Raw genomic sequence first — 112210 nt, 5'->3', positions numbered from 1 at the left:
CCCTCCGCTGATCACGCCGGAGGAGACGTTCAAGGAGTACGCGTACTTCTCCTCGTACTCGACCTCCTGGGTGGAGCACGCGCGGACGTTCGTCGCCGACGCCGTTACGCGGGTGGGTCTCGGCCCCGACGCCTTCGTGGTCGAGGTCGCGAGCAACGACGGCTACCTGCTGAGGCACGTGGTGGACCGCGGCATCCGCTGCCTCGGCATCGAGCCGTCGGTGAACGTCGGCGCCGCGGCGCGGGAGGCGGGTGTGCCCACGCTCACGGAGTTCCTGAGCCCGGAGACCGGCTCGGCCGTGCGCACCGAACACGGCCCGGCGGACCTGGTCGTGGCCAACAACGTGTACGCGCACATCCCCGACGTGGTCGGGTTCACCCGGGGGCTGCGCGCCCTGGTCGCCGACGACGGCTGGGTCTCCATCGAGGTGCAGCACCTGCTGACCCTGATCGAGGAGAACCAGTACGACACGATCTACCACGAGCACTTCCAGTACTACACGGTCGCGTCCGCGATCCGGGCGCTGGCGAGCGGCGGACTCACGCTCGTGGACGTCGAGTTGCTGCCCACGCACGGCGGCTCCATCCGGCTGTGGGCCCGGCCGGCCGAGGTGGCCGGCGAGCCGACCCGTCGGGTGAGCCACGTACTGGACCGGGAGAAGGCCGCCGGGCTGCAGGAGCTGTCCGGGTACGCCGAGTTCTCCGCCCGGGTGGCCAAGGTGCGCCGGGACCTGCTGCGGTTCCTCATCGAGGCGGCCGAGCGGGGCGAGACGGTCGTCGGCTACGGCGCCCCGGGCAAGGGCAACACCCTGCTCAACCACTGCGGCGTCCGGCCCGACCTGCTGCCGTACACGGTCGACCGCAACCCCTACAAGCACGGCAGGTTCACCCCCGGCACCCGCATCCCGATCCTGCCGCCCGAGCAGATAGCCGCCGACAGGCCGGACTACGTCCTCGTGCTCCCGTGGAACCTGCGGGCCGAGCTGGTCGAGCAGTTGTCCTTCGTGCACGACTGGGGCGGCCGGCTGGTCTTTCCCATCCCGGAACTGAGCATTGTCGAGGTGAAGTCGTGAAGGTCGTTCTGTTCTGCGGCGGTTACGGGATGCGGATGCGGAGCGGTGCCGCAGACGACGTGCCCAAGCCGATGGCGATGGTCGGCCCCAGGCCGCTGATCTGGCACGTCATGCGCTACTACGCGTACTTCGGGCACACGGAGTTCATCCTGTGCCTCGGGTACGGGGCACACCACATCAAGGACTTCTTCCTCAACTACGAGGAGACGACGTCCAACGACTTCGTGCTGCGAGGCGGGCGGACCGAGCTGCTGTCCACCGACATCTCGGACTGGACGATCACGTTCGCGCAGACCGGCATCGAGTCACCGATCGGGGAGCGGCTGCGCCGCGTGCGGCACCACCTGGACGGCGACGAGATGTTCCTCGCCAACTACGCCGACGTCCTCACCGACGCCCCGCTGCCGGAGATGATCGACCGGTTCGCGCAGCGTGACGCGGGTGCGTCGATGATGGTGGTGCCGCCGCAGTCGTCGTTCCACTGCGTGGAGTTGGGCGAGGACGGCCTGGTGGGCGGCATCACCGCGGTGAGCGAACTGCCGCTGTGGGAGAACGGCGGCTACTTCGTGCTCCGCCAGGAGGTCTTCGACCACATACCGGAGAACGGGGACCTGGTCGCCGACGGATGCGCCCAACTGGCAAAACGCGGCCGGTTGGTGGCGCACCGGCACCGCGGCTTCTGGAAGCCGACCGACACCGTGAAGGAGCGGGCCGCACTCGACGCCGCCTACGCCCGGGGCGACCGCCCGTGGGCCGTGTGGGAACGGGACGGTGCGGGAGCGGGCGCCGGAGCGAGGGCGTGATCCGGCTCGGGGCCGGGCGTCTGGACCGGATCGTCGCGGTGGGCGCGCACTGCGACGACATCGCCATCGGCGCCGGCGGCACGCTGCTGACGCTGTGCCTCGCGCGGCCGGGCATCCGCGTCGACGCGCTGGTGCTCTCCGGCGGCGGCAGCGAGCGGGAGCAGGAGGAGCAGGCCGCGCTCGCCGCCTTCTGCCCGGGCGCCGACCTGCGGCTGACCGTGCACAAGCTGCCGGACGGCCGACTGCCCGTGCACTGGGACGAGGCCAAGGCTGCGGTCGAGGAACTACGCGGGCAGACCGACCCGGATCTGATCCTGGCCCCGCGCACCGACGACGCGCACCAGGACCACCGCGGCCTGGCGCAGTTGATACCCACCGCATTCCGCGACCACCTGGTCCTCGGCTACGAGATCGTCAAGTGGGACGGCGATCTCGGCCGTCCGGTCGCATACCAGCCGCTGTCGACGGAGATCGCCGAACAGAAGGTACGGCTGCTGCAGGAGCACTACCCCTCGCAGCGGCACCGGCCCTGGTACGACCGGGAGGCCTTCCTCGGCCTGGCCCGGATCCGCGGAATCGAATGCCACGAGCGCTACGCCGAGGCGTTCGCCGTCACCAAACTCACGCTCGACCTGGGGGATTGAACCTTGCGCGTACTACTGACCGGACACCAGGGCTACCTGGGCACCGTGATGGCCCCGGTCCTCACGGCCGCCGGACACGAAGTCGTCGGCCTTGACTCCGGCCTGTTCGCCGACTGCGTGCTGGGCCCGACGCCCGCGGACCCGCAGGGGCACCGGGTGGACCTGCGCGATATCACGGCCGAACACGTGGCCGGGGTCGACGCCGTGATCCACCTGGCCGCCCTGTCCAACGACCCGCTGGGATCGCTGGCGCCGGAGCTCACCTACGACATCAACCACCACGCGTCCGTGCGGCTGGCCCGGCTGGCCCGCGACGCCGGAGTGCGGCGCTTCCTGTACGCGTCGACCTGCTCGGTCTACGGCGCCGCCGGCGGCGACGATCTGGTCGCCGAGGACGCCCCGCTGCGCCCGGTGACGCCGTACGCGGAGTCCAAGGTGCGGGTGGAGGACGACCTGCACGAACTGGCCGACGGCGACTTCAGCCCGGTGTACATGCGCAACGCCACCGCCTTCGGCTACTCGCCCCGGCTGCGCGCCGACATCGTGCTGAACAACCTGGTGGGTCACGCGCTCCTTTCCGGCGAGGTGCTTGTGCTCTCCGACGGCACCCCCTGGCGCCCGCTGGTGCACGCCGTCGACATCGCGCGAGCGTTCACGGCCGCGCTGACCGCGCCGCGGGAAGCGGTGCACGACCGGGCGTTCAACATCGGCAGCGAGACCAACAACGTCACGGTCGCCGAGATCGCCGGGCAGGTCGCCGAGGCGGTGTCCGGGGCGAAGGTCGTGATCACCGGGGAGACCGGTGCCGATCCGCGCTCCTACCGGGTCGACTTCTCCCGGTTCCGCGCCGCGGTGCCCGGCTTCGACTGCGAGTGGACGGTGAAGCAGGGCGCGCTCGAACTCGCCGACGCCTACGGGAAACACGGGCTGACCCGGGAGGACTTCGAGCGACGCTTCACCCGCCTTGCCGTGCTGCGCGCGGCGTCCGACGCCGGAGCCGTCGACGACACCCTGCGGTGGCGCCGGTGACCGAGCACGGCGAGGAGATGTACGCCCTCGTGGAGCGGCTCTACCCGCTCTGCCGGAGCATCACCGGCGACGGTGTGCGCGCCACCCTGGACATCGTCGGCGAGTACATCCCGCTGCAAGTGCACGAGGTGCCGACCGGAACCCAGGTGCTCGACTGGACCGTGCCGCAGGAGTGGAACATCCGGGACGCGTACATCGCCGACCCAGCCGGCAACCGGGTCGTCGACTTCACCGCGTCCAGCCTGCACGTCCTCGGCTACAGCGTCCCTGTGTCGGCAACCATGCCCCTGTCCGAGCTGCGCGCGCACCTGCACACCCTGCCGGACCACCCGTCCTGGGTGCCGTACCGCACCAGCTACTACAAGCCGGAGTGGGGGTTCTGCCTGGCTCAGGAGACCCTGGACGCGATGCCGGACGGCGAGTACGAGGTGCACATCGACTCCACACTCGCCGATGGCCACCTCACCTACGCCGAGCACGTGGTCCCCGGGCAGGTGGCCGACGAGGTGATCGTCTCCTGCCACGTCTGCCACCCGTCGCTTGCCAACGACAACATGGCCGGCGTCGCGGTGGCGACGTTCCTGGCGCGGGCGCTGGCGCGGCAGACGCCGTACTACACCTACCGGTTCATCTTCGCGCCCGGCACCATCGGGGCGATCACCTGGCTGGCCCGCAATGCGGAGCGGGTGGAACGGGTCAAGCACGGCCTCGTGCTGGCCTGCGCCGGGGATCCGGGCCAACTGACGTACAAGCAGAGCAGACGCGGTGACGCGGAGATCGACCGGGTGATGCGGCACGTGCTGACCGCATCCGAACGCCCGCACCATGTCAACGAGTTCACCCCGTACGGCTACGACGAGCGGCAGTTCTGCTCGCCCGGGTTCGATCTCGGCGTGGGCTCGCTCACCAGGACGCCGTACGCGGGCTATCCCGAGTACCACACCTCGGCGGACAACCTGGACTTCGTCTCCCCGGAGGCGATGGCGGACACGCTCGCCGTCTGCCGCGAGGCATTCGCCGTGCTCGACCGCAACCGGAGGTACCTCAACCTCAGCCCTTACGGAGAACCGCAGCTGGGCCGACGTGGGTTGTACGACGCGCTCGGCGGGCGCAGCGACACCAAGGAGGCCCAGATGGCCATGCTCTGGGTGCTCAACCTCTCCGACGGCGGGCACAGTCTGCTGGACGTCGCCGAGCGGTCCGGGCTGCCGTTCGACACCATCGCCGTCGCGGCCGGCGCCCTGCACGGCGCCGGGTTGATCAAGGCATGACGCCGATGACCACCGAGGAGGAGAAGACGACGGCACCGGCCGGATCCGCCAAGCGGGCCCTCGTCGGCCGGCTGTCCTGGGGACTGGCCGACCAGGCGGCCTCCAGCATGTCCAACTTCGTGGTGGGCATCTATGTGGCCCGCTCGCTGGGTGTGACCGCGTTCGGCGTGTTCAGCCTGGCCTGGGTGACCTACGGCGTGGTGCTCAACGTCTCCCGCGGCCTTGCCACCGACCCGCTCGTGGTGCGCTTCAGCGGCGTGCCGGAAGCGTCCTGGCGCCAGGCGGTGGCCCGGTCGTCGGGTACCGCGCTCGGCGTCGGTGCCGCCCTCGGCGCGGTGTGTGTGCTGGGCGGGCTGGGCCTCGGCGGCCGTGTGGGGCCCGCGTTCGCCTGCCTCGGCGTCATGCTGCCGGGACTGCTGCTGCAGGATGCCTGGCGGTTCTCGTTCTTCGCCGCCGGCACCGGGCGGAAGGCGTTCGTCAACGACGTCGTGTGGGGTGTCGCGCTCGTCCCGGCCATGATCGTGGCGGCCCGCGTGGGCACCGTGGCCGCTTTCGTGCTCGCCTGGGGCGCGTCCGCCGCGGTTGCCGCCGCGTACGGCTGCCTCCAGTCCGGCATCCGGCCCCTCACGACCGAGGCGGGCGGGTGGCTTCGCGAGCAGCGCGATCTCGGCTACCGGTACCTGGCCGAGAACGTCTGCCTCAGCGGCGCGAGCCAGCTGCGGGCGTACGGGCTCGGCGCGATCGTCGGGGTCGGCGCGGTGGGTGCGGTGCGGGGCGCCGAGCTCCTGATGGGCCCGTTCCTCGCCGTGCTGATGGGCCTGTCGCTGGTCACCGTCCCGGAGGCGGCACGGGTGCTGCGACGGGCCCCGCACCGGCTCGGCTCGTTCTGCCTCCTGCTGGGCGGCGGGCAGGCCGCCGCCGCGCTGCTCTGGGGCGGGGCGCTGCTGCTGATGCCGGACCGGCTCGGTGAACTCGTGCTCGGCGGCGTCTGGCACTCCGCCGCGCAGCTCATCGTGCCGATCACCCTCGGCGTCGCGGGCGCGGGCCTCGGCACCGGCGCTGCGGCCGGGCTGCGCGCGCTCGGCGCGGCCCGACGCAGTCTGCGCTGCCAACTGTTCGCCTCCGCCTGCTATGTCAGCGGCGGGCTCGGCGGGGCGGCCCTGGCCGGCACGGTCGGCTCGGCCTGGGGCGTCGCCGCCGCGACCGTCAGCGGCTCGGCCGTGTGGTGGCTGCAACTGCGGTCCGCCCTGCGCGAGCACCACCACAACCCCATCCCCGAAGTGAGGACCGCATGACCGACCGACCCAGGCTGAGCATCGGCCTGCCCGTGTACAACGGCGAGGAGTACCTGGCGGAGTCGCTCGACGCGCTGCTCGGCCAGACCTACGAGGACTTCGAGCTGGTCATCTCCGACAACGCCTCGACCGACGGGACCCAGGACATCTGCCGCAAGTACGCCGCGCAGGACTCGCGCATCCGGTACATCCGGCTGCCCCGGAACATCGGCGCCACGCCGAACCACAACCGTGTGTTCGCCGAGTCCCGCGGCGAGCTGTTCAAGTGGGCCTCGCACGACGACCTTTACGGCCGCGACCTGCTGCGGCGCTGCGTGGAGGCGCTGGACGAGCGGCCCGACGTGATCCTCGCGCACGCCGACCAGGCGGTCATCGACGGCGACGGCCAGGTGAAGGTCCCCTATGAGTACACGCTCGCCACCGACTCGCCGCACGCGCCGGAGCGCTTCCGCAGTCTGCTGTTCGAGCCCGGTGGCGACGACTTCTACGGGGTGCTGCGGGCCGACGTGCTGCGCCGGGTGAAGCCGATGGACAGCTACCACCACGCGGACCGCACGTTCGTCGCCGAGATCACCCTGCACGGGCGCTTCCACCAGGTGCCGGAGCTGCTGTACTTCCGCCGCGACCACCCCACCCGCGCCGAGCGGGCGAACCCTTCCAAGCGCTCCCGGTGCGTCAACCTGGACCCGCGCCGGGCAGGCCCGCTGCATCCGACGCCCCGGCTGCTGGCCGAGTACGTCTGGGGCTTCGCCTCGGCGATCAGGCGGGCCCCGTTGTCCGCGGCAGACCGGCGCGCGTGCTACCGACACCTGGCCGCCTGGATGACCAGCCGGGTCCGGCCGGGCGCCGGCGAGCGGGTCGAGGACCGCGCCCCGGTCGACCCCGCCCTGCTCACGGTCTCCGTCGACGCCCTCGTCGCCGGCCGCGAGTGGAGGCAGGCATGACGTCCGCGGACGAAACCCTGGTGCGTGTCGGGGTGTTCGGCCTGCTCGGTTCCGGCAACCTCGGCAACGACGGGTCGCTCGAGGCCGTGCTCGGGTACCTCCGCGCCGAACACCCGGAGGCGGTCGTGGACGCGCTGTGCGGCGGACCCGAGGCCGTGACGACCCGGTTCGGGATCCCCGCCACGCGGCTGCACTGGAACCGCGCGGAGTACCGGACCGCGTCACGTGCGGGCGCGATCGCGTCGAAGGGCCTGGGCAAACTCGTCGACGTCTTCCGCACCGCCGCCTGGGTGCGGCGGCACGACGTGGTGATCGTGCCGGGCATGGGCGTCCTGGAGGCCACACTGCCCCTGCGGCCGTGGGGCTTCCCGTACTCGCTGTTTCTGCTCTGCGCGAGCGGCCGACTGCTGCGCACCCGGGTCGCGCTGGTCAGCGTCGGCGCCGCCGAGATCGGCAACCGGCCGACCCGGGCCCTGGTGCGCTGGTCGGCCCGGCTGGCCGCTTACCGGTCGTACCGGGACACCCAGTCCCGCGACGCGATGCGGGCGATGGGCGTGGACACCTCGCGCGACGAGGTCTACCCGGACCTCGCGTTCTCCCTGCCGACACCGCCGGCGAGCGCGCCCTCGGGCTCGCCCGGCCCGGTCTGTGTCGGTGTCATGGACTTCCACGGCGGCAACGACGACCGCGCCCGGGCCGATGAGATATACCGACGCTACCTCGACGGGACGATCCGGTTCGTCCGCGCGCTGGTCGAGGAGGGCAGGCCGGTCCGGTTGCTCACCGGCGACGAGTGCGACGCGTCGGTGGTCGCGGCGATCCTCGACGCGGTGGACTCGCCGCTGGTCACCGCTGCCGAGCCGTCCTCACTGGCCGACCTGATGAAGGAGATGGCGGCTGCCGACACCGTGGTCGCGGTCCGGTACCACAATCTGATCTGCGCGCTGAAGACGGGCACGCCGGTGCTCGCACTCAGCTATGCGGCGAAGAGCGACGCGCTCATGGCCCGGATGGGCCTCGGCGCCTACTGCCACCCGGCCCGCGAGGTCGACGCCGACCGGCTGCTCGAGCAGTTCCGGGCGCTGGAGAAGCGATCGGGCGAGCTGCGGCAGACCCTCACCGAGCGGAACCTGGCCGCTACCCGGCAACTCGAAGACCAGTTCGCCGCCTTGACCGCGGCCCTGTTCCCCACGACCGACCACGCTCACACCCTGCGGAAGGCTTGATGAAAGCGACCGAAGTCCCGGCGATCGCCGGCGCGTACCTGTTCGAGCCCACGCCGTACGCCGACGAACGCGGCTTCTTCTGCCGCACCTTCGACGCCGACGTCGTCCGCTCGGTGGGCCTCGACCCGAACGCCTTCGTCCAGGACAGCGTGTCGCGCTCGGTCCGGGGCGTGCTGCGCGGTCTGCACCTGCGCGCCGGAGCCGGCGAGGCCAAGCTGGTGCGGTGCTCGTACGGAAGGATCTTCGACGTCGTCGTGGACCTGCGGCCAAACTCGCCTACCTACCTGCGTCGGGCCACCTTCGAGCTGTCCGGCGAGACTCAGGCGACCCTGTACATCCCGGCGGGGTGCGCGCACGGCTTCCAGGCGCTGACCGAAACCGCCGACACCTCGTACCGGATCGACCGCCCGCACGATCCGGCCGAGGACGTGACGATCGCCTTCGACGACGCGGAGCTCGCCATTCCCTGGCCGCTGCCGGTTACATCGATGTCCCAGCGGGACCGGGAGGCGCCGAGCCTCGCCGAGGTCCTCAAGCACATGGAAGGGTGAAGTCGGCTTGGCCACCGAACAGTTCCAGCTGCCCCGGTCGCGGACGGCGAACGAGCGGCTGCACGCCATGGTCCCCGGGGGCGCGCACACCTACGCCAAGGGCGACGACCAGTATCCCGAGAACCTGGCCCCGGTCATCAGCCACGGACGCGGTGCCCACGTGTGGGACATCGACGGCAACCGCTACGTCGAGTACGGCTCCGGCCTGCGGTCGGTCAGCCTCGGCCACGCCCACCCACGCGTGATCGAGGCGGTGCGGCGGGAACTCGACCGCGGCAGCAACTTCGTCCGGCCGTCCATCGTGGAGGTCGAGGCCGCGGAATGCTTCCTGGCCACGGTGCCGACCGCCGAGATGGTGAAGTTCGCGAAGAACGGCTCAGACGTCACCACCGCCGCGGTGCGTCTCGCCCGCGCCGTCACCGGGCGCCCGCGGGTGGCCATCTGCGCCGACCATCCGTTCTTCTCCGTCGACGACTGGTTCATCGGCACCACGCCGATGTCCGCCGGCATTCCGGCGGCGACCACCGAGCTGACCGTGGCGTTCCCGTACGGGGACCTGGCCGCCACGGAGGAGTTGCTCACCCGGTACGAGGGCGAGGTCGCCTGCCTGATCCTCGAGCCCGCCTCCCACACCGAGCCGCCGCCCGGGTACCTCGCCGGGCTGCGCGAGCTGGCCGACCGGCACGGCTGCGTCCTGATCTTCGACGAGATGATCACCGGTTTCCGCTGGTCCGAGGCGGGCGCCCAGGGCCTGTACGGCGTGGTCCCCGACCTCTCCACGTTCGGCAAGGCGCTGGGCAACGGGTTCGCCGTCTCCGCGCTGGCCGGGCGCCGCGAGCTGATGGAACGGGGCGGACTGCGTGACTCCGGGGACCGGGTGTTCCTGCTGTCCACCACGCACGGTGCGGAAACGCACTCGCTGGCAGCCGCGATGGCCGTGCAGACCACCTACGTCGAAGAGGGCATCACCGCGCGGCTGCACGACCTCGGCGAGCGGTTGGCCGCCGGTGTCCGGGACGCCGCGGTCGGCATGGGCGTCGGCGACCACGTCCTCCTGCGGGGCCGGGCCAGCAACCTGGTCTTCGCCACCCTCGACGAGAACCGGCAGCCGTCGCAGGAGTACCGCACCCTGTTCCTGCGCCGGCTCGTCGCGGGCGGGGTGCTCGCCCCGTCGTTCGTGGTGAGCAGCGCGCTGAGCGACGCCGACATCGATCACACCGTCGACGTGGTGGCCCAGGCGTGTGCGGTGTACCGGAAGGCATTGGACGCCGGTGACCCCACCTCCTGGCTGGGCGGACGACCGGTGAAGCCCGTATTCCGCCGCTTGGCGTGATGTGACGTCAAGGGAGCTCCTGCCTACCGGCGTCGGCCGTCCGATCGACCAGCCACGCGGTCGCCGGAATCACCGCCAGCGCGGTGCACCAGCCGCCGAGGGCGTCGGTCGGATAGTGCGCGCCCAGGGCGACCTCCGCCCACCCCATCGCGGCGCCGGCCACCAGCGCCGCGGCTAGCACGAGTGACGTGCCGGCCGTCCTGCCGAGGCCGAGCCGGCCGGTCGCGAGCAGCGCCGCCACAAGGGCGAGCGCGGTGAAGAAGGCGGTGTGCCCGCTCGGGTAGGACAGGTTGCCGTCGCCGTGGATGGTGCGTCCCACTACGTGCTTGAGCAGCGTCGCCGTCCCCACGGTCATGCCGACGCCGGCAACGACGAGCACCGCTGCGCGAGGACGCCGAAGCAGCAGGCAGCCCGCCACGGCGGCCACGATCAGCATTGCCGATCCGGCGGGCTCCCCCAAGAAGTCCAAGGCCAGAGCGACGTACCGCCACGGCGGCCGCACACTGTCCGCCGTCGGCTGGATGATCCATCTGTCCACCCTGCCGGGCTCGCTGTGGCCGGCGTACAGGATCCCGAGCACGCCGACGAGCAGCGCGGCGAGGGCCGCGATCGGCCCGAGCGACGCGCGCAGCGACCGGGGCAGCACCGCGGGCACCATCCGCCGCACACCGTGCCCCACCAGCCGACTCCCACCCTGCCCCAAGGGCCTGCCGATCCGCCGTTTCACACCGAAGGCCAACCGGCCGCCCACCTGGTGGCCCGCGCCGCGACCCCTACGTGGTGGCGATCGAGCCGAACACGCCGCACATGACCCCCTATTTGCCACCCTGCCCAACAATGCGGTCGCGACAAACCGCCGTCGGACAGTCCGCGTGCCGACACTTTGGCACAGCGGCCGCTGTTTTGGCTTAGGGCTTGCCCCGACAACGAAGTCCTCGGAGACTTCGATCCACGGCGAACACGCACACCGAGGCGGAAACCGGCAGCTCAAACGGGCCATGTTCCTCTCGGCCTTCGCCGCCCTGCACGACCCCGCATCCCGCACCTACTACGACAAATGCCGTGCCCGCGGAAAGACCCACCCCCAGGCCCTCCTCCGCCTCGCCCGCCACCGCATCAGCGTGCTCTTCGCCATGCTCCGCGATGGCACCTTCTACGAACCCCGCACCCCCGAGACCGCCCCCGCATGACCACTCAGGCTTGACCAAGGGCATAGAGGCACCCCGCACGGTAGGGGCTGGCCAAAGAACGGCGGAGCACGCGATGAGCCGGGACCTGATGTGCAGGATGATGCTGGCCGCGGCAGCATCGGCGTCACCGTTGGAGTCGGTGCCTGTCCCGGCGTTCCTGACTGCGGCAGCTGCCTGGCTGATCATGATGCAAGGTCGTTCCACCACCCAGCGCTCCGGTCGCCGTTACCACGCACGGCGGGTCGACACCTCGACTGAGCGGACACCCGGCTGCCCGCTGGTCTGGACAGCCACGGTTCACCAGACCGGCCGATGTCCTGCTCGGATACCTCCCCAGCCTCGACCACGACATCCGCCCCCGCGACTCCGCCAGTCGGCCACGGCCGCCATCTGAGGTGGCCGGTTGACAAATCCCGGACTGGTGTGACGCTGAAGAAGACGCGGTTCCGCCGCCGCATCACGGAGAGCCCGGCGGTGCCGCCCATCGGGTCCAGTCACCCAGTTCGCGGCGGCGCCGGATGAACCTGATCCCGCTGCGGGACGTGAAGTGAGGCGATGGAATGGCCCAGGTCCCCGAGGTGGCCGTGGTGGGAGCCGGTATCGTCGGGCTCTGCACCGCCTATGCGCTGGCCGAACGCGGAACGGCGTCGCGGGTGTACGAAAGCGGCGTTCCGGGTCACGGGCAGTCCAGTGGCCAGTCCCGCATATTCCGCCACGCGCACGACGACGCCCGCTTGGTGGAGTTCACCCGACAGGGTCGCGCCGTCTGGGACGAGTGGGCTGACCGGTTGGGCGCCGAACTGATCTCCAGCGATGGAGTGGTCGCCCTGGGCGGTCGTGTTCCGGAGAGGCTGCGCATTCTGCAGGATGTCGGTGGCGTACCGGTCCGGACCGTGGACAGTGCCGAGCTTCGCGCCCGCATGCCGCTGCTTGCCGACTACTGCGGTCCCGCGATGCTCGACGAGGACGGCGGTGCCATCCGCACCCGTGTCGCAGTCGAGAGCCTGGCCGGCGCACTGGGTGATGCTGTCGTCACGGACGAGGTCATCTCGCTCCGCCCGACCGCCCACGGCACGGTGGAGGTGCTCAGCGCCGCCGGCCGCGAGGAGTACGTGGCGGCCGTGGTGTGCGCGGGCCTCGGCACCGCGCGTCTGGCGCGGAACGTGGGGCTTTCGCTGCCCGTGCGGCCGGCGGCCCATGTCCGCCTCACCTTCCGGGTCAGGGGAGCCCCTCCGGAACGGGTCGCCTGCCTGCAGGACGGCAGCGGCGACTTCGGGGAGACCGGCGTCTACGCGGCCCCCTATCCGGGCAACCGCCGGTACGCGGTGGGCCTCAGCCAGACGGTGGAGGTGCGGGAGGACGGCAGCTTCGCGGACCCCGCAGCACTGGTGGCACTGAGCAACCGCGCCCGAGCGTACGTCTCGCGCGCGTTGCCCGGACTCGACCCCGAGCCCGTCGAGCACTTGCACTGCTGGGTGACAAGCCTGCCGTGGAGCGAGGACGGCATGGCGGTCTGGGAGGCCGACAGGATCTTTTTCGCCGCCGGACACAACCTGTTCAAACAGGCACCCCGACTGGGACGGGCACTGGCCTGCGCGGCGATGGGCGAAGGACTCGAGGAGAACCTGCGGCCGGCAGCAGCACTCGGCTAGGCAGTTTCGTCTGGATCAGTCGGTGGGGCTCCAGCCGGCGAACCGGACGACCACGCCATCGGCCGGTCCCGCGGCGGACTGACCATCGCCGCCCCCTCGCCTTCCATCTCACCGCCGGGCAGGCTGGCGGCGCACCCGCCTTCACCGACGTCATGGCCCGCCTGCGCGTTCCCCGACGACGTGGCAGGCCCCGCACCAGATCGGACGTGGTCTTGGCGGACAAGGCCGGTTCCTCCCGCGCGATCCGCAGCCATCTGCGCAAGCGCGGCATCGGGGCAGTGATCCCCGTTCCGGCCGATCAGCAAGGACACCGGCTGCGGCGGGGCAGTCGGGGCGGCAGGCCACCAGCCTTCGACCGCGATGCGTACAAGCAGCGCAACACCGTCGAGCGGTGCATCAACCGCCTCAAGCAGTGGCGGGGCATCGCGACCCGCTACGAGAAGACCGCGACCATCTACCTGGCCGGACTCCACATCGCCGACATCTTCCTGTGGTCTGCCCGCTGATCCAAACGAAACTGCCTAGCCCCGCTGAGCAGTCGGCGCAGCCCGCTCGGACGACGGGCACGGGCGACGTGCGACGAAGCCGGTGCACCCCGCCTTCCCCGGAGGCCGCCATGTCGTGTAAGCCCGTTTGAGAGAACTCTTCCGAGTTCGATTGTGCTTTCGCTGATCCGGCAGGTCTTCGTGGCGGCAGCCGCATGCTGTGGGCATCACTCGGTTCAATCATCGATGCCGCCACGTTTGAACCGGTGTGCTTGTTCGTCAGGCCCGAGGAAGCCGGGATCGGGTGACACCGTCGAAGGAGGCGAAGGCGGTCCCGGGGCGAAACCGGCCTGTCCGCGCCATGTCCCGGTCAGTCTCGGCTCGGCTGACTGCCCGGTCGGCGGATACGGGCGTGCAAGGCCAAGGCCAGCAGCCCGCCGAGCGTGGTGCACGGCATCCACTGGGCGCTATCCTCACCGAGGCAGATCCCACATGGCGGCCTGATGGTGTTTCACGGATTCGATGCGGTCGGCGGGGAGGAAGTTGCGGAAGGGGCCCGATTCCCGTTCGGCGAGCTCTACGAACAACTCCTCGATCTCCTCGGGATCCTCCTGATCCCCTCCTGTCAGCTCGCCGTAGTCGTCAGTGAGGTGGACCTCGACTCCGAGGTCAGTGGTGAAGCGCTTCGCGCTGAAACTGGTGTCCGGGTCGAACCAGGTCCGCATGGAGTTGCCCATGCGGTCGTTGCTGCGCCTCCTGGATGAGCTCAGTCATCTGCGGCCGGTTTTCCGCCGCGGCGATCACATGGTGGCCACGTCCCGCCAACCGCAGTGCAGCACCTCGTCCGAAGCCTGACCCCGCTCCGGTGATGAGGATGCGCTTGCCCTGAGTCATGCCATGGTCTCCTCTGCGGCGCCCGGCTGAACTGTGACAGATCCACTGTGCCCGGGACGATCCGTTTCGGCACCAGCTCAGGGCCGTGCGGCGTACAGGACGGAGCGCCGTTCACCGCCGGAAGGGGCGATCTGAGATGTATGTCGGAATGCAGTGGGTGGTCGGCAGTCTTCGCCACCGTTACAGCTAGGAGGAAGCCATGGCGGATCCGCGGACGGTGGTCCTCCCCAGCGGGGTTGCGGTCCCGGTACTCGGTCAGGGCACCTGGCGGATGGGGGAGGACCCCGGGCGCCGCTCGGCCGAGGTGTCGGCCCTGCGCGTCGGTCTGGACCTGGGAATGACCCTCATCGACACCGCGGAGATGTACGGAGACGGCGCGGCGGAGGAAGTGGTGGCCGAGGCGGTGGCCGGACGGCGGGACGAGGTCTTCCTCGTGAGCAAGGTGCTGCCGTCGCATGCGGACGCCCGGGGAGTGGCCGAGGCGTGCCGGGGGAGCCTGCGCCGTCTGTGCACGGACCGGATCGATCTGTACCTGCTGCACTGGCGCGGGGATGTGCCGCTGGAGGAGACGGTCGAGGCGTTCGAGTCCTTGGTGCGGGAGGGCGCTATCGGCTCGTGGGGGGTGAGCAACCTGGACGTGGAGGATCTCGCGGACCTGCCGTCCGGAGCCGAGCCGCAGACCGACCAGGTACTGTACAACCTCAGCCGTCGAGGACCGGAGCACAGTCTGCTGCCCAAGTGCCGTGCACTGTCGATCCCCGTCATGGCGTACTCACCGGTCGAGCAGGGCCGTCTGCTCGGCAACGCGGCGCTGCGGGAGGTGGCCGCCGCCCACGGCGCGACGCCCGCGCAGATCGCCCTGGCCTGGGTCCTGCGACACGACGACGTTATCGCGATCCCGAAGGCGTCCTCCCGCGAGCACGTCCAGGAGAACAGGGCGGCTCTGCAGGTGGACCTGACCGCCGAGGACCTCGCGACCCTGGACCGTGCCTTTCCCCCGCCGAGGAGCAGGCGGCCGCTGGAGATACTGTGACACCGCTGCGGCGCGCCTTGACCGCGCTCTCAGCCCGGAGCCGCGTGGGCGGGCCTCACCGGTGGCGGCCCTGCCGTCTACCGCATCCTCAAGCGAGACGGTCGACGAGCCTGATCCGGAGATGATGGGGCGGGTCTTGGATGGTCTCGTCGACGCCGACGACGAGCATTGGGCAGCGGTGACGGCGGTCGCGTCGTCCGCCGGCCCGAGGCGCACGGCGTTCAGCAACGCGACCCAGGAGGCCCGGGGCGGTCTCCAGGGCGGCGACGAAGGAGTACGGCCGGCCCGGCACGAACTGATCCGTCTTACGGTCTCCGGGCCCGTAGACATGGCAGAACAGCCGGTCGTCGCTGGTCGAGGCGTGCGGGCGGAGCCAGTTGCTGACATCCACGGCCAGCACGATCCGCCCGTCGGCCGCCCTCGGCAGCGGCAGGCTGGCCAGCGTGTGGCGCAACCGCGACGGCTCCAGCCAGCCCCGGTTCCAACGCGGCATACAGGGGCCCCATGCCCGCGTCGGTGCTCGACCGCGAGACAGAGCTCGACCAGGGTCTTCACCGGCCCGTCCGTGCACAAGATTGCGTCGGTGAGCTGGAAGAGCGCATCGGCACGGCTGTACAGGCAGTCGTAGAAGTCGACCCGAAAGCGGGACATACGCTCAATGCCTCGCCCGCGGGCGTGTCGACAGGGAGATTCATGGGCAGCGGCCGTTCTCGTGCTTCGTTACTCGACATCTCGAAGCGTGAAGAACGGCCGCGTCATGTGCCCCCGGTTCCCGGGGATCTCAGCAGGTCGAGTGACCTGCGACGTTAAACGCCAAGCTCAGACGCCGCCATTATCGACATTGATTACCTCGACCTGAATTCTGATCGGAGGACCTGAATATGGCGAGCATCAACTACTGTGACTGACTCCCAATGATGCTTGTCAACCAGCGGGCCCTAGGCTGCAGCTCATGGAATCGTTGATCGGTGCCGTCCGCGAGCAGGACGAAGCTGCCCGTTTTCTTGCTTGGCCGGGTGACTTCGACCTGGACGGAGGCGACCATGGCGAGGAAGTTCACCTCGCCTCGGGTGCCGCGCTTGAAGGGTTCGCCGGCGACGGTGCCGGGGGAACGTTCTTCTTCTGCGGTGAAGGCGGCGAGGAACGTCCTATCCTCTATGCCGACTCCGAAGGGGGCGCTGCTCTGGTTGCGATCGGCCTGCCCGAGCTCCTGCGACTGCTGCTGGTCGCTCCGTGGTGGCGCGACTGCCAAGCGTTCACGGACGAGGAAAGTCGCGAGCTCGCAGCCGAGTACCTGGAGGACATGCCGGACCTCGTCGCCCGGAGAGATCGTGCCGCCGCAGCCCTTGGCCTCGACCTTCCGGACCCGGCCGATGCCTTGGCCCGCTTGCGGGAGGTGGCCGTTCGGGTGGGAGAGGACTTCGTGCTCATCTTCACGCCGGAGGGTCACCCCTATGAGCCTCTCATCAGGAACTGAGGTGCATCACAGCAGCAGGCAGCAGGCATCGTCAGAGCGCAACAGGCTCAACCCCTGGCGAGACTGCGCGGAGGGGGCAGGGTCTGGAAGGTTCGCTGATCGCGTATGAGGGCCCACAGGACGTCGAGGCGTCGGCGGGCGAGGGCGAGAATCGCCTGCTTGTGACTCTTTCCCTCAGCTCGCTTGCGGTCGTAGAACCGCTTCGACGTGGGGCAGAAGCGCGCGGCGATTTGGGCCGAGAGGTAGCAGACGCGCAACAGTCGGCGGTGGTAGCGGTGTGGTCGACGCATGTTGCCGCTGATCCGACCTGAGTCCCTTGGGACCGGCGCGAGACCGGCGACTCCGGCGAGGCGCCCCGTACTGCCGAAGGCGTTCATGTCCCCTCCGGTGCAGGCGATGAACTCCGCCCCCAACAACGGGCCCATTCCAGGCATGCTGGTGATCACTTCCGCGTCGCGATGTTCGCGGAATCGGGCAGCGATCTGCAGGTCGACGCTGGCGATCTCCTCGTCCAGCGCCAGTACGGCCTTGGCCAGGGTGTGGACCACAGCTGCGGCCGTGGCCTCCCCGGCGACAGCAGTGTGCTGGGCATGCGCCGCGGCGACTGCGGTGTCGGCCAAGGCCTGGGTGCCGCGCACCTTGCGGTTCTTCAACCAGCTCGCCAGTCGACTCGGACCGATCCGGCGAAGGGAGGCTGGCGTCTGGTAGCCAGTCAGTAGGACGAGGGACCCCTTGGATGCGGCGTAGTCGAACGCCCGCTCCAGAGCGGGGAAGTACTCCAGCAGCTGGGCCCGCAACCGGTTGATGGCCCGCGTGCGGTCGGCCGCCAGATCGTAGCGGCGAGCTGTCAGGATCTTCAGGTCCACCGCGATCTCGTCCCAGTCCTGCAGAGGCTGCAGGTCCCGGCGCATCCGTGCCTGGTCGGCGATGACGTAGGCGTCCTTCGCGTCGGTCTTGCCGTCGCCTCGGTAGCTGCGGGAGGCATGGTGAACGGTGCGGCCAGGGATATAGAGAAGCCGCTGGCCGTGACTGGTGAGCAATGCGATCAGCAGGGCGGCTCCGCCCGCGTTCAGGTCGACTGCCCAGGTCACCGGATCATCCTCAGCCAGGGCCAGGACGTCGCCTATCAGCTCCAGCAGCTCAGCCTCGTCGTTCGGTACTCGACGCGAGAGCACCTTCCTTCCGTCTGTGTCGATCACCGTGCAGTGGTGCGCGGCCTTGCCGGCATCCGTCCCCGCCCAGAGCTCGGGCACCCGAGCCTCCCTCGTCGATCGGTTGACTGGTCCCTGCAGACGACCACGCCGACGTGTCCTTACGAAGCGACTTCTGTTCGCTCATCCCAATGAGTGGCCGTGTCGTCGCGGGGCGCTGGGCGGCCTATCAGTCAAAGCCACACGTACGGCATGAGCGCTTTCAGCCACACCCAGGCCCCTGGGTCTCCCGATCGTACGAAGAACCGGAATCAACCCGCCAACAAAGGTAAGGAGCGCTTCAGTTGGTGAGCGAGCGCTTGAGTTGGCGGGGCCAGCGCTCACATCTGCGCCGGGCGGGAACGCATGCCGGTGAGGGCCTCGCGACGCAGGCCAGCGAGAACTAGGGTGCTGGGTGACTGATCTTGGAGTAGTGGCACGTGGGCTGGTTGGCGGCGAGCGCTCTTTCGAACAGCTGAGATGCCATCCGCGGCTTCCGCTGGTGGCCTGCTCGGACTCCGAGCGTCCGGCAGTCCACATCTGGGACTGCGGCGCGGGGCAGCTACGCGAACTCGGCTCCGTGGGCCTCACGTCGAACGCCTATGGAGACGCCTTTGGGTGGGAACGGGCAGAGCGGACGCCCGCTGTGGCGTGGCATCCGGACCAGCCACTGCTCGTCGTGGCAGGGGAAGATGGACTGCGGCAGTGGACTCCTGCTGGGGTCTCCGAACCGGAAGGCGCTGCGGCCACGGCCTCCTACCGCAGTCTTGCTTTCAGCCCAGACGGGCAGACCCTGTGGGGTTCACCGTCCTTTCGCGACGAAGGCGGCGGGTGGGAGAGCTCGGATGTCCTTGACCTTGCCTCCGGAACCATCGATGCCGGACCCCCGTGGGACACAGGAGTGGCGGAGCATCCCGGGGGCGGACTTGTTGCGACGCTCGCCAGCGACCAGGGGGCCACGCACTGCCTTTTCGCGCGCGTCGATCAGGGGACCGCGCCTGCCGTGATGCGGCCGCTCCGCCGGGCGCTGATCCTGGACTGCGACGGCTACGAGACTCCACTCTTCAGCACAGACGGACGTCATATTGCGATCCGTGGCAACGCGTACGGCAACTCGGTGGCGGTTTTCGAGTTTCCTTCGTTGCACCGGGTTCTGGCCACAACCCTCGGCGACCCCAACCCTGGTTATCCGTACCCGCAGGAGTGGCTTGACCAGATGGAAGCCTGGTCGCGTCACAACATCGCCTTCGGATCGCGACCGGGCGTGCTGTGGATCGCAACGCCCGCGGGGGCGCTGGTCGAGGTGGACCTCGAAACCCGGCAAGCGGTCGAGCACGATGTGCTGACCGGGTCCCGCTTGTCCGCGCTGGCCGCCACGGCGACGGGCGAGCTTCTCGTTGCCGGCAGTGGGGGGGATCTGGTGCTCTTGTCCGTGCTCTCCGGCTCCACGCAGACCTGCACCACAAGCAGGGACGTCTCCAGGGCTGCAGCCATAGCGTTCTTGGACGCCACCGCCGAGATTCCGGACGACGGCGACGACCTGGAGACGCACCTTGTCCTGACCGACGGAACCCGCACATGGGAAGCAGACGATCTGGCGACGGTGACCACGGCCAGCGCAACAGATCCAACCTGGCTTCAACTTCAAGCCGCCATCAACAAGGCACAGGTCCAGAGCGAATAACAACGGCTGACACAATGACTTGAGTTGTCGGTGGGTGATCAGGCAGCAGGCGAGTTTGAGGAACGCTTCATGGATGTCCGCTCGTCGTTCCCAGCGCACGCGCAACCGGCGGAAGCCGTGCAGCCAGGCAAAGGTTCGTTCGACCACCCACCGGTGGGCACCCAGGCCGGAGCCGTGCTCGGTGCCGCGCTGAGCGATAACGGGCACGACGCCGCGGGCCCGGACCTTCTTGCGGTAGCGGTCGTGGTCGTAGCCGCGGTCCGCGTAGAGCGTGACCGCTCGGCGGCGCGGCCGGCCGACCCGGCCGCGGACGGGCGGGACGCCGTCCAGCAGAGGCAGGAGCTGGGTGACGTCGTTGCGGTTCCCACCGGTCAGGATGACGGCGAGCGGGGTGCCGTGTCCGTCGGTGATCAAGTGGTGTTTGGAACCGGCCCGGCCCCGGCCGACCGGCGACGGGCCCGTGTGGCTCCCCCTTTTAACGCCCTGACGTGCGAGGAATCGACGACGCAGCGGGACCAGTCCAGCTTCCGTTCCGCGTTCAGCTCGGCGAGCAGGACCTCGTGCAGCCGCTGCCGGACCCCGGCCTCGTTCCAGTCCCGCAGCCGCCGCCAGCACGTCATGCCCGAGCCGAACCCGAGTTCCTTCGGTAGGTACTCCCACTGGATGTCCGTGTACAGCACGTACAGGATCCCGCACAGCACCTGTCGATCCGGCAGCGGTTTCCGGCCCGGGTACCGGAATCTGCGCTCCCGCCTCGGCAACAGCGGCTCGATCCGCTGCCACAGCTCATCGGCACGATCAAACGGTGACGCCCCCACGCGGTGCTTCGGACGCCACCGATCCGCCGGGAGATCCGCTCCCCCACTCGTCGGCGGCCCTACACCCCTCGCGCGGAAGAAGGCATGAGCGGACCAGGGGGTGCCGGAATGCGACCTCCTCGAGGGGGCGACGACACGCTCGGCGTTTCGGCCTCGGATCGAGGGCCGACAGAAAACAGGAGCCGACCCGCCGCCTGCCGAACGGCACGCGGCGGGTCGCAGCGGTCTGCCCCAGGGGCGCGCCGGTCAGCAGCCGCCGCAGTTGTAGTAGAGGACGTCCCAGTGGCTGCCCTCGTCGGTGTAGACGTTGCCGGAACCGGACGTCCACATCGGGTAGCCGTCCCCGCGCAGGCCGGAATAGCTGAAGTAGGTTTTGATGTAGTTGCCGATGCAGGTGTACTTGCTGTAGTCGAGCTTGTAGCCGTTCCAGTGCGAGTACGTGCCGCTGGCGTGGCCCGTCTCGGTGCCGCCGGTGATGTTGAGCGCGCAGCCGCTGGCCTTCTTCAGGGTGACGGCCCCCTGAGCGGTGGCGAGGTTGAGCTGCTCGAACGACGTACAGGTGGAGTTGTTGCGGTTCGTGCAGTTGCCGGACGAGGACCAGGTGATGCCGGCACTGCGGAACATGCTCTCCGCCTGGGCCTGGGTCAACTTGGTGACGGCGTACGCGTTGTCCGACGAGGCCAGACCCACTCCGGGCGCGAAGAGCACCGTCAGGACGAGGGCCAGGATGCCGACCACGGCCCGGACGCGCGGTTGCAGCCGAAGGCGGAACTGGGCGGCGGGACTGCTCATTCGGATTCCTCCTGCTGATGCCGACGAGGGTGTGCAGGTGGCGCAGAAGGGAGTGTGCCGGACTCTACACGCGTCCACCAGAAGGCGTACGTGTACGCGTCAACAAGTGAGGGCCGTCCGGGGCCCCGGACAGCTGTTGCCGCCTCCCGTCGGGCGCAGTCTGTCAAGGGCCGCTGTCAGACCCCACGAGGGGCTGACCGGGGACCTTCACCGAGGGCGGTTATTGTGACGGCCGTCGCAGCACGCTGAGCACGCGCCCGACGCCCGGAAGACCCGCCGCGCCACCACGGCAACCGATGCCCCCATCGCCCGTGCCCGCCGGCTACCACCGGGTCGGGGACGAACGGCTCGGCGTCTCTCTCCCCATCCCGGACGGCTGGAGGGCCGGCCCGCGCACCGGTGACGAGGTCACCTACACCGACCCGACGGGTCTGGCAGGCATCACGATCGGCACGGTGGACCCCGCGGGGGCCAACCCCGAGGCGCACTTCCTGGATATCGAGACGAACACGAAGGCCAACTACCCGACGTACCGGAGGCTGCGTATGCAGCAGACGACGTTCCACGGGGAACCTGCGGCCGTGTGGGAGTTCACCTTCAAAGGACGGGTCCGCGTTTTCCGCGCCGTCGATCTGGGTTACGGCCGTGAAGGCGGCCGGGAGTACGACATCCATCTCTCGGCTCCGGACGCGAAATGGGACGCTTACCGACCCGTCTTCGACCAGGCTCGCGACGGATTCGCCGCCACCGGTTCCTGAATGCGCGGCCGGCCAGTGAGTGCGAAGCAGGTCAGGGCGTCGCCGTGACCGCGGCGGAAGGCGCGAACAACGCCAGCTGATCCACGATCCACGGATCGAGCACGGCCAGCTGGTCCGCGATCCACGGGTCGAGGGGACGGCCGTTCGTCCGGCGCTCGCCCGCATGACGGTGGCCTTCGCTCCGGTCCTGGGATCCGCCGTGGACGGCGACGGCCTTCGGATCCTGGACGGCAACCGTCCTGACGGTGGAGTGTCCGTCCGCCTGGGGGGTGGCCGCGGCAGCCGGTCCGCCGACGGCGAGGAGAGCGCTTCCTACGAATATCGCGGAAACGCCTCCGGTCCCGATACGCCGCATGAGCTTTCCCATGGTCTTCTTCTCTCCTCGCACAGTCCGCTGGTCTGCGACTGCGAACAATGAAACGTGCCGGGTTTCGGCGTCACCCAAGCTACGCGCGCCCCATATAGTTGAACAATAAACGAGAGCGTGAAACACCTCACCGGAACCGCTGGGAATAGATGGCGAGGCCATCCCTGCGATCGTCGGCTTCACGGGGCGAAAAGCCGATCGACACCGCGTACGCGGGTGAATCCGCGGGCTCGGGATACCCGGCGGATACGGCTCGGCTACCGAGGTTGCGACACAGGGGGCACTGATCGGAATGATCACCTCGGCCGGGTTCGCGGCGTGACGCGCTCGGCCCCTGACCTCCGGTACGCCTGTCGCGCGCTCAAACCCGCGCGGCCGCGGGCTCGTTGGCCTCTCCGGGGTAGCGGACGCCGATGTGGTCCCGTATCGCGTCGAGGGTCCGCATGACGGCGAGCGTGCCGTCCAGAGGGACGAGCGGAGACTCGGTCTCACCGGCGCGGAGGGCACGCATGACCTCGAGGGCCTCGTGGCGGAAGCTGTTGACGGGGCCGTTCGCCGGATCGGCCGTGAACTCCTCGGGCTCGCGCCCGTCGCGATGCAGTACGAAGCGATCGGGATGGAAGAAGGTGTGCGGAATGTCGATGCGGCCGCGCGAACCGGTGACCGTGGCGGTTCTGGGAGACTCACCGATGATGGAGCAGTGCACCAGAGCCTGAGCACCGCTCTCCCAGGAGAGCAGCGCTCCGGTCTGCAGATCGACGCCCTCCTGCGAGAGCACCGCTCGCGCCGCCACGTCCGCAGGTTCAACGGTCGCCCCCGCCCACCGCTGCATGCTCCAGCCTGCGCTCATCGGCGGCTGTCTGCCGGACCGGCCGGCGAAGCCTCTCCGGTCCCGTCGTCGGTCAGGGCGATGACGATCTCCGGCGGTGCGACCAGGGTGTTCCTGACGGTGCAGCGGGACACCGCCGCCCGCAGGGCGTCCCGTCGTCCGGCGGGGAGCGCGGGCGCGCGCACCCGCAGGCGGACCGAGCTCAGGCGGGGCGCCCGGCCGGAGGCCGTACGGAAGTCGGTCTCGATCCGCAGGCCCTCACGGCTGAGGTGGTGGCGCTCGAGGAACCGGCCGGCGCAGTGCGCGACGCACCCGGTCAGCGACGCCACGAGGAGTTCCACGGGAGTGGGGGCCGTGTCGGTACCGCCGTCCGGCACCGGCTGGTCCACGGCCAGTATGTGGCCGCGCAGGCGCACTTCGTACGCGTCCGCGGCGATCGGCACGGCGTCCGCGTGGCCCGGCGGCCCCGGGACCCGTGGGGCGAAGGAGGCGGCCTGGTGGAGCAGCATTCCGGCGACACGCCGGGCCTCCTCGGGCGTCAGCGAGGCCAGGGTCTCGGCCCGGTCGCGGGGTTCGCAGGTGATGCCGAGGACGACGCGCGCCATGTTCGGGGGCATTCCTTCGGGTGTGAACCCGGAGACGGTGACCGTACGACCGCGCCGGGTGCGTACGCCGTCCGCGAGCCGTTGCCTTGCGTTCACGATGTCACCGTCCAGACTCGGCGCGCGGCGCCGGCGGGCGATCACGCGCCGTGCTCCACCTCGATGTGCCGGGCCTCCGCCTTCCGTGCCTCCTCGGGGTGCGGTCGCTTGTGCCGACACCTCCAGTGCACCGCGCCCGCTCCCCCGCCGCTGAGGCCGAACAGCCCATGCCGGGGGACCCGAACGTCCCTGCCCCACCCTCAGTGCGACTCCGGTACGACGGCCACCGGGCACTCGGCGTGGTGCAGCAGCGTGTGGGCCACCCGGCCCAGGTGGAGTGCCCGGCGGTCGTGGCCGCGCCGGACACCGATGATCACCAGGTCCGCGGCGGCCGAGCGGTGCAGGAGGACCCTGCGGGCGGTTCCCTCGACCGTGGACCGGTGGACCCGCACGTCCGGATGGTCGGCCAAGGCGTCCTGGAGCAGGGCGTCGATCAGGGTGGCCGCCCGCTCCTCGCAGCACAGGGCCGGGCCGCCGGTCAGCAGGGGGTGTTCGACGGGCCGGTGCGCGGGGCGGTGCCAGACACGGACCACGTCGAGGACGCAGTGCCGCACCTGCGCCTCGCGGAGGGCGAACCGAACCGCCGCGCCGCTCGTGCCGGGCTCGCCGGCGCCGAGCAGGATCCGCTCGTGCGTGCCCTCCAGGCCGGCCCGGTCTCCGCGCACCACGATCACCGGCCCGCGGGCACGGCCCGCGACGGTGAGGCTGACCGAGCCGAGGAGCAGTCCCGTCAGCCGGCCGCGGCCACGGCTGCCCGTCACCACGGCGGAGGCGTGGTGCACCGCGCGCAGCAACGCGTCCACCGGGTCCTCGGGCAGGACGTCGGCGGTGACCGTCACGCCCGGGTTGCGGTGCCGGGCGCGTTCCGTGGCGGTGGCCACGACGGCCGGGAGCACGTCGTCCTCGTCCCGCTCACCTCCCAAGGCGTACAGCAGCCGCAGGGGCAGCCCGTGCCGGGCCGCCTCGTCGGTCGCCCAGTCCACCGCCACCAGGCTGCAGTCCGATCCGTCGACGCCCACGACCAGAGGCGGCTGCATGTCTCCCACCGCCTTTCGTCCGGCTCCGGAACGGCTCACCTTCACCGTCACACCGGTCGTGGATCGGTGAGAGGGGCACTTCGGCCCCTCGTGGGGGACCTTCGGCCCCCTACCGTGCCGGGGCGGCATTGCGGAGGGTGGCGATGCAGGTGCTGATCGCCGTCCGAAGCTCCTCCAGGCGCTGGAGCATGTCGTCCTCGTACAGGTCGTCGAGGTCGTTCGGGTCCCCACCTGCTGCGTCCGCCGCCGCTGCCGGGTCTGCTGCGGTGAGTCCGGACGCCGATCCTCGAGGGACACGGCGTGGAATACGCGGCGTCGGGCGGCCGTTGGGCTCTGCTGTGATCAAGTGGTGCGTGGCCGGCGCACCGTACCGGGTACGGAGGGATCGGGACCGATGGGTGACGTCACCAGCACGGACAGCGTGGGATCGTTGAAGGAGACCGTCGGGCGGTACGGCATCTGGAGTGCCGGACTGCGTTCGGAGGACCCGGCCAGGCGCGGTGAACTGGCCGACGCGGCCGCCGAGCTGGAGGAACTCGGCTTCGGTGCGGTCTGGTTGGGCGGCAGCAGCGCGGTGCGCCACGCAGTGCCGCTGATCGGGGCGACCTCGCGGCTCGTCGTGGCGACCGGCATCCAGAGCATCTGGCAGTACGAGGCCGGCGACACGGCGGCGAGCGTCACGGAGCTGGAGCGGACCCACCCGGGGCGCTTCCTGCTCGGGCTCGGCGTGAGCCATGCGAAACTGGCGGACCAGTACCGCCGCCCGTACTCGGCCATGGTCGGCTATCTGGACGAGCTCGACGCCGCCGGGGTACCGGCGGAACGCCGTGTGCTGGCCGCGCTCGGGCCGAAGATGCTGGAGCTGTCCCGCGACCGCGCCGCGGGTTCGCACCCGTACCTGGTGACCACCGACCATACGGCCGAGGCCCGCGCGATCCTCGGTGACGGCCCACTGCTGGCTCCCGAGACGAAGGTGGTCCTGGAGACGGACCCGGACCGCGCCCGTGCGACGGCCCGCGGCGGCCTCGCCGTCTACCTCGGACTGCCCAACTACACCAAGGCGCTCGCCCGGTTCGGCTTCACCGAGGACGACTTCGCGGGCGGCGGCAGCGACCGGCTGGTCGACGCGCTGTTCGCCTGGGGCGACGACGACCGGATCCGGGAACGGATCGAGGCCCATCTGGCGGCGGGCGCGGATCATGTGGCCCTCCAGGTGGTCGACGACCAGCCCCGCGACTCGCTTCCCCGGGAAGCCTGGCGCCGTCTGGCCGCACTGCTGAGCTGACGGACGCGCGATCCGGGGCCCGTTGTCAGTGCCCCGTCCTACTGTGGTCGTCGGCACAGGATCACTGACCAGAGACGAGACGACGGAGTCCCCATGACGACCCTGCCCGACCGACCGAACACCGCGCTGCTCGTCATCGACGTCCAGAAGGGGGTGATGGCGGGCACGCCCCGCCGCGACAGCGTGATCGCGAACATCGGCACGCTGGTCGACAGGGCCCGCGAGGAGGACGTGCCCGTGGTCTGGGTGCAGCACTCCGACGACCAGCTCAAGCGGGGCAGCGAGAGCTGGGAGTACGTGCCGGAGCTGGTGCGCCGCGATGACGAGCCCCTGGTCCACAAGCTCTACGGCGACTCGTTCGAGGACACCGAGCTGGAGACGGTGCTCGCCGAGCGCGGAGTGGGCCGGCTCGTCGTCACCGGTGCCCAGACCGACCAATGCATACGGTCCACCCTCCACGGCGCGTTCGTCCGCGGCTACGACGTGACGCTGGTCGGTGACGCGCACACGACGGAGGACCTGACGGAGTACGGCGCGCCGTCCCCGGAGCAGGTGATCGCACACACCAACCTGTACTGGAACTGGCACAGCGCCCCCGGGCGCCGCGGCGGCACGGTGGGCACGGCGGAGGTGACGTTCACACCGGCCGACGGGGGATGAACCTGCCCGACGGGGGATGAAGCTGCCGTACTGGGTACAAGTGGTGGGACCCCCTGGCACGGTCGTAGCGTGGCACGGGAGTCCGGAGACACCCGAGACAGACGGGCGGGAGCGGACATGCGCAATCGAACACTCACCAAGGCGGTCCTGCTCGGCGCCGTCGCATCGCTGGCAGCAGTCATGGGAACGGCGTCCGCCGCCCCGGCCACGGTGCCGTCCGCCGCACACACCGTGGCACGGCAGTCCGGGCGCCCCGTGGTCGTCGACTGTTTCTGGCAACCGGAGGTACGCCCGAGCGCCTTCATGATCGCCTGTGGTGACGGCAACAGCCTCCTGTCCTCGGTCCACTGGTCGCAGTGGGGGCCGAGCTCGGCGGTGGCCGAGGCCGTCAACATGGTCAACGACTGCAGGCCGTACTGCGCGGCGGGCACGTTCCACCGGTATCCGGTCAAGGTGCGGCTCGACCACCCGCAGCCCTGGAAGAAGCGCCCGCAGCTGCAGCACTACACCCGGATGACCCTCACCTACACCGGCAGCCGGCCGGACGGGTCCGGACGCGTGGTGACGTATTCCCTCTGGGACTGATCCCGGTCCTCCCCGATCAGGCGGGGCCGGGCAGCCCGACGCCGGTGACCCCGACCGGGTTGCCGGACGGGATGACTCTTGAGGCCGCCACCTTCCGGGCCAACGGGGCGAGCAGTTCGGCCAGTCGCGTGGTGGCATCGTGACCGAGCGCCCGCCACGGCGCCTCCGCGGCGGCGTCGGTCGCCTCTTCGATCGCGTGGCGCTCGGCCGCTCCCGCAGCGGTCAGACGCCCGCCGCCGTCGATCCACCCGCGCTCCCGCAACAGCGCCTCGGTGCCCTGCCAGGTGGCGGCGTCCCATTTCCGGCCCGCACGCAGCAACGCGCCGTCCGACTCTCCCGCGGCCGCCTTGAGCACCATCGCCTCGACCGGGCCGATGCCCCGGCTCACCAACACGGCGACATGCCCGTCACCGCGGTGTTCGCGGAGTGTGGTCGCCGCCTGCCAGAGCCGTACGTGCGGCCGGCCAGGGCGTTCCAGCGCCTGGTTGGCCGCGCCGAGCACCCGTCCCGCGGTGTCGGCCGCCTGAGCCGCGTGCCAGGCGAGATCCGCCGCCTCCGCCATCAGCTCGCCGTGCACGGCCTCGTCCCCGTACAGCCGCCGCATGGCGCGGTCCACCGCCCGCTCCCTGGCCGCCAGCAGGTCCGACGGTGTCGCGTACCGCCACGCGTCGGGCAGGGCCCGCGCTACCCGGTCGGGGTGGAAGACATAGAAACTGCTGGTCACCACCGCCGCGGGCACAGGACCGAGCGGCGCGGCGCGCAGACCGAAGTAGCCCATCCAGAAGCCGCGCATCCCGGCCTCGTCGGCGGCCCGGCGCGCCTCCGGGGCGAAGTACACAAGGTCGTGCACCGGCTCCGAGAGCTCCCACATCAGCCGGGAAGAAACGTTTCTCACCCTGCCCCCTCGACTCGTCCGGCCTCGCACCCGGATCGGCCGGCTATGACAGCGGTCATAGCACACATCATGACAGCCGTCATAGGGAAGCGGCAGGGGGACGCACCGGTTACCGTGCCGATCGGCCCGCCCATGTTTGGGTGCCGCACCACCGATCACTCGACGTGGTGAGTGACCCCCAGTCGAAGTGCGACGTGGAGGAGCAACGGTGGCTGGAGAACAGAAGGCCAAGGCGAAGTACGAACAGGCCAAGGGCAAGATCAAGGAGACGTTCGGCCGCGCGCTCGGCAATGAGTCCGTGACGGCCGAAGGTCGAGGCAAGAAGTCGAAGGGCGACATGCGCCAGATGAAGGAGAAGGCGAAGGACATCTTCAAGCGCTGACGCGGAGGAGCGCCCATGGGCGGGGCCCCCGGTCCGATGGACCGGGGGCCCCGCCGCGTGTCCGGCCGCTCAGCGTCCGTCGTCGCGGCGCAGCGGCCCCCAGGAGCCGGACTGGCGGTCGACCTCGGTCTGCGCCTCCCTGATGACCTTCTCGTCGACCCAGCCGACCGGCTCGACGTCCCGCACCAGGGGCTCGTTGTCGGGCCCGCGCCCCTCGACCCGGCCTCGCAGAACCCAGGGACGCACACCCTCCCCCTTCTCACGGGGCAGGTGCGAGTAGTCGTGCAGCCGCCGGGCCACCCACAGCTCGACGGGCCGGTCCCCCCACCAGGGCTCGACCCCGAGAGGGTTGGCCGACAGCCCCGGCATCGGGACGCCGGTGAGGTCGTCCCTGCTCTTCGCGTTCCCCAGATCGGCGGAGGGTCCCCGCGACCAGCGGACATAGAGGTCGGAGTCGCGGCCCACCAGAGCCCCCAGCTCGCCGAGGGTCCGCACGACGGGAAGGTCGTCCGTGGCTTTCATACGGTCGCTCCTCCTCACGGCCGCCCATACCCCGGTGGCCCCTGCGCCATCGGTTCCCCACCACGACGGCACGGATGCGCTCCCTCACCGGCGGCCACCACCGGGTACCCGTGTGCCGAGGGGCAATCCCTGAGGTGGTGAGGGACATCCACGGCCCTAGAGATCGACGGCCGCCATCCCCGCCTCGTCGTAGCGGTCGCCCGCCGGCGGCGGGAGTTCCGCGTCGATCCGGGCGAGGTCGTCCTTCGTCAGCTCGACGTCGACCGCGGCGGCGTTCTGTTCGAGGTAGGTGCGGCGCTTGGTGCCCGGGATCGGGACCAGGTCCTCGCCCTGCGCGAGCACCCAGGCGAGAGCGAGCTGCGCCGGGGTCACGCCCTTCTCGGTGGCGATCTCCTTCACCTTCTCGGTCAGCCTGAGATTCGCCTTCAGGTTCTCCCCGGTGAAGCGGGGGCCGTTGCGCCGGAAGTCGCCCTCGTCGAGTTCCTCCGGCGAGGTGAACCGGCCCGCGAGGAAGCCGCGCCCGAGGGGCGAGTAGGGGACGAACCCGATCCCCAGCTCACGGCAGGTGGGCAGCACCGCGGCCTCCGGGTCGCGGGACCACAGCGAGTACTCGGTCTGCACCGCGGTGATCGGGTGGACGGCGTTCGCGCGGCGCAGCGTCTCCGCCCCGGCCTCGCTGAGGCCGATGTGGCGCACCTTGCCCTCCGCGACCAGCTCCGCCATCGCCCCGACGGTCTCCTCGATCGGCACGTTCGGGTCGACGCGGTGCTGGTAGTACAGGTCGATGTAGTCGGTCCCCAGCCGCTTGAGCGAGCCATGGACGGAGCTGCGCACATGCTCGGCCGAGCCGTCCTGCCGCCCGATGGTGCTGATGTCCCCGGGGACGGCGCCGTCCATCCGGTAGTTGAACTTGGTCGCGATCACGTACTCGTCGCGGTGTCCCTTGATCGCACGGCCGATCAGCGTCTCGTTCGTGAGCGGGCCGTAGAGCTGTGCGGTGTCCAGGAACGTGACGCCCAGCTCGAGGGCGCGCCGGATGGTCCTGATGCCCTCGTCCTCGTCGGCGGTGCCGTAGAAGGCGGACATCCCCATGCAGCCGAGACCGATGGCGGAAACCTCCAGGTCCCGAAGCCTGCGCTGCTTCATGTGCGTCTCAGCCCTTCCTTACGATGTTGTCCTTGGCTTCGCGGGTGCGTGCGAAGCGCGAGGCTCACCCTGCTGCGGCCTCGTGGCTCACCGGCCCCCTCAACTCCATGGAGCAGCGAATCAGCCGCATCGGCATCCCGGAGGTCCGGATGCGGCACAGTCCGGCAGGCGGCGGAGTCCGGCGTGCACCGAGGTCCCGCGCACGGCCGTGTGGCGGGACGCCCGCCCGGCGACCGCCGCCCACGGCCTGTTCCCGGTGAGCCATGTCGTGCACGCTAGATCTTCGCGTGCACTCGAAGTCAAGGCGGCGGCCGGAGCGTGGCGACCTCAGCGGCCCTTGCGGCCCACGCCCGCGTACACCCAGTACTCCCGCGGGTTGTCCGGCACCGGGTCCTCCGCGTCCGGGCGCCACAGCGGTACGTGGACCAGGCCGGGCTCCACCAGGTCGAAGCCGTCGAAGAGGGTGAGGATCTCGTCGCGGGAGCGTGCGGTGACCGGCGATGTCGCCCGCGACCGGTACAGCTTGCCCACGGCGGCGGCCGTGTCCGGCCGGTCCTGGTTCGTGGCATGGCTCATCGCCAGCCAGCTGCCCTCGGGGACGGCGTCCCGGAAGGCGGCCACGATGCCGGCCGGGTTCTCCTCGGGCGTGATGAAGTGCAGGATCGTGATCATCAGTACGGCGACCGGCTGCTCGAAGTCGATCAGTTTCCGCACCTGCGGCGAGGACAGGATGTCCCGCGGCCTTCGGATGTCGGCGTCGACGATGTCCGCGTGCGGGTTGTCGGCGAGCAGGGAGGCGCTGTGGGCCACGGCCACCGGGTCGTTGTCCACGTAGATCACCCGCGCTCCCGGGCCGGCCTCCTGCGCCACCTCGTGCACGTTGCCCTGGGTGGGAATGCCCGAGCCGAGGTCGATGAACTGCCGCACCCCGGCCCCGATCAGGTGGCGCACGGCCCGCTGGAGAAAGGCGCGGTTGGCCCGCGCCAGGGTGCGGACCTGGGGGTCGATGGCGGTGAACGCCGCCAGCGCCTCCCGGTCGATCGCGAAGTTGTGCTGCCCGCCCAGCATGGCGTCGTACATCCGGGCGACGCTCGCCTTGTCGGGATCGCCGCCCCGCGGGAGACCCTCGTGATCCGGCACCCCAACTCCCCCAATCAACAATGATCTTGATGTCTCATCATATAGTTGTCAGCGACCACGCGGCGAGGCGATCCCCTGCCGCTGGCCGCACCCGGCCACCACCCGGAAAGGCACGACCCTGCGGAACGAAGCGCGCAGCCACTTCGACGAAGCACCTGCGGCCGCAAGCTCGCCCCGTCGGCTTCCCTTCTCCCCGGCGGCGGACGTCATCGGCTCGGAGCTCGACCTCCATCTGACGGGCAGTCATATCGTGCACGCGCTGACGCCCGGGTTCTGCGACGCGGCATCGGTGTACCTGCTGCAGCGCTGGCTCGTCGAGGAGAACGCCTACGCCGTCGCGGACCCGCCGCAGATCGAGGCCCGCCGGCTCGCGCTGCGCGTGGGGACGGACGCGGCGGAGGACTGGGAGGGCATACTGCCGGTCGGCGAGGTGATCGTCTTTCCGCGCGAGACGCCCTACGCGCGCGCCCTGGCCACCCGGCGCACCCAACTGCTCGACGCGGTCGACGCCCACACCACCGAACGCCTCACCGCCTCCAGCGGCGACGCGACCCGGATCAACCGTCTCCTGCAGACGGTTTCCTTCCTCGTGGTGCCGCTGCATCTGCGCGGCACCGCCGTCGGTTTCATCGTCGGCAGTCGTGGCCCGCACCGGGCCCGCTTCCGGCTCGACGAGGCCGCGGCCGTCGAGTCGCTGGCCGCGCGGGCCTGCGTGGCCCTGGACAACGCACGCCGGTACGAGCGTGAGCGCCGGACCGCTCTGGCCATCCGGCGAAGCCTGCTCCCCGCCACCGCGCGAGAGTTCGAGGGCTGCCGCATCGCCCACGGCTATCTTCCCGCCGGACACGACAACATCATCGGCGGCGACTGGTTCGACGTGTTGTCCCGGCCGGGCGGCCGAATCGGTCTGGTCGTCGGGGACGCCATGGGGCACGGCCCGGAGTCGGCGGTCGCCATGATCCAGCTGCGTACCGCCGTGCGCACTCTGGCGAGCATCGACATCGCCCCGGCGGAGCTGATGCGCCGACTCGACGCACTCGCCTGCGACACCCCCGGTGCCTCATTCGCCACGTGCATGTACGCCGAGTGGGACGCGCAACGGCGTACCTGCACGTTCGTCGGCGCCGGTCACCCTCCGCCGCTGATCCGGGGCCCGGACGGACGGGCCGCACCGGTCTCGCTCACCAGCGCCGGCCTGCCGCTGGGCCTGGGCACGGGCACCTACGAGCCGACCGTGCTGCATGTGCCCGAGCCCGCGCTGCTGCTGCTCTACAGCGACGGCCTGGTGGAATCCCGCCACACCGACATCGACCAGGGCATCGCCGCCCTCGCCGGCCTCCTGGACTCGTACGCCGCCGCGTCGGCGGGCTCCACCGGCCCGGGCGCCCTGCAAACGCTGGGCCGTCGGCTGCTGCACGACACGCCGGCCACGGACGGCACCGACGACCGGACCGTCCTTCTCGCCGAACTGACGCCCGTGCGGAACTGAACCACCAGGGCTCATCACCGTCTTGTGGGCGGGACGGAGCGATGGAACGCTTCCCCTCCGCCGGTACCGCCCGGGGTCGGTGACGCGGAGGGGAGAGGGCCGATGGAGTTGGAGCTTCGGCACCTGCGCGTGCTGTGCGCGATCGCCGACGCGGGGAGCGTGGGCCGGGCCGCGGCGGACCTGGGGTACTCGCAACCGGCCATGAGTACCCAACTCCAGCGCATCGAGCGCCACTTCGGTGAGCAGCTGTTCGAGCGAGGCGCGTCGGGCGTGCGGCTCACCAGGTACGGCGTGGAGGTCGTGGCCCGGGCACGGGATGTCCTCGCCCGCATGGAGGCGATCGGGAGCCGTCCGTGCGGGAGCCCCGCGAGAACGCGCCGGGCCCTGCGCGTGGCCGCGACCAACTCGCCGATTCTGCCGGGCATGGTGGTCCGGATCCGGCGCCGGCTGCCGGACGTGTCGATCACGGTGAGCAGCGTGTACGCGTCCTCCCGGATCGTCGAGCTCCTTCAGGAGGGCGTGGTGGAGGCGGCCATCGCCGCGGACTACCCGGGCAGGGAGTTGCGCCACTCGGCCGCGGTGGCACATCGGGGGATCGCCACCGAGCCGACCTTCGTGGCTCTGCCGTCGTGCCACCGCCTCAGACACCACCGACAAGTCGCGCTCGCCGACCTGGCGGAGGAGGCGTGGTTCGTGACACCCGACGACGGGGCGGGCTGGCCGGGAGTCTTCTACGCGGCATGCGAGGCGGCCGGTTTCTCACCTGCGGTGGTGCACGAATTCCTCGGCGACCGGACGCAGTTGCAGCACATGATCGCCGACGGTCTCGGAGTGTCCCTGGTGCAGGCGACCCTCAGGCCGACGCCGGGCGTGCTGGTCAAACCACTGCTGGGCACACCGCTGTGGTGCCGCTACGTGCTGGCCTGGCGGCGCGAGAGGGTTCCCGAGGAACTGGCCGAGACGCTCCACGTCTGCGCCACCACGGCCTATCAGGACCTCGTCGCCCGCTCTCCGCACCTGAGGACGTGAGCCCCGCGGACGTGGCGCATGACCGTGACGTAGCTCCACGCACATCCGGCCGGATGCCATGCCAGGTGTTATGCCCCGCCATGCAATGTGCTATGTCACACCCCATTGTGAGGACCACCGGCCATTGAGAAGGTGCCTCTCACGCCTCATCACCGCTTCCGAGGCGCATCTATCCGTGAAGGAGCCCAGATGCGCTACCGCTCCGCCCTGCCCAGACGCGCGGCCGGCGCCCTCGCCGTCTGTGCCGCCGCCGTCGGCCTCCTGACGACACCGGCGCTCGCCGCCCCGGCCCCGGCCCGCACCGACGCCGTCACCGCATCCCCGACCACGACACCTGCCGTGCCTCCGACCGGCTCGGACTTCGGCGCCTCGGACCGGGCCGTACAGGGCCGACGGGTCACGCCGGACCGCCTCCCGCCGCTACGGGCCGAGTCGCCCGCGCATCAACCGCCCGCCGCCACCGGGCCGAGGACCGCGTCCGAAGCGAGGCCCTGCGCCCCCTCCGACTTCGGCGGCCGGAGCGGGTCCGCACTCGTGGCCTTCGTCACGACCTCGACCGTGGAGTGTGTCAACAGCCTGTTCGCCGTCACGGGTACGGACGCACGCGCGATCTTCCGTGAGCCCCAGATGGTCACCGTCGCCCAGGCCTTCACGCACACGGCGCGGCGATACGGCGGCGACAACTCGGCCGGCATATGGCAACTCGTCCTGTTCCTGCGGGCCGGCTACTACGTGCAGTTCAACAACCCGTCCGACGTCGGTCCCTACGGGACGGCCCTGACCACGGCCACGACCCGGGGCCTGGACGCCTTCTTCGCCCGCAGGCACGCCAGGGACGTCACCTCCGCGAACGGCGACGTCCTGGGCGACGTCATCATCCTCACCGACAGTGCCGACCTGCAGGCGCGTTACCTGGACGTCTACCGCAGGGTGCTGAGCGGATACGACAGCTCCTACGACGCCGTCGCCGGCATGGTGGCAGCCGTCAACGACGTCTACACGCCCCTGTGGCGCGGAAACTGGAACACCGCCTACGTCGACGCGGTCACCGCCGACCCCCGCATCCTCGACACGCTCCACACGTTCGCGCTCGACCACCGGAACCTGCTGCGGACCGACCTCGCCCACCTGGACTCCAACGCGGGCATGATCCTGGCCCGCCACATCGAGCATCCCGGCCTCCGGGCCACGGTCCGCCCGCTGGTCAAGGGCCTTTTGAAGGCATCGCGGATCACCGGGCCCACAGCCGGGCTGTGGGTCGCCGTCGCGACCCAGGCGGATTCCTACGACAAGGCCCACTGCTCGTACTACGGCGTCTGCGACCTCGCCGGCCGGCTGGCGAAGGCGGCGCTGCCCATCACCCACACCTGCGACGCGACCCACACCATCCGGGCGCAGGCCCTGACCGCCGCCGACCTCGACGCCACGTGCGCGAGCCTGGCCGGCCAGGACCCGTACTTCCACGGCCTCGTCAAGGACGAGGGACCGATAACCGGGCAGTACGAATCGACCGTCCAGCTCGTCGTGTTCGCCGACCGCGCCGACTACCGGACCTACGCCGGGGCGATCTTCGGCGTCAGCACGGACAACGGCGGCATCACCCTGGTGGGGGACCCGGCCGACCCCCGCAACCAGCCCCTCTCGATCATGTACCAGAAGGGGTACGACGACGGCTTCACGGCCCGGATCTGGAACCTCAACCACGAGTACACGCACTACCTGGACGCCCGCGACGACATGAAGGGCGACTTCTCCCAGCAGACGGCGGTGCCGGACGTCTGGTGGATCGAAGGCCTGGCCGAATACGTCTCCTACAGCTACCGCGGCATGACCGACGACCAGGCGGTCGCCGAGGCGGGCAGGCACACCTACACACTGAGCACGCTGTTCCAGAACACCTACGCCAACAGCGACGTGACCCGCACCTACCCGTGGGGCTACCTCGCGGTCCGCTACATGTTCGAAAGGCACCCGGAGGACATCCGGCGGATGCTCGCCCACTTCCGGCTCGGTGACTATCCGGGCGGCTACGCCGTGTACGACGGCATCGGCACCCGCTACGACACCGACTTCGACACGTGGCTCACCGCGTGTGCCGCGGGCGCCTGTGCCGGCCCGGGCACGGGCGGCCTCCGGCACGGTGGCACGCCGCCGCTGCGGTAGTCCGCCCGACAGGCCGGCCGGCCGCACGGCAGCCGGCCGGCCTCCTCGATGTGTTCGGGGCTCCGAAGCCGGACGGCGCCGGCGCCGCTTCAGCGGTGGAGTGCGGCGAGGTCCGGCCCCGGCAGGTGGATCCAGCCCTCCCGTGCCGCTGCGGCGCGCTCGTCCGCGGTACGCGGCCCCACGGTGTCCCCGACCAGGACGGCGCGGGCGACCAGGGCGCAGACCAGGGCGTCGAGGTGGTCGTGGCTGTCGGCGCACCGCTCCCGGACGGCCCCGGGCAGGGGCGCCCCCAACCCGGCCTCGACCGAGCCGATGATGTGCTCGCGGACGGCCCGTGCCTCGGGCGCCGCTCGCTTGTAGCTGCCGGCGGGGCGGATCCCCCAGCGCCGCAGCGCGGCAGCCGGGTAGACCTCGGCGACCGCTCCGGAGCCGTCCCGGGGCACCTCCGCCCCCGTCGCCGCGAGGACGTCCAGCAGCCGCGCCGCCCGCAGCGCCACGACACCCAGCAGATCGGTGGACACCGACAGCGGGGGCCGCATGGCGGTCGCCTTCCAGGTGATGTCGTCGGTCAGCCGGAACCGCAGCGGGTCAAGGCCCGGTCTTCCGTCCGCGTGTTTGCCGTACCCGGCGGGAGGCGGCAGCGGTTCACCCCGGTGATGCGCCCCGACCGTCGCCACGAAGCTCGACGGCCAGCCGAGAGGACAGTCCAGGCCGGTCTTGTCGGCCGACCGGATCACGGCCAGCAGGCCGTCGTCCCCCTCGGGCTCCAGGAACTCCGCCGTCACCCCGGGCCCGCCGCCCCACAGCATCCGGCACACGGCGGTGCGCCGGGTGCTCGCGGCGAGATCGACGCCGACCGTCACCGCCTGTCGTCGCATCACGCCCGGAATGCTCCGGCAGCGCACCGGCAGGATCCACCCGTCACTCGTCCTCGGTCACCGTCAGCTCGACGCCGCCTCCGAGGCCGGCCGACATGTTGTAGAGGAAGGCGGCCAGTGTCGCCAGTGCGGTGGTCAGCGCGACCTCGAGCAGCGCTAGGCCTGCGGTGAGGGCGAGCGCCCAGCCCAGCGACCGCCAGGCCACCGCTCCGACCAGGCTCAGCAGGCCCCACAGCAGAGCGACGGTCACGATCGAGCAGACCCCCAGAGTGAGCGATATCAGGAAGCTGGTCGTCATGACCGACCAGGGATCGGCCCCCGACAGCCGCAGCCGGGCGCGAGGCCTGCGCGGCGCGGGACGGCCCCCGTCCCGCCGCCCGCCTGAGCCTGTGCCGTCCGTGGCGCCCGGGGTCGCACTCATCGAGTCCTCCTCACGCCTCACACCTCACGAAGCCGGTCAGACGGCCGCCGACACGCCCCGCTCGGCCGTCGAGGCGATGTGGTGCCGCGTGATCCGGCCGACCTCGTGCCAGAAGGGTTTGGCGGTCAGATACGTACCGAGCGCGGACAGAAAGCCGATGGAGACGTCGACACTGACCCGGCCCTGCTTGGCCCAGTAGACGTCCTGCAGGTCCAGCAGCAGGGCGAACTCGTCGAGGATCAGTGCGGTCCCGCACCCGTAGGCGGCCGCGACGGCGGGATGCCCGATGGCCCGCTCGTCACCGCGTACGGCGATCAGGCCCACCCCGGCGAGGGTGGCGATGCCGAAGTTGTAATGGTGCAGGTGCTCGCCGCCCGCGGAGATGTTTCCCCAGGGCAGCCATCCGCCCCGGATGCCGTGCGTGATGATCCGCACCGTGCCGAAGGTCACTCCGAAGGAGATCCACGTCACCAGCAACGACCGCTGGAGCGGCGTCAGATGCCCCTCCGCCGCCTGCCGCCACCGCCGCACGAGCGGCGAGCCCTGCGGACGGCTGCGGCGCTCGGTGACAGATCCCATGACCGACCGACCTCCCACGCGGAACGGGCACCCGCTGTGCGGTGCCGACGCTATGCACGGGAATGCCCCCGTGCATCCCGAACTGCCGCCGTGAGCAGCCCCTCCGCGCCGGGGACAGCGCAGGAAGCCCTTGCGCACAGGCCGATGCGGCGGGCCAGGGTGGGCAGTGCCACGGAGACTGTTCGGGTGACGACCACGGACCGGCAGCGGTACCCGTCCGGTGGCGCAGGGGGGTCAGTCTCCGCAGCGGGTGCGGAAGCCGAGTTCCGGGCCCTGCAAAGAGAGGCCCCGACCTGCCAGGACCTCTGGGAGCAGGCGAGTCGGGCCGTACCCCCGGTACTGCCCGACCAAGCCGCGGCGACGTGCGCCGGTCACCTGGAGGTCGCTGTCATGTCCGGATTGCCGTAGTAGGCGTCGGGACCGTGCTTGCGGGTGTAGTGGCGATCGAGCAGGTGGCCGGGCGGAGGGGCGATGGGGGCGAGGCTGAGGGTGTGGAGGGCGATGTCGGCGACCGCCTCGCAGATGATCGCGGGTTCGAGGGACTTGCGGGCGGTGGCGCCCCAGGCGAAGGGAGCGTGGTTGGCGACGAGGGCGATGTGTGAATGCCTGGCGGCGAGTCAGGACTTGGGGGCCGACCGCTCTGAGCGGTGGCCTGGGTGAACCGGTCGCGACCGGTGGGCGTCGCCGCGGATCGTTTGCGGCTGGTGGTCGTCGCGGCGGATCCTTCGCGGCCGGCACGTCACTTGTCACGGCCCCCGGCCATCGGGGCGTGGACGAAGTGGTGTGTGTCCCCGGCCGGACCGCCGACGGTCACGCTAACTGGTAGCAGTACATTGGGACTTCCCTTTCACTGTCGAGGGCGGGTCGCCGATGTGCGCACCACAAGACTGGGCGGGATGACGATGTGAGGTGTCTCTTCGGCTGCGGGGAGCCCCGCTTCCGGGTCGCCGACGATCTCGATCAACGCGCGCAGGGCACGTCGGCCGAGTTCGTCGAAGTCCTGGCGGACGCTGGTCAGTGACGGGCCGAAGTACTCGGTCTCCGGCATGTCGTCGAAACCGACGACGCTGATGTCCTCAGGTACCCGGCGCCCGGCCTGTTGGAGCGCCCGCAGCAGGCCGAGGGCCATGTGGTCGTTGGCGCAGAACACCGCGGTGACATCGGGGTCGGCGGCGATCCGTTGACCGAGTTCGTATCCGGTGCGGGCCGTCCAGTCAGCGCCGGCCAGTGGTTCGGTCACCGGAGCACCCCGCTTTTCCAGGGTGCTGCGCCAACCGGCCTCACGCTCCTGCGCGTCCAGCCAGGAACGCGGCCCGACCAGATGGTGCACCGTGCGATGGCCGAGGTCGAGCAAGTAGTTGGTGGCGAGTTCGGCACCCGCCTCGTTGTCGACGGCGACCGAGGCCAGCGCGGTGTGGGTGCCGCAGCCGACCGCGACCAGGGGCACGTCCGCCGGTACGTTCGCCAGTGCGCCGACCGCTGCGGTCTGCGGCGCGATGACGATCATTCCCTCGACGCCCTGAGCACGAAGCCGGTCGACGGCGTCCAGCACCGAACGCCGGTCGAGCGTGCCGACCGCGGCGACGGTGACGAAGTAATCGTGCTGTCTGGCCGCCTGCTCGATGCCGTAGAGCATGCAAGCCGGCCCGTACAGCGTGGTGTTGAAGCTGATCACCCCGAGGGTGCGGGTGCGGCGCGTCGCCAGGGTGCGGGCGGCGGCGTTGGGGCGGTAACCGAGTTCACGAACGGCGGCAAGAACCCGCTCCCGGGTCGCGGGTCGCACGTTCGGGTGGTCGTTGAGGACCCGCGAGACGGTCTGGTGGGAGACACCCGCGATCCGGGCCACGTCCGCCATCACCGGTGCACGATCCCCGTCCATGCCTCCACCTCCTCCGTCACGCGCCATGGATGTCTCCGATCGGTTGCTTCTCCGGTGGGAGCCAGCTCGCCGAGGAATTGTTAGCGCACACAATTCCGTGGGGTCAAGGCTCCCCAACCGGGCGCTCCGGGAATTCCCCGACAGCGTTGTCAGGTGGTCCGTAACCTATTTGACTTGCTGATTCACACCCGGCGACACCTCCGACGGGCGGATGGCCGCCCGCCGGAACGAACGAAGTTCACAGCTTCTGTTTCTCGTTTGTTAGCGCCCACAATCCCTGCCCAGCGGGTGGCGAGGTCGCGTTCAGCGCCGACACCGTGCCCCCGGCGGCAGCCCAACTGGTCCGACGGGTCGTTCTTCGAGGGCGTCATGACCGCGGGCTGCCCGACCGACGCGGCCGACAACGCCGTGCAGTCCAACGTCGTCCCGGTCGGCTACACCCAGGCCGCCCAGACCTTCCCGGTCACCGGCACCGCCTACCGGCTGACCAACCCCAACAGCGGCAAGGTGCTGGACGCCGTGAACTGCGGCACCGCCAACGGCACCGCGGTGCAACTGTGGTCGTCGCTGGGCAACACCTGCCAGGAGTGGGACGTCACCCCGGCCGGCAGCCACTACACGATCGCCAACGTCAACAGCGGCATGACGCTCGACGTGGCGAACTGCGGCACGAGCAACGGCACTGCTGTCCGCCAGTGGGCGCAGCTGGACAACGTCTGCCAGCAATGGGACATCGCGCCCTGACCGAACCAACCGCAGCACCGGTGGCCCGCCGCCCGTTGCCACCGGCCCGTCCGATCGGCCCGTCCAACACCACCGCGCGAAAGGGGCAGGGCCAGAGGCCCAGCGGCAGACGAGTGGGCCCGTACGTCCGGGACAGCTCACCCGCGACCATCAACCCCAGCACCCCGCCGGGAACACGACGAAACCCCCGAACCCGCAGGTTCGAGGGTTTCCGATGTCCTGAGACATCACACCGTCGGGACGACAGGATTTGAACCTGCGACCCCTTGACCCCCAGTCAAGTGCGCTACCAAGCTGCGCCACGTCCCGGTGCGTCTCCGCGGTGTCCCGCGTGATCACTCGGACAGAACTTTACCCCACGACGGGCCCTGCCTCGAAAGGGGCCGGCGAGGCGGGACAATCGGGGTATGAACGACGCATCGGGAGTTCGGACGGGCCGGGGACGCGACCGGGACGCGGAGGGGCGGGCCCGCAGCGCGCGGCCGCGGGACGGTCTGGGACGCCCGCTGCCGTACGGGGCGGAGGGCGTGGCGCGCCAGCCGGAGGGCGTCGTGCGCACCCCGGAGGAGACCGTCGCCGAGGCGCAGGCCCTGCTGGACGCCGGAAAGCCGTTCCATGCGCACGAGGTCTTCGAGGACGCCTGGAAGTCGGGGCCCGAGGGGGAGCGGGCCCTGTGGCGCGGGCTCGCGCAGCTGGCGGTCGGTCTCACGCACGCGGCCCGGGGCAATGCGACCGGGGGCGCCCGGCTGCTGCGGCGCGGCGCCGGGGCCGTCGAGGCGTGGTCGTCGGGGACGGGACGGGACCGGCCGTACGGGCTGGAGGTGGCCGGCGTGGTCGGTTGGGCCCGGGAGTTGGCGGCGGCGGTGGAGCGGGACGCGGCGACCGTCGACGCACGGGAGTCGGCTCCCCGGTTGCGTGGGGCGCGGTCGTAGGGGGGCGGGGCGCGGGGGCTGTCGGTGGCGTACGGCAGACTCGGGGCGTGCGAAAGATTCATGTCATCGGCATCGGGGCGGGCGACCCCGACCAGCTGACCCTGCAGGCGGTGAAGGCGCTGAAGAGCACGGATGTGTTCTTCCTCCTCGACAAGGGCGAGGTGAAGTCCGACCTGGTGCAGCTGCGCCGTGACATCCTCGACGCACACCTGCCCCAGGGGTCGTACCGCGTGGTCGAGGCGCGCGATCCCGAGCGGGACCGGGCCGCGGGCGGCACCGCCTACTCCCCCGCGGTCGGCGACTGGCGCTCGGCGCGCGCCGGGATCTACGAGCGGCTCATCGCCGAGGAACTGGGCGAGGACGAGAGCGGCGCGTTCCTGGTGTGGGGCGACCCCGCGCTGTACGACAGCACCCTCGGGATCCTCCAGGAGGTCCTCGAGCGGGGCAGGGTGACGTTCTCGTACGAGGTCGTGCCGGGCGTCAGCAGCGTCTCGGCGCTGGTCGCGAAGCACCGCACGGGACTGAACCGGGTCGCCGGGCCGGTGCAGATCACCACCGGCCGCCGCCTCGCGGAGGGCTTCCCGGAGGGGGTCGACGACGTGGTGGTGATGCTGGACGCGCACCAGGCGTTCCGGAAGTACGCCGACCAGGACATCGACATCTACTGGGGCGCGTACATCGGCACGCCGGACGAGATACTCGTCTCCGGCCCCCTCGCCCAGACGTCCGAGCGCATCGAGCGGCTGCGCGCCGAGGCGCGGGAGCGCAAGGGCTGGATCATGGACACGTATCTGCTGCGCAGGCGTCCCCGGGAGTAGCGGGGGCGGGTGGGCCGTGGACGGCGCGGAGGCGCGGGTGCCGACCGTGCCGGCGCCCTCGTCAGGGCCCCCCGAGCCCCAGCCGGGCCAGCACGCCCGCCACGTCGGGCACCACCGTCATGCCCCGTGGCAGTGGGGGGCGGCGTACCACGACGACCGGCAGGCCGAGTTCCCGGGCGGCCGTCAGCTTCGCCGCGGTCGCCTCTCCCCCGCTGTCCTTGGTCACGAGCACGTCGATGCGGTGCTCGCGCAGGAGCACCGTCTCGCCCTCGACCGTGAACGGTCCACGCGCCAGCAGTACCCGCGTGTCCGGTGGCATGGGCGGCTCGGGAGGGTCCACCGACCGCAGGAGGAAGTGCAGGCCGGTCAGGTGCGCGAAGGCGGCGAGGCCCCCTCGGCCGGTGGTGAGGAAGACGCGCCGGCCGAGCCGCGGCAGACGGTCCGCCGCGTCGGTGAGCGAGACCGCCTCGTGCCAGCGGTCGCCGGGACCGGCGCTCCAGCCGGGTCTGCGGAGCACCACGGCGGGGACGCCGGTGGCCGCGGCCGCGCGTGCCGTGTTGGCGGTGATGCCCGCGGCGAACGGGTGCGTGGCGTCGACCACGGCGTCCACGCGGTGCCCACGCAGCCAGGCGGCCAGCCCCTCCGCGCCGCCGAAGCCCCCGACGCGTACCTCACCATCGACGGTCCCCGGCCGGGACACCCGTCCGGCCAGGGACGTGGTCACGCGGACGCCGGGGCGGGAGGACAGCGCGGCGGCGAGTTCGCGTGCCTCGGTGGTGCCGCCGAGGACCAGGACGTGCGGGGACATGACGACGAGCGTACGGCTGCCTCGGAACACGTTGTGCGGGAGGCCTTCCCGCACGCCGTACGGTGTTCCGGCACCGCGCTCGTTATCGTCCTGGCATGCCCGACATCGACGCAGTGCGTGCCGTTCTCATCGACATCGACGGCGTCCTCACCGTCTCGTGGCAGCCGCTGCCGGGCGCGGTCGAGGCGCTGCGGGAGATCCGTGAGTCCGGATACGCGGTCGCTCTGGTCACCAACACGACGTCCCGCACCCGTGCCTCGATCGCCGAGACCCTGTCCGCGGCCGGCTTCCCCGTGGCCGCCGAGGACATCCTCACCGCGCCCGCCGTGACCGCCGCGTACCTCGCCGAGCACTGCCCGGGTGCGCGCTGCTCGCTGCTCACCAGCGGTGACATCCGGGAGGACCTGGCGGACGTCCTTCTCGTCGACGACGGGGACACCGTCCCGGACGTGGTGCTCCTCGGCGGCGCCGGACCCGAGTTCGACTACGCGGCGCTCAACCGGGCCTTCGGCCACCTTCAGCAGGGGGCGCGTCTGGTCGCCATGCACCGCAACCTGTACTGGCGCACCGACCGGGGGCTGCAGCTGGACTCGGGGGCGTTCCTGCTCGGCCTGGAGAAGGCCGCGCACACGGAGGCCGAGGTCACCGGCAAGCCGTCGCCGGCCTTCTTCGAGGCCGCGCTGGCCCGCCTCGGGGTGGGTGCGGAGCAGGCGCTCATGGTGGGCGACGACATCGAGTCCGATGTGCTCGCGGCCCAGCGTGCCGGGCTCACCGGAGTCCTGGTGAAGACCGGCAAGTACCTGCCGGAGACCCACCGGGACGCCGGCGGCGAGCCCCACCACGTCCTCGACTCCTTCGCGGACCTGCCCGCGCTGCTCCGGTAGCTCAGCGCAGCAGGAGCTGGAGAGCGCCCACCACGGTCGCCGCGATCACCAGTTGCTCGAACAGGCGCTGGTCGATCCGGTTCACCGCCCACCTGCCGATGACGGCGCCCGGCAGCACGAACATCGCGAGCGCCGCGTCCAGCAGCAGGGAGCGGCCGTCGATCAGGCCGAGGCCGGCGCTGAAGGGCACCTTGGAGACGTTGACGATCAGGAAGAAGAAGGCCTGGGTGCCGAGGAAGCCCAGTTTGCGGAAGCCCGCTGAGAGCAGGTACATCGACATCACGGGGCCGCCGGCGTTCGCGACCATCGTGGTGAAGCCGCCGAGGACGCCGTAGGAGCGGGCCTTCATGCGGCCTGCGTGTGTGGTCACCGCGTCGGGTTCGTCGTCCCGGCCGGCATGCCGGCGGCGCCACACCGTGACCGCCGCCATCAGCAGCAGGATGGCGCCGATCGAGGTCCGTACGACCGCGTCGTCGGCCCACACCAGGAACAGCGTGCCGACGACGACGCCCGCGGCGACCGCCGGGAACAGGCGCCACAGGGTGGGCCAGTGGGCGTGGCGGCGGTAGGTGAGGACGGCGAGGACGTCGCCGACGATCAGGATCGGCAGCAGGACGCCGGTCGAGGCCCGGGCGGGCAGGACGGCGGCGAAGATGGCGAGGCTGACCGTGTTGGCGCCGCTCACGGCGGTCTTGGAGAAGCCGACGAGCAGCGCGGCGGCGGCCAGCGCGGCGAACCCCCACGGCGATATGTCCCAGAGCGTCATCGTGTTCATGCGGGGACCGATGCTATGCCCACGCATCTGGCCACGTCAGGGGCGTCTCGCCAGATGGGCCGCAGGCGAGGCGGGCCCCTGAACAACCCTGCGCCGCGCCCCGCTTCTCCTACAGCCGTGGCCGCTCGACGAGCACCGTGCTGCCCTGCCCCACGCCCACGCACATCGTGGCGAGCCCCCGGTCGGCTCCGGTGCGGCGCATGCGGTGCAGAAGGGTGGTCAGGATGCGGGCGCCCGAGCAGCCGAGCGGGTGGCCGAGGGCGATGGCCCCACCGGTCGGGTTGACCAGCTCCGGGTCGAGGCCGAGCCGGTCGGCGCAGGCGAGGGCCTGGGCGGCGAACGCCTCGTTGAGCTCGGCCTCCTGGATGTCACCGACGGTCCAGCCGACTCGTGCCAGGGCCTTCTCGGTGGCGGGGACGGGGCCGATGCCCATGACGTCCGGGTGCACGCCTGCCGAGGCCCCGGCCACGTACCGGCCGAGGGAGTCGAGGCCCAGCTCGTCCAGGACCTCCCCGCTGACGAGGAGGAGGCCGGCGGCGCCGTCGTTCATGGGCGAGGCGTTGCCCGCGGTGACGGTGCCGCCCTGGCGGAACACCGGCTTGAGGCGGGCGAGTTTCTCGTACGACGTGTCCTCGCGGACTCCCTCGTCGGCGGTGACGACGACACCGTCGGGTCGGGTCACGGGCAGGAGTTCGGCGTCGAAGAGCCCGTTCTTGCGGGCCTCGGCCGCCCGCCGGTGGCTGCGCAGCGCGAAGTGGTCCTGGCGTTCGCGCGGGACGCCGTACCGCTCGGCGACCTCCTCGGCGGTCTCGCCCATGGACAGCAACCCGTGCAGGTCCTTCATCGCCGGGTTGACCAGCCGCCAGCCGAGGCGGGTGTCGGCGGTCTCCAGGCGCTGCGGCAGGGCCTCGTCGGGGCGGGGCAGGACGAAGGGGGCGCGGCTCATGGACTCCGAGCCGCCCGCGAGCACGATGTCGGCCTCGCCCGCGGCGATGGCGCGGGCGGCCGTCGTCACCGCCTCCAGGCCGGAGGCGCACAGCCGGTTGACCGTGGCGCCCGGGACGGACTCGGGCAGGCCGGCGAGGAGGGCGGCCATGCGGGCGACGTTGCGATTGTCCTCGCCGGCCTGGTTGGCGGCGCCCCAGTAGACGTCGTCGATGCGGGCCGGGTCGAGTGCGGGCACGTCCGCGACCAGGCCGCGGATCACGGTGGCCGCGAGGTCGTCGGGCCGCACGGTGGACAGTGCGCCGCGCAGCCGGCCGATGGGGGTGCGGCGGGCTGCCGCGAAGTGGACGGTACGCACGACGGAACTCCTGATCGGCATCGGCGATGGAGCGGAGCCAGTCAATTAGCACCGCTAGTTTTGGACTATAGACCGCCGGCCGATCGCCGGGAAGCTCACCGGTGGATGCAGGGAGAGGGTGCACTCCCGTCGAGTTTGACCTGATCGGTCCTGGGGACCCGGGCGCGCATGGAGTGGTTGCGGCAAGCGGCGTGCGTGGGTGAGGACCCCGAGCTGTTCTTCCCCGTCGGGACGGCGGGGCCGGCCGCCGAGGAGACCGCCGCCGCCAAGCGCGTCTGCCGCCGCTGCCCCGTCCTGGGCGAGTGCCTGGACTGGGCCTTGGGCAGCGGGCAGACGGCGGGCGTGTGGGGCGGCACCGGCGAGCAGGAGCGTGCCGAACTGCTCCGTGCCACAAAAGACCGACCGACAAGGAGAAGCGCGCGATGACCGTGGTGCACAGCACGCTGCCCGAGCCCGCACGCAGGGTCACCGGGGAGGCCCTGCAGGAGACCCTGGTGGATCTGCTCGGGCTGTCCCTGATCGGGAAGCAGGCCCACTGGAACATCGTCGGGCCCAGGTTCCGTTCGATCCATCTCCAGCTCGACGAGGTGGTCGGCACGGCACGCTCGTACGCCGACACGGTGGCCGAGCGCGCGTCCGCGCTCGGTGTGCCGCCGGACGGCCGCCCGGAGACCATCGCGTCCGTCTACGGGCTGCCCGGCACGAAGGAGGGCTGGCTGCGGGACACCGAGGTCGTGGGTCTGATGGTGGAGTCGCTGGAAGCGGCGATCGGGCGGCTGCGCAAGCGGATCGAAGCCACCGCGGAGGCGGATCCCGTCACCCAGGACCTGCTGATCGGGATCACCGCGGAGCTGGAGAAGCAGCGCTGGATGTTCGAGGCCGAGAACTGGCCGCGCAAGGAGTAGGACCGAGCGGAACCCGACCATCGAGGGTGGAGAGGAGTACGCCATGACCGACGCCCTGGAGATGGACGCGCTGTGGGAGGACTTCCACCGGGTGGTGAACATGACCTCCCAGGAACTGGCGGCCTGGCTGCGGGTCCGGGACGCCGACGAGGAGAGCGAGCCACTGCCGGAGGAGGCGGGCACGCCCACCGGGCGGCACGTGCTGTCGATTCTGCAGAAGCGGCGCACCGACCTCACCGACGACGACGTCCGGGTGATGCGCAAGGTGGTGGACACGGTCACCTCCGAGGTGGATGTGGAGAACGAGCCGGAGGCCGAGGACGAGCAGCGGCGCCACCGGCTCATGACGCTGGGGCACGACCCGCTCAAGGCGTCGAGGTGAGGCCGCCGTGGGCCGGGACGACAGAGCCGCCGGGCTGATCGGGGAACTCGTCGCCGAGCACGGGCAGACCTACGCCGAGGAGGCGGGGATCCGGCTCAGGGACGCCCCGCAGCCGCTGTACCGGCTACTGCTGATGGCCCTGCTGCTCAGCGCCCGCATCCGCTCCTCGATCGCCCTGGCCACGGTGCGGGCGCTCGAGGAGGCGGGCCTGAAGGACCCCCGCCGCATGGCTGAGGCGGACTGGCAGGAGCGGGTGGACGCGCTGGGGCGGGGCGGCTACCGGCGTTACGACGAGCGGACGGCGGCCCAACTGGGCGACGGTGCCGGGTTGCTGACGGATCGTTGGGGCGGAGACCTGCGGCGGATGCGGAAGGAGGCCGACGGCGACGTCTCCGCCCTGCGCCGGCTGTTGCAGGAGATCCCGGGGATCGGACCGGCCGGCGCGGACATCTTTCTGCGCGAGGTGCAGCGCGTGTGGCCCGAGGTGGCTCCCTACCTGGACGCGAAGGCACTGTCGGGGGCAGAGCGGCTGGGGCTGCCGAAGGACCCGGAGAAGCTGGTGAAGCTGGCGAAGGACACCGAACCGGCGGTGCTCGCGGCGGCGTTGGTGCGCGCCGCAATCGACAAGAAGCTGGCGGAGGAGGTGCGGGAGCACGCGGCGTGAGGGCGGGCTCGGGGTGGCCGCCCAGCGGGCGCAGGACGAGTTGCCCCGGCAGGGCCCGCCGCGGGCCTTCCCGCACCGGACAGCGGGGCCTCGGCGTCACCGACACCGCGGCGACCGGCAGGTGAAATCTTCAGCGGAAGCGGAGAAAGCGCATTCCCTCACAGGCCCGCCCGCTACTTTTTGACATGCGCGCAACACTCCCTTCCGTCACCCCCAGGAGCCGTTCCCCATGCGCAGACTCCTCGCCGCCCTCGCGGCGGCCACCGCCGCGGTCGGCGGACTCACGGTCACCGCGCCCACCGCCGCGGCGGCCGACTCGGGCACGTTCAACGTGCTCAGCTACAACGTCGCCGGTCTCCCCGAAGGCATCTCCAGCGCCCCGACACCGCGCCAGTCGAGCACCACGACGATCGGCTCACGCCTCGGCCCGTACGACATCGTCCAGGTCCAGGAGGACTTCAACTACCACGCGTACCTGTACGCCGCGGACTCCCACCCGTACCGCACGCCCACCAGCGGCGGCGCCGGCGTCGGCAGCGGACTCAACACGCTGTCCGGAATCCCGTACGACACCGACGACTTCGAGCGCGTCCACTGGAACTCCTGCCAGTACGACTCGGGCGACTGCCTCACCCCCAAGGGCTTCACGTTCATGCGGGAACGCCTGGCCGAGGGCGTCTACGTCGACTTCTACAACCTGCACACCAACGCCGGGACGAACGACGGCGACCTCACCGCACGGGCGGACAACCTCAAGCAGCTGACGGACTTCATCAAGACCCACTCCGCGGGCAACGCCGTCGTCGTCATGGGCGACACCAACACCCGTTACACGCGTTCCGGCGACACGATCGCCGAGTTCGCCGCCGCGAACGGCCTCACCGACGCCTGGGTCAAGCTGGTGCGCGGCGGCACCCCGCCCGCCAAGGGCAGCGACCCGCTGCTCTGCGACGAGAACGCGGTCACCAACAGCTGCGAGGTCGTCGACAAGATCCTCTACCGGGGCAGCAAGCTGGTCTCGCTGGGCGCCACGGCGTACAACAACGAGCACGCCAAGTTCCTCACCGACGACGGCAAGATGCTCTCCGACCACGACCCGATCACCGCGGCGTTCAGCTGGACGCGCAACTCCGCCTTCCAGCTCGGCGACCAGTTCGGCGGGCCGCACGGCGACTACTACAACGACCTCGACAGCGTCCCGGCCGGCGCCCGGGCGACCGGCATCTCGCTGCGCAGCGGCTCCCGTGTCGACCAGGTCGGCGTGACGCTGGCAGGCGGCACCACGCTCGCCCACGGCGGCACGGGCGGTACCGCGTCCTCGCTGACGCTGGGCAGCGGCGAGTACGTGACGAGCGTGCAGCTCTGCGAGGGCCGGTACGACGGCCACACGAGGATCTTCTCCGCGAAGTTCACGACCAACCTCGGCCGCAGCCTGGCGGGCGGCACCACGACCTCCGACTGCGTGACCCGTACGGCGCCCTCCGGCTGGCAGATCGCCGGGTTCCACGGGCGTTCCGGCGGCGAGGTCGACAAGATCGGCTTCATCTACACCCGGCGCTGACGCGCCACGGCGACTCGTCGAGGGCCGCCGACCGACCTGGCAGCGGCCCTCGCGTATGGCTGATTCCCGTCCCCGGGTTAGTCTTGCCGCCGTACCGGACACGGGGTGCCCCCTCTGGGGGCTGAGATCACACCCGTCGAACCTGAACCAGTTCGTACTGGCGGAGGGATGTCTTTCATGCCATCGGCGCATGTCTCGGACGGGCTGCCCACAGGCGGCCGGAGCACCGTCTTCGACGGGCGGATGCCCACCGCTCCCGGCGACCTCAGGGTCGAGGGTCACGGCATCGAGCCGGTCCCCGAGACGAATCGTTACGGCGGGGCAGGCCGGCTGTTCACCGTGTGGTTCGCCCCCAATCTGACCATGACCGGCGTGTTCACCGGGACCATCGGCATCGCGCTCGGCCTGGACTTCACCACCGCGCTCGCCGCCGCCGTCCTCGGCACGGTGCTGGGCGCGGTGCCCACCGCCTATCTGAGCACCTGGGGCAGCCGTACCGGAGCCGGCCAGCTGCCGCTCGCCCGGCTGGCGTTCGGGCGAGCGGTGGTGCTGCCCGGGGTGCTGCAGTGGCTGTCCTCGATCGCCTGGGACGCGCTGATCGGGCTGTTCGGCGGTGATGCGCTGGCGCGGCTCGCCGGCTGGCCGTTCTGGCTGGGCGTCCTTGTGGTGATGCTGGCGCAAGGGGCCCTCGGGGTCCTCGGATACGAGGCGATCCACCGGCTGCAGCTCGTCATGACGTTCGTGCTGGCGGCCGCCTTCGCGCTGATCGCCCTGCGCATGGCGGGCAGCGTGCACCCCGCCTGGACGGGCACCGCGCACGGCGCGGACCGGGCGGGCGCCTTCGTGCTGACCAGCACCATCGCGCTCAGCCTTTCGCTGTCCTGGGCGCCGTACGCCAGCGACTTCAGCCGCTATCTGCCGCGCGGCACGTCACGCCCCCGGATGTTCTGGTGCACGCTGCTCGGCCTCGTGGTGTCCTTCGTCGCCGTGCAGGTCCTCGGGCTGTGGGGCGCCTCGGTCCTGACCGACCAGACGGCCGCGGGCGTGGACCATGTACTGGGCGGGGGCGCGGCCGGCGCCTTCGGACTGCTGGCCGTCGCGCTCGCGGCGCTCGCCAGCAACGCGATGAACGACTACAGCGGCTCCTTGGCGCTGCAGACCGTCGGGGTGCGCCTGCCGCGTCCGGTGGCGGCCGCCCTCGCGGTGGTGCTGGGCTTCCCGCTGGTGCTGTGGATGCACGCGGCGAACACCACCGCCCGCTTCCAGAACGTGCTGTTGTTCGTGAGCTACTGGATCCCGGGGTTCGTGGCCATCGTGGTCGTCGACTGGCTCGCACGGCGCGGCACCGCGGTCGACCTCGCCGCCGGGACCGCGCGGCCGCGCTCGGTGTGGCCGCCGCTGCTGGCGTTCGTCGGCGCCTTCGCCGCGGCGGTGCCGTTCATGGACACCGGCCTGTACGTGGGTCCGGCCGCCCACGCGCTGCACGGCGCCGACGTCTCGTACTACGTGGCGTTCCTGGTGGCCCTCGCGCTGTATGCCCCGCTGCGCGTCCGAGAGGAGATTCGCGTGCGCGTCCGAGAGGAGGGCCGCGCATGACCGCGCCGCCCCGCGTCCTGACCATCGCCGGCTCCGACTCCGGCGGCGGCGCCGGGATCCAGGCCGACCTGAAGACCATGCTGGCGCTCGGCGCCCACGGGATGAGCGTGATCACCGCGGTCACGGCGCAGAACTCCGTGGGAGTGCAGGGGGCGTGGGAGCTGCCCGTGGAGGCGGTGCGCGCCCAGTACCGCAGTGTCGTCGACGACATCGGCGTACAGGCGGTCAAGACGGGCATGCTCGCCTCGCCCGCGCTGGTCACGGCGGTGGCCGACCTGCTCACGGACGTTCCGGCACCGGTCGTGGTGGACCCGGTGAGCGTCTCCAAACACGGCGACCGGCTGCTCGCCGACGACGCCCTGGACGCGGTACGGACCAGGCTGCTGCCGCTCGCCACGGTGACCACGCCGAACCTGGACGAGGTCGCGGAGCTGACCGGCCTCACGGTGACCGACGAGGCGGGCATGCGCCGCGCGGCCGACCGCCTGCTGTCGTACGGGCCCCGGTGGGTGCTCGTGAAGGGCGGGCATCTGCCCGGCGAGGCCGCCGACCTGCTCACGGACGGCCGGCAGGAGCACTGGCTGCGCGCTCCGCGCCACGACAACCGCCACACCCACGGCACGGGCTGCACCCTCGCCTCGGCCGTCGCGGTCGGTCTCGCGCGGGGCCTCACGGTGCCGGAGGCGGTGCGGCAGGCCAAGGCGTACGTCACGGAGGCGATCGCCGCGGGCTTCGCGCTCGGCGCCGGCATCGGACCGGTGGACCACGGCTGGAGGCTGCGTGCGGGCACGTGACGGTGGCCGGGGAAGGGAACCCGCCGTCATGAGGGTGCCTCGGGGAAAGGCGTCACAGACGGATCTGGTGTGATGGACGGGCACCGCCGATCCTTTCGCGGAAGGACCGAACCCTGAACACCCCGCTCGCCGAGGCTCTCTCCGTCGTGCTCCTCGTCGCCGTCCTGGCCGGCGCGGTGGTGCGTCCCTTCAAACTGCCGGAGGCCGTCTGGGCGGTTCCGGCCGCCGGGATCGCCATCCTGACCGGCGCCATCTCCCTGGATCACGCGCGGGCCGAGGCCGAGCGCCTGGGCCCGGTGGTCGGCTTCCTGGCGGCCGTGCTGGTGCTGGCCCACTTCTGTGACGTCGAGGGGCTGTTCCAGGCCTGCGGCGCGTGGATGGCGCGCTGGGCGGCGGGTCGTCCCGGGCGGCTGCTGACCGCGGTGTTCGCGCTCGCCTCGGTGATCACCGCGGTGCTCAGCCTGGACGCCACCGTCGTGCTGCTCACCCCCGTCGTGTTCGCCACCGCGGCCCGCATGGGCGCCCGCCCGAAGCCGCATCTGTACGCCTGCACCCATCTGTCGAACACCGCCTCGCTGCTGCTGCCGGTCTCCAATCTCACCAATCTGCTCGCGTTCGGCGCGGCCGGGCTGAGCTTCACCCGTTTCGCCGCGCTGATGGCTCTGCCGTGGCTGGTGGCGGTGGCCGCCGAGTACACCGTCTTCCGGCGTTTCTTCCGCCACGACCTGGACGCGGGAGCCACCGACGAGGACCACGGCGAGCCGCCGAAGCTGCCGCTGTTCGCGCTGGTGACGGTCGCCTGCACGCTGGCGGGGTTCGTGGTGGCCTCCGCGTTGGGCATCGACCCGGCGTGGTCGGCGGCGGCCGGGGCGCTGGTGCTGGCCGTGCGCGGGCTCCTCCGGCGCCGGGCCACCCCGCTGACGGTGGTGCGCGCGGCGGCGCCGTCCTTCCTGGCGTTCGTGCTGGCGCTGGGCGTCGTGGTGCGCGCGGTCGTCGACAACGGCCTCGCGAGCGCTCTCGGTCAGGTGATCCCCGGTGGCACCGGTCTGCCCGCGCTGCTCGGGGTCGCGGCCCTGGCGGCCGTGCTGGCCAACCTGATCAACAACCTGCCGGCGGTCCTGGTGCTGCTGCCGCTGGCCGCCCCGTCCGGTCCCGGAGCGGTGCTCGCCGTTCTGCTCGGCGTGAACATCGGCCCCAACCTCACCTACGCCGGTTCCCTGGCCACGCTGCTGTGGCGCCGGATCGTCCACCAGCACGAGCACGGCGTCGACCTCAAGGAGTTCACGCGCCTCGGCGCGATCGCCGTGCCGACCGCGCTGGCGGGCGCGGTGGTGGCGCTGTGGGCCTCCCTCCACGTCGTCGGGACCTGACCCGGCTCCGGTTCCCGCACGCTACGGCTCCCCGGCGGTGAGCAACTCCCGCCCCGCCGTCCGTACCTGATCGGTACAGCGGTACGAGCCGCACCGAGCGACATCCGTCGCGCCCGTCCGACACGCGGGCGCGCCGGATCCGGACCCAAGGAGCACAGCATGCAGGCGACCGCGCAGATCGGCGTCACCGGGCTCGCGGTGATGGGCCGCAACCTGGCCCGGAACTTCGCGCGCAACGGCTACACCGTCGCCGTGCACAACCGCACCCCGGCCAGGACCAAGGCGCTGATCGAGGACTTCGGGCACGAGGGCACGTTCGTGGCCGCGGAGACGCCCGAGGAGTTCGTGGCGGCGCTGGAGCGACCCCGCCGCCTGATGATCATGGTGCAGGCGGGGGCGGCGACCGATGCCGTGATCGAGGAGTTCGCCCCGCTCCTGGAACCCGGCGACATGATCATCGACGGGGGCAACGCGCACTTCGCCGACACCCGGCGCCGTGAGCGGGCGCTGCGCGAGCGTGGCATCCACTTCGTCGGCGTGGGCGTCTCCGGCGGCGAGGAGGGGGCGCTCAACGGGCCGAGCATCATGCCCGGCGGCTCACCGGAGTCGTACGCCGCACTCGGCCCGATGTTCGAGAAGATCAGCGCCAAGGTGGACGGCGAACCGTGCGCGACCCATGTCGGCATCGACGGCGCCGGGCACTTCGTCAAGATGGTCCACAACGGCATCGAGTACGCCGACATGCAGCTGATCGGCGAGGCCTACGACCTGCTGCGCCAGGTGGCCGGCTTCTCCCCCGCCGCGATCGCGGAGATCTTCCGCCAGTGGAACAAGGGGCGCCTGGACTCGTATCTGATCGGGATCACGGCGGAGGTGCTGTCCCATGTGGACGCGGCGACCGGCAGGCCGTTCGTGGACGTCGTCGCCGACGCGGCCGGGCAGAAGGGCACCGGGCGCTGGACCGTGCAGACCGCGCTGGAACTGGGCTCCCCGGTGACCGCGATCGCCCAGGCCACCTTCGCCCGCGCCGCCTCCGGCCAGTCCGCGCTGCGCGCCGCGTACCGGGGGCTGCCCGGCGGGACGAACTGGGACCTGACCCCGTACGAGGCCGAGCGCTTCACCGCGCAGGTGGAGCAGGCCCTGTACGCCTCCAAGCTGATCGCCTACGACCAGGGCTGGAAGATGATCCTGGACGCGGCCAGGGAGTTCGGCTGGAAGATCGACCTGGGGGCCGTCGCGAAGATCTGGCGCGGCGGCTGCATCATCCGCGCCGCCTTCCTGGATCGCATACGTGCCGCCTACGCGGCCGATCCGCGCCTGGTCAGCCTGCTGTCGGACGCGGGCTTCGCCGCGGAGATCGCCGAGGCGCAGGTGCCGTGGCGCGAGGTGATCGCGACCGCGGCCCGCCGGGGTGTGCCGGTGCCCGCGTTCTCCGCCGCGCTGTCGTACTACGACTCCCTGCGCGCCGACCGCCTGCCGGCCGCGCTCACCCAGGGCCAGCGCGACTACTTCGGCGCCCACACCTACCGGCGCGTCGACCGCGAGGGGAGCTACCACACCCTCTGGGGCACGCCGGGCCGCACGGAGACGGAGGTCATCTGAGACCGGCGCACCACCGGGCTCCCCCCCCGCGGGAGCCCGACCCGGACACCGACATGCCGAACCGGCGGGCCCGGCCCGGGCCGGGCTGAGCCGTTGCGATCAAGCGGGCGAAAACTTGATTGGACGGTAAGGTCGATCCATGAACGCAGAGTTCGATGTCGTGGTCCTGGGGGCAGGTCCCGGCGGTTATGTGGCAGCCATTCGCGCCGCCCAACTCGGCCTGAGGACCGCTGTCGTCGAAGGTCGGTTCTGGGGCGGCATCTGCTTGAACATCGGGTGCATCCCCGCGAAGGCGCTGTTGAGGAACGCGGAACTGGCTCACCTCGTCGTCCACGAAGCGGACGCCTACGGCCTGAAGTTCGACGGGCAGGTGGGCCTCGACTACCGGGCGGCGTACCTCAGGAGCCGCAAGGTGGCCGACGGGCGGGCCAAAGGCGTCGGCTACCTGATGCGCAAGAACGGCATCGCGCAGTTCGAGGGCCAGGGGTCGTTCATCGACCCGCACACGATGAACGTCCGGATGTCCGGTGAAGAGGCCACCCTCACCTTCGCCCACTGCGTCATCGCCACCGGTTCGACCGTGAAGCTGCTGCCGGGCACCCGTCTCGGCCGACGCATCGTGACCTACGAGGAGCAGATCCTCTCCGACAGCCTCCCGGCCAGCATCGTCATCGCGGGCGCCGGTGCCATCGGCGTGGAGTTCGCCTACCTGCTGCGGGCCTACGGCGTCGAGGTCACGCTGGTCGAGTTCCTCGACCGGGTCGCTCCCCTGGAGGACGAGGAGGTCTCGGCGGAGCTCGCCCGGCAGTTCCGCCGGCAGGGGATCACGGTCATGACCTCCACCCGTGTGGAGTCCATGGAGGAGACCGCGGACGGCGTCCGCGTCGTCGTCTCGCAGGCCGGGCAGGAGAAGACACTGGAAGCGGAGAAGGTGCTCCAGGCCACGGGCTTTCAGCCCCGCACGGCCGGATACGGGCTGGCGAACGCGGGCGTCAAGCTCACGGATCGCGGCGCGATCGACGTCGACGGCCGGTGCCGCACCAGCCAGTCGCACATCTTCGCCATCGGGGACGTGACGGCGAAACTGATGCTCGCGCACACGGCGGAGGCCATGGGCGTCATCGCGGCGGAGACCATCGCGGGCGCCGAGACGATGGAACTCGACTACCGCATGATTCCCCGCGCCACCTTCTGCCGGCCCCAGATCGCGAGCTTCGGCTGGACCGAGGCGGAGGCCAGGAAGGAGGGGTTCGACGTCCGTGTCGCGAAGTTCCCCTTCACCGCGAACGCCAAGGCGCACGGATTCGGCGAAACGGCCGGCTTCGTGAAGCTCATCAGCGACGCCCGCCACGGCGAACTCCTGGGGGGCCACCTGATCGGGCCGGACGTCACGGAACTGCTCCCGGAACTTACCCTCGCGCAGAAATGGGACCTGACGGTGACCGAGCTCGTCAGGAACGTGCACGCGCATCCCACGCTGAGCGAGGCCGTCCAGGACGCGCTGCACGGCCTGGCCGGGCACATGATCAACCTGTGAGGGACCAGCCCGCACACGGCTCGCCGGGCCGGTGCGGTCCTCTCCGTCCCGGCCAGGTGCTCGACTGAGGGGACGGCGAAGCAGCCGACCGCCGCCACGATGCTCCGGAAACGAGTCGGAGGTCGTATCGGCATCCTCCGATACGACCTCCGACCCGCTGTTCCGCAAGTCGGGACGACAGGATTTGAACCTGCGACCCCTTGACCCCCAGTCAAGTGCGCTACCAAGCTGCGCCACGTCCCGTTGCCCGTCTGACCTGGGGTTTCCCCTGGCCCAACGTGCACAGAAACAATACCGCACTCGGGGCCGTGGTCGCGCATCCCTTTATCCGGCGTTCACTCGCCGCGTCCCTCCGCCGCCGGGAGGCCCAGGTCAGGATGGAGGTCGAGGAGGCGGGGCGGTGCCGCCTGGCGCCATGAGTCGGCGAGGATGTCGCGCAGCTCGCTCTCGTCCTCCAGCACGGCGAGGCGCACCCGGATCCAGGCGAACTGTGCCTCATGATCGGCGACCCAGAACTTCCCTGGCTCCGCCAGGACCAGTTCGTTCCGCTCCTCCTTGGGGCACCGCACCGCCATGGACGACTCGTCCTCGGGCAGCGTGGCGAACATCTTCCCCGCGACCCGGAACGTGGGCATGCCCCAGGCGATCTTCTCCGTGCTGTCCGGCAGGGAGAGGGCGATACGGCGTACGTCTTCGGCGTCCGGCATGTCCCGCACGGTAGCCAACACCACTGACAATCGGGCGGCAGGTCAACGAGAGAGCGGCGCCACCTGCTTGTAGAAGATCGTCGTGGGCTGCAGGACGCCCGCCGGGGTCGCCGCGAAGTCCGGTATCGAGCCGACCCTGGTCCAGCCCGCGGAGCGGTACAGCGACTCGGCGGGGCTGCCGGTCTCCGTGTCCAGGTGGAGCAGGGTGATCCCGGCCTCGGCGGCGGCCCGCTCCGCGGTGGCCAGCAGCCGGCGTGCGAGGCCCTTGCCGCGGGCCTCGCTGTGCACCATGAGTTTGACCAGTTCGGCCCGGTGTCGACCGTTCGGCTTGTCCGGGAAGGCGAGGCTCACCGTGCCCGTCACCCGGTCCCCCGCCCGGGCCACCCACACCGCGAGGCCGCCCGCGTCGACCGCGTCCGCCCGCGCCTTCCACCAGGCCACGGCCTCCGCACGGTCCAGCGGTGCGAGGAAGCCGATGGACGCCCCGCCGTGCACGGTGTCGGTCAGCAGGTCGGCCAGTTCCTCGGAGCGTGCCCGCACCTCGTCCCCGCCGAGTCCGTCGATCACGGTCACGGGAGCACCACCACCAGCGTGTACCGCACGTCCTCCGGCCCCGGGCAGCGGAACCGCGTCGGCCCCCAGACCCGCATTCGCAGGCAGTCGCCGGCGCCGAGGCGGTGTTCGACGTCCTGCGCGGTCACCTGCAGCGTTCCGTCGAGGACCCAGATGTGCTGTTCCAGCCCTGGCACGGGCGGCCGGTCGTAGGCGATGTCGGCTCCCGCCGCGAGCCGTCCCTCGACGAGTTCGCCGCGCAGTCCGGGGTGCGGAGGGGACACCGACCGCCGCAGGAAGCCGGACGCCGCGTCCTGCCACACCACCTGGTCGGTGGCACGCACGACCTGCGCGGGCTCCGCCTCCACCTCGCCGAGCAACCGGGACATCGTCCGGCCGTAGACGGCGCACAGCCGGTTCAGCAGCGCGGCGGTGGGGCTGATCTCGGCGCGTTCGGCGCGGGACAGGGTCGAGCGGCTGACCCCGCTGCGCTCGGCCAGCTCGTCCAGCGACCAGCCGCGTTCGGCCCGTAGCTCGGCGAGACGGGCAGCCAGCCGGGCGTCGACGGAGTCGATGAGGTCGTTTCCCATATTCGAGAGGCTATCCCGAATACGGGAGACGTGTCAGTAGCTCCGCCCTGGGGATTCTCGGTTCTCCGAAACGGGCGCGCCCGTCAGTCCGTCGTCGCCGCCTCTGTCAGCGCCTCCAGCACCGGGCGGATCAGGGGATGTTCCTCCGCGCCCCGGCGCACGGCTGCGAAGACCCGGCGCGTGGGCGCGACACCGTCGACCGGACGGACCACCACGCCGGTGAGGTCCATGCCGCGCAGGGCCGAGCGGGGCACCAGTGCCACTCCCGCGTCCGCCGAGGCGAGGGCGACGACCGCCCGGAAGTCGTCCGAGGAGTGCTCGAGGCGGGGCTGGAATCCGGCGTGCTCGCACGCCAGGACCACCACGTCATGGCAGGGGTTGCCGGGGTAGGGGCCGATCCACGGATCCTTGGCCAGCTCGGCGAGCGGAACCTCGGGGGCGCCGGCGAGGCGGTGGGTGACCGGTACGACGGCGTCGAAGGGCTCGGCGTACAGCGGGATGTGCGTGAGCCGGGGATCGTCGGCGTCCGGAGCACCCCGGTACTCCACGGCGACCGCCACGTCGACCTGGCGGTCGAGGACCATCGGCAGGCTCTCGTCGCCCTCCGAGTCCTGGACGCGGACCCGGATGCCGGGCGCGCTGCGGGCGAGCCGGGCCAGCGCGGGGGCGACGACCAGACCGATGCCGGTGGCGAAGGAGGCCAGCGTCACCGTGCCCGCCGAGCCCGCGCCGTAGGCCGCAAGCTCGGCCTCGGCGCGCTCCAGCTGGGCCAGGACGGCATGGGTGTGGCTGAGCAGGATCTCGCCGGCCGGAGTGAGCCGTACGCCCTTGGCGCCACGCTCGACGAGCCGGTGGCCGGTCTCCTGTTCCAGCGCGGTGAGCTGCTGCGACACCGCGGAGGGGGTGAGGTAGAGCGCGGCGGCAGCGGCCGTCACCGTGCGGTGGTCGGCCACCGCACGGAGGATGTGCAGCCGCCGCGCTTCGATCATGCGACCGATTATCGCAAGAGGTCGGGTCGCCTCAGACGTCCAGTTCCGCGCGCGCCGCCACGAAGGCGTCGACGGCGCGGTGGACGTCGTCCGTGGAGTGCGCCGCCGACAGCTGCACCCGGATCCGGGCCTGGCCCTGCGGGACCACCGGGTAGGAGAAGCCGATGACGTACACGCCCCGCTCCAGGAGCAGCTCGGCCATGCGTCCGGCCTTCGCGGCGTCACCGATCATGACCGGGGCGATCGGGTGGTCGCCCGGCAGGATGTCGAAGCCCTCCTCGGTCATCCGGCGGCGGAAGAGAGCGGTGTTCTCGTGCAGCTGCTCGCGCAGGTCGCCCGCCGACTCCAGCAGGTCGAGCACCTTGAGGGAGGCCGCGGCGATCACCGGGGCGAGGGTGTTGGAGAAGAGGTACGGCCGGGAGCGCTGGCGCAGCAGGGCGACGATCTCGGCGCGGGCGGCGACGTAACCGCCGGAGGCGCCGCCGAGCGCCTTGCCGAGGGTGCCCGTGACGATGTCGACGCGGTCCATGACCCCGTGCAACTCGGGGGTGCCCCGGCCGCCGGGGCCGACGAAGCCGACGGCGTGCGAGTCGTCGACCATGACCATGGCGTCGTAGCGGTCCGCGAGGTCGCAGATCTCGCGCAGCGGGGCCACATAGCCGTCCATGGAGAACACGCCGTCCGTGACGATCAGCTTGCGGCGGGCGCCGCCCTCCGTGGCCTCCTTCAACTGCCGTTCCAGATCAGCGAGATCGCGGTTGTCGTAGCGGAAGCGGCGGGCCTTGGACAGGCGGATGCCGTCGATGATCGAGGCGTGGTTGAGGGCGTCGGAGATGACCGCGTCCTGCTCGCCGAGAAGAGTCTCGAACACGCCTCCATTGGCGTCGAAGCAGGAGGAGTACAGGATGGTGTCCTCCTGGCCGAGGAAGGCCGAAAGGCGCGCCTCGAGCTCCTTGTGGACCTCCTGGGTGCCGCAGATGAAACGCACCGACGCCATGCCGTAGCCCCAGCGGTCCAGCGCCGCGTGGGCGGCGGTGATCACCTCGGGGTGGTCGGCGAGGCCGAGGTAGTTGTTGGCGCAGAAGTTGAGCACCTCGCCGGGGCGGCCGCCCGCGGTGACGCTGACGGTCGCGGACTGCGGGGTGCCGATCACGCGCTCGGGCTTGTGCAGCCCGGCGGCGCGGATCTCGTCGAGGGTGGCGCGCAGGTCGTCGCGCACGGAGTCGAACATGGAGAGGCTCCTGAAAGTGCTTGCGGTGGGAGGGAGTTACGCGGTCCAGTCGAGGATGATCTTGCCGCCGCGGCCGCTCGCCGCGTCGGCGAACGCAGCCTCGTGGTCGCGGTAGTCGTACCGGCCGGTGATCACGGGTGCCAGGTCGAGGCCGCCCTCCAGCAGGACGGACATCGCGTACCAGGTCTCGAACATCTCGCGGCCGTAGATGCCCTTGACGGTGATCATCGAGGTGACGATGCGCGCCCAGTCGACGGGGAACTCCTGGGACGGCAGACCGAGCATCGCGATGCGGCCGCCGTGCGTCATGTTGGCGATCATGTCGCGCATCGCCTCGGGGCGGCCGGACATCTCCAGGCCGATGTCGAAGCCCTCTCGCAGGCCGAGTTCGCGCTGGCCGTCGGCGATGGTCGCCTCGGAGACGTTCAGGGCGAGGCTCACGCCGATCTTGCGGGCGAGGTCCAGGCGCTTCTGGCTGACGTCGGTGATGACGACGTTGCGGGCGCCCGCATGCCGGGCCACGGCGGCGGCCATCAGGCCGATCGGGCCGGCACCGGTGATCAGGACGTCCTCGCCGACCAGCGGGAACGACAGGGCGGTGTGCACGGCGTTGCCGAACGGGTCGAAGATCGCGGCGACATCGAGATCGACGGGGACGCGGTGCACCCACACGTTCGTGGCGGGCAGCACCACGTACTCGGCGAACGCGCCGTCCCGCCCGACACCGAGCCCGACGGTCGCCCGGCACAGATGGCGGCGCCCGGCGAGGCAGTTGCGGCATTTCCCGCACACCAGGTGGCCCTCGCCGCTGACCCGGTCACCGACGCCCACATCGGTGACGTCCCGTCCGATGGCGACGACCTCGCCCACGAACTCGTGCCCGACGACCAGGGGCGTGCGGATCGCCTGCTGCGCCCAGCCGTCCCAGGCGCGGATGTGCAGGTCGGTTCCGCAGATCCCGGTCCGCAGCACCTTGATCAGTACGTCACCGGGTCCGACGGCGGGCTCCGGAACGTCCGTGAGCCGGAGCCCTGGTTCCGGCTTGTCCTTGACCAGCGCCTTCAACGCTACGGCTCCTGGGAGTGAGGCCCGGCGCGGGGCATGCCGAAGGGGCCCTGCGCCGGGGGAAGGATGTGAAGTCGCTCAGAAATCTGCCGCATCGGGGATCGGCGGTCCATCGAGGATTTCTTAAGCGCGACCGCAGCTTTCCTTCACGCCTTGCGCTGCCGACCGCCTTTCTTCGACGCCTCACGTTGTCGACCGCCGTACTTCGACGCCTCACGTTGTCGACCGCCTTGCCTCAGGCCCCGCGCTGCCGACCGCTTCCCCTCAGGCCCGGCGCTTCCGCACCGCCCCGGGTCCTGCCGTCAGGCGCGCTCGGCATCACCGGTCTCCCTGGTGGCGATCCGCTCGGCGAGTTCCGCCGCCAGCGACTTGATGGTGTCCAGGCCCGCGCGGCCCCAGGGGCGCGGTCGCACATCGAGGGCGCAGACCGTGCCGAGAGCTACGCCCGTGCCGTCCATGAGCGGGGCGCCCAGGTAGGAGCGGACGCCGGCTTCGTCCACGAGCGGATTGCCGGCGAAGCGGGGGTAGTCACGGACGTCCTCCAGGACCAGGGCCTTGCGCCGGACGACCACATGCGGGCAGAAGCCGTACTCGCGGCCCAGGTGGCGGACCGGTTCGCCGGCGGCGCCGTCCGGGTCCGCGGGCGCGATGAGGGGGCGGTCGTCGGGCTGGTGGAGTCCCGAGAAGTACTGACGGTGTTCCTGGACGAAGGTGACCATGGCGTACGGCACCTCGGCGAGCCCCGCGAGCCGGTCCGCGAAGGCGTCGAACTCCGGTTCCGCGCGCTCTCCGAGGCCGAGTCGGCGCAGCCTGCGGACGCGCTCGGGGGCGTCCCCGTCCTGAGGGGTCAGGAGCAGTCGGCTCAGTCTCATGCGCGGGCTCCGCGGCTCGTGGCGGGTGCCGGCGTCTGCGCCAGAAGGTGGCGGACGAGCGTCAGCAGGGTCTGAATCCCGGAGCTGGAGATCCGGGCGTCGCAGCGCACGACGGGGATCCCGGGATGCAGGTCGAGGGCGGCGCGCACCTCTTCCGGGTCGTAGCGGTGGGCGCCGTCGAACTCGTTGACGGCGATGATGAATCCGAGGCCGCGGCGCTCGAAGAAGTCGACGGCGGCGAAGCAGTCCTCCAAGCGCCGGGTGTCGGCGATGATCACCGCGCCGAGCGCGCCCTCCGACAGTTCGTCCCACATGAACCAGAAGCGCTCCTGTCCGGGCGTCCCGAACAGGTACAGCACATGCTTGGGGTCCAGGGTGATCCGGCCGAAGTCCATCGCCACCGTCGTCTCGAGCTTGCCCTCGATGCCGTCGAGGCGGTCGGTGGCGGCGCCGGCTGTGGTGAGCAGTTCCTCCGTGCTCAACGGCGCGATCTCGCTCACCGCGCCCACGAAGGTCGTCTTGCCGACGCCGAACCCTCCCGCCACCAGGATCTTCAGCGCGGCGGGGAAGGGATCAGAGCTGTCGTCGTAGTCCATCGAGCACTGCCTCCAGAAGGGACCGGTCGGTGGGGTTGTGGTGGTGTGCGGGGAGCTTGGTGGTGAGCGCCCCGCAGTCGACGAGGTCGGACAGCAGCACCTTCGTGACCGCCGCCGGCAGCCTCAGGTGGGCTGCGACCTCGGCGACCGGGACGGGCGAACGGCACAGGCCGAGCGCCAGGGCGTGCTCCGGGCCGAGGGGGCCGAGGGGGGGGTGAGCCGGTTGCCCTCACCTGTGACAGGAGGTCCAGCGCGGCGGTCGGGTGGGTACGGCCGTTGCTGATCGTGAAGGGGCGCACCAGGCGCCCGGCCGCGTCGTCGAGCCAGGGGCCGTCACCGGCCGTGGTGACGCTCAAGACCGCATCGCCGTGGTCTGGTCGGCGCTTCGGCGGGGCGCGGCCGTCAGGTACGGTCGCACGCTCTTGACGAGCATCGCCATCTCGTAGCCGAGGACCGCCGCGTCGGCCTCGCGACCGGCCAGGACGGCGAGACAGGTGCCGGAGCCGGCGGTGGTGACGAACAGCAGGGTCGAGTCGAGTTCGACGACGACCTGCCGTACGTCGCCGCCGTCCCCGAAGCGGACGCCGGCGCTGCGGCCGAGGGCATAGAGGCCGGAGGCGAGGGCGGCCATGTGGTCGGCGCTGTCGGGGTCGAGGCCGTGACCGGCCTTCACCAGCCCGTCGCAGGAGAGGAGGACCGCGCTCGTGGTGTGCGGTACGCGCTGGACGAGGCCGCTCATCAGCCAGTCGAGGTCATGTGCCTGGGCGGTCGGCGCTTCGCTCGCCATGGTGGATCGACTCCTTGGGGTACGCGGGTCTGCGGGAGCGGGTGGGGTCGGGGCGGTCATCCGGCCGTACTGCTCCCGTCGTGGCGGTCTGTCAGGTCATGCTCGGCCGGGGTCGACTCACGGAGGGCTTCCGCGAGGCCGATGCCCCGACGGAACGCGGCCATCAGGCCCGGGTCGTGGCCGGTGTACCGGTCGGCGTCCTGGTGGACGGGCGCGGTGGGGCCGCCGCGGAGCTGTGGCGCGAGGTGTTCCTGGGCACGGCGGCGGGGCAGCGAGGGTCTGCTCAGGGCCGCGCTCGCCGCGTCGACGCGCGGCACCGGCGGTCTGGTCGCGTTCTCCGCGAGGGTCGCGCGGTCGGCGGGGCGGATACCGGGCCGGGCCTCGGCGGGGGTGGGCCGTGGTGCGTGGGTGACGCGGACGGGCAATGCGCTCCGGACGGGGTCGGCCGGGGGGCCGTCGGGTGCCGGCCGACGCGGTTCGTGAGGTACGGGGTGTTCGGACGCGGGGGCGGTGGGATGGGGAGTGGGACGGGTGTGGGGCGAGGCCGCGACGGCCGTGGTGTACGGGTCGGCCGCGGTGACGGTCGGCCACGGGTCGGCGGCGCTGGCCGTGCCCCGCGGGCTGGTCGCGGCCGCCGGGACCCGGGGGCCGACCGCGCCTGCGGTACTCCCGCCGCCCGTGGGGACCGCGGTGCCCTGCGGTGCAACCGGTGTCATCGTCGCGGCCGCGCCCGGTGCCGGGCCGAGCAGCCCTCGCGGCAGGACGAGCACGGCCTGCACACCGCCGTAGATGTTGGTCTGCAGCCGGACGTGGATGCCGTGCCGGCGGGCGAGCTGGGAGACCACGAACAGACCGATGCGGCCGTCCGCCAGGAGACCGGCGACGCTGAACTGGTCCGGGTCGGCGAGCAGGGCGTTCATCTTGTTCTGCTCGGCCTGGGGCATGCCGAGCCCGCGGTCCTCGACCTCCACGGCGAGCCCCGAGGTGACGAGGCTCGCACGCAGCACCACCTGGGTGTGCGGCGGCGAGAACACCGTGGCGTTCTCGACGAGTTCGGCCAGCAGGTGGATCACGTCGGCCACGGCGTGTCCGCGCAGGCTGCCGTCGACCGGCGGCACGAGTCTGACCCGCGTGTACTGCTCGACCTCGGCCGTCGCGGAGCGCAGCACCTCGGTCATGGGGACCGGGTTGCTCCACTGCCGGCGGGAGACGGCGCCACCGAGCACGGCGAGGTTCTCGGCGTGGCGCCGGATGCGGGTGGCGAGGTGATCGATGTGGAAGAGGCCCTTGAGCAGGTCGGGGTCCTCGATGTCGTTCTCCAGCTCGTCCAGGATGGAGATCTCCCGGTGCACGAGCGACTGCAACCGCCGTGCGAGGTTCAGGAACACCTCGAGCTTCTGTTCGCTGTCCGCCCGGCTGGAGAGCTGTGCCGCCTGGACGACCGCGGCGACGGCGCCGTCGTGGGCGCGTGCCAGCTCCGCGGCGAGCTGTTCGAACTCGTCGGCGTCGGCCGCGGGTGTGCCGCGCGGCGCACGCACGGGCGGTGTCTCACCGCGGCGCAGCGCCTCCACGAGGGCGCGCAGGTCGGCCTCGTCGCGGGCGCTCTCTCGGCGCAACGCGTCGAGTCGGCCGGTCACGGACCGGGCGGCGCGTTCGGCGGCCACGGCGGCGATCAGGATGCCCACCACGGTGACTCCGAGGGAGCCCGCGAGCACGGCCCAGAGCGCGAGCGTGGGGCGTGCGCCGGTGGTACGGACCGCGAAGAGCACAGCGGCGCAGGCGGAGAGGGCCACGGCAAGGGGCGGCAGGACGGCCAGACGCCGCAGTTGGGGCCGTATCCGGATCTCGGGGTGCGGAGGGACCGCGTGGGCGGCCGGCCGCCCGTGCCGCCCGCCCTCGCGGCGGTCTTCGCGTGCGGCGGGTGCGCGAAGGTGAGACATCGGCGTCCTCGTCCTGGGTGCGTCGGGGGGCGTGGGGCTCCCGCGGGTCTGCGCGACTCGGGCACGCGCCATCGCGGCGCCGGTCGACAGAGCCGACGTTCCGGCCCTGCGTCGCCCGACGGACACTCAGAGTAGTCGTCCGTGAGGCACGCGGGGTGGGCTGTTGACAAAGTCATCCGGAGAGCTTCCCGCTCTGGTATGACCTGTCGTACGACAGACCGATAACCGTGTCGGTCGCGCGTTCCCGCTTGCCATCGAAGCGATCAGAGCTGGTCAGGAGTGGTCGCATCCAAAAAGCGAGCCGCTGAGGAATTTCCCGCTCCCCGACCCTCGCCCCACTCGAACGCGGATCGAAAATTCAGCCGAACCGAGGGTCTTCCGCTCCCCCGGAAGCCCGGACGGCTCCCCCGGGATCGTCACCCGGAGTGTCCGTTGCCCCGCGCTGACCGGCCGGCCGCAGGACGGAGCTGATCGAACCGGACGACCAGTCGACGTCCGAGGTCCGCCGATCATGACGGGTGCGCTTCAGCCGGAGGACGACGGCACGGGTACTGTCATTGGCGACGAGCAGGCCGCAGGGGGCGGCCGGTCCCTCGGAGAACTGACAGCACCACGGGTGGCGCGGAGCAGGACGGCTCACTCTCGCCGCCCTCATGTGAGGGGATACGACCATGACTGTGGCACGCCGGCCAACGCTCAGCGACGTGGCGGAGCAGGTCGGCGTCAGCGCCAAGACGGTGTCACGGGTGCTCAACGATGACGGGCCGGTCGCCGCCGAGACCCGTGAGCGGGTGATGGAGGCAGTGCGGCGGCTGGGCTTCCGGCCCAACCTCATGGCCCGGCACATCCGCCTCGGCGGCAGCGACACCGCCATCGGGCTGATCGTGCCTGACATGAGCAACCCATTCTTCGCCACGGTGGTGAGCGGGATCGAGTCGGTGACGCACGGCCGGGGCCTCACCCTCCTCGTCGGCTCCTCCGCCCAGGACGCCGAACGCGAACGCTCCCTGGTCGGGACGTTCCTGGCCCGCCGGGTCAGCGCCCTCCTCATGTCGCCGATCGTGAAAGCCGACCACGGCTATCTGAAGCCCGAGCGCTCCGCGGGGCTGCCGGTGGTCTTCCTCGACCGTCCCGGCACCGGCCTGGCCGCGGACAGCGTGCTCAGCTCCAACCGGCAGGGAGCACGCGAAGGCACCGCGCACCTGATCGCGCACGGCCACCGCAGGATCGGCTTCATCGGCAACTCGCCCACCCACCTCTACACCCGCCGCATGCGTCTGCAGGGCTACCGGGACGCCCTCACCGAAGCCGGACTGCCGTACGACAGAGCACTGGTGGCGGGCGGCCACGACATGGAGTCGGCGGCGGCCGACACCGAGCGCCTGCTGAGCCTGGCCGACCCGCCGACGGCGCTGTTCGCGGCGAACAACTTCGCGTCCATGGGAGCCGTGCTGGGACTGGCCCGGGCCGACCGCAAGGATGTCGCGCTGGTCGGCTTCGACGACATACCACTCGCCGAGGTCCTCGAGCCCGCTCTCACCGTGGTCGCCCAGGACCCGGCGGCCATGGGCGCCGCGGCCGCGACGATCGCGCTGACCCGCCTGGACGGCGACCGCTCCCGGGCCCGAACCACGGAGATACCCACCCGGCTCATCCCCCGCGGCTCGGGGGAACTGCGCCCCCGCTGAAGCCACGGGCGCAGCACGCGCGGGGCGTCGACGCGGGGCGGCACAGGGTCCGGCACGGCGCGAGTGGGCGTTGGCCGCGACACCCGCCATGCGTGGTCCCGTCGACGAATGGCCGGGGATCGACCTGGCCTCCCGATGGGCGACTGCGTACGATGCGAGCGCTCCCGGCCTTCACAGCTCACCCATGATTTCTCCACAGTCCGGGAGCATGCGCGGGTGTTCTTGACGTGCTCATGACCATTCGCGTACGCCCACCCCCCACCGAACGAAGGAGAACCATGGCCGGCGGACTGCTCCTGAGCGGCGCCATCGCCGCTCTGCTCACCACCACGATTCCGGCACAGCACGGCTCACCCGTCTTCACCGACCCGCCCCCGGACAAGATCGTCATCGACATCGCCACGGTCAACGGCTCCGGCTGCCCCCAGGGCACCACCGCCGTCGCCGTCTCGGAGGACAACACCGCCTTCACGGTGACCTACAGCGACTACCTCGCCCAGGCCGGCGGGAGTTCCGACCCCACCGCCTTCCGCAAGAACTGCCAGCTCAACCTGGTCGTGCACGTCCCGCAGGGCTTCACCTACGCCATCGCCAGCGCCGACTACCGCGGCTTCGCCTCGCTCCAGCAGGGCGCGAGCGGCACCCAGCGGGCCTCGTACTACTTCCAGGGTTCCTCGAACACGGCCTACCGCAGCCACCCCTTCAACGGCCCGTACAACGACAACTGGCAGGCCACCGACAGCACGGACTGGGCGCAGCTCGTCTGGGCGCCCTGCGGGGTCCAGCGCAACTTCAACATCAACACCGAACTGCGGGTCACCGCGGGCACGTCGGCGCCCGGCAAGGTCAGCTTCATGACCATGGACTCGACCGACGGAGACATCAGCACCGTGTACCACATGGCCTGGAAGGAGTGTCCGCGCTCCTGAACAGGAGCCGGCGGGCGGGTGAGCACGGCGCCGTCCGCCCGCCGGCGTCGCCGTCGCCGGCCGGAGGACAGGTGGGCGTCATGACGTGGACGGCGTGGTGGACGGCCGCGCGCCGGGGGAGCTCGATGCCGTGTCCTTCTTCCACGGGTCGACACCGAGCCTTCCGGTGGTGCCGAGGTCGAGTTCCGGGGTCACCGTCACCGGGCGTGCGCCGGGCTTGGCCCACACGCGAACGTACGGCGCGTTCACGGGAGTTCCGCCTTCGATGGTGTTCCGCCACACGAGACCCGCGTAGGCGCGCTCCCCGGGCTGCAGGGCTACCGGCTCAGGGGGGCCGTCGGCTCCGGTGCCGGAGGCGATCTCATCGCCGTGGACGATCCTCACGCTCTCGACGCGCCCGTGATCCTCGTCCTGGATCTGGAGCTGCGGGTAGCCGTTGAGCCGGTAGACGCCGGTGCCGCAGTTCTCCAGGTGCAGGCCCACGACGCGCAGACCCATGGCGGCGTCACCGTCGTCGGCGTACAGGCGTATCCCCGAGGCGGGGCAGGGTCCGGACGCGGAGGGCGCTTCGTCGTCGGGGACACTGCGGACCTTGGCGACCTCCACGCGGGTCACGTTCTTCAGGTCTGCGGGAAGGTGTCCCACGGGGACGGTGCCCTCGAGGGTCTGACCGGGCCGCACGGACGGCACGGTCTTCTCGATGGTGTCGATCGGGCCACCCGAGCCGGACGGCAGCCTGAACGTGATCGTGTACGTCGCCGGCGCCGTGCCGCGGTTGGTGACCTCGAACTCCGCGGACAACGACGACGGCAGATCGCAGTCTCCGCGGTGGTCACGCGCCCCGGCGAACAGGCCGGTGATCCGCACGCCGTCCTTGACCGGGCCCTCACCGCCGGGCAGGGGAAGCGGCGTGCCCGAGGGACGACCGGTCCCGGTGGCGGCCGGTTCGTCGGACGGCTCGGCGCCGTACCGGGGACGGTCGGAGGGGCAGAGCGGCTGGGCGCTGACGCTTCCCGGACCGCCGGTGGCCCCGGTCCGGGTCCTTCCGTCGCCGCGCGCGTCGGCCTTCTCCGCACCGCAACCCGCCAGGACGACGGCCGCCGCCGCGGCGAGGGCGCTCAGGGCGGCGACGTCGACGATGGTTCTGCGCATCCACCCAGCCCATCAGCACCACACCGGCCGGGCTGTGGCGGAAGCCACTCCTCCAGTCACAGCCATGTCACAGGATCACCCGTGCACAAAGGAGAGGAACCCCAGCCGGCACAGGGCTGGGGTTCTTCGAGGTGATGCGGTCAGTGCTGCAGGGTGAGAACACCCGGCCGCCACGGCAGTTGGTCGTAGGGGCCGCCCGCGGTGGGGGACTTGCCCTGGTAGAGGAACTGCAGGTTGCAGGGGTCGATGGTCATGGTCTGGTCGGGGTTGTTGCGGACCAGGTCACCGTGGCTGATGTCGTTGGTCCAGGTGGCGCCGCTGTTGGCCTTGCCCGCGAAGGGGTTGCTCTCGGTGGCGGCCTGCGGGGTCCACGAACCGCTCAGGCTGGAGGCCGTGAACGAGCGGAAGTAGCGCTGCTCGTTCGCACCCCGCGCCTCGACGATCATGAGGTACTGGTTCTGGCCCTGGACCTTGTAGACCTGCGGCGCCTCGAACAGGTTGACCGTCGTGTCGCTCATGACCGTCGTGTACGACGAGCCGAAGTTGCCGGGGAAGTTCCCGATCGGCATGCTCGCCCGGTAGATCTTGCCGTTGTCACCGGCGAAGAACAGGTACATGTTCTGGCCGTCACCGATCAGGGTCTGGTCGATCGGGGCGGAGCCGGGGATGCTGCCGGTGAACAGCGGCTGCGGCGCGGACCAGCCGTTGGGGTTGGTGGGATCGCTCGACGTGCGGTAGACGAAGGGCGACGCACCCCACTGGGACGCCAGGACCCAGATGTTCTTGGGCGCGAAGTAGAACAGCGTGGGCGCCACCGCGGACTGGCTCATCCCGGTCTGGCCGGCCGACGCCATGTCCGACCAGTTGGTGAAGGGGCTGAACATCATCGAGCCGTAGCCCGATCCCGACACGTTCGATGCGTAGACCAGGTGCTTGCCGTTGTACGTCACGGTCGTGAAGTCCTTCAGCGAGAGCCAGCCGTTCGCCGGCTGCGCCAACGGACCGGTCGACGTCCACCGGTATGTCGACGGAAGAGAACATGTGCTGCCCGCCCCGGACAGGCCGGTCCACTTCTGGTTGCCGGCGCCGTTGCACGTCCAGATCTCCACCGCTGTGCCGTTGGCCGTACCGGCACCCGTGACGTCCAGGCACAGCCCGGACTCCACGCCCACGATCGTGCCGTCGGAGTTCACCCGCCACTGCTGGTTCGCACCGCCGCTACAGGACCAGATCTGCACCCGGGTACCGGCCGCGGTGGCGTGGCCCGGCACATCCAGGCACTTGTTGCCGTACACGGTCAGCTGGTTGCCGTCCGTCAAGGTCCATTGCTGGTTGGTCCCGCCCGAGCAATCCCAGATCTGCAGGTACGTGCCGTCGGTCTGGTTGGCGTTCGGCACATCGAGACACCGGCCGGAACCGACACCGCGCAAGGCGCCGCTGGTGGCCGCCTGAGCCGGGTTGGCGACGAGCATCGCCGCCAACGTGACCAGGGCCGCGACCGCAGTGGCGAGCGCCACGGACAGACGTCTGCGGCTGAAACTTCGTCTGCGCATGGAGACCTCGTCATCCTTGAGTGAGTGATTCCGGCTCGCCCCCTCGGAGGCTGCCCGGACGGTCGATGTGGTGCGGTTCATAGCGGTGGGTGGGCACCGGGCCGACCCCACGTGGCGTCCCGGCCTGCGAGACCTTCTGAAAGGCCGGTGCCGCCCGGTGGGGCAGCGCCCCGACTGCCGGCCGACGATCTCCTGGTTGCCGGAGGACGGCGGCGGTGACGGATTCGAGCCGAACCCTTCGAAGGACTCATCCAAGCGTCCACTGCTGGCCGCTGCTGCCGTTGCAGTTCCACAGTTCGACGAGGGCTCCGTCAGCCGTGGCCCCTCCCGTGACGTCCAGGCACAGGCCGGACTGGACCCCGGTGATCGTGCCGTTGGCGTTCAGCGTCCATTGCTGGTTGGTCTGGCCGTTGCACGGCCAGATCTCCACCTTCGTCCCGGGGGTGGCCTGGTTGTTGTATGCGTCCAGGCACATCTGGGCGCTGCCGGAGTAGACGGTGAGCTGGTTGGAGGTGGAATGCGTCCATGTCTGGTTGGCCCCGCCGTTGCAGCTCCAGATCTCCACCTGGGCGCCTGCGGTCGTGGTCGAGTTCGGTACGTCCAGGCACTTGCCCGCGCCCACCGCGTGCAACTCACCGGTCACGCTGGTACCGCCGCCGCTGCTGGTGCCGCCCGCGACCCGGTACATCACCGTGCCGTGTGCCGGAACCGAGGCGCTGATGGTGCCCGAGGTGGTCGAGGTCGCCCCCGACCACAGGTCGGTCAGGGTATAAGTGGACGCCCCGGTCTTCCCGATCGCGGCCGCGGTGGTGCTGATGGTCGCCGTCGAGCCGGTCTCGTTGAACAGCGCCACCGACACGTCCCCGCCCGCCAGCGGCTTGGCGAGCACGTCCAGGCCGCCCGAGGAGGAGACCATGGTGCCCTGCTTGCCCAGGGGGTCCTGGTCGACCGCGATCACCCGGGAGTTGGTCAGGATGGACAGGGTGCTCGCACTGGCCGAGGGGATGTTGGTGCCTGCGATCAGGGGCGCGGCCATCTCCGCCCACAGACTGAACTCGCTGCGGCTCTCGGTGGCCGTCAGCGAGCCGTTGCCGACCTCCAGCATGTCCGGGTCGTTCCAGTGGCCGGGGCCGGCGTACGAGGCCAGTCCCACGTTGCTGTGGAAGATCGACAGCATGCTGGAGTAGTCGGCGGTGATGTCCCCGGTGGTGCGCCAGCTGTTGCCCACGTCCGCGCCCCAGGTCCACACGTTCTCCTGACCCCAGTTGCACAGGCTGAACAGGATGGGCCGGCCGGTGGCCGCCAGGGCGTCCCGCATCGCGGTGTACCGGGTCCGCGCGGGCACGCCGGTGTTGTTGCAGTTGTCGTACTTCAGGTAGTCCACGCCCCAGGATGCGAACGACTGCGCGTCCGTGGTCTCATGCCCCAGGCTGCCCGGGTATCCCGCGCAGGTCGCGGTGCCCGCGTCCTCGTAGATCCCCAGCTTCAGCCCGAGCGAGTGCACGTAGTCCGCGGTGCCCTTGATGCCGTCGGGGAACTTGGCCGGGTCCGGCACCAGATGACCGCCGGAATCGCGACTGTGGGTCATCCAGCAGTCGTCGATGTTGACGTACGAGTAGCCCGCCGCCTGCATGCCGTTGGTGTGCATCGCCTGCGCGGTGGATTTGATCAGCGACTCGGAGACATTGCAGCCGTACGCGTTCCAGTCGTTGAATCCCATCTGCGGGGTCAACGCGAGCCCGTTGCCGAGCGCGGCGGCGGGCTGCGCCGTGCCGAGGGAGAGGAGGGGGACGGTCACGGCGAACAGCACGGCCGAGAACATGAGCGCCAAGATCCGGCGCAGGGACTGCAGCGGGGGCAGCGGACGAAGTCCCCCGGCTCTCGCAGTGGTCATGGGCATGGGTCATCGACTCCTGGGCCTAGGTGTGAAAGAGCACGCGCAGGACGGGGGACAGCTGGCGTCGCGGTCCTTCGGCACCTGCGGAGGACCACCGCCTCCCGCAGTGCTGAAGGGAGCTCAGCGGTAGCCGACGGCAGTGACGTTGGCCTGCACCGCGTTGTCGGTCGCATGGGAGGGGTAGCCGGCGACGACGGCTCCTTCGTAGAAGGTGCCGGCGCTCAGGTTGGCGCCGCCGCCGGGCTTGCAGCAGTCGCCGCCGCTGCCCAGGACGATGGCTCCCTGCTTCTTCATGGGGCTGTATCCGCCGGGGAGCCCGCCGTCCCAGAGGGTTGTCAGGCCGCCGGACTGCGCGTTGCCGCCCTTGAGTGCGAACCTCGACGTCCCGTTGTTCTTCAGCATCGCGGTGACGAACCTGTTCGGAAACGCCCGCTGGTTGGTGTTCCACGACTGGCTGCCGCCGGAGTACAGGCCCCATTCGAGATCGGCCTGCACCCAAGGACCGCTTCCCGAGCAGCCGCCGAACCAGCACTGGGTGCCGAAGTTGATCGCGTCCATCGCCCCGGCGGCGTCGGCTTTCCGGGTCGTCTCGCTGTTGCCGTAGTCGAAGCAGCAGCCGTTGTTGACGTGGGTGCCGCTGGTCACCATGTACGCCCCTTCGGGTGCGGCACCGGTCGGCACGCCCGTCAGGTGGCCGTCCCGCCAGTAGCTGTTCCCGGGGTTGATGTAGAGCGAGTACACCTTGGTGCCCCCGGCGGTCAGCGACTCGGAGGTCGCCTTCGCGGGGCTGCTCTGACTCGATCCCGGGACCTGGGCCGATCCCTGGTACCACAGGTCGTTGCCGTGCCCGGACTGGTCGCGGACGACCGTGATCACGCACGAGGTGCCCGCGCAGAACGAGTCCTGGGCCGCCGCGTCCGCGAAGCCGCCGGGCGCCAGCAAGCCGATGTCCCGGGTCGCGTTGTCCGAGGAGCGCCTGACCTGGTAGAGGGAACCGTTGTACGAACGGTAGAGCGCCCGCACCGTGCTGTGCGCGGCCACGCACGGCGTACCGCCCGCGGCGTAGAGATCGCACGGGCCCGATCCGCTGGGCGGAGGCGGAGGTGCCGGCGTGCTCCACTTCTGGTTGCTCTGGCCGTTGCAGGTCCACAGGATGACCGCGGTGCCGTTGGCCGTGGCCGCCCCGTCGACGTCCATGCAGAATCCGGATGCGACACCGGTGACGGACCCGTCGGAGTTCTGCCGCCACACCTGGGTCGGCCGCCCGTCGCACGGCCGGATGACCACCGGGGCCCCGGGAGCCGTCCGGTTGTCGTAGGCGTCCACGCACCGGGTCCCGTTCATCGTCCTCAGCTCGCCCGCCGACGTGAACTCGAACGCCTGATTGGGCTGGTCGTTGCAGTCCCAGATCTCCAACGCCGTGCCCGACGTGTCGACGTTGCCCTTGACGTCCAGGCACCGCCCCGACGCCGAACTCACCAAGGGGGCCGCCGGCGCCGGTGCCGACCATGTCGGGGCGGTCGCCAGCATCACGGCCAGGAGTGCCGTCACGCAAACGGCGGCGGCCGCCGGTAAGCAGGGTCTCCGGGCCGCGGGACTACGGGGCGAAACAGATGAAGGCTGCATTCTGTTCCTTGAATTCGTAGGGGAAGGGGGCGGAGAGTGCCGTGCCTGCCCGAAGGGGTTCCGAACGAGCGTCGACCCTCCCGTCAGAGCGCTCGGGAGACCCACAGAGAACCCTCAGACATCCCATGTCCCATAGTGATCCCATACGCCTGACAGGCTGTCAATAGACTTGACTCGCCGAATCAGCCTCCGATCCATCCCATGTTTTACCCTGGTCGGTCCGTCACGACAGCACGCCGGAACCCGCGTCCGGCGACGGCCGCCGTGCCGGGCGCGGGTGTTCGTTCGGCTACTCGGAGGCGATCCGGGGCAGGAGCGTGCGCCGGGTGCCTGTCACCTCACCTGAGGTTCCAGTGCTGGTTGGCGCCGCCGTTGGAGTCCCAGACCTGGACGGGCGTCCCGTTGGCGCTCTGTCCGGCGGGAACCTCCAGCGCCCGGCCGGAAGCGACGTTGGTCAACGTGTAGGAGCCGTCCCCGTTCCGGCTCGCCCGCCAGTGCTGGTTCGCACCGCCGTTGGTGTCCCAGATCTCCATCCGCGTGCCGTTGCCCGTCTGACCGCCCGGCTCGTCCAGAACCCGTCCGCTACCGACATTGGTCAGCGTGTACGAGCCATCACTGTTCTGATTCGCCCGCCACTGCTGGTTCGCAGCACCTCCGTTGGCGTCCCAGACCTGCAAAGGCGTGCCGTTCCCCGTCTGTCCAGCCGGGACGTCCAGCACCCGGCCCACAGCGGCATTGCCCAGCGAATACACCGCGCCCGGGACGATGCCTCCCGAGTCACCCTTACTGCCGCCCAGCGCGGACAGGACCGCGTCGTAGGCCGGCTTCTTGTTGCCACCCCCGTCGAACAGCAGCGGGTTCTCCCCCGTTCGCCACGAGTCGCTGTCCCTGATCCCCCACACGGTGATGCCGGTGCATCGGGCGACGTTCATGCACACCTGGACGGTGTTGCCGTAGGCCGTCGGCGACGCCTGGGCGATGTCGAGTTCGGTGATCTGGACGTCCACGCCGAGGGCGGCGAAGTTGGCCAGGGTGGTCCGGAAGCTCGACGGCGGTCCGCCGGCGCCGAAGTGGCTCTGGAAGCCGACGCAGTCGATGGGCACACCGCGCGACTTGAAGTCGCGCACCATGTTGTAGACGCCCTGGGTCTTCGCGTCGGTCCAGTTCTCGATGTTGTAGTCGTTGTAGCAGAGCTTGGCCGAGGGATCGGCGGCCCGGGCGGTGCGGAAGGCCTCCTCGATGAAGCCGTTGCCCAGCACGTTCTGGAAGACCGAGCTGCGGTGCTGTGAAGAGCCGTCGGCGAAGGCTTCGTTGACCACGTCCCAGGCGTAGATCCTGCCTTTGAAGTGGCTCATCTCCGTGGTGATGTGGTTGTTCATCACGCTGCGCAGCGTGTTCGGGTCGGTGATGGAGCTGACCCAGCCGGGCAGCTGCGAGTGCCACACCAGGGTGTGGCCGCGCATCCGCTGCCCGTGCGCGGTGGCGTGGCCGACGATCTGGTCGGCCGGGCCGAAGTTGAAGGTGCCGCGGGAGGGTTCGGTGGTGTCCCACTTCATCTCGTTCTCCGGGGTGATCATGTTGAACTCCCGGTCGAGAATCGTGGAGTACGTCGAGTCGCCGAGCTTCCCGGCAGCCACGGCCGTGCCGAAATAGCGGCCGCTGCCGGCCGCGGCCGCGCCCAGCGTGCCGGAAGCGGCATGGGCGGCGGGGGATGCCGTCCCGGTCAGAGCCAGTAACGTGCCGGCTGTCAGTCCGGTGGCCAAGGCCAGGGCCTTGCGGAGGCGGAGCTGCTCGTTGCGCCCGGGCATGAAGGATCATCCTCCTTGTGTGGGGGGTGGGGCACCGATCACAGGACGGTGCCGCGGTGGAGTCGGGTCACGGCTCAGGAGACCGGCAGAGTGGTCCACTGCTGGTTGGTGCCGCCGTTGCAGTCCCACAGGATCAGTTGCGTACCGTCTGTGGTGGACGCGTTGGGGTCGTCGAGGCAGCGGCCCGAGACCGGGTTGCGGTAACCGCCGTTGTACGGCTGCCATTGCTGGTTGGTGCCGCCGTTGCAGTCCCAGATCTCGATCTTGGTGCCGTTGGCGGTACCGCGGCCGGTGGCGTCGAGGCACTTGCCGAGTGCCCGCAGGGTGCCGTCGGAGTGCGCGGACCACTGCTGCGCATCGGAGCTGTTGCAGGCCCAGATGTCCGCGGCGGTCCCGCCCGCGCTGTTGCCGCCGTTCACGTCCAGGCACTTGCCCGCGACTCCGGAGCGCACCTGCCCGCCGACGGAAACCGGCGGCTTGATCCAGCCTGCCGCGTCTGCGGCCTGGACCCCGGCGTTGAAGGCGTCCGCCATCTTGCGGTAGCCGTTGTCGTTCGGGTGCAGGGAGTCGGACAGGTCCGCGGTGGTCAGAGCGCTCATGTCCACCAGGCGCACGTGCTTGCCGGCAGCCTGCTCGGCCTGCACGATTCCCGGGAGCTTGGCGTTGAACGCGGGCCGGTTGGCCTCCTCGGTGCCGCTGGTGGAGATGATCAGGGTGCCGACGAGGACGGTCGCGTCGGGGGCGTCTTGCGTGATCTGGTCGATGAGCGCACGGAGCCGGTCGGTGGCGGTCGGGACCTGGTAGCTGCCGTTCAGGTCGTTGGTACCGATCTCCAGGGTGACCACGTTCGGCCGGTAACGGGCCAGCACGCCGTCCGCGATGCCGGCGATCTGGTCGATCCGCCAGCCGGAGTGGCCTTCGTTGTCCAGGTCGGACATGGTGCCGTTGCGCCCCGACCCGACGAAGTCCAGGGCGTGTCCCTCGGCCGACAGCTGGTTCCACAAAAAGCCCCGGTAGCCGTTTCCGGACGGGCTGCCGACGCCCCAGGTGATCGAGTCGCCCAACGGCATCAGCCGCAAGAGGGCGGGCGCGGCGGCCCGCACGGCGGAGGGCGGCGCCTCGGTGCCGGCGCCGGCCGCCGCGGGCAGTGCACAGCCAATGCCGAGCGCGGCCGCCAGCGCCGCGGCCAAGGGTGCCGAGTACTTCTTCATCTGGGTTCCTCACTGGTGCGGGACAGTGGGTGGGGTGAACGGGGCGGCGAGCCGGTCAGCGTGTGGTGAATTCCAGGTTGCTGCCGGTCTCCCTACCGTGCCGACGCAACCCGACCGGGCCGTGTTGGTGGCGCTGACCATCCGGAAGCGCTTGAAGGTGCCGCTTCGCAGCGAGATTGCAGAGAGGTTTCGGGGGGAGACGGTGCCCCCGGTTTCGCCGGGCTGTCAAGGGATCGGAGCCCACTGCTGCGAACGTTGTCGCGGAATCGATTCGAAGGCTGATTCCTGCGGTTCGGAAGCTCTCGGCACGCTCGGAGAGTTGCGGCGTGGCGGCAGGCGGACGGCGGCGTCACCGCCCGTTGCGTCGGCATGGCGGTCCGCACGACCCTGCGACAACCGGGCCGAACTCATCCGGGTGATCCGCCGTCATGCCGGGGAGAAGGGACGAAGCTGCCGAACCGGAACGCCGGACGGCCGGTTCGCAGGGCACTGGTTCAGGTGACGGAGCCTCGGCTCGCGCGTCGGCTCGGCATTCGCCTCGCGGCACGCCATTGCCTCCACGCACAGCCGGTCGTAGCATCCCGTCGAAGCGCTTGCGTGGAATCGATTCGTTCCGCGCCTTCCGGCAGTACGTGAGACGCGGAACGCACGGCGGTTCCGGCAGCCTCACGCGGTTCCTCGCGGACCCACGCCCCCCTGGGCATCCTCCGTCCGCCCGGCCCGCCACTGCGCAGCCACCTACGTGGCGCGGCTGGGCACCGCCACGGCTCCGCCGCCGACGACCATCATGCCGAGTTGTCGACGATCCGCACGCCCTGGCGTTCCCGAACCGGGCGGTCGGCGATGCCGTTGCTCAGGTCGGTCGTGCCGGAGTGTGGCGGGACCGAACGGCACCTCCACCACCCCTCAGTATCCTTGCGGCCTGAGTGCGGCCTTGAGGAGCTTCATGAACATCGGGGAGATCGCCCGGCGCGCGGGGGTGTCGCGCAGCACGGTGTCGTACGCGCTCAGCGGCAAACGCCCCGTCGCCGCCGGCACGCGCAGACGTATCCAAGACGTGATCGACGAATTGGGATATCGCCCCAACGCGACCGCGAGGGCCCTCAAGGAGGGCCGGACCCGGACCATCGGTCTCGTCATCCCGCCGGCCGGCAACAGGCTCACACACATGCAGCTGGACTTCGTCGCCAGCGTGGTCGACGCCGCCGCCCGGGTCGACCTGGACGTGCTGCTGTCTCCTTCCGGCGGGGAGCACGAGCGGTCCTTCGAGCGGTTGGTCTCGGAGAACCGCGTGGACGGCGTCATTCTGATGGAGATACGCCTGGAGGACCCTCGCGCGGGGCGCCTCCAGGAAGCCGGGGTGCCCTTCGTCGGGATCGGGCACACGGCCGGCGACCACCAGATGCCCTGGATCGATGTCGATTACGCCGGCCTGGTCCAGCACTGCGTGCGGCACCTCGCCGATCTCGGGCACCGCCGGGTGGCTCTGGTCACTCGTTCCCCGGAACTCGTCTCGGCCGGCTACGGCCCCGCGCACAGGGCCCGGGAGGGCTTCGAAGCGGCCGTGGCGGAACGCGGCCTCGAGGGCGTCGAAGTGCCGTGCGGGGATGACGCCCGCTCCGGTCAGGAATGCGCCGAGGCGCTTCTGCGCAGCCATCCGGACGTCACCGCCGTCACCACCATCAACGAGGCCGCCCTGCCGGGCATCCAACGTGCGCTGGCGGACGCCGGCCTCGAAGTGCCGTACGACTTCTCCATCACCGGTGTGGTGGCCAGGACGTGGGCCGAGGACTTCCGTCCGCCGCTCACGGCAGCGGACGTACCGGCTCTGGAAATGGGCGAGAAGGCCGTTTCCCTGCTCGTGGAACGCATCGCCGCGCCGGACACACCGCCTCGGCACATCCTGTTGACCCCCCCGATCTCGTTGCGTTCCAGCACAGCCGCCGTACCCACCGGCGGGCCGGCAGGGCACAACCGCACGGCGCGCTGAGCCGGGCGGTCGGCGATCGCGGCCACGAGACGGCCCTGGCCGCACGGCGGTTCCGGCATCTCCGCGCCCTGTGACCCACCGGCCGGCGGACAGCCCTCGCGCAGCGCCATCAGAAGTGCAGGTTGTGCAGCGCCTCTTGACAGCTTTCCCAGAGCGCAACACGATACCGGCCACACCCAACAGCTCTCAGTCCCCTGGGAGCGCTTCCGATGGGAGCGCTCCCAGGGGCCGGCCTCCGGTCCTTCGGGGGCGCGTCCCCGCCGCAGCCCGTCGGCCCCACGGGGGCTCGCTCGTACCACCGCACTTCCTCAGCTCGGTCGCACGCTCGGGACGAGAGCGTGCGACGCACCCCTGCCAGGAAAGCGAGGTTCAGTCATGCGCCGCAGACTCCGCGCCCTCGTGGCAGCGTTCTCCGCTCTGCCGCTGGCGCTCGCCGTCGCGCCCTCCGCCCACGCTGCCGACCCGACCACCATGACCAGCGGGTTCTACGTGGACCCCGACTCCAGCGTGAAGCGGTGGACCGCCGCCAACCCCGGCGACGGCCGGACGTCCGCGATAAACGCCGCCATCGCCAACACTCCGATGGCACACTGGTTCGGCTCCTGGAGCGGCACCATCGGCACCGCCACCGGTGCGTACGTGGGCGCGGCGGACAGTCAGGACAGGCTGCCCATCCTCGTCGCGTACAACATCTACAACCGCGACTACTGCGGCGGGCACTCCGCCGGCGGAGCCGCATCGCCGTCCGCCTACGCGAGCTGGATCGCCCAGTTCGCCGGGGGTGTCGCGGGCCGCCCGGCCATCGTGCTCCTCGAGCCGGACTCCCTCGCGGACTACGGCTGCATGACCCAGGCTCAGATCGCCGAACGCCAAGGCATGATCACCGGCGCCCTCACGCAGTTCAACCGCCAGGCGCCCAACACCTGGGTCTATCTGGACGCCGGCAACCCGAACTGGGCGAGCCCCGCGACCATGGCCCAGCGCCTCAACGATGCCGGCCTCCGACAGGCCCACGGCTTCTCGCTCAACATCTCCAACTACTACACAACGGCCGAGAACATCGCCTACGGCAACGCCGTCAACAGCGAACTGGGCGCGCGCTACGGCTACACCAAGCCGTTCGTCGTGGACACCAGCCGCAACGGCAACGGCTCCAACGGCCAGTGGTGCAACCCCCCGGGCCGCCGCATCGGCACCCCCACCCAGAAGGGCGGAGGCGCCGAGATGCTCCTGTGGATCAAGACCCCGGGCGAGTCCGACGGCAACTGCGGCGTCGGATCGGGCTCCTCGGCCGGTCAGTTTCTCCCCGAAGTCGCCTACAAGATGATCTACGGCTACTGACCCCGGACCGCCGTGGCCCGGTACGTCCCTGCCCCGCGACCGGGGCACGGGCACCGCCGCAGTCAGCCCGGCCGGGTCCGCCGCTCACCGCCTTGCGCAGAAGCGGTCGACAGCTCGCCTCGGCGGCAGACGCTCCCCCATCACACCCCCCCGGAGCAGCCATGAAACCACGCAGCCCACGACGCCGGGCCGCTGCCGTCATAACGGCGCTCAGCGCCTGCGCCGCCCTCACCACGACGCAGGCGCAGGCCACACCCGCGCAGGACGTGATCACCCCGGCCACGAAGTTCTACGTGGACCCGCACAGCAAGGCCGCGAAACAGGCCCTCGTCGACTTCGCGAACGGAGACATCGAGAACGCCGCGAACATGGCCAGACTCGCGAGCTGGCCGCAGGCCGAATGGTTCACCGAGGGCGCACCCGACGAGGTCCGCGTCAAGGTGAACAGGCTTGTCCGCCGGGCGCGGGCCGTGGACCGGACCCCCGTCCTGGTGGCTTACGACATACCCGGCCGGGACTGCTCCCAGTACTCCAGCGGCGGAGCCGCATCCTCCGCCGCCTACCGCAAGTGGATCGACGCCTTCGCCGCCGGCGTCGGCGACGACAAGGCGGTGGTCGTCGTCGAACCCGACGGCGTGGCCAACCTTCCCAAGGACTGCGGGCCCACCACCGACCCGACCGGCGAACTCACGGCCGCCCGCATCGCCGACCTCGCATACGCCGTGAAGACCCTGAAGGCCCGGCCCCGCACCACGGTCTACCTGGACGCCGGCAACGTCCAGTGGCGATCCGTCGGGGACATCGCGCAGCGACTGCAGGACGCCGGAGTCCAGTACGGCGACGGCTTCTCCCTGAACGTGTCCAACAACCACCCCACCGACCATAACGCCAGGTACGGCACCTGGGTCGCCAAGTGCATCTGGTTCGCCACCGAGGGACCCGAGCAGGCACGCGGCCACACGGACTGGTGCGCCAGCCAGTACTACTCGTCGGCAGCCCCCAACGACGGCGCCCCGGGCAACGCCGTCTCCCCCGCGGACCCCACCACTTGGCGGTGGACCGACGCCTGGTTCGACCAGAACGTGGGCACCCCGCCGGCCGACGAGCTGCATCACTTCGTGATCGACACCAGCCGCAACGGTCGGGGCGCCTGGACCCCGGCGCCGGGCAAGTACAGCGGGGACGCCGAGACCTGGTGCAACGCGCCCGGCCGCGGTCTCGGCCCGCGCCCCACCGCCGACACCGGCGTCCCACTCGTCGACGCCTACCTATGGATAAAGATCCCCGGTGAGTCCGACGGCAGCTGCACGCGCAACACCGGCGGCACGATCGACCCCGAGTACGGCATCGTCGACCCTCCCGCCGGCGCCTGGTGGCCGGACCAGGCCCACGCACTGGCCCGCAACGCGGTGCCGCTCCTGACGTTCAACCGCTGAGTCGGGCGGCTCGTGCAGGTCGGCCTGAAGGACGGACTCCCGTCACACGCCCGGGTTCGTCCACGGTCAGCCCTCGCCCACAAGGTCGAGGTCGTCACGAGATGCCGCCGAAGTGACCTCCGGAACGGGCCACTTGCGGTGCAGCGGCGGGGACACATCCCGCCACCAGGGGTGCGTAGGGACGTTGCCGGCAGGCTCGAACGGCTGGCCCGGAACCGGGACTGCGACCGCCTGCCCGACTGCGCCGGCCGCGGCCTTCGTCCACTCGCCGGGCTCCGCCCACGCGTGTGGGGCGAGGTTGAAGGTGGCCCAGTGGATGGGGAGCAGCACACCGTGCGGCTCGCCGCCCTGGAGGTCGAGGTGGGCGCGCGTGCCCTCCTCGGGGGTCATGTGGATGTCCGGCCAGAAGTCGGAGTACGCGCCGATCTGGATCATCGTGGCGTCGAAGGGGCCGTGTGCCGCCCCGATGTCCTTGAAGCCCTCGAAGTAGCCGGTGTCGCCGCTGTGGTAGACGCGGTGCTCGTCGCCCGCCACGGTCCACGACGCCCACAGCGTGTGCTGCCCGTTGCGCAGGCCGCGGCCGCAGAAGTGACGGGCCGGGGTGGCGGTCAGCGTGAGGCCGCCCACCCGCGTGGACTCGTGCCAGTCCAGTTCGCGCAGCCGGTCCGCGGACACGCCCCAGTGCTCCAGGTGGGCGCCGACGCCGAGGGGTATCGCAAAAACGGTGTCCGTGCCGGCCAGGGCCTTGATGGTGGGCAGGTCGAGGTGGTCGTAGTGGTCGTGCGAGATGACGACGACATCGACGGGGCCGAGCGCGGCCAGCGGCAGCGGCACCGGGTGCAGCCTCTTGGGTCCGGCGAAGTCGAACGGCGAACAGCGCTGCCCCCACACCGGGTCGAACAGCACCCGGTGCCCGTCGATCTCCGCGAGGACGCTGGAGTGACCCATCCAGGTGAGCCGCAGCCCGCTCGCCGGGGGCTTGGTCAGGTCGGCGTAGGTCGTCGGGTGCACGGGGATCGGGCCGGCCGGGGCGCGGCGGGCGCGGTCCTCCTTGCGGAAGTACATCTTCGCCAGCTCCAGAGCGGAGCCGCCGGAGGGGCGGGTCCGGGTGCCCTCCGGGTTCACGAAGGCGCCGTCCGCGAAGTGCGGTGATCTGCGGATGCGCGCCAGGCGCTCCCCGCTGGGATCCACGCCGAAGGCGGTGGGTCGCAGAGCGCGGAGCCCGGAGCTCAGGGGACCGAAACCGGTCACGGCACCTCCAGTGGAGTGGGTGAGGTCCTCATTATGGTCGTCCCGTACTGCAGTGCCGGGTCGGCCATGTCACACGGCGGCGTCCGTCCCGGTCGCGGTCGCCGCGCGGGCCGGATGTCACAACCGTGCGCGCCGGTCCGTCGTACCCGTGTGGGCGCTCACCACGGAGCGCCCGGGAACGACGCACTGGAGGCACCCCATGGCCCGTATCTCCCTAACCCCGCGCCGCACGCTCTTCTTCCGCGTCATGGAGTGGTATTCGAAGCGGACGTACGGAAAGGTCCTCGACCCCGGCAAGGCGCTCGCCCACCAGCCGCGCGTGCTGTGGAGCGATCTGCGGTTCGAGCAGTCGGTGGCGAAGTGGAACAAGCTGGACCCGGACCTGAAGGCGCTGGCCGAGATGGCGTCGGCCGCGGCGATCGGCTGCGCCTGGTGCATGGACTTCGGCTACTGGGTGAGCCGCGAGCGCGGTATGGCCCGCGAGAAGCTGGTCGACGTGCCGCGCTGGCGCGACAGCGACGTGTACACGGAGCTGGAGCGCGACGTCATGGAGTACGCCGAGGCGATGACGGCCACCCCGCCCGCCGTCGACGACGCCCTCGCGGCACGGCTCCTGGGCCGGCTGGGCGAGCCCGCGTTCATCGAGCTGACGGCCATGGTCGCGGTGGAGAACCTGCGCTCGCGCATCAACTCCGCGCTCGGACTGACGAGCCAGGGCTTCAAGGACTCCTGCGACCTGCCGCCCGTGGAACGGGGGACGTCCTCCGCGCGGTAGCGGTAGCGGTAGCGGTAGCGGTAGCTCGGGAGCGCGCGGTGCCGGTCGGCCCCGACGACCGCCGTGCCGGCCTTCCACAGGAAAGCGGCGACTCCTTCTGAGGCTTCCGTAGGCGGGTGCCCGACGGACCGGACGTGCGGCCCCGGTCCTCCGGGACGGTACGGCTCCCTGGGCTGCCATCCCCGGATCCCGGCTCGGGCTCCGCCCCGGACCCCGCTTCGGCCCGAACGGCCTCCTCCGCGAGTCCGGACGGGCTGAATGATGCCGACCGGTGCAGCCGGTGCGGACACATCAGCCCCTCCGGCGTTCGCGGAGGAGGCCCGGTACTCAGACCGCCTGCGTGATCCGCACCCTGATGTCGTCCGGCGACAGCGTCCCCTTGGCCACCACCCTGTCCCCCGACGACTCTCCGCGCAGCCGCCGTCCGATCCACGGAACGAGGTACTCGCGTGCCCAGTGGATGTCGTCGCGCCGTACCTCGAACGTGCCGCGCGGCGGCAGGGGCGGCCACGGCTGGTCCGGGTCGGCCGGCACCTCCATGCCGAGGACCTGGCCCGCCCGCAGGGCGACGCGGGTGTGGCCCTCGGGCGAGAGGTGGAGACGGTCGTCGTCCCAGGCGCGCCGGTCCTGCACGGACTTGAGCGACCACAGGTCGAGGACCGGGCAGCCGTACCGGTCCGCGATCGCCCGCACATGGCCGTTGTAGGTGGCGATCTTGCCGCGCAGATGCTTGAGCACCGGCACGCCCCGTGTGTCGAACCCTGTGGTCACCATGACGGTGCCGACGGCGGAGGTCAGGAGGGCGACGGCCCGCTCGAACCGCTCGGCGACGTCGTCGGGGTCGGTGCCCGGCCGGATGATGTCGTTGCCGCCCGCGCAGAACGAGACCAGGTCCGGAGCCAGTTCGACGGCTTTCGGGACCTGGTCCTCGACGATCTGGTCGAGCAGTTTGCCGCGCACGGCGAGGTTCGTGTACCGGAAGTCGCCCTCGGGCCGCCGGTCGGCGAGGAGGACCGCGAACCGGTCGGCCCAGCCGACGAACTGCCCGTCGGGCCCCGGGTCGCCGACACCCTCGGTGAAGCTGTCCCCCACCGCCACGTACGACCCGATCACTGATCTGTTGTCATTCTTCGAATCGTCTGCCACATCGGTCCATGATTCACCTTGTGATGTGAGCTACGCGACCGTAGGAAAAGGTTGACGGACGGTGAGATAAACCACTCGCCGCATCTGCGTCGATCAGGAATACAGCTCTGATCAGGGGTGTTGGGCGAGCCGCCGGACGCTGAACCCGGTGGGCCGCAAGTGGCACCGGACCGCCGGAACGCGCGACGATCAGATCCGGCGCAGCCGGATGACCGTCGCGTCGAAGTCACCACGCAGCGCGGGCCGCAGCCCATGGTGAAGAAGGACCGCGCCCCGGTGCAGTTCACCGGTCTCCAGGCATTCGTACGTCGCCGCCGGGTCAAGGCCACGCAGCCGCAGCGGGACGACCGGCTCGCCGTAGTGCTGTGCCTGGAGCCAGGCGAGGACGACGGTCTCGTCGCCGAGCACGTACTGCACCGCGCTCAACCCGCCCGTCGGCGGCCGCAGCCGGTACAGGTCACCGCGCTGGACCACGGGCCGGATCTCCTTGTAGAGGGCGACCCAGTCCCCGGCCTCGGCCAGCTCCTCCTCGGTCCACTGGGCGAGGTCGCCGCCGACACCGAGCACCCCGGCCATGGCGCTGACGAACCGGAAGCGCAGCGAGCTCACCCGCCCGTTGAGCATCGCGTTCGGGCTGTCGGTGACCCAGGCGGCCATCACCCGGGCCGGATGGATCTGGCTGAAGCCGTGCTGGATGGCGAGGCGGTCGAGCGGGTCGGTGTTGTCGGAGGTCCACACCTGGTCCGTACGGCTCATGACGCCCAGGTCCACGCGTCCGCCGCCGCCCGAGCAGGACTCGAAGGCGACATGGGGGTGCGCGGCGCGCAGCCGGTCCAGCAGGGCGTAGAAGGCGCGCGCGTGGTCGACCCACAGCCGCTGCGGGTAGGGCTCGCCGGGCCAGCCGGCGTCGGTGAAGCAGCGGTTGAAGTCCCACTTCACATAGTCGATCGGGGCGCTGGTCAGCAGGGCGTCGAGCTGCTCCCAGAGGTACTCCTGGACGTCCTCGCGGGCGAGGTTGAGCACGAGCTGGTTGCGGAACTCCGTCCGCTTGCGTCCCGGCTGGTACTGCACCCAGTCGGGGTGGGCGCGGTAGAGGTCGCTGTCCGGGTTGACCATCTCGGGCTCGACCCAGATGCCGAACTGCATCCCGAGGGCGTGCACGTAGTCGGCGAGCGGTTTGATGCCGGAGGGGAAGCGGTCGGGGTTGGGCCGCCAGTCGCCGAGCCCGGCGCGGTCGCTGGTACGGGTGCCGAACCAGCCGTCGTCGACCACGAACAGCTCCACCCCCATGGCCGCCGCCCGCCGCGCCAGCGCCCCCTGCTGCTCCTCGGAGATGTCGAACTCCGTGGCCTCCCAGGAGTTGTAGAGCACGGGGCGGTCCCGGTCGGCGTCCGGGACGACGTGCGCACGCTGGTAGGCGTGCCAGGCACGACTCGCGCCGCCGTGGCCGCCGTCGCTCCACAGTCCCGCGAAGACGGGGGTGGTGTACGTCTCCCCCGGCGCGAGCAGCAGCAGACCCGAGTCGTCGTAGCCGGCGCCGCCGGTGATCTGCACCCGGGCGTCCGGAAGCTGGGCGACGGCGATCCGCCAGGTGCCCGACCAGGCGAGCGCGCAGCCGTAGACCTCGCCGCTCTCCTCGGTGGCGTCCGTGTCCAGCGCGACCCACGGCAGGTGCTGGTGGCCGGTGTGGCCGCGGCGGCTGCCGATGACCTTGTCGCCGTAGGTGAGGTCGGACCGCACCAGCCGGGACTCGGCCGCCCAACGGCCGTGCAGGTGGGAGAGGCGCCAGCCCTCGCGCTCGGGCAGCGTCCAGGTGGCGGAGTCGGCACGCAGGAGTTCGGCGGGGGCGGGGCCGTCGTTGGCGAGGGTCACCCAGCGTTCCACGACATCGCCGCGCGTCCGGTAGTGGAGGGTGATCCGGAGTCCGGCGTCGGTGAACCGCAGCCGCAGTTCGTCGCCGTCGGCCTCGTGCGCCTCGAACGCCCACTCCGTGCCGCGGCGCTCCTCGGTGCGTACGGACAGTGCGGGGCGCACGAAACGGGGACCGCCCTCGACCGGGTACTCCTCTCGGCCGTCGAGCGGGGACTCGAAGGGCCGGTACGACGGAGCCGGCAGGGCCGCGAGCGCCTCGGCGTCGGCGAGCGCGATCCGCGGGCCCCAGTGCAGGTGCAGCAGCGTGTCGTCCTCGGCGAGCCGCAGGGCGTAGCTGCTCTTGGGCCCTGACAGCAGCCAGGTGCGGCCGTCCGCGGCGATCTCCAGCATCACATGCCCCCACAGATTCGAACAGTTGCAATCAGGCCCCGACATCATCGGGTGTGAGGCGCCTCGCGGGCAATGCCTGTCCGTGACGCGTGCCGTCCTGCCGTGGACGATCGTCTGATCACACGGTGCCGTATCGTCGAGGCGCGGCCCGCCGGCGAGCAGCGTCGGCGGACGGAATGGGAGGAGCCCTCGTGACGCAGCAGGTCCCGTCCACCGAGCCTGAGCTGACCGGCGTACGCAACTTCCGCGACGTGGGTGGTCTGCCGACCGTGGACGGGCGGCGGGTGCGGGGCGGAGTGCTCTTCCGCAGCGGCCACCTCGCGCACGCGACGGAGCAGGACGCCGCCTTCCTCACCTCGCTGGGCCTGCACACGATCTTCGACTTCCGCAACGCGGCGGACAAGAAGCTGGAGGGCCCGGACGTCGAGCTGCCCGGCGTGCGGAACGTCAACCTGCCGCTGACCGACCCGGCGCACGGCGCCGAGTTCTGGAAGATGGTCCGCGACGGCGACCTGGAACAACTGCGCGCACTGCTCGCCGACGGCAGGGCGGAGAACAGGATGATCCGGTCCTACCGCACGATCATCAAGGAGCGCACGGCCGAGCACTCCCGGGTGCTGCACGCGCTGGCGGAGGACAGCGTGCCCGCACTGATGCACTGCGCCGCCGGCAAGGACCGCGCGGGGCTGTCGATCGCGGTGACGCTCCTCGCCCTCGGGGTCGAGCGCGAGGCGATCGTCGCGGACTACCTGGAGTCGAACGCGAAGCACCGGCGTTACAAAGTGCGCCGCAACGGCTCGTCGCCCGACGCGTACTCCCCCGAGGTGATGGAGCTGCTCAGCCCCCTCTTCGACGCGCGCGCCGAGTATCTGGCGGCGGCGATGGAGACCGTCGAGGAGACCTGGGGCGGTGTCGAGACCTATCTGGAGAAGGGGCTGCGGATCACGCCCGCGGTGCGGGAGCGGCTGCGCGACCGGCTGCTGGACTGAGGTGCGGTCCGGGGTGGGCGCTCACTTCGCGCCCAACTGGAACAGCAGGTAGATGAAGCCGGCGAACAGGTGGCCGACCGCGATGTAGACGATCAGCCGCACCCACAGGCCGCGCGGGAACTTCTCCTCCATCACCCTGCGGGGTCGGGGTTCGGGTTGCTCGGTCATGGCATCTCTCCAGGGGTGGGGCCGAGGCAGAGCGCGGTGGTCGGGCTCTGCAGCAGGGTGTGGACGAAGAGCAGCTCTGTGCCGTCGTGGTCGGCGGCGGCGAGGCGGTGCGGGGTCAGCGAGTCGAAGTGCGCGCTGTCGCCTGGTGCGAGGACGTGCGTGGAGTCGCCGAGGCGCAGCCGCAGCCGGCCCTTCAGGACGTACAGCCATTCCTCGCCCGGGTGGACGCGGACGATGTCGCCCTGGGTGCCGTGAGGGATGTGCACCCGCAGGGCCTGCATGCCGCGTCCGGCCCCGCCCGCCTGCCAGTACGCCCAGCCGCCCGCCCGGGTCGGCTCCATGTCGGCGGCGCGCACGACGGCGTCCCGGTCGGCGACGGTCTCGCCGAGCAGTTCGGAGACGGTCGTACTGTAGATACGGGCGAGCGCCAGGAGCATGGGCAGCGACGGCTGACGCCGGCCGGTCTCCAGCCGGGACAGGTGCGCGGGCGAGAGCCCGGCGGCACGGGCCGCGGCCTCCAGGGTCAGCCCGGCGCGGCGGCGCAGTGCACGCAGCTGCGGAGCGACGACGGGCAGGTCCTCGGACGGCCCGTCGTCGATCCCGGTGTCGGGATCGGTCTCAGGAGAGCTCATGCCCTCCATTGAGCCGGAGCTTTGCCCCTGCGGCAAATTTATTGCCTGTGAGGCAAAAGCTCCGGCTCCCGGAGGGTCAACGGTTCGCCACCGCCTGCTTGATCAGCGTCTTGCCGAAGTCCCACATCAGCCCGCCGCCGTGTGCGTCGTCCATCACCGCGGTGAAGGCGTCCACGAACCGGTCGACGTCCGCCTCGCCTATGATCAGCGGCGGGATCAGCTTGATCACCTCCAGGTGGTCGCCGGAGACCTGGGTGAGGATCCGGTGGCGCTGCAGCAGCGGCACGACGACCATCTGCGCGAACAGGCCCTTCCGGGCGGCCTGGAGCACGGTCCACCGACTGCGCAGCTTCAGCGAGCTGGGCCGGCCGAACTCGATGCCGATCATCAGGCCCCGGCCGCGGATCTGCTTGAGCATCTCGTACTTGTCGACGAGCTCGGTGAGCCGGGACTTCAGCTGCTCCCCGACGGCCCGGGCGTTCGCGACGATCTGCTCGTTCTCCATCACGGACAGGACGGCGAGCCCGGCCGCCATCGCCTGCGCGTTGGAACCGAAGCTCGCGGAGTGCACGAGGACCCGGTCCATGGACGAGTAGACCTTCTTGAAGATCCACTCCTTGCCGAGGGTGGCGCCGACCGGGACGTATCCGCCGGAGAGCGCCTTCGCCACGCACACCAGGTCGGGTTCGACGCCGTCCTCGTGCTGGTAGGCGTAGAAGTCACCGGTGCGGCCGAGGCCGGTCTGCACCTCGTCCGCGATGAGCAGCGCCTTGTGTCTGTGCAGCAGCTCCTGTGCGGCGCGCAGATAGCCGGGCGGGGCCTCGTGGACGCCCTTGCCCTGGATCGGCTCGACGATGAGGGCGGCCACGTCCCCCTTCTTCAGCTCCCGGGCGAGGGCGTCGAGGTCGCCCAGCGGCACGGCGGTGTCGGGCAGCAGCGGCGCGAAGCCGTCGCGGAAGCCGTCCTCGCCGTTGACGGAGAGCGACCCGGTGGTCAGCCCGTGGAAGGCGTGGGTGCAGTACAGGATCCTGGGCCTGCCGGTGGCGTACCGGGCGAACTTCAGCGCGGTCTCGACCGCCTCCGTGCCGCTGTTGCCGAAGAACACCCGGTCCAGGTGCGGGCTGTGGGCGAGCAGCTTCTCCGCCAGCAGGCCGGGCAGGGGCTGGCAGTCGAAGCGGGTGAGGTCGGCGAGCTGGGCGTCCAGCACGTCGTGCAGCGCCTTGCGGACCACGGGGTGGTGGCGGCCGAGGCCCATCACCCCGAACCCGGCGAGCATGTCCAGGTAGTCGTTGCCGTCCGCGTCCCAGAAGTGGGCGCCCTCGGCCCGCTCGTAGACCTTGTCGAAGCCGATGGTGTGCAGCATGCGCGGAAGCTGGTGGTTGAGGTACTTCGCGTGCAGCTCGTAGCGCTCGGCCCCGCGTTCGGCCAGGAGCGCGCCGAGGTCGAACTCCCGTTGCCCGGTGGGGATGGTCATTCCGCGTTCACTTTCTCCTGGGACGGCACGTCCTTGGACAGCTCGTCCTTGGCGGCCAGGCAGGCGCTGATCCGCCCGGCGATCTCCACGGGTGTGAGGCCGATGTCGGCGAGCACCTCGCTGCGCTTGGCGTGCGCCAGGAACTGCTCGGGGATCCCGAACCGCCGCACCGGTACGTCTACGTCGGCGTCCCCTAGCGCGAGGGCGACCGCGGAGCCCACGCCGGCGGAGCGGCTGTTGTCCTCGACGACCGCGACGAGCCGGTGCTCGGCGGCCAGGCCCGGCAGGGAGGGGTCGACGGGTTTGACCCAGCGGGGGTCGACGACCGTGCAGCCGACGCCGCGGGCCTGAAGCAGGTCGGCGGCCTGCAGACAGACGGGCGCCATGACGCCGACGGCGACGAGCAGCACCTGGGGCGCCTCGTCGCGGTGCAGCACGTCCAGGCCGCCCACCCGGTCCACGGCCGGGATCGCCGGCCCCACCGACTCCTTCGGGAACCGGATCAGGGTCGGCGCGTCGTCGACGGCGACCGCCTCCCGCAGCTGGGCCCGCAGCTGGTCGGCGTCGCGCGGTGCGGCGATCCTCAGGCCCGGCACGACCTGCAGAACGGACAGGTCCCACATGCCGTTGTGCGAGGGTCCGTCGACGCCCGTGACCCCCGCGCGGTCCAGTACGAAGGTGACGCCGCAGCGGTGCAGGGCGACGTCCATCAGCAGCTGGTCGAAGGCACGGTTGAGGAAGGTGGCGTAGACGGCGACGACGGGGTGCAGTCCCCCGGTGGCGAGACCGGCCGCGGAGACCGCCGCGTGCTGCTCGGCTATGCCCACGTCCCAGACCCGGTCCGGGAACCGCTCGGCGAACCTGCCGAGGCCCACCGGGTGCAGCATGGCCGCCGTGATGGCGACGACGTCCTCGCGCTCCTCGCCGATCCGGGCGATCTCGTCGCCGAACACCGAGGTCCACGACGGGGCCTTGGGCGGCGCGAGGGGCTCGCAGGTACGCGGGTCCATCACGCCGACAGTGTGGAAGTGGTCCTCCTCGTGGGCCAGGGCCGGCTCGTAGCCGCGGCCCTTCTCGGTGAGGCAGTGGATGAGGACCGGGCCGTGGAAGCGCTTGGCGCGGCGCAGCGCCGACTCGACGGCCCGTATGTCGTGGCCGTCGATGGGGCCGACGTACTTCAGGCCCAGGTCCTCGAAGAGGCCCTGCGGAGCGAAGGCGTCCTTGAAGCCCTTCTTCGCCCCGTGCAGGGCCTCGTAGACGGTGGGGCCGATGACGGGCGTGCGCTGCAGCACTTCCTTGCCCCAGGCCAGGACCTTCTCGTAGCCGTCGGTGGTGCGCAGGGTGGCGAGGTGGTTGGCGAGGCCGCCGATGGTCGGCGCGTAGGAGCGTTCGTTGTCGTTGACGACGATGATCAGCGGGCGGTCCTTGGCGGCGGCGATGTTGTTGAGCGCCTCCCACGCCATGCCGCCGGTGAGCGCGCCGTCGCCGATGACGGCGACGACGTGGCCCTTCTCCCCCTGCACCTGGCGGGCCTTGGCGAGCCCGTCGGCCCAGCCGAGCGCGGTGGACGCGTGGCTGTTCTCGATGACGTCGTGCTCGGACTCCTCACGCGACGGATAGCCGGACAGACCGCCCTTGCCGCGCAGCTTCGAAAAGTCCTGGCGACCGGTCAGGATCTTGTGCACATAGCTCTGATGGCCGGTGTCCCACAGGATGCGGTCGACCGGTGACTCGAAGGCCCGGTGGAGCGCGATGGAGAGTTCCACCACCCCCAGATTGGGCCCCAGATGCCCCCCGGTCCTGGCGACCGCGTGGATCAGGAACTCCCTGATCTCCTCGGCCAGTTGACTCAGTTCCGCCTCGGACAGCGCCTTCAGGTCGCGTGGTCCCCGGATGCTCTCCAGAATGGTCACGCCGGGCCCCCTCTCGGTCCGTGCTGTTCAACTCACGGTGACGGCCGGCGCTCCCGGCCCGACGCCGTCCTTCTCCATCCGCTCGGCGATCCTCATCGCCTCCTCGATGAGGGTCTCCACGATCTTCGACTCGGGCACGGTCTTGACGACCTCCCCCTTGACGAAGATCTGGCCCTTGCCGTTGCCGGAGGCGACCCCCAGGTCCGCCTCCCGTGCCTCCCCGGGGCCGTTGACCACACAGCCCATGACCGCGACCCGCAGCGGCACCTCCAAGCCCTCGAGGCCGGCGGTGACCTCGTCCGCGAGCTTGTAGACGTCGACCTGGGCGCGCCCGCAGGACGGGCAGGAGACGATCTCCAGGCGCCGCTGCCTGAGGCCCAGCGACTGAAGGATCTGGATGCCGACCTTGACCTCCTCGGCGGGAGGCGCCGACAGCGACACCCGGATCGTGTCGCCGATGCCCTGCGACAGCAACGCGCCGAACGCCACCGCCGACTTGATCGTGCCCTGGAAGGCGGGACCGGCCTCCGTCACACCGAGGTGCAGCGGGTAGTCGCACTGCGCGGCGAGCTGCCGATAGGCCTCGATCATCACGACCGGGTCGTTGTGCTTGACGGAGATCTTGATGTCCCGGAAGTCGTGCTCCTCGAAGAGCGAGGCCTCCCACAGCGCGGACTCGACGAGCGCCTCCGGGGTCGCCTTGCCGTACTTCTTCAGCAGCCGCTTGTCCAGGGAGCCCGCGTTCACCCCGATCCGGATCGGGGTGCCGTGGTCCTTGGCAGCCCTGGCGATCTCCTTGACCTTGTCGTCGAACTGCTTGATGTTGCCGGGGTTCACCCGAACGGCCGCGCAGCCCGCCTCGATCGCCGCGAACACGTACTTCGGCTGGAAGTGGATGTCGGCGATCACCGGGATCTGCGACTTGCGCGCGATCGTGGCGAGGGCGTCCGCGTCGTCCTGCGTGGGGCAGGCGACGCGGACGATCTGGCAGCCGGACGCGGTGAGTTCCGCGATCTGCTGCAGGGTGGCGCCGATGTCCGACGTGCGGGTCGTCGTCATCGACTGCACCGACACCGGGGCCCCGCCCCCGACCGCCACCGGCCCGACCTGGATCTGCCGCGACATGCGCCGCTCGGCGATCGGCCGGACCGGTACCTCGGGGACGCCCAGAGGAACGGCGGTCATCGGATCACCCGTTGTTCTGCTGGACGGTCTCGCGCATGGCCCGCAGGGACTCCTTCAGGGAGCCCATGGTGGCGAGGACGGCGGTGGGCTCGTAGCCGCAGTGCGCCATGCAGTTGGCGCAGCGCGGGTCCTTGCCGCGGCCGTACTTGTCCCAGTCGGTCTTCTCGATCAGCTCCCGGTAGGTCGGCACGTACCCGTCGCTCATCAGGTAGCAGGGCCGCTGCCAGCCGAAGAGCGAGTAGTTCGGGATCGCCCACGCGGTGCACGGGAAGTCGACCTTGCCCTCGAGGAAGTCGAGGAACAGCGGCGAGTGGTTGAGCCGCCAGCGGCCGCGGTTGCCGCCCGCGAACGCCTTCTTGAACAGCTCACGGGTCTGCTCGACACCGAGGAAGTGCTCCTGGTCGGGTGCCTTCTCGTAGGCGTAGGCGGGCGAGATCATCATCTCGTCCACCTTCAGGTCGTCATTGAGGTAGTTGAGCACCTCGATGACGGTCTGCGGGGTGTCCGTGTTGAAGAAGGTCGAGTTGGTGGTGACCCGGAAGCCGCGCCGCTTGGCCTCCTTGATGGCCTCCACCGCCTCGTCGAACACGCCCTCCTTCGCCACGGACTCGTCGTGCCGCTCGCGCAGGCCGTCGATGTGCACGGCGAACGCGAAGTACGGGGACGGCGTGAACTTGTCCATCTTCTTGCGAAGCAGCATGGCGTTGGTGCACAGGAAGACGTACTTCTTGCGCGCCACCAACTGCCGTACGATCTCGTCGATCTGCGGGTGCATCAGCGGCTCGCCGCCCGCGATCGACACCATCGGCGCACCGGACTCCAGAACCGCTCCCACGGCCTGCGCCACCGGCATGCGCTGCTTGAGCACTCCTGCCGGATGCTGGATCTTGCCGCAGCCCTCACACTTCAGGTTGCAGGCGTAGAGCGGTTCCAGCTCCACGATGAGCGGAAACTTGTCCCGCCTGCGCAGCTTCTGTTCGAAGAGATAGGTCGCCACCTTGATGGACTGGCGCAGCGGCATGGCCATCTGGCTCACCTCCTGGGGAGCAGCAAAGAACGGTGCCATTCGAAGAAAACAGGCAGCACGGCGCGAAGAACACGGAAAGCTGATATTCCACCGCGAACAGTGCCGATACGGACGAGTTCATGTTCTGGAGCGTCCACGACCACCCGGACGGCCGCAACCGGGCGGGCGCCCGTCCGAACGGCGCTCAGGAGCGTGGCCGCGGACTCCATGTCGACCGCTATCGCCCCGGTCGCGAGCAGTTCGGACCGCTCCTGACCGCGGACGACGTGGTCCGAGCCGGTGAGCGGTCCGGTGTGGACGGTACGCCCCGGGACGGCGCGCACGAGTGCCTTGACGAGCAGGTCGGTGCCCTCGCACGGGGTGGTGCCGCGCGGGTCCCGGGTCTCCTCGGCGACGACCAGGTCACCGGGGTGCATCCCGGGTGCGAGTCCCGCGCAGAAGCCCGTGGCGAGGACGGCCGCATGAGCGAAGCCCGGCTCGCCGAGCGTCCGGGTGACCGAGCGTTCGGCCGCCCGGGGTCCCATCCCCGTACGGAGTACGGTGACCGGCCCGTCGGCGCCGCTGTGACCGCCGCTGCGCAGGGCGAGGTGCTCGATGCCGAGGGCGCAGGCGATCAGCAACGGGGCCGACTCGGGCTTGACGCTCATCAGCTCCCCTTGGCCTTGGCGAACGGCTCGCCGTGCACATATCGGCCCAGTGCGGTGAGCGGGAAGACCTGCCGGTAGAGGTGGTAGTTGATGGAGAAGTCCCAGGGGAAGCCGGTGCCGGTGAAGTACGGCTCGTCCCAGGAGCCGTCCTCGTTCTGGGTCCGGGCGAGAAACTCGATGCCGCGCTCGACGGCCTTGGACTCGCTCTCCCCCGCCGCCAGCAGCGCGAGCAGGGCCCACGCCGTCTGCGAGGCGGTGGAGGCGCCCCTGCCGCTCCACTTCCCGGCGTCCTTGTAGGAGCGCAGGTCCTCGCCCCAGCCGCCGTCGTCGTTCTGGACGCTCTCCAGCCAGTCGACGGCACGGCGGATCGCCGGGTGCGCGGCGGGGATGCCTGCCGCCACCAGGGCGGGCACCACGGACCCGGTGCCGTAGACGTAGTTGACGCCCCAGCGTCCGAACCACGAACCGTCCGACTCCTGTTCGGCCAGCAGCCACTCGATGCCCCGGCGGGTGCGCGGGTCGTGGGAGAGGCCCTCGACCGCTAGCATCTCCACGACGTGCGCGGTGACGTCGGCGGACGGCGGGTCGATGACCTCGCCGAAGTCGCAGAACGGCAGCCGGTTGGGGAACGGGCTCGTGTTGTCCACGTCGAAGGCGCCCCACGCGCCGTTCTTCGACTGCATGCCGAGGTTCCAGCGCACCCCGCGCCCGATGGCCTTCTCCAGCCGGTCCGGGTCGTGGTGCCTGACCCGGCGCAGCGCGAGGACGACCTCGGCGGTGTCGTCGATGTCGGGGTAGTTGTCGTTGTGGAACTCGAACGCCCAGCCGCCCGGCGGCAGCTGGGGCCGACGCACCGACCAGTCGCCGGGCCGGACGATCTGCTCACCGAGCATCCAGTCGGCCGCCTTGACCAGCTGGGGGTGGTCGGCGGGCAGGCCCGCGTCGGCGAGCGCGATGGTCGCGAGACAGGTGTCCCACACCGGGGACTGGCACGCCTCGATCATGCGGGCACCGTCCTCGCGCCATACGGCGAAACGGTCCAGCGACGCGAGGCCCTCGCGCATCACCGGGTGCTGGAGGTCGTAGCCGAGCAGGTGAAGGGCGATGACCGAGTACACCGCGGGCGGCTGGATCCCGCCCCAGCAGCCGTCGTTCTCCTGCCGCTCGATGATCCAGCGGGCGGCGGTGTTCATGGCGGCCCTGCGCAGCCGGCGCGGGGCGACCTTGCGGAACTGGTGCAGCGCCTTGTCGAGCCGCTGGAAGACGCCGTCCCAGCTGGCCACGGGGGCGAGGTCTCTCTCCGGGTTGGGGTGGTCCGGGTCGGTGTGCAGCTCGTCGAGCGGGAACGGCGCGGGCCGCACCGGACGCTTGGCGGAGACGATGGTGAGCGGCACGATGGTCTGCCGTGCCCAGCAGCCGAAGTCGTAGATGTTCAGCGGCATCCACTTCGGGAACCAGATCAGCTCCGGCGGGAGTTCGGGCAGGTCCTCCCACTTCCACCAGCCGAACAGGGCGAGCCAGATCCGGGTGAAGACGCGGGCGGCGGCGATGCCGCCCTGCTCGCGGATCCAGGCGGAAGCCTTGGCCATGTGGGGTTCGTCCGGCGTGTCGCCGGCCAGGCGCAGGGCGACGTACGCCTCGATGGTGGTGGACAGTTCGCCGGGTCCGCCGTAGAAGGTGGCCCAGGTGCCGTCGTCGCGCTGCTCGCCGCGGATGAACAGCGCGGCGGCGTGGGTGGTCTTCTCGTCACGGATGCCGAGGAACTGACGCAGCAGGAGGTCCTCGGCGTCCATCGTGACGTTCGTCTCGAGGTCGCCCTTCCACCAGCCCTGGGCGTCCTGCCGCGCGAGCAGGAAGTCTGTGGCGCGCCGCATGGCGCGCTCGGCGGCGTCTCGAGTGCCCCCGGACCCGGCCGCCCCCGGGATCGGTTCGCTGGTGTCGCTGGCCGAGGCAGCACGGGGCGGCAGGGCCCCGGGACTTCCGTCGGTCGTCGCTGTCATGGCTTCCCCTTCGTGCAGTCGTGCGAAATCGTGCTGCTGTGGGTCCGCCGTCGGCCGGTGCGCGTGCGCTCAGGGCACCGGCCGGCGACTACGCGAGGTGTATTCGACCGATAGTGATCATCTCTTTCGTACGACGACGAAGTCGGCGAGCGCCGTGAACCGGTCGCGCACCTCCTGGGGCATCCGGACGGAGTCGAGGGCTTCGACGGCGATCGCGTGCTGGCGGCGCGCCTCCTGAGCGGTCCATTCGCGGCCGCCTGCCTCCTCGATGAGGGCGGCGCGCGCGGCGAACTCCTCCTCGGAGAAGTTCTCGAAGTCGCTGCTCTTGGCGTCCTCGGCGAGAAGCTCGCCGAGCCGCTCGGAGGCTTCTCCGCCCGCCGCGAGCGCGGCCACGACCGGCAGGGACTTCTTGCGCTGGCGCAGATCGCTCCAGGTCTGCTTTCCGGTGGCCTCCGGGTCGCCCCAGATGCCGAGGAGGTCGTCGACGGCCTGGAAGGCGAGGCCGAGGTGGTAGCCGTACTTCTCCAGCGTGTCGGCCGTCGTGTCGTCCGCGCCGCCGAGGACCGCGCCGATGGAGGAGGCGCAGGCGAGCAGGGCGCCGGTCTTGTTGCCCTCCATCTCCAGGCACTCGGCGACGGTGACCCGCTCGCGGTGCTCGTAGGAGATGTCCTGCGCCTGACCGTCGATGAGGGCCCGGGTGGCGGTGGTCAGCCGGCGGGTGGCGCGGCCGGCCTCGACGGTGCCGAGCTCCAGCAGCACCTCGTTGGCCAGGGCGAACAGCGCGTCGCCGACCAGGATGGCCTGCGCGGGGCCGTGCACCTTCCACACGGTGTCGCGGTGTCGGCGCTGCTCGTCACCGTCCATCAGGTCGTCGTGCAGCAGGGAGAAGTTGTGCACCAGCTCGACCGCGACCGCACCGGGCACGCCCACCGCGGGCGCCCGGCCGGCGGCCTCGGCGGACAGCAGGGCCAGCGCGGGGCGCACGGCCTTGCCGCCGTCACCGTCCGCGGGGTTGCCCTGGGCGTCGATCCAGCCGAAGTGGTAGGCGGCGACGGTGTCCATCGGCGGCGCCAGGCGGTCGACGGCCGACCGCAGCACCGGGGTGGCCAGGGTCCGGCCGCGCTCCAGGAGCGCGGACACGTCCACCGCGGTCCTCGGGGCGGCCGTCTCGGCCGGGGGCACAGTGGGCACGGTCTCTCCTCTTGTTGCGATACCGGGGGTGCGGGGGCCCGTTCCAAGCGAATCGACGCTCATGCCGCCTCCTCGAAGAGATCGGGGAGGTGGGCGCCGGACCGGCCCAGCGCGCCGAGTGCGGCGCCTGCCGCACTGATGCCACTGCGGACCGCACTCTCCATGGTCGCGGGCCACCCGGTGGCGGTCCACGCTCCGGCCAGGCAGAGGCCGGGGGCCTTGGTGCGGGCGCCGGGCCTGAGACGCCCGACGCCGGGGCTGGGGGCGAACGTCGCCGTGCGCTCCCGGGTCACGAAGAAGTCCTTCACCCGGGCACCGCGGGTGGCGGGCAACAGCCGCTGGAGCTCGGGCAGATAGCGCTCGCGGAGTACGGCGACCGGCTCGTCGATCTCCTCCTGGGCCGCCGACTGCGACAGCGCCAGGTACTGGCCCTCGCGCAGTCCGGAGGCCTCGGTGCGGTCGAAGACCCACTGGACCGGGGAGCCCAGGGCCGCGAAGAACGGGCGGTTGAGCACCTTGCGGTCGTAGACGACATGGATGTTGAGGATCGGCGCGGTGCCGATGTCCAGCAGCCGCTCGGGGGCCTCCAGGGCGCCGGGGGGCAGCAGATCGTGGGCCTCGCGCTGCGGTACGGCGAGGACGACGGCGTCCGTCTCGATGCGTTCGCCGGGAACCTGAACGCTCCAGAGCCCGTTTTCGTCAATGGAGATGGAGGTGACGCGTGTACGGACCTCGGTACGGACGCCCGCGGAGTCGAGCGCCTTGCGGGCCAGCCGGTCGTGCAGTTCGCCCAGCGGGACGCGTGCCCAGCCGATGTCGGCCGCGCCCGGGTCGGACAGCAGGCCCGTCTTGAACACCATCGCGGCGAGCCCGAGCGAGGCGTCGCCGGCCACCGCGTTGAGGGTGGCGACCCCGACAAGGTCCCACAGTGCCTCGACGGCACGTGCCGACTGACCGTGCGCGGCCAGCCAGCTGCCGAAGTCCTGCGCGTCGAGCGCGGGGTCCGCGAGGTCCAGTGCTCGCAGCGCCAGCGCGGCACGCCCCACCTTGGCGCGCTCGGCGAGCGAGAGATGGGGATAGGTGGCCAGGCTGCGCCCGAGATGCAGGGGTACGGGCAGGGCGTCGCGCCGTAGTCTGCCGAGCCGCCGTCCCGGTGCGGCGTTCGCGTCGAGAACGGGCACGTCGAGACGATCCTGCAGGGGCGCGAGCGTAGAGGCGTCGATGCGGTCGAGGAACCAGCGGTACGCGGTGCAGCAGCGCAGGTAGACGTGCTGGCCGTTGTCGACGGTCAGGTCGCCGCGGTGGAAGGAGAACGCGAGTCCGCCGAGCCGCGGCCGTCCCTCCAGGAGGGTGACCCGCACCCCGGCGTCGGCGAGCGCCAGCGCGGCCGTGATGCCGGCCAGTCCGCCGCCGACCACCACGGCGGACGTCCCGGGTGAGGACGGCACGCCGTGGTGACCCGCGGTGTCCGCGACCGGGTCCTCCGCCTGGGTGCCGTCGCTCATCGTGCTTCCTCCCGTGCCGGTCCACCGTGGTGCTTGAACGATGCACGGCAGGCCGTCGCAGTCAGGGACGCCGCGCCGCACCGGAGGGTTGCCTGCCGCTTTTCGGAGGTGACGGACGGAGCCGGGGTGTCGATCACACACGCCTCCTGACGGTCCGCCGGGACACGTTCCGCGCGTCGAGCCCCGACAGGCCGCGCACGGCGACGTACGCCTTCTCACGCCCGGGCAGCGAGACCCGGCCGCGCAGCACGGCCTCCGGCTCGCGCTCGATACGGTCCAGCAGCCGGCGGTAGATGCCGGCCATGGCGGCGACGCAGGCGCCGCTGCGCCGGTCGAGCATGGGCAGCAGCCGGTAGCCCTCGGCGAAGAGGGCGCGGGCCCGACGCACTTCGAAGTGCACGAGGCCCGCGAAGTCGGAGCCCTCGGGTGGGGTCGGTCCGTGGAAACCGGCCGAACAGCCGAACTTGGCGAGATCGTCGGCGGGGAGGTAGACGCGGCCGCCCTCGGCGTCCTCACGGATGTCCCTGAGGATGTTGGTGAGTTGCAGCGCGAGTCCAAGCGTGTCGGCATACTCCGGCGCACGCTCGGTGCCGCGCGCCCCCGGTTCCGTGCCGAACACGCCGAGCGAGAGCCGGCCGATGGCCCCGGCGACACAACGGCAGTAGACCTTCAGGTCGTCCCAGGTCTCGTAGGTCTCGCCGCGTACGTCCATCAGGACGCCGTCGATGAGTTCGTCGAGGCCGCCGAGGGGGATCGGGAAGTGCCGGGCGGCATGGGCGAGGGCGACGGCGACCGGGTCGGTGTCGTCCTCGGCCACCTCCTCGTCGCGGATACGGGCCAGCAGCACGCGGGTCTCCTCCAGCCGTGCCGTCTTGACGTCGGCGGCCAGCGCGCCGTCACCGATGTCGTCGACACGCCGGGAGAACGCGTAGAGCGCCGACATCGCGCGGCGCTTCGGCGTCGGCAGGAGCCTGATCCCGTAGGCGAAGTTACGGGCCTGCTGCCCGGTCACGGCCTCGCAGTAGCGGTACGCGGCGAGTACCGGTGGGGACACGTGTTCTTCCGACTCCACGGTCCGGATCACCCCTCTCCTCGCAGAGTCACGCCCACCTCACGCAGCAACCGGAGCTTGCCGTGCTTGGGCGGGCCGGGAAGTACGTCGTAGTGGGCTGCGGCGATCGCGTGGATGGCCGCCCTTCCTCCCGCTACGAAGCCCGCGAGCAGCAGCTTCAGCCTGCCGTGGACGCTACCCACCAGGGGGGCGCCTTCATTCAGGAGATCGCGGGCGCGTTCTGCTTCGTACGCGACCAGTGCGCGCACCGATGCGCCCGCTGTGGGCGTGGCGAGGTCCGCCTCCTGCACGTGGAAGCGCTTCATGTCCGCAGCGGGCAGATAGACGCGGTCGCGGCCGAGGTCCTCGGCGACGTCCTGCAGGTGTTCGACGATCTGCAGCGCCGTGCAGATCGCGTCGGAGCGGCGGACTCGCTCGGGGGTGGAGGTGCCGGTCACGGCGAGGACGAGGCGGCCGACCGGGTTGGCGGAGAGCTCGCAGTAGGCGAGGAGGTCGTCGTACGTCTCGTACCGCTTGACGAGCTGGTCCTGGCGGTTGGCGGCGATCAGGCCGAGGAACGGCTCGGGGGTGAGGCCGGCGCGCCGGACCGTGGGCTGCAGCCGGCGCAGAAGGGGGTGACGGGGTGTCGCGTCGAAGACCCGGCGCAGGTCGGCTTCGAAGGCGTCCAGGAGGATCAGGCGGTCCGCGGCCTCCTCGGGCGACACGCCGAGCAGGCGGGCGTCGGACCCACCGGGGGCGAGATCGCCGTCACCGATGTCGTCGACCAGCCGGGCGAAGCCGTAGACGGCCATGAGGTCCTCCCGCCACGCCTTCGGCAGGAAGAACGGCGCCACGGGGAAGTTCTCGTCCGCGGCCTTGTCGAGGGTGCCGCGCTCCGGGTCGCCGGTGCGCGCCGTCCCGGCTTGCGTCACCGCTCGCCGCCCGACGCGGGGACGGCGCATGTCCCGCGGAGCTGGAGACTTTCCGTAGCCATTGCCGTCACATCTCCCGTTCTACACCGCCGACCCAATACAACCTCTTTCGGACACGCCGCCCGGCTGTCCGTGCAGCGCGACAGGTGTGGGGGTGTATGGCATTATCGCCCCACTTGCCGCGAATCAGCACCGTTACAGCTTACGTTGTACAACGCAGGGAGCTTCGGCGGGGTGTCCTGCACATCACAACAACACACCGATTGGCGCCAAGATTCCTGAGACAAGCCCGAGTTGACGTTTCCTTTGCAGACGCGGGGCCCCGCCGAAACGCTGCGACGGGGCCCGGGGCGGTGTGGATTACCTGCCCGTGAACTGCTCGTACTCCTTGAGGACCTCTTCTGTGGGGCCGTCCATCCGGAGTTCACCGCGTTCCAGCCACAGGACGCGGTCGCAGGTGTCACGGATGGATTTGTTGTTGTGACTGACCAGAAACACCGTGCCCGCCTCCTTGCGCAGTTCCCGGATGCGGTCCTCGGACCTCTTCTGGAAGGCGCGGTCGCCGGTGGCGAGGGCCTCGTCGATCATGAGGACGTCGTGGTCCTTGGCGGCGGCGATGGAGAAGCGCAGCCGGGCGGCCATGCCGGAGGAGTAGGTGCGCATCGGCAGGGTGATGAAGTCGCCCTTGTCGTTGATGCCGGAGAAGTCGACGATCTCCTGGTAGCGGGCCTTGATCTCCTCCCGGGACATGCCCATGGCCAGACCGCCCAGGATGACGTTGCGCTCGCCGGTCAGGTCGTTCATGAGGGCCGCGTTGACGCCGAGCAGCGAGGGCTGGCCGTCGGTATAGACCCTGCCCTTCTCCGGGGGCAGCAGTCCGGCGATGGCGCGCAGCAGGGTGGACTTGCCGGAGCCGTTGGAGCCGATCAGGCCGACGGCCTCGCCGCGGTGGGCGACGAACGACACTCCCCTGACCGCGTGCACCTTGCGGACACCGCGCGCCACGTCGTCGGAGCCCCGCTTGAGGATCCGGCTCAGAGCGGCGGTCGCGCTGCCCTTGCCGGTCCTGGCACCGTTGACGCGGTAGACGATGTGCAGGTCGTCGGCGATGACGGTGGGCACCTTGGCCCCGGTGTTCTGCTCAGCCACGGCCGTACCGCTCCTCCGCCTTCCAGAAATACACGAACCCGCCGGCGAACACGACGACGGCCCAGAACAGCGCGATGGCCCACACGTGCGGCGGGAGGTTGGACGTGCCGTAGTCCTTGATCAGGGCGAAGCGCATCAGGTCCATGTAGACGGCGGCCGGGTTCACCTGCAGGGTGCGGATGAACCATTCGGGGCGCCCGACGAGCATGCCGTGGATGGAGAACATGACGCCGGACGTGTACATCCAGGTGCGCAGGATGAAGGGCATCAGCTGGGCGAGGTCCGGCGTCTTGGCACCCATCCGCGCCACGATCAGGGACAGGCCGGTGTTGAAGAGGAACTGCAGCACCAGGACCGGGACGATCAGCAGCCAGGACAGCCGCGGGTAGCTGCCGAACCCGATGGCGACGGCGAACAGCACGATCATCGAGAAGAGCAGCTGCTGGAGCTGCTGCAGCGCGAACGAGATGGGCAGCGTGGCGCGCGGGAAGTGCAGGGCCCGCACCAGGCCCAGGTTGCCGGAGATCGCCCGGACGCCCGCCATGATCGAGCTCTGGGTGAAGGTGAACACGAACACACCGGTCACCAGGAACGGGATGTACGTCCCGTGCGGCATGCCCCGGCTGGCCTTCAGGATCACCCCGAAGATGAAGTAGTAAACGAGCGCGTTCAGCAGCGGGGTGGCCACCTGCCACAGCTGGCCGAGCTTGGCCTGGCTGTACTGGGCGGTGAGCTTCGCCTGCGAGAAGGCGAGGATGAAGTGGCGCCGTCCCCACAGCTGGCGGACGTAGCGGACGAGTCCGGGCCGGGCACCGCTGACCGAGAGGCCGTACTTGGCGGCCAGCTCGGCCGGGCTCAGCCCGCCGTCGGCGGACGGCCCGGCGGTCACCGCGGCGCGCCCGTCATGCGTTGTCTCACTCACAGGTAGGCAAACTCTCCGTTTTTCGGGATGCGCGTCGTTCCGCGCGCGGGTGGGAGCCGGGATGTGGTCCCGCCCGACGGCTTCCGAGTACCGAGCTTGTCAGATCACCGGGGGCCGTCCCAGCCGGGTAAGCCGCCAGACCGTACGCCACCGCATGGGCCGGCGGGGCCCGCACGGGGTCGTCCAGCCCTCCCGGAAGCCGCCGAACCAGGCCCTCAGGGCGGCCCGCGAGGGGCGGCGCAGGAGCGTCAGGAGCATCCAGACACCCAGATACACGGGGACCAGGACGGCCGGCAGGTTGCGACGGGCGAGCCACACCCGGTTGCGGGCGACCATCCGGTGGTAGACCGCGTGCCGGGAGGGCGCGGTCGTGGGGTGGTACAGCACCATGTCCGACCGGTAGTCGATCATCCAGCCCGCGTCCAGGGCCCGCCAGGCCAGGTCGGTCTCCTCGTGGGCGTAGAAGAATTCGTCCGGCAGGCCGCCGACCTCGGCGAACACCTTCGTGCGGACGGCGTTGGCGCCGCCGAGGAAGGTGGTCACCCTCGAGGAGCGCAGCGGATCGGAGGCGCGCAGCCGGGGCACGTGTCGGCGCTGGGTCTCGCCGGTGTCGGGGTCGGCGATGCGGAAGCTGATGATGCCGAGCCGAGGGTCGGCGGCAAAGGCCTCGCGGCACAGCTCGGCGGTGTCGGTGCGGGCGAGCAGGCCGTCGTCGTCGAGGAAGAGCAGCACGTCGACGTCGGTGCCGCCGGGGCCGAAGGCCTCGATGCCGATGTTGCGGCCACCGGGGATGCCGAGGTTCTCGGGCAGCTCGATCGTGCGGACGCCGTCGGGGACGTCCGGGACCGGGGAGCCGTTGCCGACCACGACCACCTCGACGGGGTCGCCGTCCTGCTTGGCCACCGAGTCCAGGAGGGCGCGGAGCTCGGCCGGGCGGTTGCCCATCGTGATGACGACGGCCCCGACCTTCATGGCGCCGCCGGGGGTGGCACCGCCCTGTGCGGGGCCGCTCACTTCAGCCTGCTGGAGGCGAGGATGGACACGAGGTGGAGCACCGTCTGGAGCAGCGCGATGCCGGCCAGCACGGCCACGCCGAGCCGCTCGAAGAACAGGTCGCCCCGAACCGTGTCCACGATCGCCAGGACCAGGATCAGCAGGGACGCCTCGATGCCCAGGATCAGCCGGTGGAACTTGAGTGCGGCGGCGGCCTTGCGGGCCAGGGCCATGCCGGAGGAGCGCATCTCCGAGGCGGCCTCCTTCACCGGCGGCAGCCCGGCCTGGTGCCGAGCCACGCCGACCAGGTCGGTCTCGGCCTTGATCAGGATGGCGCCGAGCGCGGCCAGCGTCCCGAGGAAGGCCCACAGCCAGTCGATACGGCCGCTGCCCCACGGGTCGGCGGCGCGCAGACCGAAGCCGACGAGCACGGCGGCATCGGTGAGGTAGGCGCCGACGCGGTCCAGGTACACCCCGCCCAGGGAGTACTGCTTCTTCCAGCGCGCGATCTCACCGTCGACGCAGTCCAGCAGCAGGTACATCTGGACGCACACCACGCCGAGCACCGCGCCCCAGATCCCCGGCACGAGCAGTGCCGGGGCGGCGAGCACGCCGAAGACGGTCATCAGGTACGTGAGCTGGTTGGGCGTGACCCTGGTGTTGACCAGGTAGCGGTCGACCCGCAGGGAGACCTCTCGCATGTAGAGGCGTCCCATCCAGTGCTCACCGCTGCGCCGGTCCTTCACCCCTGCGGGGTGGACGACGGGCCGGAGTTCAGCTACCGATGGCCTTGACATAGTCGGCGTAGGTGTCCTTGATCTGTTCGGGCTTCAGGTCGAGGTGTTCGAGGATCGTGTAGCGGCCGGGCCGGGTCTGCGGGGCGAACTCCACGACCCGGACGAACTCGTCCACCGTGAAGCCGATCTCCTGCGGCAGTACGGGCAGCCCGTGCCGGCGCAGCACCTGGGCCATGAACGCCGCCTCCTCGTGCGCTCCGCGCAGGTACATCGCGAAGGCGGCACCCAGGCCGCACTGCTCGCCGTGGGCGGCCGCGCGCTTGGGGAACAGCAGGTCGAAGGCGTGGTTGATCTCGTGGCAGGAGCCCGAGGCAGGCCGGGAGTCACCCGAGATCGACATCGCGATACCGGTGAGGACGAGCGCCTCGGCGAGCACCTGGAGGAAACCGTTGTCACCGATGCCCCCGGGGTGCCGGAGCACCGCCTCGCCGGCCTGGCGGGCCATGGCCGCAGCGAGGCCGTCGACCTTCTCCCCGTTGACGCGGTTGGACAGCTCCCAGTCCGCGATCGAGTTGATGTTGGAGATCGCGTCGCCGATGCCGGCCCGTACGAACCGCGCCGGGGCGTCGCGGATCACGTCCAGGTCGATGACGACCGCGATCGGGTTCGGCACACCGTACGAGCCGCGGCCCGCGTCGTTGTCGAGGGTGGCCACCGGGGAGCACAGGCCGTCGTGCGCGAGGTTCGTGGGCACGGCGACCAGGGGCAGGCCGACGCGCGCCGCGGCGAACTTCGCGCAGTCGATGATCTTGCCGCCGCCCAGGCCCACGAGCGCGTCGTAGTGGCCGGACTTCATCTCGCCGGCCAGCCGGACCGCGTCGTCGAGGGTGCCGCCGCCGACCTCGTACCAGGTGGCGCCGGGCAGGCTGGGGGAAAGCCGCTCCCGCAGGCGGGCGCCGGAGCCGTCACTGACCGCGACGGCGAGCTTGCCCGAGTGGGAGATGCGCTCGTCCGCGAGCACACCCGCCAGGTCGTCCAGGGCACCCGGGCGGATGTCGACGACGACCGGTGAGGGGATGAGCCTCGTCAGTACCGGCACGCGATCTCCCGCCCCCGGGCCAGGTCGTCGTGGTTGTCGATCTCGACCCACGGGACGTCGCCGATCGGCGCCACGTCGATCTTGAAGCCGCGGTTGACGAGCTCCTGGTAGCCGTCCTCGTAGTACAACTGCGGGTCGCGCTCGAAGGTGGCCTTGAGCGCGTCGGCCAGCTCCTCGGCGGCCTCGCCCTCGATGAGGGTGACGCCGATGTACTCGCCGGTCGCCTCGGCCGGGTCCATCAGCTTGGTGATCCGGCGAACGCCCTTCTCGGGGTCCACGACGACCTTCATCTCCTCGTCGGCGAGCGTCTTCACCGTGTCGAGGGCGAGGATGATCTTCTTGCCGTCGCCGCGCGCGGCGAGCAGGGTCTTCTCGACCGAGACCGGGTGGACGGTGTCGCCGTTGGCGAGGATCACGCCGTCCTTGAGGGCGTCACGGCCGCACCACAGGGAGTAGGCGTTGTTCCATTCCTCGGCCTTGTCGTTGTCGATCAGGGTGAGCTTCAGGCCGTACTTCTGCTCCAGGGCCGCCTTGCGCTCGTACACGGCCTCCTTGCGGTAGCCGACGATGACGCCGACCTCGGTCAGGCCCACCTCGGCGAAGTTGCCGAGCGTGAGGTCCAGGACCGTGAGGCTGTCCTCCGCGCCCTCGGGCCCCACCGGCACCAGAGCCTTGGGCAGGGTGTCGGTGTAGGGGCGCAGGCGCCGTCCGGCGCCGGCCGCCAGCACGAGGCCGATCATGCGGGTTCTCCTTCATCGTGTACGGCGGGTGCGCCGCCCTTGTGTGCGGCCACCCAGAAGCGGATGCTCTCGACGAGCACCACGAGGGCCACGTACCCGGCGAGGGCCGTGAGGGCGACCTCGAACTGTGCCGCGGTGAGAGTCGCGGCCAGAACCGTGACGAGCAGCGTCCGGCCCTCGTGCCCCCCGATCGCGCGCACCAGCCACTGCGGCGGCGCGCCGGCGTCGCCGCGGATGCGGTACACCGTGTCGTAGTGATGGTAGGCGACGGCCGCCACCAGTCCGAAAGCCGCCGGTAGCACTCCGTTCACACCGGATTTCGCCGCGAGGACGAGGACGGTGCCGTATTCGGCGGCCCGGAAGAGCGGGGGGACGAGCCAGTCGAGGGCGCCCTTGAGGGGCCGGGCGAGGGCCAGGGGCGACTGGAGCACGTAGCAGAGGGCGCCCAGGACGGGCCACCAGCTGCCGTATCCGGCGAGCGAGGCCGCGAGCACGACGACGGCGCCGCCGACCAGGGCGGTGCAGGCCGGTGCTCGCAGGGACACCCGGCGCGCGACGCGCGTCAGCAGCTCGGCGAGCGGCCCGCTGTCCGCGAGGTCCGCCAGCGCCCGAGCCGCCCGGTCGGTGCGGCGCGCCTTGCGCGTCACCGACCGGAGCACCCGGCCCGCCGTGGTGTACGTCGCCGCGAACGCACAGCCGCTGAGCAGCACGACGAAGGTGATACGGGGAGTGGTGGCGGCCGTCAGGACGGCTATCAGCGCCCAGCGCTCCCCGATCGGCAGAACGATCATCCGGCGGACCCACACCGTCCAGCCGACGCTGTCCAGGCGGTCGGAGAGGGCCGCGGTGGGGCTGGTGTTGGCGGTCGCGTCATGGTTGGCCTCGTTGAACGCGAAGTCGACCACGTGCCGGCACGTCTGCAGGACCATCGCGCCGAGCGCGAGCGCCCACACGTCGTCGCCGCCGCGGGCGGCGCCGAGGGCGAGGCCCGCGTAGTAGGCGTACTCCTTGACCCGGTCGAAGGTGGCGTCCAGCCAGGCGCCGAGTGTCGAGTACTGCAGGGAGTAGCGGGCGAGCTGGCCGTCGGTGCAGTCCAGGACGAAGGAGAGGATCAGCAGGACGCCGGCCGCGACGAAACCGCCGCGGGTGCCGGTGGCGGCGGCCGCCGCCGCGATCAGGGCGGTGAGCAGCGAGGCGGTGGTGACCTGGTTGGGGGTCAGACCGCGGCGGGCGCACCAGCGCGCGACGTAGCGCGAGTAGGGGCTGATGAAGTGGGTGGTGAAGAAGCCGTCGCGGGCCTTGACGGCGCTGCGCAGCCGGACGGCCTCGTCGTCGACGGCGGCGACCGCCTGGCGTGCCTCGTTGCGGGTCTGCGGGTCGGTGGGGACGGCGGCGACCAGCGTGCCGAGTTCGGGGCGGTGGACCGGGATCCCGTCGGCGCCGAGGGCGGCGGCGATGCGCTCGGCGAGGTTGTCGGTGACCACGGACGCACCGCCGGCCGCGGCGGAGTTCTCTCGGGTCAGAGCACGGGTCAGGGCCTGGCGGGCGGCGGGCTGGGCGGTGACGGCACCGGGCACGGCGGCGGCCGGGAAGCGGGGGTCGGTCAGACCCAGGCGCAGCGCGTGCAGGTGCCCCACGAAGCGGGCGTCGACGATCGCGACCCGCTGGCCCGCCGGCACGGCGGCGAGAAGGGCCTCGGCGTCACCGGTGCCGGTGGCGACCCGCACGTCGAAGCCCAGGGACCGCAGATCGCCTTCGAGCGACGATCCGGGGACCGGCTGTCCGGTGAGGATGGCGGTCGACAGACGAACTCACTCCCTGAAGGCCCGACGCGCGTACGGGCGCCGGTCATGTGTGCGATGCGGTACACCCGGGCAGGGGCCGCGCGGCATGTCGGCAGAGGCTATCGGATGCCTGGAATCCCGCGTTCACCGGGCGTTCATGGGCTGATCAACCCGGTTGGCGCGGCCACCGCCGCGATCATCATCGGGGATGGGACGGGCAGGCCACAAACCACGGGTGCGGATCCGCCCATTCCCGGCAGCTGAGCGGACGGGCCCGACGGCGTTCGCCGGACGGGCATAGGGTGAGACTCCATGACATGGCTGATCACCGGCGGGGCCGGGTACATCGGAGCGCATGTGGCGCGGGCGATGGCCGCCGAGGGAGAGCGCGTCCTGGTGCTGGACGATCTCTCGGCCGGCGTTCCCTCCCGGCTCCCGGAGGGCGTTCCGCTGGTACGGGGCTCCTCGCTGGACGGCGAGCTGCTCAAGGGTGTCCTGGCCGAGCACGAGGTGACCGGTGTGGTGCACCTCGCGGCGCGCAAGCAGGTCGGCGAGTCCGTGGAGCGCCCGACGCACTACTACCGGGAGAACGTGGGCGGTCTGGCCACGCTGCTGGACGCCGTCGCGGAGGCGGGGATCAGGCGGTTTCTGTTCTCCTCGTCCGCGGCCGTGTACGGCGACCCGGGTGTGGACCTCATCACGGAGGACACACCCTGTGCCCCGATGAGCCCGTACGGCGAGACCAAGCTCGCGGGCGAGTGGCTGGTGCGGGCGGCGGGCCGGGCGCACGGCATCGCGACGGTGTGTCTGCGCTACTTCAACGTGGCGGGCGCGACGGAACCGGAGCTGGCCGACACGGGCGTGTTCAACGTCGTGCCCATGGTCTTCGACCGGCTGACCCGCGGCGAGGCCCCGCGGATCTTCGGTGACGACTATCCGACACCGGACGGCACGTGCATCCGCGACTACATTCACGTCGCCGCCCTCGCCGAGGCGCACCTCGCGGCCGCCCGGCGGCTGGCCGGGGGCGCGACGGGCGACCTGACGGCCAACGTCCGGCGCGGCGAGGGCGTGTCGGTACGGCAGCTCGTCACGCTCATCGGCGAGGTGACCGGGGACAGCACGCCCGCGGTCGTCGAGCCGCGCCGCCCCGGGGACGCGCCCCGCGCGGTCGCGTCGTCCGCGCTCGCCGAGCGGGAGCTGGGCTGGAGGGCCCGGCGCGGGGTGCGCGACATGGTGGAGTCGGCCTGGCAGGGCTGGCTGCTGCACCACCCGGAGGCACGCCACGACTGAGCGGGATGCGAGCCCCCTCGGTTGGGTACGCGGGGCTGCGCCACGGGTACCCCGCCGAGGGGCTCGCAGGGTGCGCCACGGGTGCGCGGCGCGTGCCCCGGCGCGGTTTGCCGCGGGCGCGCCCCCGCGCGGTTCCCCGTCGGTGGCGACGGGCACGATCAGGTATCCGACCGCTTCCGGCGTCCTCTCCGTGTGGTCCCGGACCGCCTTCGGCTGCGTCCGTGCCGGGACATGCGGGGAGGAGCGAAGTGCCGGGAGTGCCGGATTCGTACGGCAGACTTGGGGCTGGACAACCGATGCGAAGGATGGGCATGCCGATCACACCTGCCACCGCGACGCACCGTTCGTCGAACGGCACCGCCGAAGCCATCATGCTGGAGCTGGTCGACGAGAACGGCACCACGATCGGCACGGCCGAGAAGCTCGCCGCCCATCAGCCGCCGGGCCGGCTGCACCGGGCGTTCTCGGTGTTCCTCTTCGACGAGCGGGGCCGGCTGCTGCTCCAGCAGCGGGCGCTGGGCAAGTACCACTCCCCCGGGGTCTGGTCGAACACGTGCTGCGGCCATCCCTACCCGGGTGAGG

General features: G+C 70.9%; 102 protein-coding genes, 2 tRNA genes, 8 pseudogenes and 1 riboswitch (2 of these 113 only partly in view). Of the genes and pseudogenes, 47 read left to right on the top strand and 65 right to left on the bottom strand.

The annotated features are described in order from the left end of the window. The 10 genes in view from ACFYZE_RS08535 to ACFYZE_RS08490 are tightly spaced (at most 7 nt apart) and all read left to right on the top strand, a layout consistent with a single transcriptional unit that may run on beyond the window. A protein-coding gene (locus ACFYZE_RS08535; RefSeq protein WP_388990191.1) for a class I SAM-dependent methyltransferase crosses the window boundary here: on the top strand, nt 1-1072 show its 3' portion. The gene continues 164 nt to the left of window position 1, outside the view; 1072 of the gene's 1236 nt are visible here — the last part of the coding sequence; its start codon lies off the left edge, out of view; its stop codon occupies nt 1070-1072. After that, a complete protein-coding gene (locus ACFYZE_RS08530; protein ID WP_388990189.1) occupies nt 1069-1875 on the top strand; it encodes a glucose-1-phosphate cytidylyltransferase in 807 nt (268 codons plus the stop codon). Before ACFYZE_RS08535 ends, ACFYZE_RS08530 begins: the two co-directional genes overlap by 4 nt. Then, on the top strand, nt 1872-2519 hold the full coding sequence (locus ACFYZE_RS08525; RefSeq protein WP_388990187.1) for a PIG-L deacetylase family protein: 648 nt from the start codon (nt 1872-1874) through the stop codon (nt 2517-2519). Before ACFYZE_RS08530 ends, ACFYZE_RS08525 begins: the two co-directional genes overlap by 4 nt. A 3-nt stretch (nt 2520-2522) precedes the next feature. After that, nucleotides 2523-3548: an NAD-dependent epimerase/dehydratase family protein gene (locus ACFYZE_RS08520; protein ID WP_388990185.1), complete on the top strand. Its 1026-nt coding sequence runs from the start codon at nt 2523-2525 to the stop codon at nt 3546-3548. Continuing rightward, nucleotides 3536-4819 carry a DUF4910 domain-containing protein gene (locus ACFYZE_RS08515; RefSeq protein ID WP_388990183.1) on the top strand — a complete coding sequence of 428 codons (1284 nt, stop codon included), beginning with the start codon at nt 3536-3538 and terminating at the stop codon, nt 4817-4819. Before ACFYZE_RS08520 ends, ACFYZE_RS08515 begins: the two co-directional genes overlap by 13 nt. Continuing rightward, on the top strand, nt 4816-6114 hold the full coding sequence (locus ACFYZE_RS08510; RefSeq protein ID WP_388990181.1) for a hypothetical protein: 1299 nt from the start codon (nt 4816-4818) through the stop codon (nt 6112-6114). The genes ACFYZE_RS08515 and ACFYZE_RS08510 overlap by 4 nt, the downstream gene beginning before the upstream one ends. Next, entirely contained in the window at nt 6111-7058 is a 948-nt protein-coding gene (locus ACFYZE_RS08505) for a glycosyltransferase family 2 protein (protein WP_388990179.1), read from the top strand. The genes ACFYZE_RS08510 and ACFYZE_RS08505 overlap by 4 nt, the downstream gene beginning before the upstream one ends. Beyond that, nucleotides 7055-8284, top strand: a complete 1230-nt coding sequence (locus ACFYZE_RS08500) for a polysaccharide pyruvyl transferase family protein (protein WP_388990177.1) — start codon at nt 7055-7057, stop codon at nt 8282-8284. The genes ACFYZE_RS08505 and ACFYZE_RS08500 overlap by 4 nt, the downstream gene beginning before the upstream one ends. After that, nucleotides 8284-8835, top strand: coding sequence for a dTDP-4-dehydrorhamnose 3,5-epimerase (rfbC, locus tag ACFYZE_RS08495; RefSeq protein ID WP_388990175.1), 552 nt, complete (start codon nt 8284-8286; stop codon nt 8833-8835). Before ACFYZE_RS08500 ends, rfbC begins: the two co-directional genes overlap by 1 nt. Before the next feature lie 7 nt (nt 8836-8842). Further along, the gene (locus ACFYZE_RS08490; protein ID WP_388990173.1) at nt 8843-10168 is read left to right on the top strand and encodes a glutamate-1-semialdehyde 2,1-aminomutase; all 1326 of its coding nucleotides are present in this window, start codon (nt 8843-8845) and stop codon (nt 10166-10168) included. A gap of 7 nt (nt 10169-10175) precedes the next feature. On the opposite strand, the gene ACFYZE_RS08485 is transcribed toward ACFYZE_RS08490, so the two are convergent. Beyond that, nucleotides 10176-10826, bottom strand: coding sequence for a phosphatase PAP2 family protein (locus ACFYZE_RS08485; protein WP_388990582.1), 651 nt, complete (start codon nt 10824-10826; stop codon nt 10176-10178). Between the two features lie 253 nt (nt 10827-11079). On the opposite strand from ACFYZE_RS08485, the pseudogene ACFYZE_RS08480 reads away from it, so the two are divergent. The 3 genes and pseudogenes from ACFYZE_RS08480 to ACFYZE_RS08470 all read left to right on the top strand — a co-directional run. Then, nucleotides 11080-11358, top strand: a pseudogene (locus ACFYZE_RS08480) (transposase); the annotation flags it as partial. Between the two features lie 560 nt (nt 11359-11918). Next, a complete protein-coding gene (locus ACFYZE_RS08475; protein ID WP_388990171.1) occupies nt 11919-13010 on the top strand; it encodes an NAD(P)/FAD-dependent oxidoreductase in 1092 nt (363 codons plus the stop codon). Nucleotides 13011-13067: 57 nt separating this feature from the next. Continuing rightward, a pseudogene (locus tag ACFYZE_RS08470) lies at nt 13068-13516 on the top strand (transposase); the annotation flags it as partial. 452 nt (nt 13517-13968) lie between these two features. On the opposite strand, the gene ACFYZE_RS08465 reads toward ACFYZE_RS08470, so the two are convergent. Both ACFYZE_RS08465 and ACFYZE_RS08460 read right to left on the bottom strand, forming a co-directional pair. Then, nucleotides 13969-14232, bottom strand: a complete 264-nt coding sequence (locus ACFYZE_RS08465) for a hypothetical protein (RefSeq protein ID WP_388990601.1) — start codon at nt 14230-14232, stop codon at nt 13969-13971. Continuing rightward, on the bottom strand, nt 14165-14389 hold the full coding sequence (locus ACFYZE_RS08460) for an SDR family NAD(P)-dependent oxidoreductase (RefSeq protein ID WP_388990169.1): 225 nt from the start codon (nt 14387-14389) through the stop codon (nt 14165-14167). Before ACFYZE_RS08460 ends, ACFYZE_RS08465 begins: the two co-directional genes overlap by 68 nt. 199 nt (nt 14390-14588) lie before the next feature. Between ACFYZE_RS08460 and ACFYZE_RS08455 the strand changes: the two genes are divergently transcribed. Beyond that, on the top strand, nt 14589-15422 hold the full coding sequence (locus ACFYZE_RS08455) for an aldo/keto reductase (RefSeq protein WP_388990167.1): 834 nt from the start codon (nt 14589-14591) through the stop codon (nt 15420-15422). A 168-nt stretch (nt 15423-15590) separates the two neighbouring features. Here ACFYZE_RS08455 and ACFYZE_RS08450 read toward each other — a convergent pair. Then, nucleotides 15591-16073: pseudogene (locus ACFYZE_RS08450) on the bottom strand (transposase); the annotation flags it as partial. A 301-nt stretch (nt 16074-16374) separates the two neighbouring features. Here ACFYZE_RS08450 and ACFYZE_RS08445 point away from each other — a divergent pair. Further along, nucleotides 16375-16899 (top strand): hypothetical protein, encoded by a 525-nt coding sequence (locus ACFYZE_RS08445; protein ID WP_388990165.1) that lies wholly within the window; start codon nt 16375-16377, stop codon nt 16897-16899. A gap of 47 nt (nt 16900-16946) precedes the next feature. Here ACFYZE_RS08445 and ACFYZE_RS08440 read toward each other — a convergent pair whose 3' ends face one another. Further along, on the bottom strand, nt 16947-18152 hold the full coding sequence (locus ACFYZE_RS08440) for an IS110 family transposase (RefSeq protein WP_388990163.1): 1206 nt from the start codon (nt 18150-18152) through the stop codon (nt 16947-16949). An 838-nt stretch (nt 18153-18990) separates the two neighbouring features. On the opposite strand from ACFYZE_RS08440, the gene ACFYZE_RS08435 reads away from it, so the two are divergent. Next, nucleotides 18991-19773 carry a hypothetical protein gene (locus tag ACFYZE_RS08435; protein WP_388990599.1) on the top strand — a complete coding sequence of 261 codons (783 nt, stop codon included), beginning with the start codon at nt 18991-18993 and terminating at the stop codon, nt 19771-19773. Between the two features lie 15 nt (nt 19774-19788). Here the strand turns inward: ACFYZE_RS08435 and ACFYZE_RS08430 are convergent. Further along, nucleotides 19789-20591: pseudogene (locus tag ACFYZE_RS08430) on the bottom strand (IS5 family transposase); the annotation flags it as partial. Between the two features lie 246 nt (nt 20592-20837). Beyond that, nucleotides 20838-21383, bottom strand: coding sequence for a hypothetical protein (locus tag ACFYZE_RS08425; RefSeq protein WP_388990161.1), 546 nt, complete (start codon nt 21381-21383; stop codon nt 20838-20840). Nucleotides 21384-21679: 296 nt separating this feature from the next. On the opposite strand from ACFYZE_RS08425, the gene ACFYZE_RS08420 reads away from it, so the two are divergent. Next, on the top strand, nt 21680-22141 hold the full coding sequence (locus ACFYZE_RS08420) for a serine/threonine protein phosphatase (protein ID WP_388990160.1): 462 nt from the start codon (nt 21680-21682) through the stop codon (nt 22139-22141). Nucleotides 22142-22172: 31 nt separating this feature from the next. On the opposite strand, the gene ACFYZE_RS08415 is transcribed toward ACFYZE_RS08420, so the two are convergent. The 4 genes and pseudogenes from ACFYZE_RS08415 to ACFYZE_RS08400 form a co-directional block, all read right to left on the bottom strand. Then, nucleotides 22173-22508, bottom strand: a complete 336-nt coding sequence (locus ACFYZE_RS08415) for a hypothetical protein (RefSeq protein ID WP_388990158.1) — start codon at nt 22506-22508, stop codon at nt 22173-22175. 361 nt (nt 22509-22869) lie between these two features. Next, nucleotides 22870-23313, bottom strand: a pseudogene (locus tag ACFYZE_RS08410) (gfo/Idh/MocA family oxidoreductase); the annotation flags it as partial. Nucleotides 23314-23354: 41 nt separating this feature from the next. Further along, on the bottom strand, nt 23355-24038 hold the full coding sequence (locus tag ACFYZE_RS08405) for an OsmC family protein (RefSeq protein ID WP_388990157.1): 684 nt from the start codon (nt 24036-24038) through the stop codon (nt 23355-23357). Nucleotides 24039-24238: 200 nt separating this feature from the next. Continuing rightward, on the bottom strand, nt 24239-25075 hold the full coding sequence (locus ACFYZE_RS08400; protein WP_388990155.1) for a universal stress protein: 837 nt from the start codon (nt 25073-25075) through the stop codon (nt 24239-24241). A 394-nt stretch (nt 25076-25469) separates the two neighbouring features. Here ACFYZE_RS08400 and ACFYZE_RS08395 point away from each other — a divergent pair, with 394 nt between their 5' ends. From ACFYZE_RS08395 to ACFYZE_RS08385, 3 genes are all read left to right on the top strand, one after another. Next, nucleotides 25470-26360, top strand: a complete 891-nt coding sequence (locus tag ACFYZE_RS08395; protein WP_388990153.1) for an LLM class F420-dependent oxidoreductase — start codon at nt 25470-25472, stop codon at nt 26358-26360. Nucleotides 26361-26453: 93 nt separating this feature from the next. Further along, entirely contained in the window at nt 26454-27020 is a 567-nt protein-coding gene (locus ACFYZE_RS08390; protein WP_388990151.1) for a cysteine hydrolase family protein, read from the top strand. A gap of 117 nt (nt 27021-27137) precedes the next feature. Next, entirely contained in the window at nt 27138-27605 is a 468-nt protein-coding gene (locus ACFYZE_RS08385; protein WP_388990149.1) for a hypothetical protein, read from the top strand. 16 nt (nt 27606-27621) lie between these two features. Here ACFYZE_RS08385 and ACFYZE_RS08380 read toward each other — a convergent pair whose 3' ends face one another. Continuing rightward, nucleotides 27622-28500, bottom strand: coding sequence for a hypothetical protein (locus tag ACFYZE_RS08380; protein ID WP_388990147.1), 879 nt, complete (start codon nt 28498-28500; stop codon nt 27622-27624). Between the two features lie 208 nt (nt 28501-28708). Here ACFYZE_RS08380 and ACFYZE_RS08375 point away from each other — a divergent pair, with 208 nt between their 5' ends. Continuing rightward, nucleotides 28709-28882, top strand: a complete 174-nt coding sequence (locus tag ACFYZE_RS08375) for a CsbD family protein (protein ID WP_200420256.1) — start codon at nt 28709-28711, stop codon at nt 28880-28882. Nucleotides 28883-28951: 69 nt separating this feature from the next. On the opposite strand, the gene ACFYZE_RS08370 is transcribed toward ACFYZE_RS08375, so the two are convergent. From ACFYZE_RS08370 to ACFYZE_RS08360, 3 genes are all read right to left on the bottom strand, one after another. Further along, nucleotides 28952-29404, bottom strand: a complete 453-nt coding sequence (locus ACFYZE_RS08370) for a DUF6098 family protein (protein WP_388990145.1) — start codon at nt 29402-29404, stop codon at nt 28952-28954. A gap of 156 nt (nt 29405-29560) precedes the next feature. Continuing rightward, nucleotides 29561-30550, bottom strand: a complete 990-nt coding sequence (locus ACFYZE_RS08365) for an aldo/keto reductase (RefSeq protein WP_388990143.1) — start codon at nt 30548-30550, stop codon at nt 29561-29563. 327 nt (nt 30551-30877) lie between these two features. Continuing rightward, nucleotides 30878-31690 (bottom strand): SAM-dependent methyltransferase, encoded by an 813-nt coding sequence (locus ACFYZE_RS08360; RefSeq protein ID WP_388990141.1) that lies wholly within the window; start codon nt 31688-31690, stop codon nt 30878-30880. A gap of 250 nt (nt 31691-31940) precedes the next feature. On the opposite strand from ACFYZE_RS08360, the gene ACFYZE_RS08355 reads away from it, so the two are divergent. The 3 genes from ACFYZE_RS08355 (at nt 31941) to ACFYZE_RS08345 (ending at nt 36371) form a co-directional block, all read left to right on the top strand. Further along, nucleotides 31941-33179: a PP2C family protein-serine/threonine phosphatase gene (locus ACFYZE_RS08355; protein ID WP_388990139.1), complete on the top strand. Its 1239-nt coding sequence runs from the start codon at nt 31941-31943 to the stop codon at nt 33177-33179. 102 nt (nt 33180-33281) lie between these two features. After that, nucleotides 33282-34208 carry a LysR family transcriptional regulator gene (locus ACFYZE_RS08350; RefSeq protein WP_388990137.1) on the top strand — a complete coding sequence of 309 codons (927 nt, stop codon included), beginning with the start codon at nt 33282-33284 and terminating at the stop codon, nt 34206-34208. Between the two features lie 189 nt (nt 34209-34397). Then, on the top strand, nt 34398-36371 hold the full coding sequence (locus tag ACFYZE_RS08345; protein WP_388990135.1) for a collagenase: 1974 nt from the start codon (nt 34398-34400) through the stop codon (nt 36369-36371). An 89-nt stretch (nt 36372-36460) separates the two neighbouring features. Here ACFYZE_RS08345 and ACFYZE_RS08340 read toward each other — a convergent pair whose 3' ends face one another. The 5 genes and pseudogenes from ACFYZE_RS08340 to ACFYZE_RS08320 all read right to left on the bottom strand — a co-directional run bounded on the left by ACFYZE_RS08340 (nt 36461) and on the right by ACFYZE_RS08320 (nt 40128). Then, nucleotides 36461-37249: a DUF429 domain-containing protein gene (locus tag ACFYZE_RS08340; RefSeq protein WP_388990580.1), complete on the bottom strand. Its 789-nt coding sequence runs from the start codon at nt 37247-37249 to the stop codon at nt 36461-36463. Nucleotides 37250-37292: 43 nt separating this feature from the next. After that, a complete protein-coding gene (locus ACFYZE_RS08335; protein ID WP_388990133.1) occupies nt 37293-37670 on the bottom strand; it encodes a DUF3566 domain-containing protein in 378 nt (125 codons plus the stop codon). 36 nt (nt 37671-37706) lie between these two features. Next, a complete protein-coding gene (locus ACFYZE_RS08330; RefSeq protein ID WP_388990131.1) occupies nt 37707-38249 on the bottom strand; it encodes a hypothetical protein in 543 nt (180 codons plus the stop codon). A gap of 371 nt (nt 38250-38620) precedes the next feature. Further along, nucleotides 38621-38842, bottom strand: a pseudogene (araD, locus tag ACFYZE_RS08325) (L-ribulose-5-phosphate 4-epimerase); the annotation flags it as partial. A 254-nt stretch (nt 38843-39096) separates the two neighbouring features. Beyond that, the gene (locus ACFYZE_RS08320; protein WP_388990129.1) at nt 39097-40128 is read right to left on the bottom strand and encodes a LacI family DNA-binding transcriptional regulator; all 1032 of its coding nucleotides are present in this window, start codon (nt 40126-40128) and stop codon (nt 39097-39099) included. A 153-nt stretch (nt 40129-40281) separates the two neighbouring features. Here ACFYZE_RS08320 and ACFYZE_RS08315 point away from each other — a divergent pair, with 153 nt between their 5' ends. Then, the gene (locus tag ACFYZE_RS08315) at nt 40282-40872 is read left to right on the top strand and encodes an RICIN domain-containing protein (RefSeq protein WP_388990128.1); all 591 of its coding nucleotides are present in this window, start codon (nt 40282-40284) and stop codon (nt 40870-40872) included. 235 nt (nt 40873-41107) lie between these two features. Here the strand turns inward: ACFYZE_RS08315 and ACFYZE_RS08310 are convergent. After that, nucleotides 41108-41181: transfer RNA gene (locus ACFYZE_RS08310), tRNA-Pro, on the bottom strand. A 98-nt stretch (nt 41182-41279) separates the two neighbouring features. On the opposite strand from ACFYZE_RS08310, the gene ACFYZE_RS08305 reads away from it, so the two are divergent. Together ACFYZE_RS08305 and cobF are read left to right on the top strand one after the other, a co-directional pair. Next, nucleotides 41280-41804 (top strand): DUF309 domain-containing protein, encoded by a 525-nt coding sequence (locus tag ACFYZE_RS08305; RefSeq protein WP_388990126.1) that lies wholly within the window; start codon nt 41280-41282, stop codon nt 41802-41804. Between the two features lie 47 nt (nt 41805-41851). After that, nucleotides 41852-42622 (top strand): precorrin-6A synthase (deacetylating), encoded by a 771-nt coding sequence (gene cobF / locus ACFYZE_RS08300; protein WP_388990124.1) that lies wholly within the window; start codon nt 41852-41854, stop codon nt 42620-42622. A gap of 61 nt (nt 42623-42683) precedes the next feature. On the opposite strand, the gene ACFYZE_RS08295 is transcribed toward cobF, so the two are convergent. Further along, nucleotides 42684-43430: a cobalt-precorrin-6A reductase gene (locus tag ACFYZE_RS08295; protein WP_388990122.1), complete on the bottom strand. Its 747-nt coding sequence runs from the start codon at nt 43428-43430 to the stop codon at nt 42684-42686. 104 nt (nt 43431-43534) lie between these two features. Here ACFYZE_RS08295 and ACFYZE_RS08290 point away from each other — a divergent pair, with 104 nt between their 5' ends. Then, on the top strand, nt 43535-44314 hold the full coding sequence (locus ACFYZE_RS08290; protein ID WP_388990578.1) for an HAD-IIA family hydrolase: 780 nt from the start codon (nt 43535-43537) through the stop codon (nt 44312-44314). A gap of 1 nt (nt 44315) precedes the next feature. On the opposite strand, the gene ACFYZE_RS08285 is transcribed toward ACFYZE_RS08290, so the two are convergent. Both ACFYZE_RS08285 and ACFYZE_RS08280 read right to left on the bottom strand, forming a co-directional pair. Further along, nucleotides 44316-45089 carry a sulfite exporter TauE/SafE family protein gene (locus ACFYZE_RS08285; protein ID WP_388990120.1) on the bottom strand — a complete coding sequence of 258 codons (774 nt, stop codon included), beginning with the start codon at nt 45087-45089 and terminating at the stop codon, nt 44316-44318. A 109-nt stretch (nt 45090-45198) separates the two neighbouring features. Beyond that, complete coding sequence (locus ACFYZE_RS08280) at nt 45199-46392, bottom strand: thiolase family protein (protein ID WP_388990118.1); 1194 nt, start codon at nt 46390-46392, stop codon at nt 45199-45201. Between the two features lie 168 nt (nt 46393-46560). On the opposite strand from ACFYZE_RS08280, the gene ACFYZE_RS08275 reads away from it, so the two are divergent. The 10 genes from ACFYZE_RS08275 to lpdA all read left to right on the top strand — a co-directional run bounded on the left by ACFYZE_RS08275 (nt 46561) and on the right by lpdA (nt 56803). Then, nucleotides 46561-46818, top strand: a complete 258-nt coding sequence (locus tag ACFYZE_RS08275) for a WhiB family transcriptional regulator (protein ID WP_388990116.1) — start codon at nt 46561-46563, stop codon at nt 46816-46818. Then, entirely contained in the window at nt 46815-47297 is a 483-nt protein-coding gene (locus ACFYZE_RS08270) for a Dps family protein (protein ID WP_388990114.1), read from the top strand. Before ACFYZE_RS08275 ends, ACFYZE_RS08270 begins: the two co-directional genes overlap by 4 nt. Nucleotides 47298-47340: 43 nt before the next feature. Next, entirely contained in the window at nt 47341-47679 is a 339-nt protein-coding gene (locus ACFYZE_RS08265; protein ID WP_388990112.1) for a DUF3140 domain-containing protein, read from the top strand. A gap of 7 nt (nt 47680-47686) precedes the next feature. Continuing rightward, entirely contained in the window at nt 47687-48343 is a 657-nt protein-coding gene (locus ACFYZE_RS08260; protein WP_388990111.1) for an endonuclease, read from the top strand. 229 nt (nt 48344-48572) lie between these two features. Beyond that, nucleotides 48573-49904, top strand: coding sequence for a jacalin-like lectin (locus tag ACFYZE_RS08255; RefSeq protein ID WP_388990109.1), 1332 nt, complete (start codon nt 48573-48575; stop codon nt 49902-49904). Between the two features lie 91 nt (nt 49905-49995). Beyond that, a riboswitch (TPP riboswitch) is annotated at nt 49996-50090 on the top strand. Next, nucleotides 50082-51500: a purine-cytosine permease family protein gene (locus ACFYZE_RS08250; RefSeq protein WP_388990108.1), complete on the top strand. Its 1419-nt coding sequence runs from the start codon at nt 50082-50084 to the stop codon at nt 51498-51500. (Overlaps the previous riboswitch by 9 nt.) Beyond that, nucleotides 51497-52294: a bifunctional hydroxymethylpyrimidine kinase/phosphomethylpyrimidine kinase gene (gene thiD, locus ACFYZE_RS08245; RefSeq protein WP_388990106.1), complete on the top strand. Its 798-nt coding sequence runs from the start codon at nt 51497-51499 to the stop codon at nt 52292-52294. Before ACFYZE_RS08250 ends, thiD begins: the two co-directional genes overlap by 4 nt. Nucleotides 52295-52407: 113 nt before the next feature. Next, nucleotides 52408-53664, top strand: coding sequence for an arsenic transporter (locus ACFYZE_RS08240; protein ID WP_388990576.1), 1257 nt, complete (start codon nt 52408-52410; stop codon nt 53662-53664). Nucleotides 53665-53823: 159 nt separating this feature from the next. After that, nucleotides 53824-55266: an NADP-dependent phosphogluconate dehydrogenase gene (gene gndA / locus ACFYZE_RS08235; RefSeq protein WP_388990104.1), complete on the top strand. Its 1443-nt coding sequence runs from the start codon at nt 53824-53826 to the stop codon at nt 55264-55266. Between the two features lie 139 nt (nt 55267-55405). Continuing rightward, a complete protein-coding gene (lpdA, locus tag ACFYZE_RS08230) occupies nt 55406-56803 on the top strand; it encodes a dihydrolipoyl dehydrogenase (RefSeq protein ID WP_388990102.1) in 1398 nt (465 codons plus the stop codon). Nucleotides 56804-56972: 169 nt separating this feature from the next. Here the strand turns inward: lpdA and ACFYZE_RS08225 are convergent. The 12 genes and pseudogenes from ACFYZE_RS08225 to ACFYZE_RS08170 all read right to left on the bottom strand — a co-directional run bounded on the left by ACFYZE_RS08225 (nt 56973) and on the right by ACFYZE_RS08170 (nt 66132). Further along, nucleotides 56973-57046 (bottom strand) — tRNA-Pro (locus ACFYZE_RS08225). A gap of 92 nt (nt 57047-57138) precedes the next feature. Further along, nucleotides 57139-57510, bottom strand: coding sequence for an MmcQ/YjbR family DNA-binding protein (locus ACFYZE_RS08220; protein ID WP_388990101.1), 372 nt, complete (start codon nt 57508-57510; stop codon nt 57139-57141). 42 nt (nt 57511-57552) lie between these two features. After that, the gene (locus ACFYZE_RS08215; RefSeq protein WP_388990099.1) at nt 57553-58083 is read right to left on the bottom strand and encodes a GNAT family N-acetyltransferase; all 531 of its coding nucleotides are present in this window, start codon (nt 58081-58083) and stop codon (nt 57553-57555) included. After that, nucleotides 58080-58652 (bottom strand): helix-turn-helix domain-containing protein, encoded by a 573-nt coding sequence (locus ACFYZE_RS08210; RefSeq protein WP_388990097.1) that lies wholly within the window; start codon nt 58650-58652, stop codon nt 58080-58082. The genes ACFYZE_RS08215 and ACFYZE_RS08210 overlap by 4 nt, the downstream gene beginning before the upstream one ends. A gap of 83 nt (nt 58653-58735) precedes the next feature. Then, nucleotides 58736-59641, bottom strand: coding sequence for a LysR family transcriptional regulator (locus ACFYZE_RS08205; RefSeq protein ID WP_388990095.1), 906 nt, complete (start codon nt 59639-59641; stop codon nt 58736-58738). 31 nt (nt 59642-59672) lie between these two features. After that, complete coding sequence (locus tag ACFYZE_RS08200; RefSeq protein ID WP_388990093.1) at nt 59673-60872, bottom strand: glycine C-acetyltransferase; 1200 nt, start codon at nt 60870-60872, stop codon at nt 59673-59675. 36 nt (nt 60873-60908) lie between these two features. Next, nucleotides 60909-61937, bottom strand: coding sequence for an L-threonine 3-dehydrogenase (gene tdh / locus ACFYZE_RS08195; protein WP_388990091.1), 1029 nt, complete (start codon nt 61935-61937; stop codon nt 60909-60911). 302 nt (nt 61938-62239) lie between these two features. After that, nucleotides 62240-62809, bottom strand: a complete 570-nt coding sequence (locus ACFYZE_RS08190) for a GAF domain-containing protein (protein ID WP_388990089.1) — start codon at nt 62807-62809, stop codon at nt 62240-62242. Further along, nucleotides 62806-63405 (bottom strand): ATP/GTP-binding protein, encoded by a 600-nt coding sequence (locus ACFYZE_RS08185; RefSeq protein WP_388990088.1) that lies wholly within the window; start codon nt 63403-63405, stop codon nt 62806-62808. Before ACFYZE_RS08185 ends, ACFYZE_RS08190 begins: the two co-directional genes overlap by 4 nt. Next, nucleotides 63383-63761, bottom strand: a pseudogene (locus ACFYZE_RS08180) (DUF742 domain-containing protein). The gene ACFYZE_RS08185 and the pseudogene ACFYZE_RS08180 overlap by 23 nt, the downstream one beginning before the upstream one ends. Continuing rightward, nucleotides 63758-64192 (bottom strand): roadblock/LC7 domain-containing protein, encoded by a 435-nt coding sequence (locus ACFYZE_RS08175; protein ID WP_388990086.1) that lies wholly within the window; start codon nt 64190-64192, stop codon nt 63758-63760. The pseudogene ACFYZE_RS08180 and the gene ACFYZE_RS08175 overlap by 4 nt, the downstream one beginning before the upstream one ends. Before the next feature lie 56 nt (nt 64193-64248). Further along, nucleotides 64249-66132, bottom strand: a complete 1884-nt coding sequence (locus ACFYZE_RS08170) for an ATP-binding protein (RefSeq protein ID WP_388990084.1) — start codon at nt 66130-66132, stop codon at nt 64249-64251. Between the two features lie 671 nt (nt 66133-66803). On the opposite strand from ACFYZE_RS08170, the gene ACFYZE_RS08165 reads away from it, so the two are divergent. Then, complete coding sequence (locus tag ACFYZE_RS08165) at nt 66804-67820, top strand: LacI family DNA-binding transcriptional regulator (protein WP_388990082.1); 1017 nt, start codon at nt 66804-66806, stop codon at nt 67818-67820. A gap of 278 nt (nt 67821-68098) precedes the next feature. After that, nucleotides 68099-68749, top strand: a complete 651-nt coding sequence (locus ACFYZE_RS08160; protein ID WP_388990080.1) for a DUF4360 domain-containing protein — start codon at nt 68099-68101, stop codon at nt 68747-68749. A 78-nt stretch (nt 68750-68827) separates the two neighbouring features. Here the strand turns inward: ACFYZE_RS08160 and ACFYZE_RS08155 are convergent, their stop codons facing one another. The 6 genes and pseudogenes from ACFYZE_RS08155 to ACFYZE_RS08130 all read right to left on the bottom strand — a co-directional run bounded on the left by ACFYZE_RS08155 (nt 68828) and on the right by ACFYZE_RS08130 (nt 77996). After that, nucleotides 68828-69901, bottom strand: coding sequence for a DUF4232 domain-containing protein (locus ACFYZE_RS08155; protein WP_388990078.1), 1074 nt, complete (start codon nt 69899-69901; stop codon nt 68828-68830). Nucleotides 69902-70041: 140 nt separating this feature from the next. After that, entirely contained in the window at nt 70042-71454 is a 1413-nt protein-coding gene (locus tag ACFYZE_RS08150; protein ID WP_388990076.1) for a non-reducing end alpha-L-arabinofuranosidase family hydrolase, read from the bottom strand. Between the two features lie 247 nt (nt 71455-71701). Next, nucleotides 71702-73348, bottom strand: coding sequence for a glycoside hydrolase family 27 protein (locus ACFYZE_RS08145; RefSeq protein WP_388990074.1), 1647 nt, complete (start codon nt 73346-73348; stop codon nt 71702-71704). A 123-nt stretch (nt 73349-73471) separates the two neighbouring features. After that, the gene (locus tag ACFYZE_RS08140) at nt 73472-74881 is read right to left on the bottom strand and encodes an arabinofuranosidase catalytic domain-containing protein (RefSeq protein WP_388990575.1); all 1410 of its coding nucleotides are present in this window, start codon (nt 74879-74881) and stop codon (nt 73472-73474) included. A 437-nt stretch (nt 74882-75318) separates the two neighbouring features. Further along, a pseudogene (locus ACFYZE_RS08135) lies at nt 75319-76785 on the bottom strand (endo-1,4-beta-xylanase); the annotation flags it as partial. A gap of 74 nt (nt 76786-76859) precedes the next feature. Next, the gene (locus tag ACFYZE_RS08130) at nt 76860-77996 is read right to left on the bottom strand and encodes a ricin-type beta-trefoil lectin domain protein (protein ID WP_388990072.1); all 1137 of its coding nucleotides are present in this window, start codon (nt 77994-77996) and stop codon (nt 76860-76862) included. Nucleotides 77997-78942: 946 nt separating this feature from the next. Here ACFYZE_RS08130 and ACFYZE_RS08125 point away from each other — a divergent pair. The 3 genes from ACFYZE_RS08125 (at nt 78943) to ACFYZE_RS08115 (ending at nt 82763) form a co-directional block, all read left to right on the top strand. Next, a complete protein-coding gene (locus tag ACFYZE_RS08125; RefSeq protein WP_388990070.1) occupies nt 78943-79986 on the top strand; it encodes a LacI family DNA-binding transcriptional regulator in 1044 nt (347 codons plus the stop codon). Nucleotides 79987-80361: 375 nt separating this feature from the next. Further along, nucleotides 80362-81327: a glycoside hydrolase family 6 protein gene (locus ACFYZE_RS08120; RefSeq protein WP_388990068.1), complete on the top strand. Its 966-nt coding sequence runs from the start codon at nt 80362-80364 to the stop codon at nt 81325-81327. A gap of 161 nt (nt 81328-81488) precedes the next feature. Then, complete coding sequence (locus ACFYZE_RS08115) at nt 81489-82763, top strand: glycoside hydrolase family 6 protein (protein ID WP_388990066.1); 1275 nt, start codon at nt 81489-81491, stop codon at nt 82761-82763. Nucleotides 82764-82829: 66 nt separating this feature from the next. On the opposite strand, the gene ACFYZE_RS08110 is transcribed toward ACFYZE_RS08115, so the two are convergent. Further along, nucleotides 82830-84014 (bottom strand): MBL fold metallo-hydrolase, encoded by a 1185-nt coding sequence (locus ACFYZE_RS08110; protein WP_388990064.1) that lies wholly within the window; start codon nt 84012-84014, stop codon nt 82830-82832. Nucleotides 84015-84213: 199 nt separating this feature from the next. Between ACFYZE_RS08110 and ACFYZE_RS08105 the strand changes: the two genes are divergently transcribed. After that, nucleotides 84214-84789: a carboxymuconolactone decarboxylase family protein gene (locus ACFYZE_RS08105; RefSeq protein ID WP_388990062.1), complete on the top strand. Its 576-nt coding sequence runs from the start codon at nt 84214-84216 to the stop codon at nt 84787-84789. A 327-nt stretch (nt 84790-85116) separates the two neighbouring features. On the opposite strand, the gene ACFYZE_RS08100 is transcribed toward ACFYZE_RS08105, so the two are convergent. Next, nucleotides 85117-85902 (bottom strand): SGNH/GDSL hydrolase family protein, encoded by a 786-nt coding sequence (locus ACFYZE_RS08100; protein WP_388990060.1) that lies wholly within the window; start codon nt 85900-85902, stop codon nt 85117-85119. A 222-nt stretch (nt 85903-86124) separates the two neighbouring features. Further along, nucleotides 86125-88197: an alpha-galactosidase gene (locus tag ACFYZE_RS08095; RefSeq protein ID WP_388990058.1), complete on the bottom strand. Its 2073-nt coding sequence runs from the start codon at nt 88195-88197 to the stop codon at nt 86125-86127. A 191-nt stretch (nt 88198-88388) separates the two neighbouring features. On the opposite strand from ACFYZE_RS08095, the gene ACFYZE_RS08090 reads away from it, so the two are divergent. Continuing rightward, entirely contained in the window at nt 88389-89186 is a 798-nt protein-coding gene (locus ACFYZE_RS08090; RefSeq protein WP_388990056.1) for a tyrosine-protein phosphatase, read from the top strand. Nucleotides 89187-89207: 21 nt separating this feature from the next. Here the strand turns inward: ACFYZE_RS08090 and ACFYZE_RS08085 are convergent, their stop codons facing one another. The 20 genes from ACFYZE_RS08085 to ACFYZE_RS07990 all read right to left on the bottom strand — a co-directional run bounded on the left by ACFYZE_RS08085 (nt 89208) and on the right by ACFYZE_RS07990 (nt 110356). Beyond that, nucleotides 89208-89354, bottom strand: a complete 147-nt coding sequence (locus ACFYZE_RS08085) for a DUF6126 family protein (RefSeq protein ID WP_388990054.1) — start codon at nt 89352-89354, stop codon at nt 89208-89210. After that, nucleotides 89351-89986 carry a helix-turn-helix domain-containing protein gene (locus tag ACFYZE_RS08080; protein WP_388990052.1) on the bottom strand — a complete coding sequence of 212 codons (636 nt, stop codon included), beginning with the start codon at nt 89984-89986 and terminating at the stop codon, nt 89351-89353. Before ACFYZE_RS08080 ends, ACFYZE_RS08085 begins: the two co-directional genes overlap by 4 nt. Nucleotides 89987-90062: 76 nt before the next feature. After that, a complete protein-coding gene (locus ACFYZE_RS08075) occupies nt 90063-91460 on the bottom strand; it encodes an aspartate aminotransferase family protein (RefSeq protein ID WP_388990050.1) in 1398 nt (465 codons plus the stop codon). After that, complete coding sequence (dxs, locus tag ACFYZE_RS08070; protein ID WP_388990048.1) at nt 91457-93373, bottom strand: 1-deoxy-D-xylulose-5-phosphate synthase; 1917 nt, start codon at nt 93371-93373, stop codon at nt 91457-91459. Before dxs ends, ACFYZE_RS08075 begins: the two co-directional genes overlap by 4 nt. Before the next feature lie 27 nt (nt 93374-93400). Continuing rightward, nucleotides 93401-94558, bottom strand: coding sequence for a flavodoxin-dependent (E)-4-hydroxy-3-methylbut-2-enyl-diphosphate synthase (gene ispG / locus ACFYZE_RS08065; protein ID WP_388990046.1), 1158 nt, complete (start codon nt 94556-94558; stop codon nt 93401-93403). Between the two features lie 4 nt (nt 94559-94562). Beyond that, a complete protein-coding gene (gene hpnH, locus ACFYZE_RS08060; RefSeq protein ID WP_366026063.1) occupies nt 94563-95585 on the bottom strand; it encodes an adenosyl-hopene transferase HpnH in 1023 nt (340 codons plus the stop codon). Between the two features lie 5 nt (nt 95586-95590). Beyond that, nucleotides 95591-96232, bottom strand: a complete 642-nt coding sequence (locus ACFYZE_RS08055; protein ID WP_388990044.1) for a 1-hydroxy-2-methyl-2-butenyl 4-diphosphate reductase — start codon at nt 96230-96232, stop codon at nt 95591-95593. Continuing rightward, complete coding sequence (shc, locus tag ACFYZE_RS08050; RefSeq protein ID WP_388990042.1) at nt 96232-98232, bottom strand: squalene--hopene cyclase; 2001 nt, start codon at nt 98230-98232, stop codon at nt 96232-96234. Before shc ends, ACFYZE_RS08055 begins: the two co-directional genes overlap by 1 nt. Before the next feature lie 117 nt (nt 98233-98349). Continuing rightward, on the bottom strand, nt 98350-99486 hold the full coding sequence (locus ACFYZE_RS08045) for a polyprenyl synthetase family protein (protein WP_388990040.1): 1137 nt from the start codon (nt 99484-99486) through the stop codon (nt 98350-98352). Further along, nucleotides 99483-100928 (bottom strand): hydroxysqualene dehydroxylase HpnE, encoded by a 1446-nt coding sequence (gene hpnE / locus ACFYZE_RS08040; protein ID WP_388990038.1) that lies wholly within the window; start codon nt 100926-100928, stop codon nt 99483-99485. Before hpnE ends, ACFYZE_RS08045 begins: the two co-directional genes overlap by 4 nt. Further along, complete coding sequence (locus ACFYZE_RS08035; RefSeq protein ID WP_388990036.1) at nt 100925-101065, bottom strand: DUF6380 family protein; 141 nt, start codon at nt 101063-101065, stop codon at nt 100925-100927. Before ACFYZE_RS08035 ends, hpnE begins: the two co-directional genes overlap by 4 nt. After that, nucleotides 101062-102012 (bottom strand): presqualene diphosphate synthase HpnD, encoded by a 951-nt coding sequence (gene hpnD, locus ACFYZE_RS08030; protein ID WP_388990034.1) that lies wholly within the window; start codon nt 102010-102012, stop codon nt 101062-101064. Before hpnD ends, ACFYZE_RS08035 begins: the two co-directional genes overlap by 4 nt. Next, entirely contained in the window at nt 102009-102911 is a 903-nt protein-coding gene (hpnC, locus tag ACFYZE_RS08025) for a squalene synthase HpnC (protein ID WP_388990032.1), read from the bottom strand. The genes hpnD and hpnC overlap by 4 nt, the downstream gene beginning before the upstream one ends. A gap of 360 nt (nt 102912-103271) precedes the next feature. Then, nucleotides 103272-104060, bottom strand: coding sequence for an ABC transporter ATP-binding protein (locus tag ACFYZE_RS08020; RefSeq protein ID WP_388990031.1), 789 nt, complete (start codon nt 104058-104060; stop codon nt 103272-103274). Beyond that, nucleotides 104053-104982 carry an ABC transporter permease gene (locus tag ACFYZE_RS08015; protein ID WP_388990029.1) on the bottom strand — a complete coding sequence of 310 codons (930 nt, stop codon included), beginning with the start codon at nt 104980-104982 and terminating at the stop codon, nt 104053-104055. Before ACFYZE_RS08015 ends, ACFYZE_RS08020 begins: the two co-directional genes overlap by 8 nt. A 99-nt stretch (nt 104983-105081) precedes the next feature. After that, a complete protein-coding gene (locus ACFYZE_RS08010; RefSeq protein ID WP_388990573.1) occupies nt 105082-105954 on the bottom strand; it encodes a glycosyltransferase family 2 protein in 873 nt (290 codons plus the stop codon). 38 nt (nt 105955-105992) lie between these two features. Next, entirely contained in the window at nt 105993-106772 is a 780-nt protein-coding gene (locus ACFYZE_RS08005; protein ID WP_388990027.1) for a CDP-alcohol phosphatidyltransferase family protein, read from the bottom strand. Next, nucleotides 106750-107811, bottom strand: a complete 1062-nt coding sequence (locus tag ACFYZE_RS08000) for an iron-containing alcohol dehydrogenase family protein (RefSeq protein WP_388990025.1) — start codon at nt 107809-107811, stop codon at nt 106750-106752. The genes ACFYZE_RS08005 and ACFYZE_RS08000 overlap by 23 nt, the downstream gene beginning before the upstream one ends. Continuing rightward, complete coding sequence (locus ACFYZE_RS07995; RefSeq protein ID WP_388990023.1) at nt 107799-108551, bottom strand: sugar phosphate nucleotidyltransferase; 753 nt, start codon at nt 108549-108551, stop codon at nt 107799-107801. Before ACFYZE_RS07995 ends, ACFYZE_RS08000 begins: the two co-directional genes overlap by 13 nt. Then, entirely contained in the window at nt 108548-110356 is a 1809-nt protein-coding gene (locus ACFYZE_RS07990) for a DUF5941 domain-containing protein (RefSeq protein ID WP_388990571.1), read from the bottom strand. The genes ACFYZE_RS07995 and ACFYZE_RS07990 overlap by 4 nt, the downstream gene beginning before the upstream one ends. A 291-nt stretch (nt 110357-110647) precedes the next feature. On the opposite strand from ACFYZE_RS07990, the gene galE reads away from it, so the two are divergent. Both galE and idi read left to right on the top strand, forming a co-directional pair. Then, entirely contained in the window at nt 110648-111628 is a 981-nt protein-coding gene (gene galE, locus ACFYZE_RS07985; protein WP_388990021.1) for a UDP-glucose 4-epimerase GalE, read from the top strand. 311 nt (nt 111629-111939) lie between these two features. Beyond that, on the top strand, nt 111940-112210 hold the 5' portion of the coding sequence (gene idi, locus ACFYZE_RS07980; RefSeq protein ID WP_388990019.1) for an isopentenyl-diphosphate Delta-isomerase. 323 nt of this gene lie beyond the right edge of the window; the window shows 271 of its 594 coding nt (coding positions 1-271); the start codon lies at nt 111940-111942; its stop codon lies beyond the right edge, outside the window.

It is taken from the genome of Streptomyces sp. NPDC001796 (assembly GCF_042892355.1).
Taxonomy (GTDB): domain Bacteria; phylum Actinomycetota; class Actinomycetes; order Streptomycetales; family Streptomycetaceae; genus Streptomyces.
This window is presented reverse-complemented; position numbering and strand designations above follow the sequence as displayed.

Bases quoted from the DNA above. Each gene is read 5' to 3' on its own strand.
- ACFYZE_RS08510 (WP_388990181.1), top strand. From the start codon at position 4,816: ATGACGCCGATGACCACCGAGGAGGAGAAGACGACGGCACCGGCCGGA.
- ACFYZE_RS08505 (WP_388990179.1), top strand. From the start codon at position 6,111: ATGACCGACCGACCCAGGCTGAGCATCGGCCTGCCCGTGTACAACGGC.
- ACFYZE_RS08500 (WP_388990177.1), top strand. From the start codon at position 7,055: ATGACGTCCGCGGACGAAACCCTGGTGCGTGTCGGGGTGTTCGGCCTG.
- rfbC (WP_388990175.1), top strand. From the start codon at position 8,284: ATGAAAGCGACCGAAGTCCCGGCGATCGCCGGCGCGTACCTGTTCGAG.
- ACFYZE_RS08485 (WP_388990582.1), bottom strand. From the start codon at position 10,826: ATGGTGCCCGCGGTGCTGCCCCGGTCGCTGCGCGCGTCGCTCGGGCCG.
- ACFYZE_RS08475 (WP_388990171.1), top strand. From the start codon at position 11,919: ATGGCCCAGGTCCCCGAGGTGGCCGTGGTGGGAGCCGGTATCGTCGGG.
- ACFYZE_RS08465 (WP_388990601.1), bottom strand. From the start codon at position 14,232: ATGGGCAACTCCATGCGGACCTGGTTCGACCCGGACACCAGTTTCAGC.
- ACFYZE_RS08460 (WP_388990169.1), bottom strand. From the start codon at position 14,389: ATGACTCAGGGCAAGCGCATCCTCATCACCGGAGCGGGGTCAGGCTTC.
- ACFYZE_RS08455 (WP_388990167.1), top strand. From the start codon at position 14,589: ATGGCGGATCCGCGGACGGTGGTCCTCCCCAGCGGGGTTGCGGTCCCG.
- ACFYZE_RS08445 (WP_388990165.1), top strand. From the start codon at position 16,375: ATGGAATCGTTGATCGGTGCCGTCCGCGAGCAGGACGAAGCTGCCCGT.
- ACFYZE_RS08425 (WP_388990161.1), bottom strand. From the start codon at position 21,383: ATGAGCAGTCCCGCCGCCCAGTTCCGCCTTCGGCTGCAACCGCGCGTC.
- ACFYZE_RS08420 (WP_388990160.1), top strand. From the start codon at position 21,680: ATGCCCCCATCGCCCGTGCCCGCCGGCTACCACCGGGTCGGGGACGAA.
- ACFYZE_RS08415 (WP_388990158.1), bottom strand. From the start codon at position 22,508: ATGGGAAAGCTCATGCGGCGTATCGGGACCGGAGGCGTTTCCGCGATA.
- ACFYZE_RS08400 (WP_388990155.1), bottom strand. From the start codon at position 25,075: ATGCAGCCGCCTCTGGTCGTGGGCGTCGACGGATCGGACTGCAGCCTG.
- ACFYZE_RS08395 (WP_388990153.1), top strand. From the start codon at position 25,470: ATGGGTGACGTCACCAGCACGGACAGCGTGGGATCGTTGAAGGAGACC.
- ACFYZE_RS08390 (WP_388990151.1), top strand. From the start codon at position 26,454: ATGACGACCCTGCCCGACCGACCGAACACCGCGCTGCTCGTCATCGAC.
- ACFYZE_RS08385 (WP_388990149.1), top strand. From the start codon at position 27,138: ATGCGCAATCGAACACTCACCAAGGCGGTCCTGCTCGGCGCCGTCGCA.
- ACFYZE_RS08370 (WP_388990145.1), bottom strand. From the start codon at position 29,404: ATGAAAGCCACGGACGACCTTCCCGTCGTGCGGACCCTCGGCGAGCTG.
- ACFYZE_RS08365 (WP_388990143.1), bottom strand. From the start codon at position 30,550: ATGAAGCAGCGCAGGCTTCGGGACCTGGAGGTTTCCGCCATCGGTCTC.
- ACFYZE_RS08350 (WP_388990137.1), top strand. From the start codon at position 33,282: ATGGAGTTGGAGCTTCGGCACCTGCGCGTGCTGTGCGCGATCGCCGAC.
- ACFYZE_RS08345 (WP_388990135.1), top strand. From the start codon at position 34,398: ATGCGCTACCGCTCCGCCCTGCCCAGACGCGCGGCCGGCGCCCTCGCC.
- ACFYZE_RS08340 (WP_388990580.1), bottom strand. From the start codon at position 37,249: ATGCGACGACAGGCGGTGACGGTCGGCGTCGATCTCGCCGCGAGCACC.
- ACFYZE_RS08335 (WP_388990133.1), bottom strand. From the start codon at position 37,670: ATGAGTGCGACCCCGGGCGCCACGGACGGCACAGGCTCAGGCGGGCGG.
- ACFYZE_RS08330 (WP_388990131.1), bottom strand. From the start codon at position 38,249: ATGGGATCTGTCACCGAGCGCCGCAGCCGTCCGCAGGGCTCGCCGCTC.
- ACFYZE_RS08320 (WP_388990129.1), bottom strand. From the start codon at position 40,128: ATGGACGGGGATCGTGCACCGGTGATGGCGGACGTGGCCCGGATCGCG.
- ACFYZE_RS08305 (WP_388990126.1), top strand. From the start codon at position 41,280: ATGAACGACGCATCGGGAGTTCGGACGGGCCGGGGACGCGACCGGGAC.
- ACFYZE_RS08295 (WP_388990122.1), bottom strand. From the start codon at position 43,430: ATGTCCCCGCACGTCCTGGTCCTCGGCGGCACCACCGAGGCACGCGAA.
- ACFYZE_RS08285 (WP_388990120.1), bottom strand. From the start codon at position 45,089: ATGAACACGATGACGCTCTGGGACATATCGCCGTGGGGGTTCGCCGCG.
- ACFYZE_RS08275 (WP_388990116.1), top strand. From the start codon at position 46,561: ATGGAGTGGTTGCGGCAAGCGGCGTGCGTGGGTGAGGACCCCGAGCTG.
- ACFYZE_RS08270 (WP_388990114.1), top strand. From the start codon at position 46,815: ATGACCGTGGTGCACAGCACGCTGCCCGAGCCCGCACGCAGGGTCACC.
- ACFYZE_RS08265 (WP_388990112.1), top strand. From the start codon at position 47,341: ATGACCGACGCCCTGGAGATGGACGCGCTGTGGGAGGACTTCCACCGG.
- ACFYZE_RS08255 (WP_388990109.1), top strand. From the start codon at position 48,573: ATGCGCAGACTCCTCGCCGCCCTCGCGGCGGCCACCGCCGCGGTCGGC.
- ACFYZE_RS08250 (WP_388990108.1), top strand. From the start codon at position 50,082: ATGCCATCGGCGCATGTCTCGGACGGGCTGCCCACAGGCGGCCGGAGC.
- thiD (WP_388990106.1), top strand. From the start codon at position 51,497: ATGACCGCGCCGCCCCGCGTCCTGACCATCGCCGGCTCCGACTCCGGC.
- gndA (WP_388990104.1), top strand. From the start codon at position 53,824: ATGCAGGCGACCGCGCAGATCGGCGTCACCGGGCTCGCGGTGATGGGC.
- lpdA (WP_388990102.1), top strand. From the start codon at position 55,406: ATGAACGCAGAGTTCGATGTCGTGGTCCTGGGGGCAGGTCCCGGCGGT.
- ACFYZE_RS08220 (WP_388990101.1), bottom strand. From the start codon at position 57,510: ATGCCGGACGCCGAAGACGTACGCCGTATCGCCCTCTCCCTGCCGGAC.
- ACFYZE_RS08210 (WP_388990097.1), bottom strand. From the start codon at position 58,652: ATGGGAAACGACCTCATCGACTCCGTCGACGCCCGGCTGGCTGCCCGT.
- ACFYZE_RS08205 (WP_388990095.1), bottom strand. From the start codon at position 59,641: ATGATCGAAGCGCGGCGGCTGCACATCCTCCGTGCGGTGGCCGACCAC.
- ACFYZE_RS08200 (WP_388990093.1), bottom strand. From the start codon at position 60,872: ATGTTCGACTCCGTGCGCGACGACCTGCGCGCCACCCTCGACGAGATC.
- ACFYZE_RS08190 (WP_388990089.1), bottom strand. From the start codon at position 62,809: ATGAGACTGAGCCGACTGCTCCTGACCCCTCAGGACGGGGACGCCCCC.
- ACFYZE_RS08185 (WP_388990088.1), bottom strand. From the start codon at position 63,405: ATGGACTACGACGACAGCTCTGATCCCTTCCCCGCCGCGCTGAAGATC.
- ACFYZE_RS08175 (WP_388990086.1), bottom strand. From the start codon at position 64,192: ATGGCGAGCGAAGCGCCGACCGCCCAGGCACATGACCTCGACTGGCTG.
- ACFYZE_RS08170 (WP_388990084.1), bottom strand. From the start codon at position 66,132: ATGTCTCACCTTCGCGCACCCGCCGCACGCGAAGACCGCCGCGAGGGC.
- ACFYZE_RS08165 (WP_388990082.1), top strand. From the start codon at position 66,804: ATGACTGTGGCACGCCGGCCAACGCTCAGCGACGTGGCGGAGCAGGTC.
- ACFYZE_RS08160 (WP_388990080.1), top strand. From the start codon at position 68,099: ATGGCCGGCGGACTGCTCCTGAGCGGCGCCATCGCCGCTCTGCTCACC.
- ACFYZE_RS08155 (WP_388990078.1), bottom strand. From the start codon at position 69,901: ATGCGCAGAACCATCGTCGACGTCGCCGCCCTGAGCGCCCTCGCCGCG.
- ACFYZE_RS08150 (WP_388990076.1), bottom strand. From the start codon at position 71,454: ATGCGCAGACGAAGTTTCAGCCGCAGACGTCTGTCCGTGGCGCTCGCC.
- ACFYZE_RS08145 (WP_388990074.1), bottom strand. From the start codon at position 73,348: ATGACCACTGCGAGAGCCGGGGGACTTCGTCCGCTGCCCCCGCTGCAG.
- ACFYZE_RS08140 (WP_388990575.1), bottom strand. From the start codon at position 74,881: ATGCTGGCGACCGCCCCGACATGGTCGGCACCGGCGCCGGCGGCCCCC.
- ACFYZE_RS08130 (WP_388990072.1), bottom strand. From the start codon at position 77,996: ATGAAGAAGTACTCGGCACCCTTGGCCGCGGCGCTGGCGGCCGCGCTC.
- ACFYZE_RS08125 (WP_388990070.1), top strand. From the start codon at position 78,943: ATGAACATCGGGGAGATCGCCCGGCGCGCGGGGGTGTCGCGCAGCACG.
- ACFYZE_RS08120 (WP_388990068.1), top strand. From the start codon at position 80,362: ATGCGCCGCAGACTCCGCGCCCTCGTGGCAGCGTTCTCCGCTCTGCCG.
- ACFYZE_RS08115 (WP_388990066.1), top strand. From the start codon at position 81,489: ATGAAACCACGCAGCCCACGACGCCGGGCCGCTGCCGTCATAACGGCG.
- ACFYZE_RS08105 (WP_388990062.1), top strand. From the start codon at position 84,214: ATGGCCCGTATCTCCCTAACCCCGCGCCGCACGCTCTTCTTCCGCGTC.
- ACFYZE_RS08095 (WP_388990058.1), bottom strand. From the start codon at position 88,197: ATGCTGGAGATCGCCGCGGACGGCCGCACCTGGCTGCTGTCAGGGCCC.
- ACFYZE_RS08085 (WP_388990054.1), bottom strand. From the start codon at position 89,354: ATGACCGAGCAACCCGAACCCCGACCCCGCAGGGTGATGGAGGAGAAG.
- ACFYZE_RS08080 (WP_388990052.1), bottom strand. From the start codon at position 89,986: ATGAGCTCTCCTGAGACCGATCCCGACACCGGGATCGACGACGGGCCG.
- ACFYZE_RS08075 (WP_388990050.1), bottom strand. From the start codon at position 91,460: ATGACCATCCCCACCGGGCAACGGGAGTTCGACCTCGGCGCGCTCCTG.
- ispG (WP_388990046.1), bottom strand. From the start codon at position 94,558: ATGACCGCCGTTCCTCTGGGCGTCCCCGAGGTACCGGTCCGGCCGATC.
- hpnH (WP_366026063.1), bottom strand. From the start codon at position 95,585: ATGGCCATGCCGCTGCGCCAGTCCATCAAGGTGGCGACCTATCTCTTC.
- ACFYZE_RS08055 (WP_388990044.1), bottom strand. From the start codon at position 96,232: ATGAGCGTCAAGCCCGAGTCGGCCCCGTTGCTGATCGCCTGCGCCCTC.
- shc (WP_388990042.1), bottom strand. From the start codon at position 98,232: ATGACAGCGACGACCGACGGAAGTCCCGGGGCCCTGCCGCCCCGTGCT.
- ACFYZE_RS08045 (WP_388990040.1), bottom strand. From the start codon at position 99,486: ATGAGCGTCGATTCGCTTGGAACGGGCCCCCGCACCCCCGGTATCGCA.
- hpnE (WP_388990038.1), bottom strand. From the start codon at position 100,928: ATGAGCGACGGCACCCAGGCGGAGGACCCGGTCGCGGACACCGCGGGT.
- ACFYZE_RS08010 (WP_388990573.1), bottom strand. From the start codon at position 105,954: ATGAAGGTCGGGGCCGTCGTCATCACGATGGGCAACCGCCCGGCCGAG.
- ACFYZE_RS08005 (WP_388990027.1), bottom strand. From the start codon at position 106,772: ATGTCAAGGCCATCGGTAGCTGAACTCCGGCCCGTCGTCCACCCCGCA.
- ACFYZE_RS07995 (WP_388990023.1), bottom strand. From the start codon at position 108,551: ATGATCGGCCTCGTGCTGGCGGCCGGCGCCGGACGGCGCCTGCGCCCC.
- galE (WP_388990021.1), top strand. From the start codon at position 110,648: ATGACATGGCTGATCACCGGCGGGGCCGGGTACATCGGAGCGCATGTG.